Here is a 98,660-nt window from a genome sequence, read left to right on the forward strand (position 1 = left end):
TGCTTGGTGACAATAGCGTTTTGGACCCACCTGATTCCATGCCGAACTCAGTAGTGAAACGAAACAGCGCCGATGATAGTGTAGCATTTGCTATGTGAAAGTAGGACATTACCAGGCTTCAAATTGTAGAGACCCGTTACAGCAATGTGACGGGTTTTTTTACGTCTGAAGAAAAGTAAAATGTGCGCAATTAATACACACTCATATCGCGACACAAAGATAGTGTAGCATTTCACTGTGACTTTCTACCGCTGTGGGCACTACGACATCCTACTGCGTAGCGCACAGGCTTCAAATTTTAGAGAGCCCGACTAAAAATAGTTGGGCTTTTTCACCAATGCAGAAAAGTAAAATGTGCGCAGTTAACACACACTCATACCAACACCCATCATGTAGGTCGGGTGAGCTTAGCGACTCCCGACGTTAAAATCACATCTAGGAGTGTGTAATTAATATTTATAAAAGTAGGATTGTTAATGAGTACAGAGATATTTAGTCGTTAATCATTACTTAAAATTTTATCTAGCTATCCCGCTCTCATTTTTATATAGATACTTCTAATAAAGTACTTAAGAAAACTGTACTATTACAGGTGTTTTAAAATAATTATAACGAGAAACAAATGAAATTATTAACTGCAGCAACTTTAATAGTTGCTTCATCGACAGCTTTTGCACGCCCTGCACCGTTAGTGTCTATTCCTACTCATGATGCCTTTTTTAATAGTATTGCAGCGCATTGCGGTAAAGCTTTTGAAGGTGAAGTAGCGGTAGATAACGCGAAAGGCCCAAGCTCATTTACAGATAAAAAACTGGTTATGCATGTACGTAAATGTAGTGAGACTGAGTTACAAGTACCGTTTCATGTAGGAGACGATGCATCACGTACGTGGATCATAACTAAAACGGGTAGCGGCTTGAGTTTAAAGCACGATCATCGTCATAAAAATGGAACAGACGACGCATCAACTATGTATGGTGGCCATACGCTTGATGCAGGGTTTGCGCAAATGCAGTCGTTTCCAGCAGACCAATACTCTAAAGAGTTATTTGTAAAACAAGGTCTTGCGCAGTCTGTAGGTAATACATGGCAAATGTATATTTACCCAGAAGTATTTACTTATCGATTAATTCGTCAAGGACGTGAGTTTAAGGTGGATTTTGATTTAACTAAACCGATTATTCCACCATCAGCACCTTGGGGTTATAAAGACTAAGATTACTTACCCTTACTTGTATCTTCTTTCGTTTCGCATTGGAGTAAAACACTTAAATCTGGTTGGTAAGCACGTGGTTTTGTTGGAAAGCGTTCGTACTCTTGCACGCCTTCAAGTACTTTCAACATAAAGGTATTGCCGCGGCATAGACGGTCAGCATGACGTAACAAAAATACACTTTGATTGGTAAAGTGTTTGTAATCGTCTGACTGGATTTCTATTTTATAGTTGTCTTCGCCAATTTGTGTTTGGTAGTAATGTACTTTGTTATCAAAGTCGTAGAGCTTCTCGGTTTCGGCTTTTTCAGCAAGTGCAGTATTTGCACTTGAAAGGGCCACCAGCGTAGCGCCTATAAATAAGCGTGGTGTGTTTATTCCTTTCATAAAATGTATCCTTTAATTTGCGAACTTTATACCCATTAATAAGAGTAATAAGGTCGATTTCTTTACGTATTAGTCTAACACCCAAAAAGGGAAAGTGTGATGTTCAAACAAATAAAACAACTTTTTGCTGTATTCGATGAACAGCAGCCAAGTATGCAAGAGCACGATTTAAAAACAGCGGTTGCTGCATTATTAATTGAAGTTATGCGCGCAGATACCAAGCTTGAACATGATGAACAACGAACCCTGACTGTAACCTTAAAAAAGTACTTTAATTTAACAGACACTGAGGTTAATGAGCTTACTAATAATGCGGCAAGTAGCTTAGATGATTCGATAGATTACTTTCAGTTTTCAAAGCAGATTAATGAGCATTGTAGCGCGGCGCAGCGAATAGAAATAATAGAGTTATTATGGCGCTTAGCGTATGCCGATGGAGAAATAGATCCCCAAGAAGACTACGTTATACGTAAGGTAGCAGGGCTTTTATATGTAACGCATACCGACTTTATCGCCGCCAAAATAGCAGCGACAAAGTAATTAGTTATTTAGGCGTGCAAGTTATCTTAACTTACTTGCAACGCTTACTAACTGATGAGCGAGGGCTGATACTTTTTCAGCCGTTACAGGTTCATTTATTTGCCCATTTTCATTAAACAATGTGTGCACAGCGGGTACTGCAAGTTGATCGGCAAGTACTAACGATCCAATGCCGCTTAATATATCACGCACATGATTTAAACCGCGTAAGCCGCCAAGCCCACCAGGCGATGCTGCAAACAAAGCAACCACTTTATTACGAAAAGCAGGAACAGCACCTTGCTCTGTGCGCGATGCCCAATCAATCGCATTTTTTAGCGCTGCGGTAATAGAGCCGTTGTACTCTGGGCTTGCTAGTAAAATACCGTCGGCTGTACGTAGCTTGTCTTTTAAAAGCTGTACATCGCTTGGTGTACCTTGCGCTTCAATATCTTCGTTAAATAGTGGGATGTTTAATTCATTTAGTTTTATTACTTCTACTTCAGCACCTGTTTGTAGAGCAAAACGTGCTGCCTCATTAATAATTTTTTGATTAAAGCTTTCTTGGCGAAGGCTTCCAGCTAGGGCGATAATTTTTGGTGCTGACATGGTAGTGGCCTTTTAATGTTTTAAGTTACATGACTAATGTAGCAAAATTTCACTTGTAGAAAACCCTAATAAACGCAACACTTATGTGCGTATATGCACATAAGTAAAAGGTAGGCAGCATGGCGATAAAATTTGAAGATTGGCAAGACGTTAAAGTTGCGTTTGAAGTAGCAAGGTTAGGCACGCTAACAGCAGCGGCCGAGGAGCTTAATGTGCACCACAGCACAGTGCTTAGGCGAATTAATAATCTTGAAAAAAACTTAAATGCACGGCTTTTTCATCGCCATGCTCGTGGCTACAAGGTTACTGAAATTGGCACCAAGCTATTTGCAACAGCACAAACAATCCATAGCTCCTTAGAGCAGTTACATAACGATATAGTAGCGGCCGATAGCACCCTTAGAGGTAGTTTGTTGCTAACGACGGTAAGTGGCTTCATGGATGTCCTTGGTGATGTATGTGAGCAATTTCAGGCGCTACATCCACAAGTGCAGCTTGAGGTTATTTTAGAACAAAAAAGGCTAAGGCTCGATCACGGACAAGCACATATTGCAGTGCGTGCAGGCCCAAGACCTGATGAAGGCGATTATATTGCTCAGCATTTGGCGCAGCTTTCATCGGGTTTATACGCTAATAAACGTTACATTAATAAATACGGTATGCCTAAATTATTAATTGATTTACAACAACATAACTTTGTATCGGGCGTGGCAGGTTTTAATGCCCGCGTGCCTTATTTTGCATGGGCTGATGAGCACATTCCTGCATCGCAAATAAAGCTGCGAGTATCTGAAACTGCAGAAGCGACTCGTGCAATCATTAAAGGGCTAGGCATTGGCGGATTACAACATGACGTAGCGGCGCAATATCCTGATTTAGTGCCTATATTGCACAGTGAGTTAAGCTGGCCTACCGATGTATGGTTAGTCACGCATCACTTAGTGCATCGTACTGCTAAAGTACAAGCTTTTGCAGGGTTGTTAAAAACACACTTTAGTAAGTTAGCTGCTAATCAATAGTTTTAGCTGTATTTTAAATGATTATAGTATTTTTTTTACTTCTATTCCTAGGCGTTTAGCCAAGCGTACTAAGTTTGCTCTATCTAATTCAAGTACTCTTGCTGCTGCCGACCAGTTGTAGTTATGCTGTTTTAATTGCTCGGTAATTATGTTGTATTGCAACGATTCTACAGCTTGTTTTAAAGGTTGGTTGATTAAGGCGTTCGCTGTACTTCGGCTCTCTGCTATAGGGGGTTGCAGCGCACTCGGTGTTAAATCACAGTGCTCGCTTGTAATGGTTATTATTGGATTTTGCCATTGGCTTTGTTTTGCTTTTAGGGCGCTGCGGCTAATGACATGTTCAAGCTCGCGAACGTTACCTGGCCAGTTGTACTGATTAAGCAATACTTGCGCTTCAGGGCTTAGTTTTAATTGTTTTATCCCTAATTTACGGGCTGTTTGCTCGATAAAATAACCAGCTAAGAGTGTTATGTCGTGCTCGCGTTTACTAAGTGGTGGCACAGTAATAGGGTAGACACTGAGGCGATGGTATAAATCGGCTCTAAAGCGACCTTGAGCTACTTCTTCTTTTAAATTTCTGTTGGTTGCAGCAACGACGCGTACATCTACGTACTTTGGCGTGTCTTCTCCTACCGTTTGTATTTCGCCACTTTGTAGCACTCGTAATAGTTTACTTTGCATGGCCAGGGGCAGTTCGCCTATTTCATCTAAAAATAACGTGCCGCCATCAGCTAATTGAAATTTACCTTGGCGCGAATTTTGTGCGCCTGTAAAAGCCCCTTTCGCATGACCAAAAAATTCACTTTCGGCAAGATTTTCGGGAAGCGAGGCACAATTTAAGTGAATAAGCGGTTGATCTTTTCGGGTTGAGTTTAAGTGAATGTTACGCGCAACAAGTTCTTTCCCTACCCCTGTTTCACCTAATATCAGCACGCTAAAGTTAGATGCTGCAACGAGTTTAATGTCGTTTTTAAGTGTTTGCATTAGCGGACTTTGGCCAATAATTTCACCGCCGTCCCGTGTTAATGCTTCACGATTTAGTTCTTGTACTAATGCACTTGAGTGCTGTGCATGCTGTTTGTAATGGGCAAGTTCTAAGGCCGTTTTAAAGTGCGCGCTACACAGCGTTTGTAAGGTATTGAGTGTATCAGCGCTTATGCTGTTAAATGCATTGGCGTTAAGGCTATCAAACGTAAGTACGCCAAGTAGCGCGTTTTTATCATAAAGAGGTAAACCTAAACATGCATGTACCGGTATGTCGCCGGTTTTAGCTAATAGCAATCCGTCGTATGGATCGGGTAGTGGGCAGTCGTGCGCAAATTGAAGCGCGAGTGTGCTTTTGCAAATAGCTTCTAGGCGAGGGTGTTCTACTATTTTAAATCGTCTGCCTAAACTGTCGGGCATTAATCCTTTAATTGCCAGGGGTTTTAATTGTTCGCCCTGAAGCACTAATAACGCACTTGCATCACTAGGAATAACCCGCTCAACCGTTGCTAGTAATTGATCAAAGCTATGCTCGTGTAGTGTACTTTGAGCAAGCTCTAGAGCAACTTGTGTAAGGTTGAATTGCTGGTTCACGTCAAAATGACCTATTTGTGTTTTTATGAGTTAATTTATAGTAGGTCATAAAGACTCACACTGTAAAGTGATTTAATTTAACTTGTTGAATTTAATTAATTAAACTTGTTGGCACAGTATGTGTAATAGCTAAGTAACGTAGTTAGTTACAGAGATCGCCATGAACACACTAATGCTGAATAATTTAAATAATCAAACACAGTTTAGTTCACTGCATGAGGCACTAGCGTGCGCTGAATACTTTTTTGCTCAGTATGGTGTAGGGCAGGAAATAAAATAATGCGCCCTATAAACTTAACAGAGCCAATGCCAGCACGCGTTGCTATTCATCAAGTATCTCAATGGCCGTTATGGATGCTAGCTTTTAGGCCTTTCTTTTTAGGCGGTGGCTTATTGGCATTTTTGTCAGTGGGGTATTGGCTACTTATTTTAACAGGCCATACAAGTTGGCACTTATCGATACCTGCGACATTATGGCACGCGCACGAAATGCTGTTTGGCTTTGCAGGAGTTGTAGCTGTTGGCTTTTTACTTACCGCAGCACAAACGTGGACAGGCGTGCCGAGCATAAGTGGCAAAGCCCTTATGTGGCTTACGTTTATATGGCTTGCAGCGCGCTTAGCATTTTTTGTAGCACTGCCAGATATTACTCATTTTAATTTATATGCTGCACTTACATTACAAGTTATTTGGTGGCTAGGCGCCATAACCGCGTTGGCTAATATGTTATTAAAAGCCAATAGCAAAAGTAACTATCCGTTTTTAGCTATTTTAGCTGTGCTTTGTGGGCTCAATGTATTGTATTTAATACTTGTTTTACAACAAAACATGCAGCTTGCACTTGGTGTGGTTGATACCGCAGTACTGGTAATTACTTTACTAGTTGGCATTGTTGCGGGCCGCGTTTTACCATTTTTTACCGCTAAAGGTCTAGGTTTAGCCGCACAAGTTCGCACTCCTAAAATAGATAAAGCGGTGATGTATTTATCTATTGTGGCTATCACTTTATTTTTCATCAACAAGTTGTTTTTGAACACGATTAATCCTGCGTTAGTTGTTGCAACTGTTGCTGCGCTTCACCTGCTTAGGGCTGGTTGTTGGTGGGATAGCAAGGTATTGAGAGTGCCGTTGTTATGGTCTTTACATTTTTCCTACTTAGCGTTAGGCGTAGGGTTAATGATGGTTGCATTTAGCTTTTATAGCAGTGCAATGCAATTTAAAGATGCGCTGCACTTAATCACTATTGGCACAATAGGTATGATGATTTTAGCAATGATGACGCGTGTATCACATGGTCATACAGGGCGTACGCTCACTATTCCTCATTATATGGCTGTTGCTTTTGCACTTGTGTTAGTAGCCGCTATTACTCGTTCATTACTCCCTTTTATTATTAGGCCTCACCTTGCTTGGCAAATAAGTGCTTTGCTGTGGTTAGTAGCTTTTTCATTATTTTTAATTCACTGCACACCTATATTAACGCGGCGTCGTGTTGATGGGCGTCGTGGTTAGTTTACCCATAGGAAAACACATATGTTATCTGATAAAACCATTGAGATTGTAAAAAGCACAGTTCCGTTATTAGCGCAGGCGGGTACGGTTGTTACCGATCATTTTTATAAGCGTTTATTTAGCCATAATCCTGAGCTTAAAAATATTTTTAATATGGTGAATCAAGATACAGGTCGTCAGCAATTTGCACTTTTTAATGCGTTGGCTGCGTATGCACAAAATATTGATAATTTAGCTGTATTAAAAGAAGCGCTAACACGTATTAATCATAAGCATACAAGCTTGAATATTTTACCTGAGCATTACCCTATTGTAGGTGCACACTTAATTGGTACGCTTAAAGAGCTTCTTCCTGAGCAATTTACTCCCGATGTTGAATACGCTTGGCGCGAAGCTTACGGCGTACTTGCTGATATTTGTATAACCGAAGAAGCTGCTTTGTATGAGCACAGTAAAAATAAACACGGTGGTTGGGCGGGAACTCGCCAATTTAAAATAACCAACAAACAGGCTGAATCAGAACTAGTAACAAGCTTTACACTTACGCCAGTTGATGGCGAAGCCGTTATTACACATAAACCAGGGCAGTATTTAGGTATTAAAGTTAAGCCAGAGGGCGCTGAATATGAAGAAATTCGCCAGTATTCTATTTCGCAAAAAAGTAACGCTAAAAACTACCGTATTAGTGTTAAAAAAGAGCTACAGCCAAAGCCTGGCATGGTGTCTAATTATCTACACTCATTAGAGCAAGGCACTATTGTTGAGTTATACCCGCCGGCAGGAGACTTCTTTTTACGCAATAACACAAACCCAGCGGTACTCATTTCAGCAGGTGTTGGGCAAACGCCAATGCTGGCTATGCTTGAAACGCTATTAAGTGACAACTCTAATCAAGAGATTATGTATTTACATGCCTGCGAAAATACTCAGCAGCACTCGTTTTCAAAATATTTATATGATCTAACAGCGCAGAATAACCGTTTGAAAACAATAACGTGGTTTAACCAAGCGACAGAGGGCGCTGACTTTACTGGGTTAATGAACCTAAATGCAGTACAAGCACAGCTACCATTAAGTAATGGCGACTTTTACTTATGTGGTCCTGCCGGTTTTATGGCATTTATAAAAAACCAGTTACTTGAACTAGGTGTTAAAAACGAGCAGATTCATTATGAAGTGTTTGGTCCGCATGAAGACTTGTAATAACGCTTTAAAATAGAAAAAGGCGTACAGCGATGTGCTGCGCGCCTTTTTATAAACGCTAATAAAGTGCCTTATAACTCTTTACAGGTCACACCTTCAAGTACTGTAGTAAGCTCTTTTTTAGGATAGTAAAGCTCGCATTGGTTATTACGTAGTTGCAAAATAAACTTCTCAGATTTTATATTATGCGCGCCCATAATTACTCTGCCATCAGACCCTTTACTCATTGCATGATCAATTAGCAGTTCGCTACGTTTAGTAAATACGGAATCGGAAAGTGTTACTAATGCGCCTCCCTTAGCTTGTTGAATTGCCTGTTGTAGTGTTGCAATAACGCTAGGATTAACGCTCGTTAATATAGCGGGTTTAGCGGGCTCACTATTTACACTTTGGCATCCACCTAAAGCGAATAAGGTAGCTAATGGGAGTAATAATTTATCCATTACCTTTCCTCACTCAGTGTTGGCCAAGTTAAGTCCATATTACGCTGGGTAAATTGCTCAGGCATATTTAAAGGAATGAGAGATTCACGAGAGCTTGAAAAAGTAGCTGGCTCTGCTTTTGCAGCAGCCGTTCTAATTGGACAACTGCCATTTTCAACATGAAACAATGCGGTGGCTAAAACGGCCTCGTCACTGTCGCCTAACTGATGATCAAAGTCGTCCTCAATTTCACAACCTTGAACATCAGCATCAAATTGTGGCGTAGGGGTTGGTGTAAAACCCGCAGCGTATTCGCCAAATCCTTTGCTATTTACCCCACTAAATTGAATAGTGTAATAGGTTGTTGCGCAGTTATGAGTTGGGGTAAAGCCATAGGGCTTACCGCAGGTTGTATCGCCAATTAAAATAACTTCTGCGTCTATACCTTTTAAACCATTAATAAAAGCTTCTGATGCCGAACAGGTGCCTGATGTGCTTAATACATAAACCTTCGATAAGTTTAAATCAGGTAGGTTTTCACCTGTGCTAAAAAAAGTAGAGTAATCTATTTCTTCATCAATAAATGGAAAAGGCGAATCAACGGGCTGTTTATCGTTTTGTTGAGTTTGATAATAAAAGCGGTTGTTAACGTTGGCATTACCGGCAACCATATAAGCCAATTGTGCCGACAGTGCTAATAAACCACCACCGTTATATCTAAAGTCGATTACAAGCTCATCAATACCATCGGTTTTAAACTTATTTACCGCATCAATAAGCCCTTCTTGGGCAATGCTTATATGGCTATTAAATTGCATGTAACCCACGCTTGAACCATTTGCGGTTGTAATCGTTTTAACATTTTGAACCGGTGTTTGTTCAATATTGCCAGCGGTTACATTAAATGTTTTTTCGGCGCCATCGTTACTGCGTACAACAATAGTATGTGAGTCGCCGTTAGTTGGGCTAAATAAGCCTTCGTTAAGCGTATCTACACCCGACTCTGTATTGGTATTAATGCTAACACCGTCAACTGAAAGTACAGTATCACCACGTTGAAAGCCTATTTGGCTTGCAGGTGAATCATCTTCAAGATAAGCGACGCGTAAAATACGGTCGGCTGTATCGCCAATAAACGCCCAATTTATCCCGTAACCAGAAGTAACGCCCGTTTGCGCTTCTTGAAAGTAATCTTCAGTAGGTTCTGAAAAATGAAAGTTATCTTTTTTTGCCCCTGAGTCGGTAAGCTGCTCTGTTTTTAATTGGGCAAAATAATCGGCAACTGTGGCAAAGCTTTCAGGATCGTTATCGGCAATCTCATCATACCAAAGGTAGGTTTCGTCGCTCCAAGAGCGAAGCCAGAGTTTTTCGTAAAGGGCAGAACCGGCTTGATCTGGGTAAGGCTCGTTGTTATTAAAGGGATCGTTACCCGTACGCGGGGTTTCGCAAAAGTTTTTTAAATCGTTAGAGGGTTCAAATACACCCGCAGTCCATGTTGGGCTGCTACTAACAGGTGTTGTAACTGCAGGGGCTGAGTCGATACCGCTACCGCCGCCGCCACAACCGGTCAAAGCAAAGCCCGCAAATGCAGTGAAAATGGCAAGCGTGGTTTTATTATTTTTAAACATAGGTAAGGGCTTTTTTGTAAATAAGTTGTTTAAAATATTACAACACTCGCTCGTTTATTCAATATTTATAACTTTGATTAATGTAAATGAGTGTTAAAGCTTAGAGCTTGCTCGCACTACTTGTATCTGCGAATGCTTGCTTTTGCCATGCATTAAATAACTTTTGCTGTTTATCAGAAATTTTTAAACCGTATGTTTTTTGCATGTAAGCGTAGGTGTCAGCTATACGTTTTCGTGCATAAACAGGCGGTTCAACTACACGTTGCTTAAAGTTTACTTTTACTTCGCAACGGCCATATTGTGTGGCGTTTTCGCTAAGCATACCAAAACGATAATTAGAGCGATCGGCATTAATTTCGCCAATAGCTGGCGCTAAGTTATTTATATCAGCTTCCATTTTTCTAAATTTAGCACTTACTTTACGGCAGTTTTTACGCCCGCCATCTTGCCAGCATTGTAGCTGGTGACCAAATTCCCACGCCGGAACAATGTGCTCCCACTCAATGCGTAGTGCTCGCACATTTACTTTGCCTGAGCGGGTAAGGGTATTTCGAGGAATGTAACCACAGTTAGACGGATCAGGAACGAGTTTTTTGCCTTCTTTTTTAATATCACAGCCGCAGTAAATGCTCTTGGCGTTGTCAGGTAGGGTTTTAATTAAATGTCTTTTAGCCGTTGAAAAACGGGTAAATTGTTCGGCTGATACCGAAACGCACACACAACAAGCCAATAAGGCCAGAATAAATCGAGTCATATCCATCACAAATGTGAACTACAGGAATGGGCAGTTTAAAGCCTTGAAGATAAAAGATAAAGTTAACTTAAGGCCTGCACTTATATTACTAAAAGTGCCAGATTAATTTTTTATTCAAAGTTATTTTCACTATTCATTTATTTCTTACTATTTATCGTATTTTAACCACACAAGATTATACGTTAAGGAGTATGCTTAAAGCTTACTCAATATGAGGATTTGGATTGCAAATGAAATTTGTTGATTATTATGCAGTGCTTGGAATATCGCCTGATGCAGATGATAAAGCGGTTAAAGTAGCTTATAAAAAGTTAGCCAGAAAATATCACCCAGATGTAAGCAAAGAGCCTCAAGCAGAAGATAAGTTTAAAGAAATAGCAGAAGCTTACGAAGTCATCCATAACAAAGAAGAACGTGTAAAATACGACAAGTTACGTCGTCACCAACAAAATCGTGCTCGTCAACAGCAAGGCCATTATGGTGGTAACAATGCCTCTTCGCAAAGTAATCATCAGCAAAGCGATCCTCAAACCGACCAAGAGTTTTCTGACTTTATTAATTCAATGTTTGGCGGAGCTGGTGGATTCGATCGTTCCGGGCAGAGCAGAAGTAACGCCGCTCGCGCGCAAAAAGGACAAGATGTGGAAATAGAGTTCCCAATTTTTCTTGAAGAGACTTTAGTTGATACCGTGAAGCCTGTTGAGTTTATGTTACCGCAGCGAGACAGCAGTGGCCGTGTCACTGAACTTAAAAAATCACTTAAAGTGAAAATTCCTGCAGGCTCAGTAAATGGCGAACGAATTCGACTAAAAGGGCAAGGCGGATTAGGGTCAGCGAATGGGCAAAATGGCGACTTGTATTTACAAATTAGTTTAGTGCCTCACCCATTATTTGATGTTGAGGGTCATAACCTAAATATAGTTGTCCCTCTTGCACCATGGGAAGCGGCTCTTGGTACAAAGCTAAATTTACCTACGTTGACAGGTAATATCCAATTAACTATTCCTTCTAATAGTCAGTCTGGTCAACGCTTACGTATTAAAGGTAAGGGGTTAATGAGTAAAAAAGCTAAAGGTGACTTATTTGCTGTGCTTAAAATTGTTAATCCAGCATCTGTTGATGATACCAGTAAAAAACTTTGGGAAGAATTAGCCGAAAAAGCTCACTTTGATCCCCGTAATAACTGGAGCAAGCCATAATGCAAATTATCGTGACACAAAAAGACGATTTACTTACTAGCAAAGAGCTATGTTTGAGCAGTGGTATTAGCGAAGCAATTTTATATGAGCTAGTTGAGCATAATATTGCGGTTCCAATTGAGGGGGATCATGTTACGCAGTGGCAATTTACGGTATCTGCAGTGACCTTAGTTAAAAAAGCGGCCCGTATCCAACATGACTTTTCGTTAGATTGGTCGGCAATAGCTTTAGTTTTACAATTGCTGGGTGAGCGTGATGAGTTGATTTTCGAAAACGAAATGTTAAAGCGACATTTGAGTCGATTTAAGCACTTGGAATAAAATAAGCCCTAGGCTTATTTACTCTTTGATAAGTGGGCGCTAGCTCTCAAAAACCAATATGACTACTTTGATTTATTCTTATTTTTAATTCGGATAAATCGTTTTAGTCGTATATTTTGAATAAGTAGTAATATTCCACTTAAACAAAAAAGTACACTGGTTGCTGAAAAGCTAATAAGCAGTGGATTATTAAAATTCTCTCGCTCATCGTAATCCATAATATGTAACATCCAAAAAAAGTCGAATATTCGCCATAGCGTGCTGCGAACGGTGACAACTTTGCCGTTATTTTCTGACAAGTACAGTGTTGTGTTAAATGTGTCGTCAAATTGGACCTGCCATACATTGGTTTTATATCCGACTTCCCGCGTACCTTGCTTTAGTAGTACAGCGCTTGTTACTTGAGCGTCAATAAGTAAGTGTGCTTTAGCATTTGCGGTAATTTGTATTTTAGTTGGCGGCTCAAATGGTCGGCCTGTTATGCCATTGAAGCTTTGCTGCTCGTTATTACTAAAGACAGTAATAAGTGGTGTAGTTAAGAAGTTCTCAAAAATTATTTGTGTTGGATTAACCACCTGAGAGGCAATATCGTCAAGGGAGGCAACATAATCAGCCTGCGTAAATGGGTTATTAAGAGTACGTGTTGCAAGATGCTCCCCATGAACTTTATCAAGAGGGATTGCACTCATAATTAAACCACCTAGTAACCATGCTAAAATTTGTAGTGCTAATAAATAACCTAACCATTTATGTAACTTGCGAGCATGCTTAAATATTTTTTTATTCATGTTTTAGTCTTATTATTTTTAGAGGCTAGTTTATTACATTAATAGGATAAGTTACTGCGACATTTTGTCGCAGTTTAAACTATAGCTTACTGTAATCATTTAAAAATAAAAAAGATTACACTTAAATTCCTAACATGACTTATCTGTTTAATTGAGCTAGATGTTTGATATCCAGCTAGCTTTAAATGCTAAAAAATACTTAAAAGCTGCGAAATATCCATATAAAGTGGTTAATAGAGCATAGTTGATTTGGTATAACGGTAAAACTGCGTTAAAGTTTGCAATGAAATTATTAGAGGATAAATACGAAACGATGTCGGAAATTCAATTTTTAAATGTAGATCTTGAGCTTGAATCAAAGCAAGATATTAGTTTGCTAGTGGCGGACTTGAAAAAAGTCGCGACGATTTTACATTATGACAAAGACGAATACCGTCAACTAGCGCGTATTGAAGCTACAGGTGAGGTGAGCACACCTGATAAAGCCATAAACCATATATGTGAGCTTATTGAATCGTGTTCGCGTAATGCGCTAAAGCAATGGTTAAGCTGTTCACGTAGAACGTTTGATATTGGTTTTGAATCAGGGACTTCTCCTAAGTGCTTTAATCAAGCCTTAGATGCAGATACATTATTGCGTATATCTGCGATTGGTGCGGGTATGGAAATTACCATTTACCCAATCGAAAAGTAACTATCTTCGCTCTACGACTGCTGCGGTCATTTTTGATACGCAGCACAGCTCATTGCGGCTATTTGTAATTTTTATTTCCCATACTGAACTACGTTTGCCAATATGAAACGCTCTAGCCGTTGCTGTTAAAGTGCCGTTGCGAGATGCTTTTAAATGACTTGCGCTAATTTCCTGCCCTACACAGTAAAATTTAGTAAAATCGACAACAAAGTTAGCGGCATAGCTGGCAACTGTTTCGGCAAGTACAACGTTAGCACCGCCGTGAACCATGCCCATTGGGTTATGATGCTCAGGAATTGCCGGCATTGTGGCAACCAAATAATCATCGCCAATTTCTGTGACTTCTATCCCCATAGTTTTCATTAATGTTCCTTGGCCATTAATGCCTTGTTCTAACTGCTTGCACAGCTCTAAGGTGATGGGCTGGTACCAAATACTCATAATGTCTCCTTTGCATTTTTAATCATTTATAAACTTAGCTTTAGTTATATCCCTAAAATGTACACAAGTGAAATTACTTTAGCTATTTTAAGGCTTAATTTAAATTTGCGATTTTTATTTAACTGTATATACTCACAGTTAAATGTACTGTATGGAAAACCAGTTGTATGCGACCATTAACGAACCGCCAAGCTCAAATACTCGAACTAATTAAAGTTTTTATTAAAGACACTGGTATGCCTCCTACACGTGCTGAAATAGCGCAAACATTAGGTTTTAAAAGTGCCAATGCTGCTGAAGAACATTTAAAAGCACTTGCTAAAAAAGGCGCAATTAAAATGAAACCAGGTGCAAGCCGTGGTATTCAATTAATTGAAGAAGAAGAGCCAGAACAATTAGGTTTACCGCTTATAGGGCGTGTTGCTGCTGGTTCACCTATTTTGGCGCAAGAGCACGTTGAAAGTCACTGCAAAATCGATCCATTAATGTTTAAACCGGCTGCAGATTTTTTACTACGCGTTAACGGTATGAGCATGAAAGATATTGGTATTATGGATGGTGATTTACTTGCTGTACATCGTACTCAAACCGCTGAAAACGGACAAGTTGTTGTTGCCCGCCTAGACGAAGACGTAACTGTAAAACGTCTTGAGAAAGCGGGTCGTAAAGTATTACTTCATGCTGAAAACGACGATTTTGACTCTATTGAAGTAGATCTTGAGAATGAGTCTTTTAATATTGAAGGCTTAGCCGTTGGCGTTATAAGAAACGCTGATTGGATGTGACTTTAAAAATAGCTTTTAAACAAGCAGTTTTATAAATGCGTACTAACTAGTACGCATTTTGTTTTAAAATTTGTACTAAAAATAGGGCGTAAACAGCCCACTGACTATTTAAGCTGTAAACTTTTTTGCACTTATATTTTCCCCCTCCGAATGCGTTAAACCCCTTTGTTTTGCTCATATTTTGAACTTTCTGTTGCCCAGTTGATTACCGATTTTTTATTAATTATTCAATATCACCTGATTGTTTTTTATACTAAAACTTGCTTGTTGTTCGTTTTTTAGCTAATTGTTAATGTGCTGAGCTAATAATAACTCACAGCTTTTTAGTTTTGAGAACACACAATATACACAAACTCGTTGTTGGCGCAGCAAAACCAATCAATATTAAATGAGATTGGCTAAAAAAATAAAAATAACGAATTGGCGTTTAAGCCGTATGCCTCTTCGCTTTGCATTCGCAATAGCATCAAAGGAGCCGTCACATGGGTAAACTGACCTCTACCTTGTGGCTTATATTATGTGTTTTTTCGCACCCAGTTTTGGCTAACAGCCAATACAATATGCGCAAAGGCGTAACCGATATAAGCAATAATGTATATCAGCTGCACATGACCATATTTATAATATGTTGTGTGATTGGGGTGATAGTGTTCGCAATTATGTTTTGGGCACTTATTCATCACCGTAAATCTAAAGGGGCTGTACCTGCCCAATTTCACGAAAGCACTAAAGTAGAAATACTTTGGACTGCAATTCCGTTTGTTATTTTAATTGCTATGGCAGTACCAGCCACTAAAACCCTTATTGCAATGGAAGATGCCAGCAAAGCTGATCTCACTATTAAAATTACGGGTTCGCAATGGAAATGGCATTATGAATATATGGGCGAAGATGTAGAGTTCTACTCTATTTTATCTACCCCGCAAGATGAAATAGCGAATCTTGCAGATAAAAACCCTAACTACTTACTTGAGGTTGATAAGCCTCTTGTACTGCCAATAAATCAAAAAGTACGATTTTTAATGACTTCTGATGATGTTATTCACTCTTGGTGGGTACCTGATTTTGCAGTTAAAAAAGATGCGAACCCCGGCTTTATAAACGAAACATGGACGAACATAAACGAAGAAGGTACTTACCGAGGCCAATGTGCTGAGTTGTGTGGTAAAGACCATGGCTTTATGCCCGTTGTGGTGGTCGCTAAATCTGAAGCTGATTTTAAAACATGGCTTGCAGATGCAAAGCAGGCTAAACAAAAAGCAGCATTAGCAGATGCCGCATTACTTGATAAAACCCTCCCAAAAGAAGAATTAATGACTTTAGGCGAACAAGTATATATGGCTAATTGTGCTGCATGTCATCAACCTACTGGCATGGGGTTACCGGGTGTATTTCCTGCACTTAAAGGCAGCCCGATAGTGCTTGGCGATATAAAAGATCACATTGATGTAGTTATCCATGGACGACCCGGTACGGCAATGCAAGCTTTTGCCAAGCAGTTATCTATAAAGCAATTAGCTGCGGTTATTACTTATAAACGTAATGCGTGGGGTAATGATACGGGTGATGTTATTCAACCGAGTCAAATACAGACAGCACTTGATGCCAAAGTGGAGGCGAACTAATGAGTAGTATAGTAGAACAACCTAACGCCAATGAAGCTCATCATGCTCATCACCCAGCTAAAGGTTTTAAACGCTGGCTTTACACAACTAATCATAAAGATATAGGTAGTTTATATTTAATTTTTTCGCTGACCATGTTCTTAATTGGTGGCGCAATGGCCATGGTGATCAGAGCTGAATTATTTCAACCAGGTTTACAGTTGGTCGACCCTCACTTTTTTAATCAAATGACCACAGTGCATGGTTTAATTATGGTGTTTGGTGCGGTTATGCCCGCCTTTACAGGCCTTGCTAACTGGATGATACCACTTATGATTGGCGCGCCAGATATGGCATTGCCAAGAATGAATAACTGGAGCTTTTGGATTTTACCGTTTGCGTTTTTAATCCTATTGGCATCGTTATTTATGCCTGGTGGGGGTCCTGCATTTGGTTGGACTTTTTATGCACCACTGTCCACAACATACAGTAATGATAATACTGCATTGTTTGTATTTGCCGTACATATTATGGGAATTAGCTCAATAATGGGCGCAATCAATGTGATTGTAACCATAGTGAACTTACGTGCCCCCGGCATGACATGGATGAAGTTGCCCTTATTTGTATGGACGTGGTTAATTACTGCCTTTTTATTAATAGCGGTAATGCCAGTGCTTGCAGGGGCTGTCACTATGGTACTTACCGATAAGTATTTTGCGACCAGCTTTTTTGATGCCGCAGGCGGTGGCGACCCGGTGATGTTCCAACACATTTTTTGGTTTTTTGGTCATCCCGAAGTATACATTATGATTCTTCCTGCCTTTGGCATTATATCTACAATAGTACCTACCTTTTCTCGTAAAAAACTTTTTGGCTATGCCTCAATGGTATACGCCACATCCTCCATAGCACTATTGAGCTTTATTGTATGGGCTCATCATATGTTTACTACTGGGATGCCGGTAGCTGGCGAGTTGTTTTTTATGTACGCGACCATGCTTATATCGGTACCTACAGGAGTAAAAGTATTTAATTGGGTTGCCACAATGTGGAAAGGCTCAATAACTTTTGAAGTGCCAATGCTTTTTAGTATTGCGTTTATTGTGCTGTTTACCTTGGGTGGTTTTTCGGGATTGATGCTGGCAATTACACCTGCTGACTTTCAGTATCACGATACTTATTTTGTAGTGGCGCACTTTCATTATGTATTAGTAACAGGGGCTGTATTTTCGATAATGGCAGGTGCTTATTATTGGCTGCCTAAGTGGACGGGCAATATGTTTAATATCACATTGGCTAAATGGCATTTTTGGCTATCGCTGGTGAGCGTGAACGTACTGTTTTTTCCTATGCATTTTGTAGGGCTTGCCGGTATGCCGCGTCGAATTCCCGATTATGCTCTTCAATTTGCCGACTTTAACGCAATCATAAGTATTGGTGGGTTTGCCTTTGGTTTATCGCAATTGTTGTTTGTAGCTGTGGTAATTAAATGTGCGCGTGGCGGTGATAAAGTGCCTGCAAAAGTATGGGAAGGAGCAGAAGGTCTTGAGTGGGAAGTTGACTCTCCAGCGCCATATCATACTTTTTCTACGCCGCCGGTAATTAAGTAATGACACACGCACCGCTACTCAAACGTTTGGTACTTATTTGCATAGGCATGTTTGCCTTTGCCTTTGCTTTAGTACCTTTGTATGACGTGTTTTGTGATGTAACAGGGCTTAATGGAAAGCCTTCGCTTGAGCAAGCAGAACAAAGTACACAAATAGTACAAAACCGAGAAGTCGGCGTTAGCTTTACTACTCACGCACAAAGTGGTGCACCGTTTGAAGTTAAATCAAAAGAATACAGTGTAGTGGTAAAACCCGGTGCAATGCGTGAAGTAATGTTTAGTGCAAAAAATAACAGCAACCTAGATAAAGTAATGCAGGCTGTACCATCAGTCTCACCAGGTAAAGCGGCAAAGTATTTACATAAAATAGCCTGTTTTTGCTTTGATCAGCAACCTCTAAAAGCAGGGGAAGAGCTTGAATTTAAATTGCTTTTTTATGTTGATACCGCACTGCCAAGCGACATTGAAGAATTAACTTTATCTTATACCGTATTTGATATTAGTGAACAGCTGGTGGCAAGTAATAACTAGCTTTTTAAACTAGTGTGAAACTAGGAGTAAATAAAATGAATCAAGAATCTGAGCATTATTACGTACCAGAGCAAAGCCCGTGGCCTATTGTAGGTGCTGTTGCATTGTTTTTTATTGCAGTAGGGGCAGGCTTGACTGTTATGAGTGTAGGTAAAGAAGGTGGTAGCGGGGTTTATCTGCTTTATGCCGGTATTGCTGTGCTTGTGTATATGCTGTTTAGCTGGTTTAAAAATGTAATTAGTGAATCGGACCAAGGTTTGTACTCAGCACAAATGGATCGCTCTTTTAGACAAGGTATGAGCTGGTTTATTTTTTCTGAAGTTATGTTTTTTATGGCCTTTTTTGGTGCGCTTTTTTATGCACGCGTATTGTCGGTACCTTGGCTTGGAGGTGCAGGCAATAATGCAATGACTAACGAAGTATTATGGCCTACTTTTGAAGCCGTTTGGCCGCTTGTTTCAACACCTGCTGGCGAAACTACTCAAGCTATGGGCTGGCAAGGCTTACCACTTATAAATACCTTAATACTGCTTACCTCCTCAGTTACTTTACATTTTGCCCACGTAGCGATGGAAAACAATAAACGCACTCCACTTAAGGTTTTTTTAGGCGCTACTATTTTATTGGGCGTTTGCTTTTTAGGGCTGCAAGTTGAGGAGTACATGCATGCATATAATGACCTTAATCTAACGCTAGATGCGGGTATTTACGGTAATACGTTCTTTTTATTGACTGGTTTTCATGGCATGCATGTAACGCTAGGAACCGTACTTTTATTTGTAATATTTTTACGGATATTAAAAGGGCACTTTACTAAAGATAAGCACTTTGCTTTTCAAGCAGCTGCTTGGTATTGGCACTTTGTTGATGTGGTGTGGCTGTGTTTGTTTGTATTTGTATATGTGCTGTAGCGTTTATTGGCGAATTATTTGCTTTAATAAAACCAAGTTTAAGCGCTGCAATAACAACAACTAAAACAACGATCGAAAACAATACGCGACGACCTAAAAAGTGAGACATAGGTCGTCCCCCTGTTTTCCCTGACACCATAATAAACAATGCTCTAAATAAGTTAAAAAGTATAAATATTAACAACAGTACGATAATAATTTTAATAATCACTGAGTTGACCCTTTATGCAGTTAGTTTTATGGCACAAACAAAAGCTTAGCTCACTAATCACACTTTGTATGGTTGTGGTTGTTGTACTTGTGTGTGTGCGATTAGGGTTTTGGCAGTTGGAGCGAGGTGAGCAAAAGCAGCAACAACTAACCGCCATAGCTAAGCAACAGACTCGTGGTGTGATGAGCTGGTCTCAATTACTTAACTTGCCTGATAGCTGGAACAAAACTGGTGTATTGGTTGAGTTAAAAGGGCGGTTTGTACAAAACCAATATTGGCTTTTAGATAATCAAGTTTATAACGGACAAGTAGGGTACGACTTACTTGCTTTACTAAAGCCAGACACCGAAGAAAAAGTGATTTTAGTTAATTTAGGATGGGTAAAAGCGCCTATATCTAGAGATGCACTGCCAAAGGTTGCTCTGCCTACAGGTGTTTTTATTCTTAAAGCGCAAATAAAAGAAAATAACTTAAGTAGCTTTACGCTTGAAGATAAAACTACAAATAACGACTTACCTACAAGAATCCAATCTATCGACTTGAATATGCTGAGCACTCAAAGCCAGCAATCATTAATTAATTTTATGGCTTACAGACAAGGTACTGGTGATGAGATTGCAACACCTCATTATGAGGCCGTTGTTATGAGCCCTCAAAAGCATAATGCCTACGCTTTGCAATGGTTTTTAATTGCTATTGCATGTGCTGTTGTGGCTATTTTTGCGAGTAAAAAAAGGACACATAATGAAAAATAATCCCCTATTGTTGTTTGTGGGTTGCTGCGCTATCCCATTAATTTTGGCATATGGCGCATTAAAGTTTGATTGGTTGCCTACTGCAATTACTAATAATGGCGAGTTTTTAAGCCAAGAAATAAAACTTAAAAATTGGCCGAAAAATAATCCCAAACAATGGACTATCGCACTTAATTATTCAAACGAATGTAACACCCCATGCAGCGAACAACTCAATGCACTTAATAACTTATATGTGGCACTTGGTAAAAACCAAGGCAAGGTTGATATGGCTGTAATGGGAAGTCCCGACAATAAAAATCTACCATGGAAAATTATTACCGAGCAACAGAGTTTAAATCCTGCAAGTTTATATTTAATTGATCATATGGGGTTAGTGGTACTTGAATATCCCTTTAAGGTCGAGCCACAAGAAAACCGTTTAGTACAAAAAGGGTTATTAAAAGATCTAAAAAAATTACTTAACTATTCTCGTTCTAGCTAACTAAGTTGAGCTTAAGTTGGAGTATCTGATGTATAAAAATTATAAAAACTTAGTATTAATAACAGGATTACTCGCTTTGATTGTAGTTGCTTTAGGTGCGTACACCCGCTTAAGTGATGCAGGATTAGGGTGCCCCGATTGGCCAGGTTGTTATGGCTTTTTAACGGTACCTAAGCATGAGGCTGACATAGCCTTAGCAACTCAAAGCTACCCCGATATGATGTTCGAAACCGCAAAAGCGTGGAAAGAAATGATTCATCGCTACTTTGCAGGTGCTTTAGGTTTACTTATTTTAGGTTTATTTGTGTTGGCTTTTTTAAAACGCCAATATCCAACTACGCCAGTTAAATTGCCTTTGGCTTTACTTCTACTAGTGGTGTTTCAGGCTGCCCTTGGTATGTGGACAGTAACCATGAACCTTCAGCCGCTTATTGTAATGGGGCACTTATTAGGTGGCTTTAGTATTTTGTCACTTATAACGCTTTTATATTTACGGCTAACCGCAAAACCTATTATGGGTGGTGATAGCGGCGCAAAACGCTATTTTGGTTTAAGTTTAGTAGCGCTCAGTGTATTAATTATCCAAATTGCACTTGGTGGTTGGCTGGCTGCAAATTACGCCGCTCCTCATTGTAGTGGTTTGCCATTGTGTAATTACGCACAACCGTTTTCATTGAGTAGCGTATTTCAATTACCACTTGAGCACAGTAATTATGAGTTTGGTGTGTTATCGCAGCAAGCGCGTATGTCTATTCATTTATTACACCGCATTTGGGCACTGGTTACTTGCATCGTTCTGGCGCTAATTATGTGGAAAATATACAGCCAAGCGTACTCTAAAAAAATTAAAAATTGCGTGGTGAGTGTATTACTTGTTCTGCTTTGCCAAATTAGCTTAGGGCTTATTTTAGTACATTGGCATATTCCGTTGGGAGTTGCATTGGCGCATAACTTGATGGCTGCCATACTATTATTAAGCATGGTTAGGTTGTGTTATTACCTAAAATCACGCACATAAAGGGGAAATATAATGGCACTTATAATTGATAAAAAAATACTGCTACCCGTTAATGCTCAATCGCTAATTTCGCGTACTCATAATTTGCTGCAAGACTACTTAGCAATTAGTAAATTTAAAGTGGTAGCCATGCTGGTACTAACAGCTTGGGTTGGTTTAGCGCTGGCTCCTGATGTAGGGCGAGGTATGGCTGTACAGTTTATTAGCTTGTTAGGTATAGGGCTACTTTCTGCTGCTGCAGCGGTTATTAATCATGTGGTTGATAGTGAGATAGACTCAAAAATGGCAAGGACTCGTCATCGCCCTGTGGCTAAAGGGCGTTTAAGTAAAACACATGCGCTTAGTTTTGCAGCTGTTATTGGGGTTGCGGGTTTTATTATGCTGATGGTGTGCGCTAATACCTTAACCGCTATATTAACGTTATTTGCATTGGTAGGTTATGCATTTGTTTATACATCATTTTTAAAGCGTGCAACGCCGCAAAATATTGTTATAGGTGGGTTGGCTGGCGCAATGCCTCCATTATTAGGTTGGGTGTCAGAAACAAACCAAATGGCAGCAGCCCCTTGGTTACTCGTAATGATAATATTTACCTGGACCCCACCACACTTTTGGGCGCTGGCTATAGCACGAAAAAGTGATTATGAACGCGCTAAAATTCCTATGTTACCAGTAACCCATGGAATCGACTTTTGTAAAACGTGCGTCGTTGCCTACTCCGTTTTACTCGCTGTAGTTTGCGTATTACCTTATTTAATTGGTATGTCTGGATTAATATATTTAATAGGTGCGTGTGTATTAAATGCAGTGTTTATATATAAAGCCGTCAAATTAAAAATTGCTGGAAATGATGAGACTGCAATGGACTTATTCCGTTTTTCGATTATTCATTTAATGGTACTCTTTGTAATCTTATTTATAGATAAATGGCTCCCTTTATGAAGCAGTTATGGCTTGGATTAATTGTTGTTTTAGTTTTGTTTTTATCAGCATGTTCAAATGAAAATAGTCCGCCAGATGTAGATGCATTAGTTTACGAAAATGCAAAGCCACTGTCTGATTTTACGCTAAACGATCAGCGCGGCGAATTAGTGACTAAGCAACAATTTGTAGGACAGTGGAATTTAGTATTTTTAGGCTATACAAGCTGTCCAGATATTTGTCCATTAACACTTGCTAAGTTAAATGCTGTTTATAAAAACTTACAAGCAGATTATCCGTTGCAAATTTGGTTTTTATCGGTTGATCCAAAACGCGATACACCAGCTAAACGAAAGCAATATATAGATTACTTTAATCCTGATTTTTTAGCTGTATCAGGGGAACATAAACACCTTTTTCCTGTTGTTAGAGAGCTTGGTTTAATTTACGCGATTAGCGATAGTAGTGAATCAGAATATGCAGTTGATCATAGTGCTTCGGTCGCTATGGTTGATCAAAATGGAGCGGTTAGAGCTATTTTTAAACCAGAATTTAAACAAGGTAGTGTGCCATTAATTAATGCGACGATTTTAACGCAAGAGTTTAAAAAAATAGCCGATTACTACAAAAACTAGTTTTTACTTTTTACCAATTTGAAAGGAGCTTTAGGCTCCTTTTTTTGTTTTTTAACGATGATTTAAATTTAATTAAGCATTTTATGGCAATTTTAATAACTAGGGCTAAGCTTTTGTTATGAATTGAATTGACAGGGAATGCACCTACTAAATGCTAAAACTTCCAAGCGAACTTGCTATTACGCAAGTTGAAACACTACATCAAGATTTACTGCACGAACTCAATAGCAACGATGATATCTGTCTTGATATTAACGATGTGATTTCTGCTGATACTGCCTCAATTCAACTTTTATGCGCCTTACAAAAACACCTACTTACCATACAGCACAAAATCATTTGGGTAGGCAGTAGCGAGGCCTTAACACATACAATCAATAAACTTGGCTTAAGCCAATACTTAACAACCGAAAGTAAAAGTTAGGGGTATATATGAAAAGAATTTTAGCGGTTGATGACTCAGCATCGATGCGTCAAATGGTGAGCTTTACATTAAAAACCGCAGGGTTTGATGTAACCGAAGCTAAAGATGGCAGTGAAGCTCTCGCTATTGCCAAGCAGCAAGACTTTGATGCCGTGATCTCAGATGTAAACATGCCAATAATGGATGGAATTACATTAATACGAGAGCTGCGTACTTTGCCTCGTTATAAATTTACACCATTACTGATGCTTACAACTGAGTCGGGTTTAGAAAAAAAAGTAGAAGGTAAAGCTGCTGGGGCAACAGGCTGGATTGTTAAACCATTTAATCCCGATCAGCTACTAGCGGTAATTAAAAAAGTTATTCGCTAAGGAGCGCAGTGTGAGTATAGATTTAAGTCAATTTTTTGAAGTTTTCTTTGAAGAGAGTTTTGAAGGCCTAGATACTATGGAGGCTGAGCTATTAAACTTAGTGCCAGGTGAGGAAGATTTAGAAACTATCAACACTATTTTTAGAGCTGCTCACTCAATAAAAGGAGGCAGTGGGACATTTGGTTTTAGCTCCGTTGCTGACTTTACTCATGTACTTGAAACATTACTAGATCAAATTCGCCAAGGTGAACGAGAACTTAGTACCGAGCATGTTAATTTATTACTCAAAGCTGTGGATTGCTTACGCGCTTTACTTGCTGCACTTCAAGGTGAACAAGAGCCAGATTTAACCGAAGCAGATTTGTTAAAAGTACAATTTGAACATGTACTTGGAATGAAAAATGAAACACATGAGAATAAACCTCAAAGCTGTGAAGAGCAAACAAGTAGTAATACCTATCAAATAGACTTTAAACCTCATCATCATTTATTTAAAACAGGAAACGAGCCACTGTATATGATCAGTGAGCTTGAAGAGCTAGGTGAGTTAGAAACCACAGTATTTTACGATGAAGTTCCAGAAATCAACGATTTAAGTAGTGATGAATGTTTTTTACATTGGCGCTTTTTTTTAAGCACTAGCCATGATGAAAAAGCCATAAAAGAAGTGTTTGAATGGGTTGAAGATGATGCCGACATAAAAGTGGAATTATGTGGAGGCTTATTTGGCAATGATGAGCCAATACAACCTAATCAAGATGAGATATCTAAAGCTGTTGAGCTTGAAGAACCCGATTCAATAAAAGTAGCTGAGTTACCAAGTAAGCCACAGCAACCCGTTGCTAATAAAGATAAAAAACCTGCAAGTACACCAGAGTCTACCTCTATTCGTGTTGGCATTGATAAAGTTGATTCGTTAATAAATATGGTTGGTGAACTTGTTATTACACAAGCCATGCTAAATCAACTCAGCGAACAAGAAATCACACCAGCCACAATTACTTTACTGCAGGAAGGCTTAGCACAACTTGCACATAATACGCGTGATTTACAAGAAAATGTGATGCGTATTCGTATGCTCCCAATTAATTTTGTATTTAGTCGTTTTCCTCGATTAGTGCGAGATATAGCGCAAAAGCTAAATAAGCAGGTTGAGCTAAAGCTGATTGGAGAGCAAACCGAGCTTGATAAAACAGTAATGGAAAAAATATCTGACCCTATGGTGCATTTAGTAAGGAACTCACTTGATCATGGGTTAGAGACTGTTGAGCAAAGACTGGCGGCAGGTAAAGCTCCCGTTGGCACGGTAACCTTAAATGCATTTCATCAGGGTGGAAACATCGTTATTGAAATAATGGATGATGGGCAAGGGTTAAATACAAAAAAAATAAAAGAAAAAGCCATCGCTAACGAATTAATCTCAGCTGATAACCATCTCAGTGACGATGAAATAAATGAGCTTATTTTTATGCCCGGCTTTTCGACAATGGATGAGGTAAGTGACTTATCTGGACGTGGAGTTGGGATGGATGTTGTTAAGCGAAATATCCAATCATTAAATGGGTCAGTGGAAGTAACCTCAGCGCCCGGTGTTGGTTCTACGTTTACTATTAGATTACCCCTTACTCTCGCTATTTTAGATGGGCAATTAGTTAAGGTGGCTCAGCATACTTATATTATTCCGCTCATTTCTATTGTGGAGTCACTGCAAATTGATATTGCAAAAGTGAGTCGAGTGGGTAAAAGCCTTGATGTATTGAGGCTTCGAGACGAATACATTCCTATTTTAAGGCTTTACGATATTTTTAATCATAAAAATGCTATTGAATCACTCGATAAAACGCTGCTTGTTGTTGTAGAAACAGATAACCAAAAGGTGGGTTTATTAGTTGATGATTTACTGTCTCAACAGCAGGTTGTTATTAAAAGTTTAGAGGCAAACTACCATAAAGTGGATGGCGTATCGGGTGCTACCATTTTAGGAGATGGACGTGTATCGCTGATTGTGGACATTAGCGGCTTAATAAAGCTCTCAGGCTTAAAAAAGCCAGGTAGCCAAGAACTAACTATTGAAACGCAAGCCACTTTGGAGGCGTTATGAGCTCAGATCAAAGCCAGTTAAGTAACCAATTAAATCTTCAGCAACAGCAAGGTGTAAAACAGTTTTTAACTTTTATTATGGCTGATGAAGAATATGGCGTTGATATTTTAACAGTACAAGAAATCCGCAGCTGGGAAGAAATTACAGTACTGCCCAATGCACCTGAATTTGTAAAAGGCGTTATTAATTTACGCGGAACAATAGTGCCAATTATTGATTTACGGTTGCGCTTTGGATTACCAAGTGTCGATTATGGACCATTAACGGTGGTTATCGTTGTCAAAATAGAATTTGAACTAGGTAGTAAAATTATAGGTGTTGCTGTTGATGCCGTTTCTGATGTTTACAGTATTGCGGAGCAAGATGCGAAAGCGGTTCCTAGTTTGTCTGAATCGAGTAATTGTGAATATGTAGCTGGGTTGGTGAATGTTGGTGAAAAAATGGTAGCGCTAATTGACCTGCAAAAAACAATGAATATTTAGCAAATAGAAACTAAATGAATAATAAACTTAAAGGTGGTGATGAGCATGGGATGGTTTAGTAATCCAAAGCAGTCAAAATCAAGTAATGATTTAATTGTAGACGCATTGAATAAATCATTAGCGGTGATTGAATTTGAACCTAACGGAAAAATAATTACTGCAAATATGAATTTTCTAAACGCGATGGGCTATCGTCTTGAGGAGGTTCAAGGCCAGCATCACTCGATGTTTGTTGACCCAGATGAAGCTCAGGGCAACGATTATAAGAACTTTTGGCAACGCCTGCGTAATGGCGAGTTTATCTCAGATGAGTTTAAGCGTAATGCAAAAGGTGGAGCTGAGGTATGGATCCAAGCAACTTATAACCCAATTGTTGATGAGCAAGGGCAAGTATTAAAAGTAGTTAAGTTTGCCACCGACGTGACCGAGCAAAAGTTAATAGCAGCAGAAGCTTCAGGGCAAATTAGTGCTATAAGTAAATCTCAAGCGGTTATCGAATTTAATTTAGATGGCACTATTATTGATGCCAATGATAACTTTTTAAATGCGCTTGGCTATCAACTTAGCGAGATTAAAGGCCAGCACCATAGGCTTTTTATTGATCCCGAACTTGCAAATAGTATCGAATATAAAGAATTTTGGGCCAAACTAGGTCGCGGTGAATTTGATTCAGGGGAATATTTAAGAATAGGAAAGCAGGGTCAGGAGGTTTGGATTCAAGCATCTTATAATCCAATTTATGATATGAACGGCAAGCCGTTTAAAGTGATTAAATATGCATCTGATATTACTGAACAAAAAGAGCTTGAAAAAGCATCTCGCAAAGCAGCCGATTTAGCAAATGCGCTTAAAGTTTGCCAAGCAAACGTAATGATTGCTGATGAAAACCTTAATATAGTATTTGTGAACGACCGTGTTCAGCAAATGCTAAAAGTCCGCGAAAAAGAATTACAAACCGTATTGCCAAGCTTTTCTGTTGATAATTTAATTGGCACCTGTGTTGATGATTTTCATAAGCACCCTAGTCATCAACGTGATTTATTAAAAAACCTAGATAAGCCCTATAAAGCCGAGCTACTGTTAGCAGGTGTCACTTTTACCTTGATTGCTTCACCTTGGATCAGTCAAGACGGAAAGCATTTAGGCACCATTGTTGAGTGGGAAGATAGAACCAATGAAGTTGCGCTTGAAAAAGAAATCGCTGAGCTTATTGGCGCTGCAGGTAATGGGGAATTAGATACAAGAGTTGCGGAAGATGGGAAGGAAGGGTTCTTTTTACGTTTGGCTCAAGGGTTAAATAGCTTAGTTAAAATAGTTGATGATGCCGTTGCCGACACTGGCAATATGCTCGATGCGATGGCAAGTGGTGATTTATCAAAACGTATTGAACAAGAATACAAAGGTTCATTTGATAAACTTAAACGCGACGCAAATGCAACGGCAGATAAATTAACAGAAGTGATTAATCGCATAAATTCATCGGCAACGTTAGTAGCCAGTGGTGCAGAAGAAATTTCTCAAGGTAATGCTGATTTAAGCCAACGTACAGAAGAGCAAGCCTCGTCACTTGAAGAAACAGCGTCAAGTATGGAAGAGATGACCAGTACCGTTCGTCAAAATGCTGATAACGCAAAAGTAGCGAACGATCTAGCAGAAGAAACCTGTGAAAAAGCAATTCAAGGTGGTGAAGTTGTTAATAAAGCTGTTACGAGCATGTCGGCAATTAATGAGTCGAGCAAAAAAATTGCAGATATTATCGGTGTCATCGATGAAATCGCGTTTCAAACTAATTTATTAGCGCTTAATGCTGCAGTAGAAGCTGCAAGAGCCGGTGAGCAAGGTCGAGGCTTTGCAGTTGTTGCAGGTGAGGTTCGTAACTTAGCGCAGCGCTCTGCGGGCGCAGCGAAAGAAATTAAAGAGTTAATACGAGATAGTGTAGGCAAAGTAGCTGATGGCTCTCAATTAGTTAATGAGTCGGGCGCTACACTTAAAGAGATTGTTGTGTCAGTGCAAAGAGTGACGCAAATGATTTCTGATATTACAGAGGCATCTGAAGAGCAAAGTGCAGGTATTGAACAAGTTAATAAAGCTATTTCTCAAATGGACGAAATGACGCAACAAAATGCCGCTCTAGTAGAGCAAGCCTCTGCTGCTGGTGAGTCTATGGCTGAGCAAGCTAATGAGATGCGCCGATTACTTAACTTTTTCTCAGTAGATCAGCAAGAGATGATAATGATGTCATCAACTATGCGAACCCCTGAACTATCTCATGAGCCGCAAAGTCGTTTTGTGAGTAATAAGCCCAGGGGCGATAACTTTGTAGACTCAGCTGATGAGTGGGAAGAGTTTTAATATTTAGCCTTTTTATGCCTCGTCTAATAAATAGTTACAGCGAGGCACTACTTGTTAGCGTTAGGTTTAATTGAGAGCGAACAATGAAAGAGTTTTTGTGTACCGACCGCGACTTTAAGGAAATTGCCAGCTTAGTTTACAGCGCATGTGGAATTGTATTAGGGGATCATAAGCGAGAGATGGTTTATTCACGCTTAGCAAGACGTATTAGGGAGCGTAAATTAACTGATTTTAAAGCTTACTTAGAGTATCTGAATAGTCATAAAGATCAGGAATTTGATGCCTTTATTAATGCAATAACAACGAACTTAACGTCTTTTTTTCGTGAAATACATCACTTTGAATTTATAAAAACTGAGCTTGTACCTGCTCTTTTAAAGGCAAATAAAAACAGTAAACGAGTAAGAATCTGGTCTGCAGGTTGCTCCACAGGGGAAGAGCCCTACAGCTTGGCGATGACTTTAAATAATGCATTTCCGAGCAATTGGGATGTAAAAATACTAGCAACCGATTTAGATTCTAATGTATTGGCAAAAGCACAAAAAGGTATTTACACCGCAGCGAATGTTAACGGCTTAGATGACGTGCAACTTAAGCGTTGGTTTTTAAAAAGTAAAGACGGTGAAAACTATAAAGTTAGAGATAAACTAAAAGAGTCTATTTCTTTCAAGCGTTTAAACTTATTGCAAGATTGGCCAATGAAAGGATCATTTGATCTTATTTTATGTCGTAATGTTGTTATTTACTTTGATAAAGAAACAAAAGATCAGCTTTTTAAGCGCTACGCCAATATATTAAATGAACAAGGTTATTTGTTTTTAGGCCACTCAGAAAGTATGGGTAAAGAGCATTCGCAATTCAAAAATTTAGGGAAAACTATGTACCAAAAGGGACAAAATGCACGCTGAGTTTAGGCCGGTATTACCTAACTTTGAACATATTAAACGATACTGGGATTCGGGCCGAGGTAGCGTTGTTGCTAAAGTACTTCCGGGTGAGTTTTATGTTTCTAAAAATAATGAACTGATCTCTACAGTTCTGGGTTCGTGTATTGCGGCTTGTGTATACGATGAAGTACTTGGTATTGGCGGGATGAATCACTTTATGTTACCAATTCAAAAGGGAGTAGAACTTAAAAATGCGCATAGTTTAAGTTGTCGGTACGGTAATTGGGCTATGGAGTATCTTATAAACGAAGTTTTAAAAAATGGCGCGTCTCGGTGTAACCTAAAAGTAAAACTTTTTGGCGGGGGGAAAATTATTAGTGCGATGACTGATATAGGGCTGGGTAATATTAGTTTTGCAGCAGCGTATATTAAAGAAGAGGCATTAAATCTAGTTGCCCACGATATGGGTGGACCATGGCCACGAAAAATATTTTTTCATCCGAACACCGGTAAAGTTCATATGAAAAAACTTAAAAACCTACATAATAATACGATTGAAAAACGCGAAGTCCGTTACTTACAAAACCTTAAAAAGCAAGAAGTAGTAACCGATATAGAGCTGTTTTAGGAGTATGCATGATTAAAGTATTAATAATTGACGACTCCCCTTTGATTAGGCGTTTACTCACTGAAATATTACAACAAGCTAAAGACATTACAGTAGTGGGGAGCGCAGAGGATCCCTATGAAGCTCGCGAAATGATAAAAAAACTCAGTCCTGATGTATTAACGCTCGACGTAGAAATGCCAAAAATGGATGGTATTAGTTTTTTAAAAAATTTAATGCGATTAAGGCCAATGCCAGTCGTGATGATTTCAACTCTGACGCAAAAAGGCTCTCCTATTACACTCGAAGCACTCGAATTAGGGGCTGTTGATTTTATAGCTAAGCCTACTAATAACGTAAGAGAGCAATTGAGCCAATATGCATCACTTGTCCAACAAAAGGTGCGAATAGCTGCTGGAGCAAGAGTAAGAAGCTATAAAAAAACGGTCGTAACAAATGAGCCTATTAATACTCATTCTCAGTTTTTACTTAATAAAGTAATAGCGGTAGGTGCTTCAACGGGAGGGACTGAGGCTATAAAAGAAGTACTTATTAAAATGCCACAAAATTGCCCGCCCATTGTAATTACTCAGCATATTCCTCCTGTGTTTAGCGCTTCATTTGCTGAGCGAATGAATCGTACATGCACGATAAATGTGAAAGAGGCTGAACATGGCGATAAGCTTAGCGCGGGCTGGGCTTATATAGCACCGGGTGGGTTTCATTTAAGTATTAAAAAACGAGGTGTTAGCTTGTATTGCCAGCTTGATGATGGCGAGCCGGTGAACAGACATAAACCTGCGGTAGATGTGTTGTTTAACTCATTAGTCGAAACTGGGGCTAAAAACGTAGTTGCAGCCATACTAACAGGAATGGGGAGTGATGGCGCAAAAGGGTTGCTTGCACTAAAACAAAGCGGAGCATATACCTTGGCTCAAGATGAGTACTCGTCTGTGGTATGGGGTATGCCTAAGGCTGCTGCTGAGCTAAATGCAGCTAACGAGATAGTTGCGCTGGATAAAGTAACCCAGCGGCTTTTACATCAGGCCGTTAAGGTTTAGATGCTTCAATTACCCAAGGCTGCGAAAACCAAAAGTAATCACCAGGGCTTGAAATAGAAGGGGCCGTGCAATTAAAACGAGAACGCCCTTTATTAAGCACCTTTGGTGAGGTGATTTCGACAGTATCTTTAGTTATCCATTTTAAATCTGCTTGGCCTACGCTTGATACATAACAGGCAAATTGGCTCTTATGAAAATCACCCATCTTAAATTCCATTGTGAGCGTGGGTGGATTTTGCTGTGTAACGCTATCTTGATAAGTTAAATTGGTGATATTAAACGCGCGTGAGTTGAGCTTAGTAATAAGGGTTTCTAGCTTGCTGTAAAAGCCTGATGCAGGAAAACGCGGCAAGCGGCTAAAATTAGAATCTTTATTTACAGCGCCTGAGTGCTGGCCAATACCCACAAAACCAAGCTCTGTCACGAGTGCTTGCAGCTCGTTATTAAACTCACCATACGGGTATGCTAAGTATTTATAGTCGTGGCCTATTTCTTCTTTTATGCGCTTTTGAGAGCTAAGAATATCTTGCTTAATACGTGATTGCCATTGTGCATCGGTTTCGTTTTCAAGCTTAAGGTGTAAGTAATCATGTTGTCCGCTATGATTGGCTATTAATGCTCCTTTTTTAGATAACTCTTTAAGCTTATCCCACCCCATTACGTAACTCATGCCTTCGTCTATTAATTTAGGGTTTACGAAGATAGTGTACGGGTAGCCAAACTTTTCTAAAATAGGCGCAGCTTGTTCATAGTTATTGTTATAACCATCATCAAAGGTGATGGCGAGTGTTTTATCAGGTAAAGTTTCACCTTGTTGAAGCGCGCTAATTAACTCATTAAGAGGAATAACGTTAAAGTTGTGCTCTTTTAAATAGCTTAAATGCTCCGTAAATGTATTTGCGCTAACGCTCGTGACAGCGGGTAGGGTTTCACTAACATGATGATACTGTAAAATAATGGCTGCTTGAGCCCGTACAGATACACTAATGAGGATAAATAACACTAAATGAAACAATTTCTTATACATAATAAGGCACACCATAAAAGCTTGCTGTTGTTAGCGGGTCCGATGATACTATCAAATATCACAGTGCCGTTGTTAGGAATTGTTGATACTGCTGTAATTGGGCACTTAGGAAGCGCTCATTACTTAGCGGGTATTGCCCTTGGCTCTGCAGTTATATCTATTTTATTTTGGCTTGCTGGCTTTTTAAGAATGAGTACCACGGGGCTCGTGGCACAAGCATACGGAAAAAACGATTTAACCCAACTTGCTGCATTACTTAAACGAAGCCTATTGCTTGCAAGCGCAGTGGCCGTGCTATTAATTGTGTTATCCCCATTAATAAAGCACGCTATAGCTTACCTCTCCGCAGCCAATAGCGACGTACTTAACCAAGCTTATCAGTATTTTAGCATTCGTATTTTTAGTGCTCCAGCAGCATTATGTAATTTAGTGTTACTGGGGTGGATGCTTGGTGTGCATTATGGTCGAGGTCCATTTTATTTATTACTCGTCACTAATATCGTTAATATAGTGCTCGATATTTATTTTGTTGTTTATTTAGATTGGGCAGTTGCAGGCGCTGCATGGGCGTCACTTATTGCTGACTATACAGCACTAGTATTTGCACTGTTTTTAGTGGCTAAACTAGCTAAAAAACAAGACATTGATCTAAATGTACCGAACTGGTTGAGTATTAGCAAAATGGCTGAATTATTGAGTTTGAATAGAGATATATTTATTCGCTCTTTAATACTGCAATTATGCTTTAGTTTTATGACATTTTACGCGGCGCGTATAGGCGAAACCACATTAGCTGCTAATGCTGTTTTACTTAACTTTTTAATGTTGGTGAGCTTTGCTCTTGATGGCGTTGCTTACGCGTCTGAGGCAAAAGTAGGGCAAGCTAAAGGCCAAGGAAGTGTTAAGAATATAGAGCTGTGGGTTAAAATAAGCGTATTTTGGGGTATGCTTTTTGGTGTGTTATATAGCCTATTTTTTGCATTATTTGGCAACACCATAATCAAGCTTTTAACCAATGTGCCAGAGGTTATTCAAGAAGCAACGCATTATTTACCATGGATAGTAGTATTACCAATTTTGGCCATGAGTTGCTTTTTGTTTGATGGTGTTTTTGTAGGGCTTACGCGAGCAAAGAACATGCGTAACAGTATGATACTTTCAGCTGGAGTTGGCTTTTTTGGTGTGTTTTGGGTGTTTATAGACTTGCAAAATAACGGGTTATGGCTGGCTATGAGCTGTTTTATGTTAATGCGGGGGGTTACATTAATAATTAAATATCACCACTTAAAAATAAATAATCAGCTATTAGATTAAATAAATGGTTTATTTCCAGAGATCGGGGTCGTGGTGTTTAGGGCCCATATCTTTTAAAACTTGTGAAAAACGATTAGCAAAAATACCGCAGTAGCCCCAACCGGCAAAAAATAATGCGGGGAGTAAAATTATAACGCCAATTATTTGTAAGCTGTAGTGGGTGTAATACCCAATTGATATGAATATCACGGCTAGCACAAACAGTGCTAAGCCGCGAAAAAAGCGCTTTAAGCTTAGCTTAGGATTGCTCCCTAAACGATAGATAAGCTGCTTTAGCATTTACAAGGCCTAATAGTAAGAGTGATCGCCCGCTTCGTGTTCTGTTATATCAGCAACACCGGTGATTTCTTCAAACTTAGCTATCATTTCTTTTTCAATGCCTTCTTTTAGTGTTACATCGATCATAGAACAACCGTTACAACCACCACCAAACTGAAGTATAGCTATACCTGCAGCTGTAATCTCAACAAGGCTTACTTGACCACCGTGGTTAGCAAGTTGTGGATTTACTTCGGTTTCTAGCATGTGCTGTACACGTTCGTTTAACGATGCATCGTCACCTATTTTACGCGCCTTTGCATTTGGTGCTTTTAGCGTTAACTGAGTACCCATTTTGTCGGTAACAAAATCGATTTCAGCTTCTTCTAAAAATGGAGCACTTTCTGCATCTACTACGGCATCAAAACCGTTAAAGTTTAGGCGAATATCGCTCGCTTCTACAGCGTCTTCTGGACAATAAGACACACCACATTCCGCTTGTGATGAACCAGGGTTTACAACAAACACACGAATATTGGTTTGTTGTGATTGATCTGCTAATAGTTTAGCAAAATGCGCTTGCGCTGTTTCGGAAATAGAAATCATAAAACCATCTATACTTGACTAAATTACTCGGATACTGCGTATCATACTCCGCTCATCGTGTTGCGGCTAGTGTTGAGCGTAAAAAGTTGGCATCTATTTTAAGCAATGGTAGCGTGCAAACAACGAACATTTTTTGAGTGATTTATATGCGTTTGGTATTAACTTTAATGGTGGTGTTGCTTAGCTTTTCAAGTGTAGCTAAGCCACTTTCGTATTATTTTGAACAAGATGTAAAATTTGACCCTTCAATTCCTACTCCTGAGCAAGTACTCGGTTACGAAGTAGGAGAGTGGCACGTGAGACACGATCAGCTCGTACGTTATATGGAAATACTTGCTGATAAAAGCGACCGTATAAATTTTGAAGTGATTGGCCGCACACATGAACAACGCCCCCTTGTCATGCTAACAATTACAGCAGCTGATAAGTTATCAAGCATAGAGCAGACACGCCAAGCTCACTTAGCACGCTTAAGTAACGATGGATCAGATGCTAATTCTACAAAGCAGCCTGCCGTTGTATGGATGGGGTATAGTGTGCATGGTAATGAGTCATCAGGTAGTAACTCATCTTTGCTGGTGGCATATTACTTAGCTGCTGCACAAGGTGCTGAAATAGATGAGCTATTAAACAACACGGTTATTTTACTCGACCCTTCGCTTAATCCTGACGGACTTGCTCGTTTTGCTAACTGGGCCAACAGTAACCGAGGTATGAACTTATCAAGCGACCCTAAAACCCGTGAACATGTTGAAAACTGGCCAAGTAGTCGTACCAATCATTACTGGTTTGATTTAAATCGTGACTGGTTATTACTACAACATCCTGAATCGCGCGCGCGTATTGCTAAATTTCATCAGTGGAAACCAAATGTTTTAACCGATTTTCATGAAATGGGACCAAACAGCAGTTACTTTTTTCAGCCAGGTATCTCTAGTCGTAAGCATCCTATAACACCGGATGAAAATGTAACGTTAACTAAAGCGATTGCTAACTATCACGCAAAAACGTTAGATGAAAACAACGCACTGTACTTTACCGAAGAAAGCTTTGACGACTTCTATTACGGTAAAGGTTCAACCTATCCCGATGTAAATGGTGGTGTAGGTATTTTATTTGAGCAAGCAAGTTCTCGCGGGCATATCCAAGACACCATAAATGGACCTTTGAGCTTTCCCTTTACTATTAAAAATCAACTATTAACGAGTTTATCTACCTTTAAAGCCGCTGTTGATAACCGCCAAGCATTACTTGATTACCAAGCTAAGTTTTATAATCAAGCTACTGATTTAGCCAGTGATGAAAGCTTTGAAGGTTATGTAATTGAGGGCGCGGATGACAACACTCGTATTAAAGATTTTTTAGGGTTGTTAAAACAGCATCAAATAGATGCTTTTTCGCTTACTAAATCACTCAAGGCAAATGGCAACAACTATACAACCAATAGCTACTTTGTGCCCTTAGCCCAGCCACAGTACCGCCTAATAAAAGCTATTTTTAGCGAGCAAAAAAACTTTGCTGATAACACCTTTTATGACGTATCTGGCTGGACTTTAGCGCATGCGTTTAACTTACCTTTTGCAAAAGTAAAAAGCAGTTGGGGTTTAGAGGTTGCAAGTAAACCGTGGCAAAAAGCGGTAAAACCTTCTTTTGCTTCACTTGAGCAAGGCTATGCGTTTGGCTTTTCGTGGGATGATTACCTAGCACCTAAAATGCTAAACAGCCTGTTAAAGCAAGGTATTAAAGCGCGTGTTGCGCTAAGTCCACTAACAGCCAAATCAAACTCAAGTGAAGTAAGCTTTGATGCTGGTAGTATTGTTGTGCCAGCAGGCTTACAAACGAATAATGATTGGGTGGGAATATTAAATAAAGCACAAAACGAGTTTGGAATTGCAATCAAGCCTATTAACTCAGGGCTTACAAGCAAAGGAGCCGATTTAGGGTCTCGTACAATGGCGGTTGTTAGCGAGCCAAAAGTATTATTGGTAGGTGGTAAAGGTGTAAGCCAGTACGAAGCTGGCGAAGTATGGTATTACCTCGATCGCTTTGTAGGTGTTGCGCCAACAATTGTTGAAATGGAGCGTTTAAACTCTATTGAACTCAGTAATTACAGCCATATAGTACTTGCTCATGGTAACTACAATAGCTTATCTGATACCGACAAAGTGGCTATAAAAAGCTGGGTAAGAAAAGGCGGCGTTATTTGGGGCCATAAAGGCGGTGCTAAATTTTTAGCTGATCAGCAATTACTCAAAGCAAGCTATCTATCACGACAAGATGTAGCGAGTGCATTTAAAACGACAGGTTTAAGTTATGGCGATAAGGACCATTTAGCAGGACGTCAACGCATTGCAGGAGCTATTTTTAATACTAATGTAGATTTAACTCACCCACTTACATTTTCACTTAAACGCAATACATTGCCCGTATTCAAAAACAGTACTTGGTTGCTAGAAGCTTCCGATGCGCCATTCGTAAATGTACTTACCTATACTAAAAAGCCATTGTTAGCGGGTTTTACCGATGCTGTTAATGTTGAGCAAGTTGCTGGTGGTGCTGGCTTAATTGCGCACTCATACGGGCGAGGTACAGTGATAGGTATGACCGACGACCCTGTATTTAGAGGTTACTGGTATGGGACTAGTCGACTACTAAGCAACGCTTTATTTTTTGGCCATACGTTTCGTGCAAATGGCGAATAATACCAATTAGCTTAATTAAGTAATCTATTTTGAGGATGGAAAAACGTGTTGATAGCTAGGCAAAAAATTCGCTAATTAGTTGTTCTCGGCAATTGCTCCTGGATTGCTCTACCTTCTGCATCCATGCAGTCGTAAATGAGAATTTTTTAACACAGGTAGCGACACGTTTAGCCCCGCAAAATGATTAAGTATTATTGCGGATTGGTTTAATACTTTTTAATAATTAAATAGGCGTTAAGCAAGTTGTAAAAGCCCACACTTGTTTAGCGCCTGCTTGTTTTAGTGCACTAGTAGCTGCGTTTAATGTTGCCCCTGTCGTCATCACATCATCAACAATAGCGACTGTTTTACCTGCCATGTCTTGTGTACAAATAAAGGCATTTTTTAAGTTTCTTATACGCTTTGCTTTGGATAGCTCCGACTGAGCTTGTGTTTTTTTATCGCGAATAAGAACATTACTTAGTGGGGCGTAATTAGCTAAACAGGGTTGCCATACTTGGCTTACCTGATTAAATCCGCGAGTAATAAAGCGGCTTTTATGAAGAGGTAAAATAATAAAGGTATCTGGCAAATTAGGGCTTTGCTCAAAAAACTGCGTTAACTGTTTTTGTATAATTTGCTGCAATGCCTTTTTATAATGAATTTGATTATTAAATTTTAGCCTTTTAAGCCAATGCTCAAAGGGAGGTTGATAAAAAGCGCATGCAAATAATTTATCAAACTCGCAATTAGGAAACATCTCAATAATATCAGGTCGATGCAATAAGCTCGTATGCTTACTAAAATCAAACAATGGTAAATCTTCAAGGCAATAATCACATAGCCCTAAAGAGGTCGTAATCGAGTTTTGACACTGCACGCAATAAGAGGGAAATAACCAATTTAAAACGGCTTGTTTCACAGACTCGCTCCTTGCATTGCAATCGCCTTTCTAAACGTTATGATGAGCCTAAGTTTGGTAAAGGTTAGGCAAATATGCAAAATGAGTTAGTGTTATTACATGGTTGGGGAATGAATCAGGGCGTATGGCAGTTAGTACAGCCAGAACTTGAGTTTTTATATTCAGGAAATGTACGTAGCCTTGACCTACCTGGGTTTGGTAATAGCGATGTGTGCCCAAGCCCTTATACTTTGCATGATGCAGCAGAAATTTTAAGTAAGCAATTAAAGCCAAAGAGCATTTTAATGGGATGGTCGTTAGGTGGATTATTTGCACTTTATATTGCGAAGCATTGGCCTGAAAAGGTATCTAAAGTTATTTTAATAGCATCGACTCCTTTTTTTGCAGAGGCAGATAATTGGCCTGGAATAAAAGCGAATGTATTGGCGCAGTTTAAAGAGCAATTAGTTAATCATCGAGAAAAAACAATAGAGCGCTTTTTAGCTATTCAAGCAATGGGTAGTGAGTCGGCGCGTGATGATATAAAGCAGCTTAAACAATTACTAAATCAGTACAGCGCACCCCAAAGCGATGCCCTGAGTGCTGGTTTAGATATTTTACAAAACGACGATTTACGTGACTTATTTACTCATTGCCCAGTCCCTATTAGAGGAGTATTTGGCCGCCTTGATGCTTTAGTACCTTATAAAGCTATTAGCAAAATGTCAGCACTAAATGCTGAGTTTGAATATGAAGTACTAGATAAAGCGTCCCATGCACCATTTATTTCTCATAAAAGTGAGCTCTTATCTGTCGTTAAATCAATGCTTTAAAATAGAGCTAAAAATAGCGCTGTTTAAAGCTTTATTTTGAGCAGAACCTGAGCGATAATTAAACAATGTTTATTTGGTGGAGGTTTTAATATGCCAATCGGATCAGTATTTAATAGTGGTATAGAAGGGTTTAACCGAGCTAGCCAAGGTATTGAAAAAGCCAGTGCTGAGATTAACCGTGCCAGTATAGAACAACAAGATGACGCGCAATTAGCGCAGCAACGTCAGCTTACGGCAGCACGCCCTGAAGAAGCGATTACTGCACCAGTAGCACAACCAGCTCGTGTTGATGAAGCGCTTGTTAACTTAAAAGTTGAAGAGTTTAATGCCAAGGCAAATACGCAATCAATTCAAACGGCCGATGATGTACTTGGCACGTTAATCGATATTAAAGTTTAGTATTATGAATATTGTCACGCCATTTCCGTCTATTAATATAAACACCGCAAATGTTTATACGGAAACCGCACGGCGTGACAACCAACTACGCGAAGTTATTCCGGCTCCCGCATCTAGTAGCGCAAGCAACACAGAAACCAAAGCGCAAAGTGATGCTGAAAAAGCAAAATTGCCAGGCAGTAGCGATGGTGCGACGTATAACGCAACGGGAAAAATAGCAGACGAAAAGTCAGTTCAGCAGCGCGATGGAAACCCAGAAAATCCAGAGGGCACTGAGCAAGAAAGTGAAGCAATCGAGAAAAAAGAATCTGAGCAAGAAGAGCTGCAATTAGAACAAGAACAACAACAAATTACAGAGCTAAAAGCACGGGATACTGAAGTACGAATACACGAACAAGCACACGCTTCTGTGGGCGGGCAATATGCTGGCTCGCCAAGCTATGAATATCAACGTGGCCCAGATGGTACTAACTACGCAGTTGGCGGAGAAGTACAAATAGATGTATCAGAAATTCCGGGTGACCCGCAAGCGACTATAGACAAAATGCAAACGGTACGCGCTGCCGCATTAGCGCCTGCAGAGCCTTCGGGAGCTGATCGCTCTATTGCTGCAGATGCTACGCAAAAGCTAGCAGCGGCTCAAGCTGAGCTTGCACAACCTGAAAAAGAAGACGACGAAGACGCAAAAAGTAAACTTGAAGCGTCATTCTCTAGCGATGAAAGCAGCGATACAAAAACAGCTAAAAGTGATGAGCAAACACGTGATGCCGATGTTGAGGCACGGGCGGGGCGTATTGCTAACTTTTATCAAATGGCTACATCGCCAGCGAGCCAAAGTAGTTTTTCAGCGTTAAGTTAATAATTTAGCAAAACATAACCACAAAAAAACCGCTTACGCGGTTTTTTTCGTTTTAGCTTAGTTGTACAAGTATTATTTTTTTACTTTAGCATTAGCGAACGCATCGGCAAATGCATTGCCCATTAACGCATTACCGTTGTCACGTTTAGGCTTTGCAGCGCGAGGTTGCGAATTATTAGCACGTGCATGTGGCTTTTGCGTAGCTGGAGCTGCTGACTTATTACTTGTGTCAATATCGTCATCTAAGCGCATAGTAAAGCTTATGCGTTTACGTGCAGCGTCTACTTCAACAACTTTAACCTTTACAATATCACCAGCTTTAACAACTTCACGCGGATCTGATATAAATTTATTCGTGATTGCTGAAATATGCACTAAACCATCTTGGTGAACACCTACATCAACAAACGCACCAAAATTAGCAACGTTTGAAACCACACCTTCTAAAATCATACCTAGCTTTAGGTCACTAATTTTTTCAACACCGGCTTTAAACTCAGCTGTTTTAAATTCAGGTCGAGGATCTCGACCAGGTTTATCAAGCTCAGTAATAATGTCGGTAACGGTTGGTAAGCCAAACTTTTCGTCAGTGTAATCGTTAGCAGCAAGTTTAGTTAAAAAGTCGCTGTTACCAATTAGGTTACTGACATCTAAGCTATTGCGTTCACAAATGCGTTTAACAACAGGATAAGCTTCAGGGTGTACTGATGAGTTATCTAGTGGATCGCTACCATTGTTAATACGTAAAAAACCAGCCGCTTGTTCAAATGCTTTTGGCCCTAAACGCTCAACCTTTTTAAGCTCACTACGTTTAGTAAATGTGCCGTTAGCATCGCGATAATTAACGATATTTTGCGCTAATGTTTTGTTTAAACCAGATACGCGTGTAAGTAACGGTACCGAGGCCATATTTAAATCTACGCCTACTGAGTTTACACAGTCTTCAACTACTGAAATAAGGCTCTGGCCTAATTGGCTTTGCGATACATCATGTTGGTATTGGCCAACACCAATTGATTTTGGCTCAATTTTAACAAGTTCAGCAAGAGGATCTTGAAGGCGGCGCGCAATAGAGACAGCCCCTCGTATAGAAACATCTAAATCTGGAAATTCATTAGCTGCAAATTCAGAAGCTGAGTAAACCGATGCACCTGCTTCGCTAACCATAATTTTACTAAGTTTAAGTTCGCTGTTTGCTTTGATAAGCTCTGCAACCAACTTATCTGATTCGCGTGATGCAGTACCGTTACCAATCGCAATTAGCTCAACTTTATGCTGACGGCAAAGTTGCTCTAACGTACGCACAGATTTATCCCAATGATTTTGTGGTGCATGAGGGAAAATAGTTTGTGTAGCTAGTAATTTACCTGTGCTATCAACAACGGCAATCTTACAGCCAGTACGTAGGCCTGGATCAAGACCTAAAGTAGTACGAGGGCCTGCAGGTGCAGCCATTAATAAATCTTTTAAGTTTTTAGCAAATACATCGATTGCACCGGCTTCTGCTTTTTCGCGCATTGCTGCAAAAAACTCATTCTCTAGGTGTAACCCTAGCTTAACTTTCCACGCCCATTGAACAACGTTTAATAACCAAGGACTTGCCGCTTTATATTTAATATCTAAACGGTAATGCTCAGCAATCATGTTTGCACATAATTGTGCTGAATTTTCAGCACTAGGTTCAGGGTTTATATTTAACTGAAGTACACCTTCATTTCGGGCTCTAAGCATTGCAAGCGCACGGTGAGAAGGTACTTTTTTAAGAAGTTCTTGATGCTCAAAGTAATCACGGTATTTTGCACCGGCTTGCTCTTGGCCTTTAATTACAGTACTTTCAATTGCGCCATTTTGGCTAATGTGGCTTCTAAATTTAGCAAGTAATTTTGCGTCTTCAGCAAAGCGTTCCATTAAGATGAATTTAGCGCCTTCAAGTACCGCTTTTGTATCTGCAAAACCTTTTTCAGCACTTACAAACTGCTCTGCTTGTTGCTCTGGGTCAAGGTTAGCATCTTTAAATAGTGCATCTGCAAGAGGCTCTAAACCAGCTTCAATTGCTATTTGGCCTTTAGTGCGGCGCTTAGCTTTATATGGTAGGTATAAATCTTCAAGTTCTGTTTTACTTTGTGCATTAGTTATATCGGCACTTAGCTCTGGCGTTAGTTTATTTTGCGATTCGATTGTCGATAAAATAAAACTACGGCGCTCTTCTAGTTCACGTAAATACGATAAACGCTGCTCTAAAAGGCGTAATTGGGTGTCGTCTAGGCCGCCTGTAACTTCTTTTCTGTAGCGGGCAATAAAAGGAACAGTTGCGCCTTCATCAAGTAACTTTGTTGCAGCAACAACCTGTTGCTGCTGTGCGTTTAACTCACCGGCTAAACGTGCAGAGATATCGCTCATGCAAAAACCTTTTTATACAATAAAATAAGACCAGAAGCGTGTTACTGGCGCTGTTAATTGCTTGAATAATATCACAGGAGGTAGTAATGAAAAGCTCTTAAAGCAAGCTATTTTACTTGCTTTAAGATGGTTGGGTCGGGAGCAAATCAATTCAACTAAAAGAGCGCCCTAGTGAGGGTGCTCAATGTTTTCTAATACCTCACTGAAAGAGTGAGCAATAGGTGAGATATGTACAGGAATATGTAATGTTTTAGCTATTTGGCGAGCTGAAATTAAACCACAAATTTCGTTACTCGCTGTTGTAACTAATAAAAACATTGTGCCCTGATGCTCCATCGTTTGCAGCGCATCACCAATGCATGCGTAGCTTAAGCTTTGCATACTTACACCTGTAAGGCGGCTAACTGGTGTCATAATGTCACGTAAGCTTACTTCGCTTCGTTGCATATTTAAGCGCTCTGCAATAATAGTAATTTTAGAGCTTTGTAAATCGGCGCTAGAAACTAGGCCAATTAATTTTTGGTGTTCGTCTGTTACTAAAACAAAGTCAGATTGTTGTGCACTTACTTGTTTAAGCGCATCTGTAATCGTTGTTCCATGCTCTGCACGAATAGGTGTTTTTTGAGTAAAGTTATTCACCATTTTTAGCGCTGGAGAAGATAAATCGATTAATGGTTGATCATCTGCAAATGTGCTAGCAATAACGCCATGAGAAATATTTTGGGTACGTAATTCTTTAAAGTTAGACATAGTAGTCACCTTAGTAGTTATAAAATTTAATTAAGTTGTAAAATAATGAATTAAATTAAATAGCTAGGTGGTCCGCGTTGGTATGCAGTGCTAAAAGGTCTGTTTAGATTAGTGCTCTTATAAAAAGAATCTACGACATTAGGAAGTGGTTGAGGCGACCTATAGGTAATAGTGTTAACGTGAGAGTCCACGTCAAAATCGAGGTTTGCTTGGTCAGGAATATCACAAGTAATAAAGTGATTAGATAGTTTCGCGTTATCAAGGTTTACGTCAGTGTTGCTGGCATGCAGGGTCAAACTTACACTCATTAAAAGTGCAAACAATACGGCATTACTAAATATGCGCTGTACTATGTTTGACATAATCACGACCTTAATTAACTGCTTTCAAATTAAACAAATCAACTTGAATAATTCAGTTATAGCTTATTGCTTTAATTTACACAATCAAAAGTTAACATGATCTGAATCAAAACTTTTTATTTCTTTTTTTGGTAATCGATACTGTTTACATACCACTGCTTTTTTCCCTGAGGAGTGGTCACTTCAAATTCGTCGTCCACTTGTTTTTTAATCAACGCACGCGCCATAGGTGAGTCTATTGATATGTAATCTTTACGGTCGTAAATTTCATCAGGACCTACAATTCTGAACTTTTTAACTTCACCTTCTTCGTTTTCAATTTCAACCCATGCACCAAAAAATACTTTTCCATCTTGCACGGGAGAGTAGTCAATAATTTTTAAATCAGGTATGCGCTTGCGTAAGTAGCGTACCCGGCGGTCAATTTGGCGCAGTAAACGCTTATTATACTGATAGTCTGCGTTCTCAGAGCGATCTCCGAGGCTGGCTGCCCAGCTAACTATTTTTGTTACTTCTGGGCGTTTTACGTTCCATAGTTGATCGTGTTCTTGTTGTAATTGCAAGTAACCTTCGCGGGTAACTAAATTTGTTTTCATGGCCAATTCTTTATTAACTCTAATGGTGTGCACGTTATTAAATTTGCCAAAATTTGTCGAGCGTAAAATTTAATAAAGTACGAGTAAGGAAGCTTTGAAATGTTCAGTAACAATCTAAGCAAGTAATTAGTTTTTGGTTATTAAGTTTTTCATTTATATTAACTAGTAATTGGATATAAAAATAAGAAAGAGATTATGGGACACGAGACCACAAAAGTATTAGTTGTTGATGACGATATGCGCTTACGCAGTTTGCTTGAACGTTACTTAGTAGAGCAAGGCTTTATTGTTAGAACCGCAGGAAACTCGGAGCAAATGGATAGACTCCTAGAGCGTGAAAACTTTCACTTAATGGTTCTCGATTTAATGCTTCCAGGCGAGGATGGTTTATCTATTTGCCGCCGACTACGCCAAAAAGAAAATGAAATTCCTATTGTTATGCTTACTGCAAAGGGCGACGAAGTAGATCGCATTATTGGCCTTGAACTTGGCGCTGACGATTACATTCCAAAACCATTTAATCCACGAGAGCTACTTGCTCGCATAAAAGCCATTTTACGTCGCCGCGCAAAAGAAGTGCCAGGCGCACCTGCTGCTGAAGAAAACTTAATCGCTTTTGGTAAATTTACGCTTAATTTAGCAACGCGCGAAATGAGTGAAGGGGATAAAACAATATCGCTTACCAGTGGTGAGTTTGCAGTGCTTAAAGCGCTTGTTTCGCATCCACGTGAGCCACTTAGTCGCGATAAGCTAATGAACTTAGCGCGTGGCCGCGATTACAGTGCGCTTGAGCGAAGCATTGATGTGCAAGTATCGCGGCTTCGCCGCATGATCGAAGTAGATGCTGCCAATCCACGATATATTCAAACCGTTTGGGGTTTGGGGTATGTGTTTGTTCCCGACGGTGAAAAGTAATATTTATGGGCATGTTTCCGCGCAGTGCTTTTGGACAAACTGTTTTTTTAGTGGCGGCTCTGCTGCTCATAAATCAAATAGTGTCTTATGTTACGGTTAGTTTTTATGTTGTAAAACCAACCATTGAGCAAGTTAACTTGATGCTTGCTAAGCAAATTAAAACAGTATTCATTGACTGGGAAGATGGCGTTGAAATAAACGACGAAGTATCTGCGAAGTTTTTTGAAATCACTGGCATTGAGGTCATGACTCAGCGCGAAGCAATGCGTCAAGGACTTGGGCAAAGCCGCGAATATTCTATGCTATCGCGTAGCATGACTGAGCAACTTGGTGGTTATTCTCGTGTACGTATTAGCCAAACTGATCCATTGATTTATTGGGTTGAAGCACCGCAAGCGCCAGGTTATTGGGTAAAAGTGCCGCTTAAAGGCTTTAAAGAGAATAACTTAGAGTTTTTAACTTTTTACTTATCAAGTATTGGCTTTTTAAGTGTGCTGGGTGGGTGGTTGTTTGCAAGGCACCTTAATAGGCCATTAAAAGCACTGCAACAAGCTGCAGTGAAAGTGGGTAAAGGCGATTTTTCTACCAAATTAGAAGAAGAAGGCTCAACAGAAGTAATAGAAGTAACGCGTGCGTTTAATCAAATGTCACGCGGAATTGCCGCACTTGAAAACGACCGCCGTTTACTAATGGCTGGTGTATCGCATGATTTACGTACGCCGCTTACGCGTATCCGTTTAGCCACCGAAATGATGGTTGATGAAGACGACTATCTTCGTGAAGGTATTATTTACGATATAGAAGATATGAACGGGATTATCGATCAGTTTATTGAGTATTTACGCCACCATAAACGTGAAGAACTAAGTTGTGAAGATATAAATGCTTTAGTTGCCGAGGTTGTTAATTCTGAGCTTCAGCATCAACGTACTATTACGTTTAAAAGTAATCCAAATATAGGCAATATACCCTTAAGCTCTGTGGCTATTAAACGTGTAATTACCAACATGATTGGTAATGCGCTGCGTTATTCTGAGGGCGATGTTGAAGTACTTAGTTACTTTAATTCAAACAAAAAATATGTAGTTATCGCTGTAAACGATAGTGGTCCTGGGATCCCTGAAAACGAATTAGAGTCTGTGTTTGAGCCCTTTAAGCAAGGCGATGCTGCACGTGGCAGTGAAGGTAGTGGCTTAGGCCTTGCCATTATTAAACGCATTGTTGATATGCACGACGGTAAAGTAAAACTAGAAAACCGCCCAGAAGGCGGTTTAAGTGCACAAGTATATTTGCCAATCAAGGTATTAACCCCTGCACAATAAATACAGGGGTTTTATTGTATTAAAGTGCTTTAAAGCGAATAGCGGTACCGCCACTGGTGGCCAGTTTAAGCGTTAGTTTATCGTTTGCAGTTACAATTCGTTTTTCGATAGCTATATCGTACGGATTGTTTTTCCACTCTGCGTTTTTACCATCTTTATAAATTTGCGCTTCAAACTTTTTGCCCTGCTCTAAAAAGTCGAGTTTCACCTCAATTGTTCTGGCTTTCTCGTCAGTAACAGCACCTAGGTACCAATCGTTTCCTGAGTATTTAGTGCTTTTACGTTCTTTACGAGCGAATACAATAAAGTCGCCTACTTCACCATCAATAGCAATACTTTGCTGCCAATCTGTTGGTACGTCCTGAATGAATTGAAACGCATCGGGCTTAGCCAAATAGTTTTTAGGTAAGTCGGCAGCCATTTGAATTGGGCTATACAAAACAACATAAAGTGCGAGTTGTTTGGCAAGTGTAGTTTGTGGGCGGTTTGTATCGCCTCCTAAACCATTAAAGCTCATATCAAAAATACCTGGCGTAAAGTCCATTGGTCCTGCAAGCATGCGGGTAAAAGCAAGCATTGGTACATGCTCTGGTGGATTAGGTGGTGAACCCCATGCATTGTATTCTTGTCCGCGTGCGCCTTCGCGCGCAATCCAGTTTGGATAAGTACGGCGCAGGCCTGTATCTTTAATTGGCTCGTGAGTATTAATGCTAATTTTATGTTTAGCTGCAAGTTTTACATTATAAAGGTATTCGTTAACCATAAACTGGCCGTCATGCCATTCGTGGCGAGCAATACCGTTTTTGTCTATACGTTTTATATTTCCGCCATCGGCTACATAACCTGTTTTTACTTGGCTGACGTTTGATTTTTCGTAAAGTGTAAAGGCATCTTCCATTTGGTCTCGGTAGTTGCTTACATTGCCTGATGTTTCGTGATGGCCAATGAGCTGTACGCCTTTTTCTTTGCCGTATTGAGTCAGTGCTGCTATATCAAAATCATCGTACGGTTTGGTAAAGTTAAATACATCGCCATTAAAGTACCAATCGCCATCCCAGCCAATATTCCAGCCTTCAACGAGTACGCCATCAAAACCATACTGCGCTGCAAAATCCATATAGTATTTTGTGGTTTGCGTAGTGGCACCGTGTTTTTTACCGCTACCCCAAGTTTGCGTGTTTATATGCATACCCCACCAAATACCGACGTATTTGCCAGGTTTAACCCACGACACGTCACCGAGTTTATTAGGCTCGTTTAGGTTTAGTATTATATCTGAATTAACTAAGCCAACAGCGCTGTCGGCTATTTGAATGGTGCGCCATGGTGTTTTAAAAGCGCCTTGCTTTTTAACGGCAATACCATCTGACCAAGGGGTTAAGTCGGCTGTAAATGTGCCTGGACGGCGCTGATTAAGCACCATACCCGCGTAATCAACAAGAGCGGCTTCATGAATACTAATATGAGTACCGTCACTTGTTTTAAACGTAAATGGTGTGTGGGCTAGTGGAGCTTCGTTAAGCGCGGTGGTGTTATAAACATATTCGTAGCGGTTCCAGCCACGAGCAGGTATCCACCATGCTGTTGCATCATGGCTATTGTTTATTGCAAATTCAGTTAACTCTTTAGTTATTTCTGTATGTTCGAAGCCGGTTTGTTGTGGCACTTCGTATCTAAAACCTACACCACTATCAAATGCTTTAAATCGAATGGTGTAGGTGCCTTTATTTGGCTCGTTTTTTGTAAAGGTAACGGCTACTTCGTTATATTCGTCAACAACGTTTTGGCGTTCGCCCCAAGGTTGTTGCCACTGCGAGTTAACGCTTTGTTGTTCAATGCTTTTAATTTTAAAGCCATCGCTAAAAGCTGCTTGTGTTTTAAATTCAAACCCCAGTAAAGATTTGTTTATAACCGCTTTGTTTTTAAATTTTATGGCGTAGCTTGGCGTGTTGTTTTCGTCTGAGATGCTTACTGTTATTTGTGTGTCTGGCGATTTTAGCTCTACAGTTTGTCCGTAGCTATTACTAGCAAAGGCTAAAAGCACAAGTGCAGGGATTCTCATGGTGTGTCCTTAGATGAGTCGGTGGTGACATTTAAGGATAATGACTGTTGATGATTAATACGACTGCCTACATACGTATTCAATGTTTTAAAAAATAGAAAGAATTTAGTGGTTTAATCGGTCTATAATGTAAACAAATTGATAATAGCGACAAGAAAATGATAAAAAGCTTACTTTGTGTATTTTTACTAAGTGTTAGTACTGGAGTTTTTGCAGCAAATATAACAATTAAAAATGCTAATAATGGCCCATTACCTAATGCTGTTGTGTGGCTAACTGCAGGAGATTCCTCTGGCGTTATTCCTCCAGAAGCACCTTATGCGATGACCCAGCAAAATCGAGAATTTAAGCCGCGTATTTTAGTTGTCCCACAAAATGCAAAGGTAGAGTTTCCGAATGCGGACTCAATCATGCATCATGTTTATTCATTTTCTAAAGCTAAAACATTTGAATTAAAGCTATATAAGGAGCACCCAAAAGCCCCCATTACTTTTGATCAAACAGGGGTTGTTGAGCTTGGCTGTAATATTCATGATTGGATGTTAGGTTATATTGTGGTGGTCGATAGTACTATTTTTGCAATCACTGATGAAAACGGGAATGTTGATTTAAATGCCAATGTAGGCGAATACACGTTAAGTGTTTGGCATTCTGGGTTTAGTGATATTAGTAAGGTTGAATCTCAAACTATTACTGTGGCTACTAACCCGATCACTTATAAAGTAAAGCAGGAAATTGCGGAGCAAATTGACTTTGCTACGGATGAATTTGATGACTATTAATCGTTTAACGAGGCTGATATTTTTAGCCGGTGCTTTATGTTTTAGTAATGCATTGTATGCACAAGTAAAAGGCTTGATACAAATTAGAGCCGTGCAGGGTGACGATACACGTAGCTTCCAAGAGGGCGGCCTTGGGCTATATCGGCACGATACTAAAAGCGACGAACTTATTTTATCCCAAGGTATTTTAGATTTTAATGTTGATTTAGCATCTAGTTGGTCGGCTCATGGGGTGTTAAATGCGAATCAAGATCCTGGCGTTGGCCTTGGTTTTACGCAAGCTTATATAAAGTATCAGCCGCTATCTAACAGCAACTATAAATGGCATGTGCGTGTAGGGGGTTTTTATCCACTTATGTCACTTGAAAACCCTGATATAGGGTGGACTTCTCCTTATAACTATACAAACTCAGCTATTAATAGCTGGATTGGCGAGGAAGTACGCACTGTTGGCGCAGAGGTAACTATTAAGCGCCCAGCAAAACGTTTTAACAGCGCTCATAGCTTTAGTTTTGTAGGTGCTACATTTAAAGGCAATGACCCTGCCGGTACTTTACTTGCTTGGCGTGGTTTTGCATTACACGATAGGCAAACTACATTTAACGAAAGTATTAAATTTGCGCCTGTAGCGGCATTAAATGCGTATGAATTACGTTGGCAAGCTAACCAGGTTTTACCGTTTGAAGAAGTAGACGGGCGTTTTGGCTATTACGCTGGCGTACATTGGGATTACTTAAAAAAATCACAATTTCGAATTTATTATTACAACAATAACGGTGACCCAACCACGCTTAATATTAGTACAGGGCAGTATGCTTGGGATACTCGCTTTACAAGCGCCGCTTGGCTTTATAAGTTTAATAGTAAAACCCGCTTTATAGCACAGGTACTTAATGGTAAAACCGAAATGGGCGCTAATGCTTTAATAGATAATGCCTTTTACAGCCATTATTTAATGCTCAGCCATAAAGAAGGCAAGCATCGAGTTTCTGTACGCTACGATTACTTTAAAGTGACAGATAACGACACTACTGCGTTTGATCCTAATGCAAGCAATGGGGAAGGCTTAACCGCAACATGGCGCTACCAGCTCACTAATAAACTACAAATAGGGGTTGAAGGTTCTGCACTTAAAAGTGTTGCAAAAAATAGAGAGCCAATTGGATTTAATGAACGAATCTCGCAGCAGCAAATAATGCTAAACGCTCAATGGCGATTTTAGGTTTTATAAACTAGATTTATTATCAAAAAGGTAGGTATTAAATATGTTTTTTTTGGAGTAATTAATGAATTTGAATAGTATCCGCGTCAAAGTCTCTTTTCCTATTGTTATTTTAGGTATTGCTATCTTGTCGTTAATTATTGGGTATTCATACTTAATTAACTTACAAAAAAATGCATTAGATGTGCAATCCGATAAATTTATTAAGGCTGTGTCTCTTGCTTTGAGTGCCGACAGGGATTTGTATCAAGCAAAGGTTGCTGAGTTAAATTTAGTCGCACATAACGACAATAAAGAAGCTTATTTGCAAAAGCATAAAGAAAATGCCGAGCAAGTAACACAAAGGTTAGAGCAGTACTTAACTTTGTTATCGGATTATCCAAAAGCTATAAATGGGCTTCGCGGTTTTGATGGTGCTTATAATACTTGGTTAAACGCTTCACTGGCCTATATGAATGATAAAACAAATCTAAAAAAACAGTCTCAATCAGAAAAAGCATTTGACGAATTAAGAGCTACGCTTGATCAAGCTGGTGAATTAGCAGAGCAAACATCGGTTGAAGAAGTTCAAAAACTATCAGACACAATTGCTTCAACTAAGTTAACTATGCTTATTTTTGTCATATTAATTTTATTAGTGGCGTGTTGGTTTAGTTACCTTATTCCTAAGCAATTAACACAGCAAATTAACTATGTAACTTCTCGTATTAACGATATAGCCTCTGGTGATGGCGATTTAACTGGCAGGATCGCTATAACGTCTAAAGATGAATTTTCTGAACTTGCAACGCAGTTCAATCGTTTTCTCGACAACTTACAGCAATTAATTCGCGATATTTTAGAGCAATCAAAAGAACTAAGTGAATTAGGAGGTGAGTTAAGTCAGGTTGCAAATAAAAACAATGCTGTAAATCAAACGCTCAGCCAAGCCTCTGAGTCAATAGTAAGTGCAGTGCATGAGATGAGTGTAGCAAGTAGAGAAGTTGCAGGTGTTGCTCAGCAATCATCAACAGAAGCTGATAAATCGTTAAATTTAGCTCAGCAAGGACTAACAGCGGTTGCGCACTCTAGTTCTCGTATTATTTCTTTGTCGCAAAATATGGAGCAAGCTATGGCGCGCTCTACAGAGCTACAACAAAGTTCTGATAACATTGCCAAAGTACTTGAGGTTATTCGTGCAATTGCAGAGCAAACAAATCTGCTGGCGCTTAATGCTGCTATTGAAGCCGCGCGAGCTGGTGAATATGGCAGAGGTTTTGCTGTGGTAGCAGATGAAGTAAGAACATTGGCTACACGCACGCAAGTAAGCACAAACGATATTCAAAAAATGATAGAACAATTTGCAACGAGCGTAGAACAATCAATTAAAGCGATAGATGAAGGTAAGCAATTTGCAGATGATGCGGTTGGTTCGTTTAGTCAAACTAATGATGTGCTTAATGCAATGCAAAGCTCGTCTACTAAAGTAAATGATATGGCGATGCAAACAGCGCAAGCGACTGAAGAGCAGACAACGGTTGCAGATGAAATAAGTCAAAACCTATCATCATTAAACGATCAAACTTTAGAAGGGGGGGCGCTTGCTCGAACTACTGAGGATGTATCTAAAAAAATGGAACAATTGACAGATGAGCTAAATCACTTAGTGCATCGATTTAAAGTTTAAATAAACTGATTATTTGGTTAGATAGCTCTTTAAGGTTTTGAAATATAACTGTACTTATGTTGTTTGCCAGCTCGAGTTCAGTTTGAATCGTCATTATAAAAATAAAAAGGGACTTTAAAAGTCCCTTTTTTAATGCAATTTTAACCTTGAGAAGTCAACAAAGCCTAAAGTGAATTAGTATTATTTTTTATCAAAAGCGCGTTTCATGTAGTTAGGTGTAGCGAGTGCACCATGGTGAATACCGCTGTTGTAGTATTCACTTTGCTCAGCTATTTGTGCTGCGCCGTCTTCTCTAAAACCGTCAAATGCTTGTGATTTACGCGCAAGTGTTACCGACCATAAACCGCTTGGGTAAATTGGTTGCGGGAATGGCAGTGTTTGTAAATCGTTGAAGCCTACGCTTAGCATTGCTTCGCGCATTTCAACTAATAATGGCATATGCATAAGAGGTGATTCGCTTTGTTGCACTAAAATACCACCTGGGCGCAGTGCATCTAAACAGCTTGTGTAAAACGCATGATTAAATAAACCTTCACCTGGACCCACCGGATCGGTGCCATCAACAATAACCACGTCGATAGATTCGCCAGTGGCTTCGCGCATGTATTTAATACCGTCGTCAAACATAACCGTTGCACGGGCGTCGTTGTTAGATTCACAAAGCTCTGGGAAGTATTTTAACGACATTTGCGTTACTACTTCATCTATATCTATTTGCGTTACAGTTTCTACGCCTGGGTGTTTTAATACTTCGCGTAAAGTACCGCAGTCGCCGCCGCCAATGATAACGACGTTTTTAGGGTTTGGGTGCGCTAAAAGTGCAGGGTGGCTGATCATCTCATGATAAAAGAAGTTTTCGCGGGTTGTTACCATAGTACACCCGTCGATGATCATTAAATTACCAAAGTCTGTGGTTTCAAACATTTCTACCTTTTGAAAAGGAGACTGTTTTTCATCTAACTTTTTATTAATACGTAATGAAAATGCGCTGCCATCGCGGTCGCTAATTTCAGTAAACCACTTACTTTGATCTAAATTTGCCATAGTTACTATTACACTTTTTTAGGTTGAGTATGAAAAAGGGGCAATTCTGCCAGTGCTTGGCGCTTTGCTCAATGACATTTTAACTGATTTGACGAATAAAGTTAGTTAGGAGTGAGTGAAAGTTCAATTTTTGTTAGCCTAGTGGATAGTGACGTATTAAAATGCGCCTTTATACCTAATTGACTAAAGAAGAGTTGCCATGACCTGGGGTTTAGAAACAGCACGCGCCACTTATAACGTTGCTCATTGGAGTGATGGTTATTTTGATATTAACGCACAAGGCGAACTGGTGGCTTACCCAGATGGCGACCAAACAAAACCGGCCATTTCTTTAACGCAATTAACTGAGCAGTTTAAGCAACAAGGTTTAACGTTGCCGGTTTTAGTACGCTTTACTGATATTTTAAAAAATCGTGTAGACACACTTACTAACGCGTTTACGCAAGCGCGAGCAAATCGTGAATATATTGGAAAATACACCTGTGTTTACCCAATAAAAGTAAATCAGCAACGTTCTGTAGTAAGTAAGCTATTAGCGCATCCAAGCGGGCTTGTTGGCCTAGAAGCAGGCTCAAAGCCAGAACTTATGGCTATTTTGGGCGTAGCAAAAGAGCCAATCACAATAGTGTGTAACGGCTATAAAGACAGTGAGTTTTTACGCTTAGCATGTATTGGTCAAGCCATGGGTCACAGCGTAAAAATTGTGGTAGAGAAACTTTCAGAACTAACCACACTACTTGAAGAAATAGACAACCTAGGCATTGAACCTGCTATTGGCATTCGTATTCGCCTAAATTCAGTAGGCAAAGGCAAGTGGCAAAACACGGGCGGCGAAAAAGGCAAGTTTGGTTTAACGGCAGGCCAAGTACTAAGTGCTGTTGAAGTGCTGAAAAAGCATAATAAGCTGCACTTAATGCAAATGGTGCATTTTCATATTGGTTCTCAAATTGCCAACATTCGTGATATTCACCGTGCTTTGCGTGAATGTGCACGCCACTTTGCTGAACTTACGCAATTAAACGTACCGTTAAATACCGTTGATGTGGGCGGCGGTTTAGGCGTTGATTACGAAGGCTCTGGCTCACGCAGTGCGTGTTCAATGAACTACACCGTAGAAGAGTATGCGCGTAATGTAGTAAATGCATTTGCAGAAGTGTGCGACCAGCATAACCTTACGCATCCAGCTATTATCACCGAATCGGGGCGCGCTTTAACCGCTCACCATGCGGTATTAATTACCGATGTAATTGACGTAGAAAAAGCGCCCAATCATTTAAATCCAGAGCCACCGCTTGAAAATAGCGCATTAGTGCTTGATGAAATGTGGCAGTGTTTACAGCGTTTAAACCCGCGTATGGCACTTGAGATTTATCACGACGCTATGCACTTATTTAGCGAAGCGCACGATCAGTACGTGCATGGCTTAGTAAGCATGCTAGAGTGGGCGAAAATAGAGCAGCTTTACTTTACTATTTTACATCGTGTACGTGCATCGCTTAGTAATAATGCGCGCGCGCACCGTGAAGTACTTGACGATTTAAACGAAAAGCTTGCCGATAAACTCTTTGTTAACTTTTCATTATTTCAGTCGTTGCCTGATGTATGGGGTATTCAGCAGTTGTTTCCGGTTATGCCAATCGAAAACTTAACTCAACCATTGACTCAGCGCGCGATTATCCAAGATATTACCTGTGACTCTGACGGTCAAATCCGCGAATACGTTGAAGGCGCTGGTATCGAAACCAGCCTACCAATACCAGAATATAAGCACGGCGAGCAATACCACATTGCTATGTTTATGGTGGGTGCATATCAAGAAATTTTAGGCGATTTACACAACTTATTCGGTGACACTGATTCAGTGCATGTAGAGCTTAACGATGAAGGTTATGTGTTAACCAATGCCATAAAAGGTGATAGCGTTAAGGATGTATTAAAGTTTGTTGACTATGATAGCGCCATTTTAGCTGACAACTTTGCGTACCAAGTTAATAAACTTGATGTATCAGCGCAGTGTAAAGAAGGTTATTTAGCTGAGCTTAATGCAGGCCTTGAAGGCTATACCTATTTTGAAGATTAATTTGTAAGCAACTGAAAGCGCAGTATTAGTGGCTGCGCAATGTTTAAAGGAATGGAAGTAATGTCAGTTATTCGCGGTGTATTTAGTATTATTTTTTACACAATAAACACACTTTTTTGGTTTGTGCCTATTTTTATTTGTGGGCTTATAAAGCTTATACCTATTAAGCCTCTACAAAAGGTTATGAGCTGGGCTGCAAAGCAATTTGCAACTATTTGGGTGACCTTTAATAGCTTAAATCAAAAGTTATTTACGCCAACTAAACTTAATGTAACTGGCCTTGAAGACCTCAAGCTAAAGGATTGGTACCTAGTAATTGCAAATCACCAAAGCTGGGTCGATATTTTAGTATTGCAGCGCGTGTTTAACCGTAAAATTCCATTTTTAAACTTCTTTTTGAAAAAAGAGCTTATTTACGTGCCTATTCTAGGTTTGTGTTGGTGGGCGCTTGATTTTCCGTTTATGACCCGCACGAGTAAAAGCCAATTAAAAAAGAATCCAAAGCTGCGTGGCAAAGACTTAGAAACCACGCGTAAAGCCTGCGAAAAATTTAAAGAGATGCCAGTAAGTGTGGTTAACTTTGTAGAAGGCACTCGTTTTACTACACAAAAGCACGCGCGCCAAAATAGCCCGTTTCCACATTTATTAAAACCAAAAGCGGGCGGTATCGCTTTTGTAATGCAAGCGATGGGCGAGCAAATTACTAAAGTGGTTAACGTTACAATTCATTACCCTGATGGCATTCCTACATTCATGGATTTTGCAGGTGGTAAGGTAAAAAATATCAACGTACACGTGGATGTAAGGCCTGTAAGCGAAGAGCTTATTGGTGACTACACCGGCGATTCTGAATTTAGAGTACGCTTTCAAAGCGAGCTAAATCGTTTATGGGAAAATAAAGAGCAAACATTACAATCGCTCGAAAAACACCCCAAATAAAAGGCAAAAATATGAGCTTACAGTTATGCTAAAAAAGTGGTTACCAAATTGGCTTAACGGCTTAATTGTGGGCTGCGTATTGTTTTCTAATGTAATGCTTTTTGGCTCACTAGTATTTGTACTAGGGCTTATTAAGTTATTACTGCCTTTGTCTGTTGTTAACTCTTTATTGCACAGCGCTTATCGAGGGTGGTGCAATGGCAATCGGTTTGGCTTGTGGTTAGGTTGTCCTAATATTATGGTTGATATAAGTGGCGATTTAAATTCAAAAAGTTGGTATTTACTTATATGTAATCACACGAGTTGGTTAGATATAACTGTGCTTAGCTCATTACATGCATTACCAGCCCCTAAGTTTTTTTTAAAAGATGAATTAAAATACGTGCCTTTTATTGGCACTGGTGCGTGGGCTATGGGTATGCCGTTTATGAAACGGGTAAGCAAAGCACAGCTTGCTAAAAACCCAAAATTGAAAGGGTTGGATGTAGAGCGCACAAAGCACAGCTGTCGCAATTTTCGTCACTATCCTACTACCATCGTTAATTTTGTTGAAGGCACACGCTTTACGCCAGCTAAGCATAATCTGCAGCAAAGTCCTTTTAAGCACTTATTAAAACCCAAAGCGGGTGGCATTGCTTTTGCGCTTGAAGTGCTAGCCAACCAATTTGATGCCATGCTAAATACAAGTTTAGTGTATAGCGGTAAAACAGATCACGTTTGTCGGAACTTACTCAAAGGCGAGCTAGATTCTATTTATGTTTCAATAGACGTAACGCCCATTAATGACAATATGCAGGGCAGCTATCAAACCGATGACGTATTTAAAGCTAATTTTCAACATTATGTGAATGAGCTATGGGTTGCAAAAGATCAGCAGCTTGCCGATATTTATGCTCAACAAGATTTACCTGAACCACAAATCAGTAAGGAAATTGAAACACTATGACCAACACCCACCTACAGGAGTTAATCGCTCCTTGGTTTGAAAAAGTACCCGATGCGGATTTTCTTAGTTCTATTACCGCAGTTTCAATAGGGATTTTTTCTTTATTAATTGTTTACTTATTTACTCGTAGGTTAATGTTACCAGGCATTCAAAAAGTGGTAACTAAGCTTTCGCCTCAACGTATTGGTTCGTTGTCGCCTATGCTTAATAAGCTTAATAGACGTATTGCAGGTATGCTTTGCTGCGTATTATTTTTGGCGACCTTTGACAGTGTTTATCCGGTTAATGAGCTGACCGCTGAAATTTTGAAAACGGTTGGCCAAGCCATACTAATTATTCATGTAGGTTTTATTTTTAGCAGTATTGTAAGTATTGCGGGTTCTATTTATAACCAATTGGAGTTTGCACGCGAAGTCCCTATTCAGGGCTTAATTCAGGTTGTTAAGCTAATCACCTTTATTGTGTGTGCTATTTTAATTGTAAGTATTTTCCTTGAGAAATCTCCCACTTATATTCTCTCTGGCTTTGGTGCTATTGCAGCTGTTACGTTATTAGTATTTAAAGACACTATTTTAGGCTTTGTAGCGAGTATTCAAATCGCAGCAAATCGCCTAGTAACCTATGGTGATTGGATTCAAGTAGAAAACTATGGCGCCGATGGCGAAGTAATTGATTTGGGTTTAAACACTGTAAAGGTACGTAACTGGGATAACACCATTACAACTATTCCAACTTATATGCTAGTTGCGGGTTCGTTTAAAAACTGGCGCGGTATGCAAGAGTCGGGCGGTAGACGTATTAAACGTTCACTTAATATAGATATGCACAGTATTTGTTTAGTAAGTGATGAATTTAGAAAGCAAATAGATGCGGCTATTCCGCTTCATGACTATATCCGAGTGACGACATTACCCGCTCAAGTTTCTAATTTAGGGCTGTTTCGTCGTTATGCTGAGGGCTATTTAAAGCAGCATAGTAAAATTAATACGTCGCTTACGTTAATGGTACGAGAGTTACAACCAATGAACCACGGGTTACCGATTGAGTTTTATTGCTTTAGTGAAGACAAGCGCTGGATTTCGTACGAGCATCTACAAGCCGAAATAATGGACCATTTACTTGCAGTATTGCCAGTGTTTGGGCTTAGGGCATATCAAAGTGTTAGTGGGCAATTAAGCTCTCCTAACGAGCAACAAACAGATAAGCCAACATTTAGAGTGATGGCAAATAGTGCTGCAAAAGACCCACAGCAATAAATAAAGTTAAGAGCCACCAAATAGGTGGCTTTTTAAATCGCAGCCATGCAAATGTAATTATTACTAACGCAACCTGCCAAAGGTTATGCACAGCCGATGTCCAAATTGGTGAATACAATGCGGCCGCTAAAAAACCGACTACCGCTGCATTAAGCGCCGCTATTGAACTTGCAAAACGTGGCTTACTTGCCAAATTAATCCAACTCTTCTGAAACGCCAGTATAAGTAAAAAACCAGGCATAAATATAAGCAGTGTAGCTATAAGGGCACCCACTAAAGGTTGCTCAGTAGTAAGTTGTGCGCCTAAGTAAGTAGCAATAGTAAACATTGGCCCTGGCACTGCCTGTGCACTCGCGTAAGCACTTAAAAACTGATCATCACTCAATGCTTGTACGCCAGCTTGAAGTACCGGCAGTACTACGTGTCCGCCGCCAAACACCATTGCACCCGCTTGGTAAAAAGGGGTAAACAAAGCAAACTCATGCCCTAGTGGAATAAAGCTAACCCCAAGTAAGAGCGCAAATAACCCCAGTGCAATCCAATTAATATTACTGTTTTTACTGCTAACATCGTCTGCTACTGTGCCAAGTTTTAATAAAGGCCATATAGCACCTACTGTTGCAGCAGTGATTAAAATCGCTATTTGAGTTCCCATCATTGGAAATAACACCAAGGCAAGTGTACTCATTATCGCAAGTAACTTAAGCGCAGCACTTGTACAAAAGCTTTTAGCCATACTAAGTGTTGCATCAGCGACTATAACAACGGCAAATAACTTTAACCCTGCAATAATTGCAAAGTAAACAGCGTCAAACTGATGGGCACTAACCGCAAGCAGCACCATTATTAAAAACGAAGGCAAGGTAAAGCCTACAAAAGCAGCTATACCACCCAGCACTCCTGCACGCTCAACACCAATAGCAAAACTAACTTGGCTAGAGCCTGGCCCTGGTAATGCTTGGCTTAAACTAATAAGTTGTGCGTAACGCGTGTTAGTTAGCCAATTTAACGAGTCTACAAAGTGGCGCTTAAAATAGCCTAAATGCGCAGCGGGGCCACCAAAACTCATGCACCCTAGTAAAAAAAATTGTCTAAAAATAGCAATTAACATTGCGCCAATATCCTTTGTAAAATTCATTAAATTGTCACAGCGTAGTATGACATTTTTATTAAAACGGCACATTAGTTTGAGGTCTGTTTAACAATCAAGCAAGATGCGCTGCTTTTAACACTCTCTTCATAGTTTGTTCATACATGTATTTGCATACTCTTGCTAAATTCTTAATGAATAGGGTATCACCATGACTTTAACTAAATCACTTTTAAGCGTAACCGTAGTAGCTGTATTACTTTCTGGTTGTGAAATGAATAACACTGGTAAAGGTGCGGCTATTGGCGCAGCAGCGGGTGGCGTATTAGGTAAAGCAACAAGTAACCATAAAGATAAGCGTATTTTTATAGGCGCTGCTATCGGCGCACTAGCTGGCGCTGCAGTGGGTAACTACATGGATAAGCAAGAAGAAGCATTTCGTGATGAACTTGCAGGCTCTGGTGTTGAAGTTGTACGTGAAGGCGATAACTTGCGTTTAGTTATGCCATCTAATATTACGTTTGCGACCGACCAATCTTATATTTCGTCTGGCTTTAACGATACCTTAGATGCTATTGCTAAAGTGATGAACAAATACGAAAAAACGTACCTAAGTATTGAAGGCCATACAGATAGCACAGGTAAAGACAGCTACAACATGAACCTATCGCGTGAACGTGCTCAAAGCGTTAAAAACTACTTAGTGAACCAGCAAATCATGGCTGAGCGTGTAAGTACTATGGGTTATGGCGAAACACGTCCAATTGCGACTAACGATAGTGCAAATGGCCGTGCTCAAAACCGCCGTGTAGAAATTCAAATAGTACCAAACACTGAAGAATAATTAGCCTTTATTAAACTGTAATTCACACAGTTTTTGATACAACGGGTTACTTGCTACTAATTCTTGGTGGGTACCCGTTGCTATAATCTCTCCATTTTCCATTACCACAATCACATCGGCATGTTTAACCGTTGCTAGTCTATGGGCAATAATAAGCGTGGTGCGGTTTTGCATTAAATGCTCAAGCGCTGCTTGTACATGGTGCTCACTTTGAGCATCGAGTGCGCTGGTGGCTTCATCAAGAAGGAGTATTTCAGGGTCTTTTAGTATGGCACGCGCAAGCACAATACGTTGCTTTTGCCCCCCCGATAACCGCACACCTTGCTCACCTAAAAAACTGTTATAACCTTGCGGTAATTGTTTAATAAATTCATCTGCATGAGCATGTTTGGCAGCGGCATATACTTGCTCGTCACTTGCTTTTGGGTTGCCGTAGCGAATGTTATGCATTACATCGGAGCTAAACAAGATAGGGTTTTGCGCGACCATACCCATTTTACCTCTGAGGGTATTAAGCGATAATTCTTTAATGTTTATATCTTTAAATTTAATGGCTCCGCTAGCCGGATCGTAAAAGCGCTGTAGTAATTCAAATAAGGTTGTTTTACCTGCGCCAGAAGGGCCAACAATAGCCACAGTTTGGCCTTGAAGTATATTTAAACTTATTTTATTAAGTGCGCTTACGTCTGGGCGAGAAGGGTAGTTAAAGCTTATATTCTCAAGCGTAATAGCAGGGCTGTTACTATTTTTTAGTAAGTTACTATCTTGTGGATTTAGTGGGTTTTCTATCTCACTTTTAACAGCAAGTAACTCAAGTAATCTTGCAGCTGCGCCTGCTGCGCGTTGTAGTTCGCCATATACTTCAGCAACGGTTGCCACCGACATTGCCACCATAATAGCGTAAAACACAAAGGCTCCTAGCTCACCGCCAGTCATGGTACCTGCTAATACGTCGCTGCCGCCGACCCACAGCATTGCGCTAATAGCGCTAAAAGTTAAAAATATTACCGCTGCAATTAAAAACGAACGTTGCTTAATGCGGCTTTTAGCCACATTAAAGGCTTTTTCGGTTTCAAGAGCAAAAGCGTGCTGCTCTTGCTCTTCGTGGCTATAGCTTTGCACAACTTTAATATTTTGAATGATCTCGCCGGCATAGGTGCTTATATCGGCTATGGCATCTTGGCTGGAGCTTGCAAGTTTGCGCACCTTTTTACCAAATATCATCATCGGCACTAATACCAACGGCACACAAGCAACAACCACTAAAGTAAGTTTTAAATTAGTAAACAACAGCATAGCAAGTCCACCAACCAGCATAAGTACACTGCGAAGCGCCATAGAAAATGATGAACCAATAATTGATTGCAGTAATGTTGTGTCGGTTGTTAAACGCGACATAAGCTCGCCACTGCGGTTTTCTTCAAAGTAGCTTGGGTGCAAAGTAACAATGCGATTAAATACGGCTTTGCGAATATCGTTACTGACTCGTTCGCCAATCCACGACATTAAATAAAAGCGGCTAAAGGTGCCCACGGCCAATAAACTAATTAAACCAATAAGCACCAATACAGCTTGTTGTAGCTGATCTTTAGAGCCAGCAATAAAGCCATGATCTATGACAAACTTAACCCCTTGCCCTAATGATAAGTTAACACCTGCTGTTACTAATAGGGCGCCAAGCGCCGCTACTACCATCCATTTATACGGTTTAATAAAAGCAAAAATAGGTAATAAACTACTAAAAGCGGCTTTTTCGGGCTTAGGGCTTTTTTTTGACATAGTGGATTCTTTTTAAAGGTTAAGGTATAGATATGGCACTAAGATAATAAAAATCAATACTATTAAATATTGGCCAATAAGGAAACGTTATGACTACTGCAACCGTAAGTGGAGAATTGAATGTAAATCTAGCCCCAATTGAAGGTTACGCAAGCGGCCAAAACGGCGTTAATTTAGGGCGTATGTCGATAGATAAAACATTTAAAGGTAGCTTAAATGCCACCAGCCAAGGCGAAATGCTAAGCGCCATGACACCCACACAAGGCAGTGCCGGTTATGTTGCCATAGAGCAAGTAATAGGCGAGCTTGACGGCAAAAAAGGCAGTTTTGTACTGCAGCATTTTGGCACTATGGATAAAGGCCAAGACAGCCTAATTTTAAATGTAATTCCCGATTCAGGCACTCATGAGCTAGAAGGGTTAACGGGCAGTATGAAAATACGTATTGAGCAAGGGATTCACTACTACGATTTTGAATACACCTTATAAGATACACAAGGATTAAAATGCAAAAAGTAATCGAATTTAGAAAGACCCGTTTTTTGGGTGGGGTAGATATAGTCGCACTGAATGACCGCATACAGGAATTAAACCAAGATGGCTGGAAAGTAATAAACGCAGTGCCATTGACAGGTTTTTATGGCCAAGTGCACGGTTATACATTACTTATTGAAACTGACGAGCTTTAAATGACATTTACAGTATGGTTAAGCCTAGCGGCTATTTGTATGATGGGAGCAATGTCGCCAGGGCCAAGTTTAGCGGTGGTTTTAAAGCACTCACTTAACGGCAGTATGAAAAACGGAATGCTTGCCGCGCTCAGCCATGGTACCGGTGTTGGGTTATACGCAGGTGCATCGTTATTAGGGTTAGGCGCTTTAATGATGCAGTTTCCAACTGTTTATCAAATACTTGTTTACTTAGGTGCGGCCTATTTGGCGTATTTAGGTATAAAAATATTACTAGCAAAACCCAGCAATAACGAACTTGAAGTACAAAAAAGTCAGGTAAGTGCAGCTAAAGCATTACAAGATGGTTTTGCCATTGCTTTTTTGAACCCCAAGCTCGCTATTTTCTTTTTAGCCTTGTTCTCACAGTTTATTGACCCTCAGCTACTTACTTTAAGTGTGGGCATAATTATGTGCTTAACCGTGTTTGTAATTGATACCGGTTGGTACTTGCTGGTGGCGTTACTGACCGAGGTTTCAAAAAACCGCTTTGGATTTACCAAGCAAAACCCGTGGCTTGATAAAATACTGGGAGTCGTATTTATTGCTCTTGCGATAAAAGTGGTGCTTAGCCTTTAAATAGCGTTCCAAATGTAGGTGTATGTACGCGCATACACCTGCAGCCTAACTCTCATGCCCTGCATACGTATTCATCACATTAATTTTACCTTTTAGTTACAATTTGTTGGTTGTGTTTTGAACAACACAGCAACACCTGACAACAATAACTCAAAGGTTCACACACATGGACAAGTTTAAACTAAGTGCACTTATGCTGGCTTTATTTGCCGCAAATAGTGCATTGGCTGCAAACGAAGGCTCAACAAATCAATCACCCAGCACACAAGCTGAAGATTTAGAAATTATTGAAGTGCGAGGCTTTAGTCGCAGTTTAATCCAATCTTTAAATCAAAAGCGTTTTAGCGATACGGTGTCAGAACAAATTTCTGCCGATGATTTAGGGGCATTGCCTGATATTTCAATGGCCGATGCGCTTACACGATTACCAGGCATTTCAGCAGTAAGAACGGGCGGGCAAGCAGCGCAAATTAATATACGCGGGCTGTCGGGCGGGTTTGTATTTTCAACACTTAATGGCCGCGAGCAAGTATCTACAAGTGGCAGCCGCAGTATTGAGTTTGACCAATATCCGTCAGAATTAATTAGCTCTGCGGCGGTATACAAATCGCCAAAGGCATCGCTTATTGAAGGCGGCGTGGCCGGTACGGTAGAGCTTGAAACCGCCAGCCCACTCAATAACGACCAAACACATAAATTTGTAGCTAATGTGCGCGGTATGTATAACGACCGCGCCTCAGAGGTATCGGATGCCACTGAATTTGGCGACCGAATTAGTTTTTCGTATCAAGGCAAATACCTAGACGACACATTGGGCGTGGCGCTGGGTTATGCGCGCTTGTTTCAGCCAAGTGTAGCAACGCAGTTTATTGGCCTTGCTTACAACGACACAAAAGACGTAGATGGCGCAGCTAACGACACCAATGGCCCTTTAGCTAACCCAGAAAACGAATACATTAGCGAAGGCTTTGAGCTACAGCATTTAGGTGGCGAAGAAACCCGTAATGGCTATTTAGCAGCCATAGAGTGGGCACCGGCAGATAACTTTAAATTAAAAGGTGATGCGTTTTTATCGCGCTTTGATAAAGAGTCGTTTGCCCGTGGCCTGAGGGTTAAATTAGGCGGGCCAACAGCTGCATATGCAAACGCTCAGCTCGACGGTAATGCCGTAATAGGCGCAGCGGTTAACCGTACTTCGCATAGCTATACCCGCGTTGAAATAGTTAACGACGACAACCAAGACTTTGACGAAGTAGATAGTTTTGGCATTAATGCCGATTGGCAGGTAACCGATAGATTAAGCGTAAATGCCGATGTGTCGCTTTCTCGCGCAAAAAGTAATTTTAGAAATGGCTTACTGTGGAGCTTAGTAGCAGAAGATGCCAATGCAGAAACGCCAGTATTTGATAACAACGTAGCAGTTAACTATCAATTAAATGGCTTAAATTTACCTGACGTTGGGTTTAATCAGGCGGCCGCCTTTAGCGATATAGACCGTGTAATGGTCAGCAAATATGGTATTTACCCAGATCAAACAGAAGATGAAGTAACGGCATTTAGGCTAGATTTTAAATACGAGCTAGAAAGCGATATATTTAGCTCAGTAGAGTTTGGTGCGCGCTACTCAGATAGAGAGTACAGCCGAAAACGATCGGTATTTGAGTACGGTAACGATGGGGCGTTTTCAGCAACGCAACCGCCTTTACGTTTAACCGACGATATGGCCTCTGTGGTTGACTGGCAGGGCGAGTTTAGTTATTTCCCATCGTATTTAGCCATTGATTTAGACAAAGCACTTGACGCATGGTTTCCAGATGGCACGCCAGAGCCTGTACAAACGTGGGGTAATGCCGATGGCGTAGACGACGCGCAAGGTTACACAACTAATTATTCGTGGTCAGTGCTGCAAAGCGGCTCGGTGTTTGAAGATGTGCTAGCTGCGTACGTTATGGTAAACATTAACACGCAAATTGCCGGGCTCGACCTATCGGGTAATGTGGGCGTGCGCCGCATTGAAACCGACCAATCTGCAACGGTACTAGAGAACGTCGCAGGCGATGCGCGCTTAGGTGCGCAAAATATTGTTGATGAGAACGGCATTGTAAATGATTTATACGCGCCTAATGTATTAGGCACTAAATACACCGACTACTTACCATCATTAAATTTAAATCTGCAACTTAACGATAATTCACTTGTGCGCTTTGCTGCGGCTAAAGTAATGTCGCGTGCGCCAATTAACCGCTTAGCGGGCGATGCCAGTGCAAACGTAAGCGATGATGGTGTTATTAATGGCTCAAGTACTAATAACCCATTTTTAAAACCCTTTTATGCCGACCAATACGACTTATCTTACGAATATTATTTTGAAGAAGGTAACGGCACTATCGCAGCAGCGTTATTTTATAAAAATATAGACTCGTTTGTTGAAACCTTATCAATCGAAAACTTCGATTTTAAAGGCAATGGCTTTAACGTACCTGATTCGATAGAAGACCCAGTTAGTGGCGAGCAAGTTGCGACAACAAACGGTATTTACACCACAGCAGTTAATAACGGTGAAGGTGGCTACATTAGAGGGCTAGAGCTTGCTTATACGCAAGTGTTTACCTTTTTACCTGAGCCATTTAATGGCTTAGGTGCTAATGCAAGTTACTCATACACCGAAAGTGAAATTGAATCGATCACCAGTTTAGGGGGCGACACGTTAGCGCAATCTTTACCTGGGCTATCTAATAACGTGTTTAATGCCACGGTTTTTTACTCAATGGATGATTTTGAAACCCGCCTTAATGTGCGTTACCGCGATGAATTTGTATCAGAGCAGGTTGCCATTAACGAGCAAGTGGTTAATTTTGATGCCGAAACCGTAGTCGACTTTCAAACCTCTTATCGCTTTAGCGACTCGCTAACAATGCTTTTGCAAGTTAATAACTTAACCGATGAACCAACCCAAAGTTACTTTGGCTCAGAGCAACGAACAGGGACGACTCAGTACTTTGGTCGTCAGTTCTACCTTGGTTTTACATACAGTCATTAATTAGCAAACGGAGCGTTTAAAAATGAAAATTATAACTATGTCTAAATATTTGCTAATAACGTTAGCGTTAATGCTATTAGCAGCGTGTGGTGGAACAGATGATGTTGAATCTGGTGAACCATTACTTACCTGTAATGTGCCACAAGTCCCTAATGAAGCGGGGTCGCAATGTGTCGATCCCGAACCTATATCGTGCCCTGCACCTACAGTACCTGATGAAAATAACGAAAGTTGCGTGGTTGGAGCCGACCCAACCCTGCCAGACCCTGTTGTATTTGCAGGGGAGGGAGAGGCGGTTTTATTTTATAACCGCTTAGCCGATGACAATTACGAAGGCTACCGATTACATTCGTGGAATAACGATGTGTGTGATGCTTATGCACCACCATTTGATACCAGTGATTGGGCTAACGGCCATGAATACGATGGTATTGATCCAAACTACGGTGCGTACTGGATAATTAACCTTAAAGAGGGTTATAACGAATGTGCCAATTTTATTATTCATATTGGTACAGAAGGGTCAGGTAAGGCGTTTGGTGATGTGGATTTAACCATGCCGCTGATGCAAGACGATGAAACCTTTCAGCGTATGAACTTTACCATTCATGGCGAGCCTTCGGTGTTTGAATACCCTATATTAAGTTTAGGCGAACGCGCAGTTGCTATAACAGGTGCTTCAGCGCATTGGATTGATTTAAATACTATTTTGTATAAACCAAGTAACGAGTTTACAAGCCTAATTAAGTTACATTCATCAGCTACGGCTGAGCTTGAAGTGGATATTGATACTGGTTTAAACGGCGATACTGTTACGCTGCAATCAAGCAATATAACTGATGAGCAAGCGTCAAAAGTACCGCATTTAACCACCTGGAACGCATACGAAGGAAGTTGGGATACAAGCACTGCCAAAACGCTTATTAAATCGCAGCTTGTTATTGCCGGTTACGATAGTGAAGGTAAGCTTCTAGAAGCAAGCTATGTGCAAACCGCTAAAGCACTCGATGCCCTTTACACGCAAGGCGAAGACGATGCTAATGAAGCTGTGCTGGGTGTAAATTATGGCAATAACGCGATTGATGTCACAGTGTGGGCACCCACCGCTAATAACATGATGCTAAACGTGTTTGATGATGCAAAAACACAAGTGCACTCTACGCCAATGACATTAAATACACAGACAGGTATTTGGCAAGCAAGTTTAGATATGCAATACGACCGCCACTACTACCGCTTTAATTTTGATGTTTACCACCCACTGACTCAGCAAATAGAGTCGCTTTGGAGCACAGACCCTTACTCACTAAATGTATCTACCAATGGTTTATACAGCCAGTTGATTAATTTAGCCGATGAAGACACTAAACCCGAAGGGTGGGATACACGCCTTATTCCTACGGTAGAAAACCCAGAAGATGCGATTATTTACGAGGGCCATGTACGTGACTTTAGTGCGCGCGATAACAGCGTAACAGAGGCTAACCGCGGTAAATACCTTGCATTTACTGAGCTAAATAGTGCTCCTATGCAGCACTTACAAACTTTGGCTCAAAATGGCTTAACGCATTTTCATTTATTACCTATTACTGATATTGGCACCATAGATGAAGACGTAAGTAAGCGTGTAGATATTAGCGATACGCTAGGAGATTTATGTGAGCAAATTAATGATGAAGCCGATGCGTGTAAAACCCAAGATAAAAGCAGCACCATTATTGATTTAATGAGCGGTTATTTACCAGGCTCAGATGACGCACAAGCACTTGCTAATGCTATGCGCAGCTTAGATAGCTTTAACTGGGGTTACGATCCGCATTACTTTATAGCGCCTGAAGGCTCGTACGCCTCAAGCCCAGAGGGCATTGCCCGCGTTAAAGAAACCCGCGCTATGGTGCAATCACTGCAATCTATTGGTCTGCGCGTAGTGCTTGATGTGGTTTATAACCATACAACATCGTCGGGTATTTGGGATAAGTCGGTATTTGACAAACTAGTACCGGGTTACTATCACCGTTATAACGAAGTAAGTGGTGAAATAGAGCGCTCAACGTGTTGTGAAAATACAGCCACAGAGCATGTAATGATGGATAAGTTTGTTAGCGATTCATTAGTTATTTTGGCACGCGAATTTGGTTACGACAGCTTTAGATTTGATGTAATGGGGCATATGCCAAAATCGTCAATTCTTGCAGCACGTGATGCAGTGCAAGCTGTTGATGAAGATAACTACTTTTATGGCGAAGGTTGGGACTTTGGTGAGGTGGCAAATAACCGCTTATTTGTGCAAGCCAAACAAGCCGATATGGCCGGTAGCGAAGTAGGTACCTTTAACGACCGTATTCGTGAAGCCGTTCGCGGTGGTGCATTATTTAGTAATAGCTCAACAGATGGCAATTTAGCAGAGCAAGATACTTTACGTTTGTCGCTTGCGGGTAATTTACAAAACTACATTTTAAAAGACTTTAAAGGTAACTCAGCAAAGGGTAATAGCTTTACTTGGAATACTCAGCCAACGGCGTATGCACTAGACCCTGCCGATAGCATTCATTACGTATCTAAACACGATAACGAAACACTATGGGATCAGCTGCAATATAAACACAGCGCTAACATGAGTATTGAGCAGCGCGTTCGTGCTCATAATATGGCGTTAGCACTCCCTCTTATGAGCCAAGGTATTCCATTTATGCAAATGGGCGCCGACTTGCTACGTTCAAAATCGATGGATCGTAACAGCTACGACTCGGGCGACTGGTTTAACTTTGTTGATTTTACCCAAGATACCAATAACTGGAATATTGGCTTGCCACCCGCACAAGACAACGAAGTGAAATGGCAAGAAATTATGCCTATTTCTGCTAATACCCAAGCGGCTGCACAGCCACAAGATATTACCTTTGCACATGATGTATTTAATGAATTTTTACAAATACGTAGTAGCAGCCCACTATTTAGATTAACCACAGAGCAAGATGTTATTGAGCGAGTGGGTTTTCATAACGTAGGTAAAGCGCAGCAACATGGCTTAATTGTAATGAGCATTGATGATGGCGAAGGGCTAACAGACTTAGACCCTGCATTTGACGCGCTTGTTGTCGTGATTAACGCAACCGAGCAAACCCTTAGCCATACTATTGCCACCGCAGCGGATTTTGAATTACACAATGTATTAAAAAACAGTGTTGATGCAAGTATGGCTAGCGCCAATTTTGCCGCAGGCGATAACGAAGGCACATTTACTGTACCGCCTTACACATTAGCTGTTTTTACTAAAAACCAAGGTGAGAGCCAAGGTGCTGGTTTAAGTGCAAATGCAACCGTAGGGGCACCTGATGTAGTACCTTATGGTAGCACCGCTGTGTTTGTGCGCGGTAGTTTAAACGACTGGGGCACACGCGATGCATTTGAATATATTGGCGATGGTGAATACCGTATAGCAATTGCACTGAGCGCTGGCGATTACGAATTTAAAATTGCCTCTGAAGATTGGTCTACAGTTGATTTTGGCGCGCTTACTGACGCTGATAAAGATGTAGTTGAAAACCAAAGCGAGGCATTAACGCGCTCAGGTGCAAACATGACATTTAGCGCTGCCATTGATGCAACCTATGTATTTTCGCTTGATGCTTCAGACCCTGAAAATCCAACGCTTACTTTATACAACGAAGAGCCATTTATAGGCACTGCTATTTATGTGCGCGGTACGCTTAATGACTGGGGAGTAACCGATGAGCTAAGTTATAAAGGTAAAGGTATTTACACCTTTACTAAAACACTGAGCGCTGCAAGCTATGAATTTAAAGTAGCGTCAGAAGATTGGAGCACGGTTGATTATGGATCGGCTGAGGGAGATGCCAGTGTTATGGTTGGCACTGCAGAGCAGTTGTCGGTTGCGGGCGCGAATATGACCATCGACATTGCAGAAGAAGGTGAATACCAGTTTATATTTGACGCCAGTGATTTAAATAACGTATCGCTAAAAGTGCTCAACGCTGAAATGTTTGCACAAACGACAGTGTTTATTCGTGGCAGCTTAAATGACTGGAGTACTGATAACCCGCTGATGTACGAGGGTGATGCAATTTACTCTACATCAATAGAGTTAGAAGCAGGTGACTACGAATTTAAAGTAGCGTCTGAAGATTGGAGTACCGTTGATTACGGTGGAGCAGGCGATACGCCGGTAGTGGCAATTGATGAACTAACACCACTTGAAGCCGTAGGTGCCAATATAGCACTAAATATTACCGAACAAGGTACTTACACGTTTAATGTAATAGGCCCAGATAGAGAAAATGTAAGCATACTTATTAATAAGTAGTAGCAGTTTATTTTCCCAGACCTAAGCCGAGCATAGCCCTGTATGCTCGGTTTTTTTGTATGTACATAAGTGTGTGAAAGTATATTTGAATGCTAATTATAAATGTTTTGACTAAATTGCATTCAATATTAGATTGGCGTACTTTTATAAATCCCCAACCATACAAAAGAAAGCTAATGAGTAACTTAACCTTAAAAAGTGCTAATTTTGATCCTAAAGTAAAACAATACTGGATGGTTACTGCCTCGCTATTTGCAATGTTGGCTCTTGTTACTATACCGCTTATACCTATCATTTTACTTATTGTATGGCTGGTGGGCGGACGAATACTCGCAGCTATGTCGGCTGACTTATTACCACAAAAATTGGTAGTTAAACGTGGCATATTATTTAAAGAAGAAAAATCTATTCCGCTTGAAAAAATAACAGATGTAGGTTTAAGCCAAGGGCCGCTCATGCGAATTTTTGGATTATATCGTTTAAGCTTTGAAACAGCAGGGCAGTCAGGAAATGGTGCTTTAGTGTCTTTGCTTGGTGTGGTTAATGCGAGTGAGTTTAGAGAGGCGATACTTGAGCAAAAAGATGTATTGGCTAATCAAGGTAAAACGACGCAGCAGGCAACAGAGCAAAGTGAAAAAGAGCTACTGAGAGCACTTACTTATAGCGTTAAAAATATTGAGCAGATGCTACTTGTTTTACTTGATGAAAGGCAGCAAAAGTAACTTGTTTGAACTTGTAATGCTTATAAGGATATTTTTATGAATACGGAAATAGAAAATATATTTAATAATTATCCTGAGATAGTAAAAAGTAAGCTTATAAAATTACGAGAGTTAATTTATACCGTAGCACAAGAGCAAAACTTAGGAGCTGTTGAAGAGTCTTTAAAGTGGGGAGAGCCAAGTTATAACACAATAAATGGCAGCCCCATTCGCGTAGGCTTTAAGGGCTCCTCGTGTTATTTGTTTTTTTATTGCCAATCAAAGCTAGTAAGCACATTTAGAGAGTTGTATTCCCACACTCTCACCTTTGAAGGTAACCGGGCAATTGTATTTAATAGTGAAAAGCCATTACCAGAGTACCCAGTTAAAGAGTGTATTAAATTAGCACTGACTTATCACAAAGTTAAACGCCTACCTTTACTAGGCGCATAATTATAAGTATTCAGTTGATGTTTAAAACACACTACATATTTGGTTTGCGTCACAGGTAATAACGGTTACGTTTTCATAACCCACACGCGTTAACGCTTCTGCTCCTAACGTTGCGCGCGCACCACTTGCGCAGTGCACGTAAATAGGGCGAGCTGCGTCTTTTTCTATTTCCATCAGTTTCATCTCGAGTAATCCACGCGGAATATTTATAGCGCCGGCAGCCGATTTTGTCGCGTGCTCTGCAGGTTCTCGCACATCAATAAGTAAACCTTTATTTTGTTCAAGCTCGAGTTTTGCTTGCGCTGCGTCAATACGGCGTTGGTTAGGTGTGATAATTTTTAGTAAGTCAGGGATTGATGTAAGCATTAGTTTGTAAATCCTCTTTTTCTTAAAAAAGACATTAATAGGTGCTACTTGGTATAAGTAGGTTGAATTGAGTTAATACTTATAAATAACGTTAAAAACTGAAAGTTACTTTATATAAAGTAACTTAATAGTGCGGATACTGCTACAGCACTTCCGCCGATTAATAAAATGGCATCGCTAGTTTCATGGCCATCTTAATATTAGTAAAACCTAATGTTAATTATATTAGAACTTACTAATGTAAAAGTCTATACTTAAAAAGGTATTAAAAAAGAGAAATAATAAAAATGAATATTGAACAACTAGCTGTCAACGCAGAGCAAGCCGAACAGTTTTTAAAATTAATGGCTAACAAAAATCGCTTAATGATTTTATGTAGTTTATTACAAGGTGAGCAAAGTGTAGGTGAGCTAAATAAAAATGTACCTTTAGCACAGTCAGCGTTATCTCAGCATTTAGCAAGTTTACGCAAGGCAGATATGGTTGCTACTCGCAGAGAAGGGCACACTATTTATTACTCGTTGACCGACCCAAAAGTTGAGTCGATCATTGCTTTGCTATATGAGTGGTTTTGCCGAGCAGAAAATACTAAATAAACGTAGCTATTTCATCGAGTGATTTTTTATCCAGTGCATGAGCAGGTATTGTTGCATCATCACTTGGGTAGCCTGTAATAAGTAGCATGTATGGGCGTTCGTTATCTTTATCGCGATTACATATGTCGGTCAAAAAACTCATTGGCTTTGGAGTATGAGTAAGGGTTGCCAAACCACTGCGGTGCAAAGCTTGAATTAAAAAGCCGGTAGCTAAGCCAACAGACTCATGCACATAATAATTCGTATTTTTATCATCGGTGCTTACGCCGCCCTTTTTTTGACTAAATACAGCTATAAGCCAAGGTGCATGCTCTAAATAAGGTTTGTTGGCGTCGGTACCTAACGGTTTTAGCGCATCTAACCATTCTTCACCTGCTCTGCCTTCGTAAAAAGAACGCTCTAATTTTTCTGCGGCTTCTCTTATTTGTTTTTTTACATCGCTACTGTTTATAGCCACAAAATGCCAAGGCTGATGATTCGCTCCACTTGGTGCTGTGCCAGCTGCTTTTATACATGCTTCAATAATATTTTTTGGTACTGGGCGATCGCTAAAGCTGCGAATGCTATGGCGGCGTTGGCTGGTTTGTAAAAACTCGTTAGCACGATTTAGCATTTCTTCATGTGGATATTCTATAAAGTCATTTAACGGCTGGCTTTGGTGATCTTGCATGGCTTTTCGCTTCTTATAAAAAGTATATGTGGTTTTTATACCGAGTGAATACAGTACAGGCAAGTGTTATGAGTTTAAAATATGTTTATTTGTTGTTACAAATTTAACCAGCAAGTAACTTATGTTCCTATTTTCCTTGTGGTATAAAACATTATAAAAATAATTACTCATATTCAAGGAAGTAAAAATGCTATCAATAACAGGGTTATCTAAAACCTACGATAACGGCGTACATGCACTACAAGGTGTTGATTTATCTATCGGTAAAGGGATGTTTGGATTGCTTGGGCCAAATGGCGCAGGTAAATCATCGCTTATGCGTACCATTGCAACACTGCAGTCGGCTGATTCAGGTTCAATTACTTTTGATGGCATTGATGTATTTAAAGACCCACAGGCACTGCGCCAACGCTTAGGTTACTTACCACAAGATTTTGGTGTGTACCCGCGTGTTAGTGCTTACGACTTACTGGACCATATGGCTGTTTTAAAGGGTATTCATAATAAAGCAGAGCGTAAAGAGTCGGTTGAAGGATTACTTGCGCACACTAATTTATATCAACATCGCTCAAAAGCGGTCAGTGGCTTTTCGGGCGGTATGCGCCAGCGTTTTGGTATTGCACAGGCATTACTGGGTGACCCTGATTTACTAATAGTTGATGAGCCAACAGCGGGGCTAGACCCAGAGGAACGTAATCGTTTCCATAACTTATTAGTAAGCTTAGGCGAGCAAAAAGTAGTTATATTATCGACCCATATCGTTGAAGATGTTGCAGAGCTTTGCCCAAATATGGCGGTGTTGGCTGGCGGTAAGATTTTACTAGAAGGTAACCCAATAGCGCTTACCGATAAGCTCCAAGGCCAAATTTGGCGCAAAGCCATGAGCCAAGAAGAAGCGCTAGAGCTTGAACCGCAGCTGCCTGTTATTTCAAAACGCTTATTTGCTGGGCAAACCATATTACATGTATTAGCCAATGAAGCCCCTGAAGGTTTTGAGCTCAGCAGTGCAAACCTAGAAGATGTGTATTTTTCTACGTTGCTTAATCATCGTAACAGCCAAGTAGCATAAGGGGGCGCTATGTTTTTTAATATGCTCGCGTTTGAGCTGCGCTATTTTATGCGTCAGCCTTCGTTTTATGTGACCTCATTAATATTCTTTTTTATGGCGTTTTTTATAAGCTCCAGTAGTAAGTTTCCGTTAGGTGGGGCTAATGTTCATATGAACTCGCCTTATACCATTATGGTTTTAACGGTTACCTTTTGTACGCTTGCTATGTTTTTAGTGGTTAACTTTGTTGCAAGCTCAGCGATTCGCAACAGCGAGACCAAAATGGATGAGCTGGTGTTTAGTAAGCCCGTTAACCCGCTTGCTTATCAATCAGGGCGTTTTTTTGGTTCTTACTTAGTTGTACTTATTGTGTTTTTAAGCGTGCCACTAGGCGTATTTTTGGGATCTCACTTTGGCTTGTTGGTTGGCTGGCTCGATAGCGAGCTAGTAGGCCCCAATAAGTTTATATATTACGCAGCGCCTTTTTTATATTTAGCAGTGCCAAGCTTATTGGTCCTCAGTGCTATTTTTAATAGTGTGGCGGTCTATTTTAAAACCATGATGGCGGTATATGTAACGGCCGTGGTGGTTTATATAACCTACCAATTGGCGAGTATCTATTTTGATGATTTAGCGTTTAGAAATATTGTTGTTTACGCAGACCCATTTGGCACAGGGTCGTTAATTGACTTAACCCGTTACTGGACTGTAAGTGATAAAAATACTGAAGTGTTAACGCTTTCGGGCGATTTTTTAATTAACCGTATTTTATGGGTAGCAATAAGTTTAGCGATGTTTTTTGGCCTCGGAAAGTTAGGTAATCGCGTAGTCACTAAAAAACAGAAAAAGCAATTTGCTGTCTCTACGTTTGTAAAAAATAAACAAGCAGCACTTATTAGCAGCGCTAAAAATTACAAGTCAAAAGGGGTAAATACGAAATCGCAATTAGTAATGCGCAGCTTATTTGAACTTAAGCAAGTTATATTAAGTGCCCCTTTTATGATTTTAGCGGGTGTCAGTATTACTATGTTACTCGCACCACTTTTTGCACCTATTGGCGCATATGGCACAACGGATTGGCCGCTCACACAAAACATGGTGGGCATAATTCAAAACTCCTCCGCTTTGTTTATGTTTATCATTATTGCTTATTACAGCGCAGAGCTGGTTTGGCGAGAACGCCAAAGTGGTATGGGTGATATTGTTGACAGTTTCCCGGTGCATAACAGTGTGTTTTGGGTATCTAAAATTATTGCGTTAATCACTGCAGTTTGTGGCCTTTATTTAGTAGGCATGATGTTTACCATTGCAGTGCAACTGTTTAAGGGGCAATTTAACCTAGAGCTTGGTCAGTACTTATTTAGGTTGGGTTACCTTACATTACTGCCTTTAATTATGATGGCTATATTGGCGTTCTTTTTACAAATAATTAGCCCTAATAAATACATAGGTATGGGTTTGTTTATTCTGTATTACATTACTCAAATGGTAATGGGTGCTTACGGGTTTGAGCATCATATGTATCATTTTTCTCAAAGCAGTAGCGTACCGTATTCTGATATAAATGGTTATGGACATTTTTTACAAGGCGCGCATTGGTATACCCTATATTGGGGGGCATTGAGTGTGTTTTTAGCTATTGTAGGGTTTGCTTTATGGCATCGCGGCCCGTCGCAAACATTGCGTACTCGTTTATCTTTAGTACGTTACAACATGTCTTTAAAAGGCCAGATTGCAGCCGTTATAAGTTTATTGGTATTTGTGGGCGCGGGTTATAACATTTATTACAACACCCGTGTGAACAACGAGTTTGTAACAAGTGATGATAACGAAGCGCTACAAGTAAGGTATGAGCAAGAGTTCTCACAATACAAAGACTTGCCACTGCCTATAATAACTGATGTTGATTTAAACATTGATATTTATCCTAAAAAGCGTGCTTTAAATGCCGTGGCTAAAATTAAGTTTACCAATACCGCAAACGAGCCAATAACCCGTGTGTTAATCAACGAGCCTAGCCAATCTAAAAGCTGGGATGTAAAAATGGCGGGCGGAAAAATAGTAGAGCGTTTAACCGATTTTGGCATGGTATGGTTTGAGTTTGAACAACCGCTAATGCCCAATGAAGTGCGAGAAGGCGAGCTCTCAGTTTCTCGTGAACACGACGGTTTTGTTGATAGAAGATCTGATACTCAACTCGTGCACAACGGTACATTTGTAAATAATGGAGAATTATTACCAAATTTTGGTTATCAAAAGTATTTTCAAATTGCTGACAAGTATGAGCGCCGTAAGCACGAGTTACCTGAACTTGAGCGCGCACATAAACTAGAAGACAGCCGTTATTATACGCAAAATGAGTTTGGGCCTGCTAATGGCTTTATAAACTATAAGGCAACGGTAAGCACCGATGAGTCACAATTTGCGATTACTCCAGGTTACTTAAAAAGTGAGAGTGTAAAAGACGGGCGCCGTACTTTTGTTTATGAAATGGATGCTCCAATTATAAACTTTTACTCTGTGCTTTCGGCAGAGCTTGAAAGTAAAAAGGTTGAGCATAACGGTGTAAATATTGAGGTGTACTACCACAAAGATCATGCATGGAATGTTGACCGCATGATTGAGTCAGTTCAAGACTCAATAGATTACTACACACAAGCCTTTGGCCCGTATCAGCATAGACAGCTTCGTATTATTGAATTTCCTAAGTATCGCTCGTTTGCGCAAAGTTTTGCCAATACGGTACCTTACTCAGAAAGTATTGGTTTTATTACAGACCTAAGAGATGAGAGTAAAGTTGACCTACCTTACTATGTAACCGCACATGAAGTTGCGCACCAATGGTGGGGGCATCAAGTATCGGGGGCTAATGTAGAGGGCAGTGCTGTTATTTCTGAAACACTTTCCCAGTACAGTGCGCTTATGGTGCTAAAAAAACGCTTTGGCGCCGAGAAGCTCCGTAAATTCTTAAAGTACGAGTTAGATAAATACTTAATGGGCCGTACTGGCGAAGCCTTTGAAGAAATGCCACTATATAAAACGCAGGCTCAACAATACCTTCATTACAATAAAGGCTCAGTTGCGATGATGGCGATTTATGATCGTTTAGGTGAAGTACGCTTAAATGCAGCACTTAAAGCGTTTTTGAATGAGTTTAAATATCAATCAACGCCATATCCAACCACACTTGATTTACTTAGTTATTTAAAGCGAGATGCAACACAAGCTGAACAACGTTTTATTGATGATCAGTTTAAATATATAACGCTTTATGAGCTTGAAATGAAAGAAGTGTCGGTTACAGATGATGTTGATGGCGAAGGTTTTTATACAGTAACACTGAGCGTTGAAGCAACTAAGCAGCATGCCGATGGACAAGGTGAAGAAACTGAGCAGCCGCTCGATGAGCTAATTGATATTGCATTATTTAGCGACGACCCTGAAAACTTACTCGCTGAAGACTTTGTTATTTACTCGCAAAAGCATCAAATAGTGTCTGGTACCAATACTATTGAGCTAAAAGTAAAAGAAAAGCCAGTATTTGCGGGGGTAGATCCTTACATTAAGCTGGTCGACAAAGACAGTAAAAACAACTTAGCTAAGTTTTAACATCTATTTATTTACTAAGCACTTAAACTAACTACTTTAAAGGCCGCATTTATGCGGCCTTTATGTGTAATAAACTGTATAAAACTTCATAGCGTTTCTACATATTCCCCACAGCTTTTTACGCTAATATTTTATGTTCTCTTATAAAGTTACCTTACTGGTATTTAGTTTATAAGGAGGAGTATGAAACCATTAATTATAGGGGCGATAGCATTAAGCCTCAGTGCTTGTTCTGCGGTAACCATTCAGCCACAGGCAATAGCAAAAATAACGAGCCAAGCTAATTACGAAGATAGCCGCCCATTTTATTTATGGGGATTAGTGGGTGAGCAGCGGGTAGACGTAAAACAAATATGTTCAAATACACCGGTTATTCAAATGCAGTCACAACAAACGTTTAGTGATGGAGCGCTGAGTTTAATTACGCTTGGAATATACTCGCCCCATACCATCAAAGTGTGGTGCCAAGAGCAAGTACTAGGGGAGACATTATGAGCATCAAGCTATTTGCAGCCGGTTGCACACTGATTATTTTAACGGGGTGTACAAATATTTACTTTGATAACGGTATGCAGAGCAAAGTAAGCAATAAAACGCTAAAAAGCTCACAGTGGCATCATAATTTTGCACTTGCGTTGTACGAGGGATCAGAGCCGTTAGATTTAACAAAACATTGCCCACAAGGGGAGTGGCAAAGCGTTCATACGTATAAATCGTTTACTAATGGTTTAGCTGAGGTGGTTGTGAATCAAATTGGCCCAGCTTGGTACCCTAAAACAGTAGAAGTACAATGTAATAAGGTACCATTTAAAGCTAAATAATTATTTAAAATAGTTATTCGTAACGCAGTGCATCTATAGGGTTTAGTCTTGCTGCTTTAATAGCAGGGGCTAAACCAAATATAATCCCAATCATTGATGTAAATCCGAACGATAGTATTACAGCCCATACTGGTATGTATGCATCAGGCATACTTGGGACTAAAAACGAAATAAGCCCTGCGGCGCCATATCCTATAATGAGTCCTATTAAACCACCAAAAAGTGAAAGCACAACGGCTTCAACTAAAAACTGCAGCATAATAAAACCAGGTGTTGCGCCTAGTGCTTTTAATGTACCAATAACGCGTGTGCGTTCAGTTACCGACACTAGCATTATGTTCATAACACCAATACCGCCAACAAGTAAGCTAATGCCAACAATACCAGCAGTAATAGCAGTAGCACTGCTGGTAAATTTATCTATTTGAGCACGAGATTTTTCAGCGGTTTCAAATTCAAAGTCGTTTTCATCTTTCTCTTTTAGTTTATGTAGTTGGCGCAATACACGAGTAATTTTTGCAAGCACTTGTTCTTCGTTAGTACCTTCATTTAACCTAAACATAATTTGCACATTAGTTTGTGTACTTCCGCCTTCTAAAGCACTCATGGTACTAATTGGAATATTAATGTAATCGTCTTGGTCAAAACCAAATAAGCTACCTTGTTTTTCAGCAACGCCAATAATTCTAAACCATTCACCACCTAGCTTTATATATTCACCTACTGGGTTTTCAGGAAGGTTTAGCTTTTCTATGATTGAAGGGCCGATAAATGCGACCCTTCTTCGCTTATCATCGTCCTCAGCACGAATAAAGCGACCAAGTTCAGGATAAGTACGATACGCTTTTTGATAGTCTTGTTCGGTACCGATAACACGCGATGAATGGCTTTTATTTCCATACTCAGCTCCCCCCGAAAAGCGCCAGGTAAACATTAGGGCCGTTAGCGTTTCAGCTTCTTTTATACGCGACTTTAGAGCTAAAAAATCGTCGTAGGTAAGCTTGGCATTTTTACCAACCATTTCGAGTTCAATACTAGTGTAAGGCTTTATTGTTGTTACATCTGGCGACATATCAGCAAGTTGATCGTTTATTTGCTTTGTAAAACCCTGCATTACTGCAACGACAGTAACTACGGCGGCAACACCAATAATAATGCCCAAACAGGTCAGTGCGCTGCGCATTGCATTAGCTTTAATAGCTGAAAAAGCGGCCTTAGTGCCTTCCATTATCGCAAGAGCTGATTTAAACATGCTGCTTGATTCCTTCATCTTTAGTTACATCACTTACCACTTTACCGTCCACTAAACGAATCACGCGTTGGCAATGATCGGCAATTTCTTGCTCATGTGTTACTAAAATAATAGTGTGACCTTCGTTATGCAGCTCATCAAACAAATCCATAATTTCGCGGGTCGTTTTACTATCAAGATTACCTGTGGGTTCATCTCCTAATAATATATGTGGTTTTGTGACTAAAGCGCGGGCAATCGCAACACGTTGACGTTGCCCGCCCGATAGCTGGCTAGATAAATGATTAACTTTATCACCGAGACCTACCCGCTTTAGTGCTTCTAGAGCTTGTTGCTTGCGTTGTTTACTAGGAATAAAGCGATATACTAAAGGCTGCATTACATTTTCTAGTGCGGTTGCACGTGGTATTAAGTTAAAGCTTTGAAATATAAACCCGACACTTTCATTACGCTGATGAGCTAGCTTTGTCTCGGTCATACTTTTTACTAGTTTATCTTTTAAGTAGTATTCGCCACTGCTGGGTGTATCTAAACAGCCTAATAAGTTCATTAAGGTCGACTTGCCTGAACCAGAAGGTCCTATAATCGCCACGTATTCGTTTTGCATTATATGTACGTTTACATCATCAAGTGCCTTAAATACCTCTGAGCCCATTTTGTATTGTTTATTAATATGCTCTAGCTTGATTACCGCAGACATTAGGCTTCTTCCTTGTCTGCATCTGATTTAAGTTTTACCACATCACCTTCAGTCAGAAGACTTACTGGGCGCGCAGGGCCAATAACTATTTTGTCGCCCTCATTTAAGCCGTCAGTAATGGCTTGCTCTATATCAGATGATATTCCAACAGTTACGGCAATTTTGCTAACGGTGTTATCACTATTTAGTCGCCATACAAATGTTTTATCGTCTTCTTTTTGGATTGCTTCTATTGGAAGTTTTAAACCGTTTTCGGCAATGCTTGTTGCGATCTCTGCTCTACAACTCATTCCTGCATATAGCTGGCGCTCAGTAGTATCGAGTAATACTTTTACTTTAAACGATAAACCTTGAGAGCCGGCTTGGTTTTTAGCTGAAGTACCAATATTGATTACTGTGCCGCTAAATGGTTTATTAGGGTATGCGGCCGCATAAATATTCGCTTTTTGGTTAAGCTTAATGCTCGCAATGTCGGTTTCATCCACACGTAGCTCGGCTAAGATAGCGCTAGGATCGGCTACTAGCATTAAATCAGAGCCAATAATATTAGTAGTACCGGCTATAACGGTTTCACCTTCTTTAATATTTACAGATGCAAGCAAGCCGCTCATTGGAGCTCTAAATACACTTTTACTTAAGCGATCTTGCGCAATTTGTAGTGACGCTTGTGCTTGGTTGTACGACTCTATTCGTGATTCAATATCGATTTTAGCTAGATCGCGTGCGCTTTCAATATTCTCGTAGCTCTCTTGATTACCTAAACCGACATCATATAAGTCTTTTTGTCTTTTAAGTTGGCGCTCTAGGTTAGCAAGGCGTGTTTTATTGTGTTTAATTTCAATTTCTGTGGCGCGAAGGATTGCTTTACTACGGGTAACTTCTGATTCAAAGGCAGTTGTATCAAGGCGCATTAACATATCGCCTTGTTTAACTCCTTGGCCTTCTTGAACAAATATTTTATCTACTCGGCCTGTCACTTCAGAGCGTAATTGCACTTGTGTATTAAAAACTAAATTACCTGAAGCCATTATTGAGTCAGCAATGTCGCCAAGCTCTACTTGAGCAATATTTACTTCGGCTTGTTTTTCATCGTCAGAAATTTGCTTTGACACAATTAGGGCTATAAATGCGCCTACAGCGAGTGTGATGATTATTGCTTTTTTCATTTTATCTATCCGTGAATTAAGTAATGTGGAGCTAGTATCTACCTCCACTTAAGAGTTAACTTGCTGCAATGATTGCCCAAATACCAAAAATAATAATTGAAGGAAGAGCAGAGAATAGGAGTGCTTTGTTAGTTGAAAAATTAGTCCAGCATTTTAAGCCGATCATTCCCAGCGCAATGCTCCAAAAGCTAAATAAGTTTATTGATTCTAATAAGCTATAAAAAGGATGGCCAACTTCAAGTCCTATTATTAATTGGTTAATAGATGCGTAGCTAAATACGGCTTGTTGAGATATTTGATCTGTACTTGCACTTAGTACAAGAGCAATTGTGCCTAGGCTTGAAATAACAACTGGCATTATTGTCCAGGTAGCGAATCCATACCAAGCTCCGTAGCTATGTTCTGATTCAGGATCTTGTTTTGCCACAAGCATATAATAAAGTGCCATTAATGCATTCATGATAGCCAGCGCAATTACGCCGCCAAACAAACCAAACCATATTTGGCCTTCTGCATTTTGCTCTATACTTTGGCGAATCATTTTTTGCTCGCCAATCGTCGCATCAATAGTTGATGCTGCTACTTGCTCATTAATCAAAAACTGCATATCAACAGTGGAATAAAAAATATAAATACTCGCCATTGAAACTAAAGACATGACTATAAAAGCAAGCCATGACCAACCTTTGGCGTGTTCAACACCATTGAAAGCTTTACTAGGACTTATATAAATATCGAGTAGGGCGCTAAACGCGTTAGGTGATTTCATTATTATTCCTTTATACCTATTTTATGGCTAGGCAGTTATAAATGCCCAGTGACTAGGTAATAGAATAAAGGAAAATGTATGTATTGTTTTCATTCAATTGTAACGGTTTGTTAACAGATGTGAGGGGTCTTGTTCAAAAACAAGAAAAGGGCCAAAAGGCCCTTCGTGTCGCAGCAAGTAACACATTCTTTCTTATAAATTAAAGTCTACAGAATAAGCAACGTAAGCTTTAATATCTGAGTCATCCATATCTGTATCAGATAAACCAAAAGTGAACCCATCTTTCGAAATTGATACACCATAATCTAAGATATTATCATCGCCAATAAAGTCACCAGAGTAGTGGCCTAAGTGAAATGCCATTTCAGTGCCGTTACTGCCAACAGCAAAACCGTAGTCAGCTGTCAGGTAAAGTGAATCACCAAAGTCTGTACCATCACCACTTGCAGCTGATGTTGCAAGTACTGAAGCACCAAATGTAAAGCCTTCAACACTGATGCTACCGTAAATTTCAGAGAAATCTGCGTCAGCTTCAGAAGCTGCATCTGGGTAAGCGTAATAAATATAGCCAACATCATAGCTAACGCTTTCGTTAATGTCGCCACCAAAGCCTGCATATAAATCAAGCTCATAGGTCATTTCATCTGCCCACGATGCATTTGAAGCCCAAGTACCTGCATAAAAGCCCGATTCATTGGCGTAATCAATACCGCCTGAAATAGCTGCATCGCCCCCAGTTTGCTCTTGACCACGCCATAAGTAGTTTGATGTTGCCGCTGCGTTTGCTGTTACTTCAGCATGTACGGCTGTTGACGTTAAAGATGTTGCGCCCATTAATGCTATAGCACTTATAGCGATGGTTTTTTTTAGTTTTAGCATGTCCATTTCCCGTTATATGATTTTTGCTCGCCAAGGTTTTTATTATGTATTCGGAACCTTTAGGCTGACGGCTTTTTATTGTTTAACTAACGGGATAATTGCACTGTGTGTGCCAGCTTCATTATTTTTTATTAAAAATTATTTTTATACATTAAAAACATGAGCTTGTATTTTATAGATTGAGAAGAGATATGGTATGTAGGAAGATGTTGCGCACACTGCTGGTGCATAAATTAACCTAGCCGCACCATAAAAGTACGGCTAAATTAGAAGTTTTTAGCCAAATATAGTGCGCATAAGGCTAATTGTTTCGTTTACACTACGACCTTTTTGAACTTCACTCACAATTGAATCGCGCTTACTGCGAATGTGCTCAGGAATATCGTCAGCAGCAAGTGCGCGGTCTACTAAAATTTCTGCAGACTCTTTACCTCTACGCTGAGTTTTACCTGTCGTAGTTGTAGTTCGTTTAGGCTTACTTAACAGTTTGATGTAGTTAGAGTTATCTGGTGTTTTTGCATCAGCATAGTGAAAGAAACATGGGATTAGTGCTTTAATAGCAACTAATTGTTCTTCTAACTCATTACTAGGTTTAGCCATTTTGTACCATGACATAGCTTGAATACCTTTTATAATATCTTGCCAGTAACGCTCAAAATCACTATTTTTTAGTTTAGAAACACCAAGGGCACCGCATAATGCATCTAATCGATTGTTTGTGATCGGAGTAAATATATCAGGGCGACGCATTGCAAGCAGTCGTGTTGCAGGCGCAAGTGTTGGTTTTTCATTATTGTCGGTGAATATTTTTGAATAAGCAGCAACAAATTGTTGATATTCGTATTGAGTAATGTCACCTTCAAGTGGAATGTTTACTAGTGCATCGTCAAAGGCACCTGGTAAATCGCCAAGCATTTGATGAAAGCTCTTCGCACTTTTTGTTGATGCAAACCATTCAACGTCAAAGTTATATGTGCTTGGATCAAGTGATGCCATGTGCTTACCGCTAAACGCAAGTAAATCTTCAGGAATCATATCTTTAAGAGATTGTTCACGAATGCTTTTAATGTAGTCTACTAAGCGAAGCTGTTCATCAAGAGCAATAACGTCTTTGTGTTGTTCTACAAATACACTTACTACAGGCCACGGAGCAATACGTAAAGTTTTAACCTGTAAAAAGCTGATAGCTGAAATAAGCTGATCGTGTAGCTTCTTAAGTACTGGTAATTGCTGCGGCTCTAGTAAATCGTAGTTCATACGATCTCTGCTTGCACTTAGCAATTCGTAACACCAAGGTAAAAAATCATCAGGGTGGTTTTCTACTTTCACGGCCATAAGGTTAAGGCTTAATTCTGAAGATTGCTTCAGAATGTTCTGATAGATTTGATTTTCTTGTTCGCCTAGCGTCATTTTTGACGGTGAAATTAGCAGTTTTTTCATGCCTTGTAGAATCTCCGGTTTAGATATATATTTTTTTGCTGGTCTATTTTAGCGCAATTACGCTAATAACAACAGCGCTGTCCTCCATACGTTGTAATTGAAGTAGCTAAATCGGTATTTTTGCTAATAGAATGAGACTAACGCTTTAACATGTATCAATCATTTTTATCTAGTACAAAGAGACTTTCAACTGAGGTATTAAAATGCTTTGCTATTTTTAGAGCAATTATTACCGAAGGGGTAAACCGGTTTGTTTCTACGGTACTTATTGTTTTGCGCGACACGTTAATAGCATCAGCAAGTTCTTGTTGTGAAAGCCCAGCTTCTTTTCGGTACTTTGCTATGTTATTTTGCATTTCCTCTCCTAATCACGATTTTGCCAAAGTAATGAAGCGCCATATACCAAGAGCATGATACCTAGATAGAACATTGCCATATTTGCATGCGAAACATCGCTAGGTATTGAATCGTTACTATACAAAACACCAAGAAGGCAAAATACAAATGCAAAACTTAAATGTTTATAGGCATTAGTATCAATGGTGTTTAGAAACTCATCTTTATAAGCGTATTGAAAATACATTTTTAACGGAAAGCCCCCTTTAATGAGGTAAATAATCACTATAACTACATAAAAAGAAACGCCCAATCCAACAAATAATAACCCTTCGTTATCGTGCTTTATTAGTGAGTAAACATTGAGAAGTAAACAAACCATGGCTGTGCTTATACTAAGCCATATATTTTGACTCATAAACTTTTCTTCAGTTTTAATATCCTGTTTTTTCATAATATTCATCCTGTGATAGTATTTATTTTTTGTAACCTATGGGTATCAATGTAACCTTAAGGTTTCACCGGGTCAATATTTATTTGTAACCTAAAGGTATCAAAATGTTTCAGGGGCGATTCAGGATAAGAATGTAATATCTAATAAAAAGCTTTTTTATCAGAACGACAATGATTTTAAGGCTAACACTCGCTATGATAAGAACATTATTTGCACGTTTTAAAGGACGATCATGAAAACCTTACTTAAAATTGTAGGTGTAATACTTTTACTATGTATAGCACTAATTGTTGCCGCACCGTTTCTAATCCCTACTGATACTATTTTTAACAAAGTGTCGCAGCAGGTAGAACAAACAACTGGGCGCACTCTTACTATTAAAGGTGATAAAACACTTAGCGTATTCCCTGCATTAAAGTTAGAACTTAACGACGTGCATTTTGCAAATATGGAATCAGGTTCGCGCGCCGATATGGCGAGTATGAAACAGCTTGCTGTACACATACCTTGGTTTTCATTATTTGGTGGTGAGTTTAAATTAGATAAGTTTGTTATAAACGAACCAAATATTTTATTAGAAACCGACAAAAATGGTAAAGCCAATTGGCAGTTGTTTGATGCAGTTGCAGAGCAACCAAAAGAGCAGAGCCAATCAGGTGAAGCGATAAAGCTTCCAGATAACTTTGATATTGAGTTAGGTGAAGTTGCTATTTATGGCGGCACATTTACTTATCTAGATGGTCAAACAGGTGCCGAACAACAAATTAGCGATTTAGAACTCGCTATTTTACTTCCTTCACTTCGTAAAACATTAGAAGTAAAAGGGGGTATTACTTATATGCAAGAGCGTTTTGATCTTGATATAAAATTAGATACTCCTGCTAAAGCAATTGAAGGTGCTACTTTTAATGTTAAACAAACCTTAGATTCTCGTTTAGTTGATTTAACGTTCGAAGGGAGCATAGCTAAGCAAGGTCAAGATATTAAAGGTCAGTTAGCACTAAGCGGTGAGTCTGTTAAAAGTATTGCGAAATGGCAAGGTGTAGAGCTAGACGCTAAAGACAATGCTTTTAACGGATTTAGTGTAAACGGTAAAATGCACCTACTAGGTGAGAAATTTAATTTAGAAGATTTAGTTGCGACGTTAGACGCATTAGAAATAAAAGGTAAGAGCGAGCTTAACCTAGGTAAGCGTTTAGCAGTAAATGCTGATATTGATTTAGGTATGCTTGACTTAAACCCATATCTACCTGAAGCAGTGGCAAAACAAGAAGAGCCAGAAGAGCAAGAAGATAAACCTGCAGAGCCAATAGTATGGGATGACACTAAAATTGATTTAAGTGCATTAAATTCACTAGATGCAAATGTAGTGATTCGTTCAAGTGGATTAAAAGCAAATGATATTAAATTAGGCGCAAATCAATTTACTGTTGCTTTAAAAAATAGCGTTGCAAAACTAAGCCTAGATAGCTTTTCTGCTTATGAAGGGTCAGGTAAAGGCGTTATCAATGTAAACGCACAGCAAGTACCTTATAAAATATCAACTAACTTTGACTTAGCTGGAATAGATGCACAGCCTTTATTAACGGATGCGGCAGGTTTTGACAAGCTAATGGGTAAGGGGTCTTTAAATTGGAACCTAAACACAACTGGCCAAAGTCAAAAGTCGTTTATTGGTGCGCTTAATGGAAAGCTTGGATTTGAGTTTGCTGATGGAGCTGTAAAAGGTGCGAATATAGCTGAGATGGTTCGTAAAGGTAAGGAACTCATTTCAGGTAACTTTGGTGCTGCATCTGAAGGGCTTGATACCGGATTTGAAGAATCTGAGCAAACCGATTTTTCAGCATTAACTGGAAGTTTTAACTTTACTAATGGCGTTGGCAAAAATACCGACCTATCACTTATCAGCCCACTTATTAGAATATCAGGTGAAGGCGACGTTGATTTACCGCAAACAACGGTCAACTATCGTTTGGTTACAGGTATAGTTGGATCTATCGAAGGTCAGGGAACTACCGATGACAGCACTGGCTTTAAAATACCACTACGTATAAAAGGGCCTTTCCACGATGTAGGTATAAAGTTAGATGTTGGTGATGCGCTCAAAGATGAAGCTAAGCAGAAGGTCGATGAGGCAAAAGAAAAAGCCAAAGACAAAGCAAAAGATAAAATTAAAGATAAATTAAAAGGTTTATTTGGTTAATTTATTACACTTTAAACAAACAAGGCACATTACAGGTGCCTTGTTTGTTTTGTAACCACCTGTAAAATAGCTACATAGCCGTAATTACTCAGCTTTAATTTCCCAACACTCCAAATTAATTAAAAAATAACCTATCGCTACCCCCTCAATGCTGGTACAATTGCCCGCCCTTAAGAGACAACTCGTTTGTTTTTGAGTGGGATTTAATCGAAATGTCTTGATTTTAAACAAATTTAAGACACGTTGTAATTACTACACCGGAGGTCATTAACATGATCCAAATGCAAACTCAGCTGGAAGTTGCTGATAACAGCGGCGCTCGCAAAGTGCAGTGTATAAAAGTCCTTGGTGGTTCTCACCGTCGCTACGCAGCGATTGGCGACATCATTAAAGTTTCTGTAAAAGAAGCTATTCCTCGCGGTAAAGTGAAGAAAGGTGATGTTAAAAACGCGGTAGTTGTGCGTACCAGAAAAGGTGTTCGCCGTCCAGATGGTTCTCTGATCCGTTTTGACAGCAACGCTGCTGTTATCTTAAATGATAACTTACAGCCAATTGGTACACGTATTTTCGGCCCTGTGACTCGCGAACTTCGTAATGATAAGTTCATGAAAATCGTTTCACTAGCCCCAGAAGTACTGTAAGGAGCCAATCATGGCAGCAAAAATACGTCGTGATGACGAAGTAATCGTACTAGCAGGTAAAGACAAAGGTAAGCGCGGAAAAGTGCTTTCAGTTGTTACTGAATCTGGTCGAATCTTTGTCGAAGGCATAAACTTGATCAAGAAACACCAAAAGCCGGTTCCACAATTGAACCAAGCTGGCGGCATTGTTGAGAAAGAAGCATCTATGGATGCATCAAACGTTGCGATCTTCAACTCGGAAACGAGTAAAGCTGATCGTGTAGGTTTCAAGATTGAAGATGGTAAGAAATTACGTATCTTTAAATCTACTGGTAAAACTATCTAATAGTTGGAGTAGAATGATGGCGAAACTGCATGAAGTATATAAAGACAAAGTAGTTGCTGAACTTCAAGAGAAGTTTGGTTTCAGCTCTGTCATGCAAGTCCCTCAGATCGAAAAGATCACATTGAATATGGGCGTGGGCGAAGCCCTAGCTGACAAGAAGATTTTAGATAACGCAGTAGCGGATCTAGCAGCAATCTCTGGTCAGAAACCTTTAATCACTAAAGCACGCAAATCTGTTGCTGGCTTTAAAGTGCGTGAAGGCTACCCGATTGGTTGTAAAGTAACCCTACGCGGCGAGCGTATGTGGGACTTTTTTGAGCGTTTGGTATCAATCGCTATCCCACGTATTCGTGACTTCCGTGGCGTAAGTGCAAAGTCTTTTGATGGACGTGGCAACTACAGCATGGGCGTACGTGAACAAATCATCTTCCCAGAAATCGATTACGATAAAGTAGACCGTGTACGCGGTATGGATATTACTATCACTACTTCTGCGAAATCTGATGAGGAAGGCCGTGCGTTGTTAGAAGCGTTTAACTTCCCATTTAAGAAATAAGGGTAGGGTTATGGCAAAGAATTCTATGAAAGCGCGCGAAGCAAAGCGCACAAAACTAGTTGCTCAGTACGCTGAAAAGCGCGCTGCACTAAAAGCTATCATCAGTGATGTTAACACATCTGAAGATGATCGTTGGGACGCGGTACTTAAGCTACAAGCTTTACCACGTGATTCTAGCCCTGCACGTCAACGTAATCGTTGTAACATTACGGGCCGCCCACATGGTTTCCTTCGCAAATTCGGCATGAGCCGTATTAAAGTTCGCGAAGCAGCTATGCGCGGTGAAATTCCTGGCCTTAAAAAGGCTAGCTGGTAATAGAATCATGGGAGTAAGACTATGAGCTTGCAAGATCCTATCGCGGATTTGTTCACACGAATTCGTAACGGTCAATCAGCGAAGAAAGTATCTGTAACGATGCCAACTTCAAAGCTGAAAGTAGCATTAGCTAAAGTACTAAAAGACGAAGGTTATATCGTAGATTTCGCTGTTAACGGCGAAACTAAACCTGAGCTTTCTATCGAGTTGAAGTACTTCGAAGGCAAAGCTGTAATTGAAAATATCCAGCGTGTAAGTCGCCCTGGTTTACGTATCTATAAGAAACGTGACCAATTACCTAAGGTAATGGGTGGTCTTGGTATCGCTATCGTATCAACTTCTAAAGGCCTAATGACAGACCGCGCAGCACGTAGTGCTGGTGTTGGTGGTGAAATCATTGGTTTTGTAGCTTAATCGGAGGGGAACTATGTCTCGCATAGCAAAGGCACCAATTACTGTTCCTGCCGGTGTAGAAGTTACATTAAAAGGCCAGGAAATCACAGTTAAAGGCAAAAACGGTGAACTTACTCGTACAATCAACAACGCTGTTGAAGTACAAGTAAATGACAACGTTATTACTACTTTACCTCGTGATGGCGTAGCTAATGCATGGGCTCAAGCAGGTACTGCTCGCGCTCTAATCAACAACATGGTTGTTGGTACGCATGAAGGTTACGAGAAGAAACTTCAGTTAGTAGGCGTGGGTTACCGTGCTGCAGCGAAGGGTAAAACATTAGATTTAACTCTTGGCTTCTCACACCCAGTTAATTTCGCAGTTCCTGAAGGAATTACGATTGAAACTCCAAGCCAAACAGAAGTTCTAGTTAAGGGCGTAGACAAGCAGTTAGTTGGTCAAACAGCTGCTAACATTCGTGCATACCGTAAACCTGAGCCTTATAAAGGTAAGGGTGTTCGTTATTCAGATGAGAATGTACGCCGTAAAGAGGCTAAGAAGAAGTAAGGTAAGACGATGGATAAAAAAACAGCTCGTCTACGTCGTGCTAAACGCACTCGTAGAAATTATATTGAACAAGGCACAACGCGTCTTGTTATCCACCGCACGCCACGTCACATATACGCTCAAGTTGTAAATGCTGAGGGTAATGTACTGGCTGCTGCTTCTACTGTTGAAAAGGCTATTAGCGAAACAGTTAAAGGCACCGGTAACGTTGAAGCTGCGCAAGCAGTTGGCAAAGCGGTTGCTGAACGTGCGGCTGACAAAGGCATCGAAAAGATTGCTTTTGATCGCAGTGGCTTTAAATATCACGGCCGTGTGAAGGCGCTAGCTGATGCTGCGCGTGAAGCCGGTTTGCAATTCTAGGAGTAGACTATGGCTAACGTAGAAGCAAAGCAACAACAGCCTGATCTAGCTGAAAAGCTAATCGCGGTGAACCGTGTGTCTAAAGTAGTTAAAGGTGGTCGTATCTTTAGCTTTACTGCACTAACTGTAGTTGGTGACGGCGCAGGTAAAGTAGGTTTTGGTTATGGTAAAGCACGTGAAGTTCCAGCTGCTATTCAAAAAGCAATGGAAAAAGCACGTCGCAACATGATCAATGTAGACCTAAATGGCAATACATTACAGCATCCTGTTAAGGGACGTCATGCTGGCTCACTAGTGTTCATGAAACCAGCCTCTGAAGGTACTGGTATCATCGCAGGTGGTGCTATGCGTGCAGTGCTAGAAGTGACTGGTGTTCAGAACGTACTTTCTAAATGTTACGGTTCTACTAACCCAATCAACGTAGTACGTGCAACGATTTCGGCTCTTGAGAATATGAATTCTCCACAGTCAATCGCTGCAAAACGTGGCCTTCGCGTAGACGAAATACTGGGGTAACCATGGCAAATCAAACTGTAAAAGTAACACAAGTAAAAAGCTCTATCGGTCGTTTACCGAAACATAAAGCTACATTACGCGGTCTTGGTTTACGTCGTATCAACCACACTGTTGAGTTAGAAGACACAGCATGTGTACGTGGTATGATAAACAAGGTTTCTTACATGGTTAAGGTAGAGGGTTAATTCGATGCATTTGAATACACTTTCACCTGCTGCAGGTTCAAAAACTGCTCCAAAACGTGTTGGTCGTGGTATCGGTTCTGGTCTAGGTAAGACTGGTGGTCGTGGTCACAAAGGTCAAAAATCACGTTCTGGCGGCAAAGTACGCGTTGGTTTTGAAGGCGGTCAAATGCCTATGCAACGTCGTCTACCTAAATTTGGTTTTACTTCTCGCAAATCTTTAGTATCTGCAGAAATAAACCTTTTTGAAATCGCTAAAGTTGAAGGCGATGTGGTAGACCTAAGCGCGTTACAAGCAGCTGGTCTAGTTAAAAAGAACGTTCTTTTCGTTAAAGTTGTTAAATCTGGCGAAGTTTCACGCGCTGTTACCGTTAAAGGCCTTAAAGCCTCTAAAGGTGCTCGCGAAGCTATTGAAGCTGCCGGAGGCAAGGTAGAAGACTAAGGAAGTACTAATGGCTAAACCAGGTCAAGATACAAAAAGTGCACAAGGTGGACTTTCGGAATTGAAGCGCCGATTACTCTTCGTATTGGGTGCTATCATAATTTACCGTCTAGGTTCATTTGTGCCGATCCCTGGGATTGACGCCGCTGTACTTGCCGATTTCTTCGAGCAACAAAAGGGCACCATTGTTGAAATGTTCAACATGTTCAGTGGTGGTGCACTTGAGCGAGCTTCAGTGTTAGCACTGGGTATTATGCCGTATATCTCGGCTTCGATTATTACGCAACTATTAACGCATATGTATCCTCCGTTTATAGAGCTTAAGAAAGAAGGTGAGCAAGGGCGTAAAAAAATTAGCCAGTACACACGCTATGGCACGCTTGTGCTAGCTACTATTCAATCAATCGGTATTGCTACTAGCTTACCGGGCATGATGGAGGGGTTAGTTGTTAACCCTGGTATGGGTTTCTATTTCACCGCTGTGGTGAGTTTAGTTACTGGTACTATGTTCCTTATGTGGTTGGGTGAACAAATAACAGAGCGCGGTATCGGTAACGGTATCTCTGTTCTAATATTTGTTGGTATTGTAGCTAACTTGCCGTCTGCTATTGGTTCGACAGTCGAAATGGCGCGCCAAGGTGATTTGAATGTTTTTGTACTGTTGATGGTTGCGGTAATCGTATTCGCTGTTACTTATCTTGTAGTGTTTTTCGAACGTGGACAACGTCGTATTGTTGTTAACTACGCTAAACGCCAACAAGGTCGTCAAGTATTTGCTGCCCAAAGCACGCATTTACCACTAAAAGTAAATATGGCGGGTGTTATTCCACCAATCTTCGCTAGCAGTATAATTCTGTTCCCTGGTACAATTGCTAGCTGGTTCGGCCAAGGTGAAGGTCCAGTCGCTGATGTATTACAAGCTGTTGCTACTACGTTGACTCCAGGTCAACCGTTGTACTCGCTTGTTTTAGCTGCGGCTATTATCTTCTTCTGCTTTTTCTACACAGCGTTGGTTTTTAACCCACGTGAAACAGCAGATAACCTTAAGAAATCTGGCGCATTTATCCCAGGTATTCGTCCAGGTGAGCAGACATCTAAATACATTGATAAAGTGATGACACGCCTGACATTGGCAGGTGCTTTGTATATAACCTTTATCTGTCTGGTGCCTGAATTCATGACGATGGCGTGGCAAACGCCATTCTACTTCGGCGGTACATCAGTTTTGATTATCGTTGTAGTAATCATGGACTTTATGGCACAAGTACAGACTCACCTGATGTCTCATCAGTATGATTCTGTGCTGAAAAAAGCGAACCTTAAAGGCTACGGTCGATAAGGTCAGTTTACGGAGTTGAGCAATGAAAGTACGTGCTTCCGTTAAGAAAATATGCCGTAACTGTAAAGTTATTAAACGTGCTGGTGTAGTACGCGTAATTTGCAGTGAGCCTAAGCATAAGCAAAGGCAAGGCTAAGTAAACAGTCGTGCAGGCTGAGTTTTCTCGGCCTGTGTTTTTAGTAGTGATTTGGTCTTCGTTTGAGTATCCTTACGGGCTTTTCAAACTTTTGATTACCAAATTCGAATATAGGAGATGTGTTAGTGGCCCGTATTGCTGGCATTAACGTCCCTGATCATAAACATGCAGTTATTGGTTTAACAGCTATTTATGGCATAGGTAAGACTCGCTCTAAGGCTATCTTAGAAGCGACTGGTATCGCCGAAACCACAAAAATCGGTGAACTTTCAGACGAAATTCTTGACGTACTGCGTGATGCAGTTGGCAAGTACACTGTTGAAGGTGATCTTCGTCGTGAAGTTACTTTAAATATCAAGCGCCTAATGGACCTTGGTTGTTATCGTGGCCTACGTCACCGTCGCTCTTTACCACTACGTGGTCAAAGAACTAAGACTAACGCGCGCACCCGTAAGGGTCCTCGTAAGCCTATTAAGCGATAAGGGGATAGTATTATGGCTAAGACACCAATTCGTCGTAAAAAGGTTAAAAAACAAGTTGCTGATGGTATGGCTCATGTTCATGCGTCTTTCAACAACACTATTGTAACGATTACCGACCGTCAAGGTAATGCACTATCATGGGCTACTGCCGGTGGTTCAGGTTTCCGTGGTTCACGTAAATCTACACCATTTGCTGCTCAGGTTGCTGCAGAGCGTGCAGGTACTGCTGCTCAAGAATACGGTTTAAAAAATCTAGAAGTTTTCATTAAAGGTCCAGGTCCAGGTCGTGAATCTGCTGTACGCGCTTTGAATGCTGCTGGTTACCGTATTACCAACATTACTGACGTGACGCCAATACCACATAATGGTTGTCGTCCACCGAAGAAACGTCGCGTTTAACAATAGGTTAGGAGAAATAACATGGCAAGATATTTGGGCCCTAAGCTCAAGCTGAGTCGTCGTGAAGGTACTGACCTGTTCCTTAAGAGCGGCGTAAGAGCTATCGACTCTAAGTGTAAACTTGAGACTGCACCTGGTCAGCACGGCGCTCGTAAAGGTCGCTTATCTGATTACGGTTTACAATTACGTGAAAAGCAAAAAGTACGTCGTATCTACGGTGTATTAGAAAAGCAATTCCGTAACTACTACAAAGAAGCTGCTCGCCTTAAAGGCAACACAGGTGAAAACTTGTTACAGCTTTTAGAGCAACGTTTAGACAATGTTGTATATCGCATGGGTTTTGCTAGCACACGTGCAGAAGCACGTCAGTTAGTAAGCCATAAAGCGATTTTAGTTAATGGTCGTGTTGTGAACATTCCTTCATACGTAATTACTCCAGAAGATATTGTTGTAATCCGTGAGAAGTCTAAGACGCAAGCACGTATCATCGCTGCTCTAGAGTTGGCTGAGCAACGTGAAAAGCCGACTTGGGTTGAAGTTGACGGTAAGAAATTGGAAGGCAGCTTTAAGCGTCTACCTGAGCGTTCAGACCTGTCTGCGGACATTAATGAACAACTAATCGTCGAACTTTACTCTAAGTAAAGTTAAGAGTTAAGAGAGGATAAAATGCAGGGTTCTGTTACAGAATTTCTAAAACCAAGGTTAGTCGACATCGACGCTATCAACCCAACGCGTTCTAAAATAGTTTTAGAACCATTAGAGCGTGGCTTTGGCCATACTCTGGGTAATGCTTTACGCCGTATATTACTTTCATCTATGCCTGGATGTGCAGTAACTGAAGTTGAAATCGACGGTGTATTACATGAGTACAGCGCGAAAGAAGGCGTTCAAGAAGACATCATTGAAATACTATTAAACCTCAAAGGTTTAGCAGTAACGTTAGAAGGCAAAGATGAAGTTTTTCTGACCCTGACTAAATCTGGTGTAGGCCCTGTTACTGCGGCTGATATTCAGCACGATGGCGATGTAACAATTGCTAATCCAGATCACGTTATTTGTAATTTAACTACAAATAACAGCGAGATCAGCATGCGTATTCGTGTTGAACGTGGTCGTGGTTATGTGCCGGCATCTAGTCGTTTATCCTCTGATGACGATGAGCGTCCAATTGGTAGATTGTTGCTTGATGCATCATTTAGCCCAGTTGAACGTATTGCGTACTCGGTTGAATCAGCTCGAGTTGAGCAACGTACAGATTTAGACAAGTTAATCATTGATATGGAAACAAACGGCACTTTAGATCCAGAAGAAGCGATCCGCCGTGCGTCTACTATCTTAGCTGAGCAATTAGATGCATTCGTAGATTTACGTGATGTAACTGAGCCAGAAGAGAAAGAAGAGAAGCCAGAATTCGATCCTATTCTACTTCGTCCAGTTGATGATCTTGAATTAACAGTACGCTCAGCAAATTGTTTGAAAGCCGAGCAAATTCAATATATCGGTGATTTAGTTCAGCGCACTGAAGTTGAGCTTCTTAAAACGCCTAATTTAGGTAAGAAGTCTCTAACTGAAATTAAAGACGTGCTAGCTTCACGTGGACTTTCTCTAGGCATGCGCCTAGAAAATTGGCCACCTGCAAGCTTAGCTGAATAATCTAAATCACTATATTAGTTTAGTTAGAAGGATAGGGTCATGCGCCATCGTAAGAGTGGTCGTCAATTAAACCGTAACAGTAGCCATCGTAAAGCGATGTTTAGCAATATGGCAGGTTCTTTGGTGAAACATGAAATCATCAAAACTACTTTGCCAAAAGCGAAAGAGTTACGTCGTGTAATTGAACCTTTAATCACACTGGCTAAGACTGACAGTGTAGCAAATCGCCGTTTAGCGTTTGCTCGCACGCGTGATAATGAAGTTGTTGGTAAATTATTCAGTGAAATCGGTCCACGTAACGCGGATCGTCCAGGTGGTTACACTCGTATTCTTAAGTGTGGCTTCCGTACTGGTGATAATGCACCAATGGCTTATATTGAACTAGTTGGTCGCCCAGCGACTAGCGAAGCAGTTCAAGAAGACGCACAGTCTGCAGAGTAAGTCTTAAAGAAACCTAAAAGCCGAGCTTATGCTCGGCTTTTTCTTGCCTAAAATTTGTCAAACTATATGAACCAGTAATTACCTTCTATTATGTGCATCGACTCTTAGATTCTTAATCGATAGGTTGTTTTTACAGTTATTTTAATAGCTCTGCCTAGTTACCCTTTACTTACCATCGATCCAAAATAGCCTATCCGATTTTAGTTAAAGAGCATTTTTACTTTGTATAGTGATTTACAGTTATTAATAATAGCACTTCGAATTTAACTGCCATTAAGCAATCCCTAACGAAGTTTTTATTGATTAGAGCTGATCAGAAGATATAAGGGTCGCTCTCTTATCTATATACCGGTACTAAGAACCTCATAGTAAAGCTAACCATTGGGGCCTTAGTAAGCTCACTTCTCAAATAAAAATATAGCCCACTGAATTTAAATCTCAGCTTTTGACTATTTCAAATGATTTTAGTAACACGACTCTTAACTTATTGGTTGGCTTTTTCAGCATTGATGATCCAAATATGTCCCTACTGATCACTAGTTACCATAACTTTGACTTTAAATAGCTCTATAAACCTCTCAATACAGGTGGTTTAGTTGTGTTTTTGAGCGTTTAGCTCAAATACTCAGCGAACAGCACATTATTTCAAGTTTTCTTCAAAAAAGGGTTGATCTGTTTTCGGATCTCCCTATAATGCGACCCCACTGAGACGGGAAACAGCAACGCATAGCGAGGCACGAACAACTCAGGGTGTTAAGTAAAACTTAGATTGAATCTTTTTAGAAAGTTTAAATTTAAGTATTGACAA

The 98,660-nt window shown here is 40.1% G+C and carries 102 protein-coding genes and 1 rRNA gene; 72 read left to right on the forward strand and 31 right to left on the reverse strand.

Annotation, left to right across the window (positions count from 1 at the left end; genetic code table 11):
• The first annotated feature begins 2 nt into the window (after nt 1–2).
• Nucleotides 3–117: ribosomal RNA gene (rrf, locus tag H5087_RS14745) — 5S ribosomal RNA — on the forward strand.
• Nucleotides 118–622: 505 nt separating this feature from the next.
• Nucleotides 623–1,216 carry a hypothetical protein gene (locus H5087_RS14750; RefSeq protein ID WP_182672550.1) on the forward strand — a complete coding sequence of 198 codons (594 nt, stop codon included), beginning with the start codon at nt 623–625 and terminating at the stop codon, nt 1,214–1,216.
• Between the two features lie 2 nt (nt 1,217–1,218).
• Here the strand turns inward: H5087_RS14750 and H5087_RS14755 are convergent, their stop codons facing one another.
• Nucleotides 1,219–1,599 carry a hypothetical protein gene (locus H5087_RS14755; protein ID WP_039489163.1) on the reverse strand — a complete coding sequence of 127 codons (381 nt, stop codon included), beginning with the start codon at nt 1,597–1,599 and terminating at the stop codon, nt 1,219–1,221.
• A 99-nt stretch (nt 1,600–1,698) separates the two neighbouring features.
• Between H5087_RS14755 and H5087_RS14760 the strand changes: the two genes are divergently transcribed.
• Entirely contained in the window at nt 1,699–2,139 is a 441-nt protein-coding gene (locus H5087_RS14760) for a TerB family tellurite resistance protein (RefSeq protein ID WP_002959645.1), read from the forward strand.
• A gap of 21 nt (nt 2,140–2,160) precedes the next feature.
• Here H5087_RS14760 and H5087_RS14765 read toward each other — a convergent pair whose 3' ends face one another.
• Nucleotides 2,161–2,727, reverse strand: a complete 567-nt coding sequence (locus tag H5087_RS14765; protein WP_008138682.1) for an NADPH-dependent FMN reductase — start codon at nt 2,725–2,727, stop codon at nt 2,161–2,163.
• Nucleotides 2,728–2,846: 119 nt separating this feature from the next.
• Between H5087_RS14765 and H5087_RS14770 the strand changes: the two genes are divergently transcribed.
• Nucleotides 2,847–3,746, forward strand: coding sequence for a LysR family transcriptional regulator (locus tag H5087_RS14770; protein WP_138489798.1), 900 nt, complete (start codon nt 2,847–2,849; stop codon nt 3,744–3,746).
• A 21-nt stretch (nt 3,747–3,767) separates the two neighbouring features.
• Here H5087_RS14770 and norR read toward each other — a convergent pair whose 3' ends face one another.
• Nucleotides 3,768–5,324, reverse strand: a complete 1,557-nt coding sequence (gene norR, locus H5087_RS14775; protein ID WP_182672551.1) for a nitric oxide reductase transcriptional regulator NorR — start codon at nt 5,322–5,324, stop codon at nt 3,768–3,770.
• A gap of 279 nt (nt 5,325–5,603) precedes the next feature.
• Between norR and H5087_RS14780 the strand changes: the two genes are divergently transcribed.
• Nucleotides 5,604–6,836: an NnrS family protein gene (locus H5087_RS14780; RefSeq protein WP_182672552.1), complete on the forward strand. Its 1,233-nt coding sequence runs from the start codon at nt 5,604–5,606 to the stop codon at nt 6,834–6,836.
• A gap of 21 nt (nt 6,837–6,857) precedes the next feature.
• Nucleotides 6,858–8,039 carry an NO-inducible flavohemoprotein gene (hmpA, locus tag H5087_RS14785; RefSeq protein ID WP_182672553.1) on the forward strand — a complete coding sequence of 394 codons (1,182 nt, stop codon included), beginning with the start codon at nt 6,858–6,860 and terminating at the stop codon, nt 8,037–8,039.
• A 71-nt stretch (nt 8,040–8,110) separates the two neighbouring features.
• On the opposite strand, the gene H5087_RS14790 is transcribed toward hmpA, so the two are convergent.
• The 3 genes from H5087_RS14790 to H5087_RS14800 form a co-directional block, all read right to left on the reverse strand.
• A complete protein-coding gene (locus H5087_RS14790) occupies nt 8,111–8,482 on the reverse strand; it encodes a hypothetical protein (RefSeq protein WP_182672554.1) in 372 nt (123 codons plus the stop codon).
• On the reverse strand, nt 8,482–10,089 hold the full coding sequence (locus tag H5087_RS14795) for a S41 family peptidase (RefSeq protein ID WP_182672555.1): 1,608 nt from the start codon (nt 10,087–10,089) through the stop codon (nt 8,482–8,484). Before H5087_RS14795 ends, H5087_RS14790 begins: the two co-directional genes overlap by 1 nt.
• A gap of 100 nt (nt 10,090–10,189) precedes the next feature.
• Nucleotides 10,190–10,843, reverse strand: coding sequence for an endonuclease (locus H5087_RS14800; protein ID WP_149603346.1), 654 nt, complete (start codon nt 10,841–10,843; stop codon nt 10,190–10,192).
• Nucleotides 10,844–11,073: 230 nt separating this feature from the next.
• On the opposite strand from H5087_RS14800, the gene H5087_RS14805 reads away from it, so the two are divergent.
• Complete coding sequence (locus H5087_RS14805; RefSeq protein ID WP_182672556.1) at nt 11,074–12,042, forward strand: DnaJ C-terminal domain-containing protein; 969 nt, start codon at nt 11,074–11,076, stop codon at nt 12,040–12,042.
• Complete coding sequence (locus tag H5087_RS14810) at nt 12,042–12,362, forward strand: chaperone modulator CbpM (protein WP_182672557.1); 321 nt, start codon at nt 12,042–12,044, stop codon at nt 12,360–12,362. The genes H5087_RS14805 and H5087_RS14810 overlap by 1 nt, the downstream gene beginning before the upstream one ends.
• 62 nt (nt 12,363–12,424) lie before the next feature.
• On the opposite strand, the gene H5087_RS14815 is transcribed toward H5087_RS14810, so the two are convergent.
• Complete coding sequence (locus H5087_RS14815; RefSeq protein ID WP_182672558.1) at nt 12,425–13,150, reverse strand: hypothetical protein; 726 nt, start codon at nt 13,148–13,150, stop codon at nt 12,425–12,427.
• A gap of 313 nt (nt 13,151–13,463) precedes the next feature.
• On the opposite strand from H5087_RS14815, the gene H5087_RS14820 reads away from it, so the two are divergent.
• Nucleotides 13,464–13,844, forward strand: a complete 381-nt coding sequence (locus H5087_RS14820) for a hypothetical protein (protein WP_024595094.1) — start codon at nt 13,464–13,466, stop codon at nt 13,842–13,844.
• On the opposite strand, the gene H5087_RS14825 is transcribed toward H5087_RS14820, so the two are convergent.
• Nucleotides 13,845–14,285, reverse strand: coding sequence for a PaaI family thioesterase (locus tag H5087_RS14825; RefSeq protein WP_149603343.1), 441 nt, complete (start codon nt 14,283–14,285; stop codon nt 13,845–13,847).
• Between the two features lie 167 nt (nt 14,286–14,452).
• Between H5087_RS14825 and lexA the strand changes: the two genes are divergently transcribed.
• The 5 genes from lexA (at nt 14,453) to H5087_RS14850 (ending at nt 19,728) form a co-directional block, all read left to right on the forward strand.
• Nucleotides 14,453–15,070, forward strand: a complete 618-nt coding sequence (gene lexA / locus H5087_RS14830) for a transcriptional repressor LexA (RefSeq protein ID WP_024595093.1) — start codon at nt 14,453–14,455, stop codon at nt 15,068–15,070.
• A gap of 482 nt (nt 15,071–15,552) precedes the next feature.
• The gene (gene coxB / locus H5087_RS14835; protein WP_039489140.1) at nt 15,553–16,695 is read left to right on the forward strand and encodes a cytochrome c oxidase subunit II; all 1,143 of its coding nucleotides are present in this window, start codon (nt 15,553–15,555) and stop codon (nt 16,693–16,695) included.
• Nucleotides 16,695–18,287: a cytochrome c oxidase subunit I gene (gene ctaD, locus H5087_RS14840; RefSeq protein WP_002959615.1), complete on the forward strand. Its 1,593-nt coding sequence runs from the start codon at nt 16,695–16,697 to the stop codon at nt 18,285–18,287. The genes coxB and ctaD overlap by 1 nt, the downstream gene beginning before the upstream one ends.
• A complete protein-coding gene (locus tag H5087_RS14845; protein ID WP_002959612.1) occupies nt 18,287–18,817 on the forward strand; it encodes a cytochrome c oxidase assembly protein in 531 nt (176 codons plus the stop codon). Before ctaD ends, H5087_RS14845 begins: the two co-directional genes overlap by 1 nt.
• Before the next feature lie 35 nt (nt 18,818–18,852).
• Complete coding sequence (locus H5087_RS14850) at nt 18,853–19,728, forward strand: cytochrome c oxidase subunit 3 (RefSeq protein WP_182672559.1); 876 nt, start codon at nt 18,853–18,855, stop codon at nt 19,726–19,728.
• On the opposite strand, the gene H5087_RS20305 is transcribed toward H5087_RS14850, so the two are convergent.
• On the reverse strand, nt 19,631–19,939 hold the full coding sequence (locus H5087_RS20305; protein ID WP_165744785.1) for a DUF2909 family protein: 309 nt from the start codon (nt 19,937–19,939) through the stop codon (nt 19,631–19,633). The genes H5087_RS14850 and H5087_RS20305 overlap by 98 nt on opposite strands.
• A 14-nt stretch (nt 19,940–19,953) precedes the next feature.
• Between H5087_RS20305 and H5087_RS14860 the strand changes: the two genes are divergently transcribed.
• The 13 genes from H5087_RS14860 (at nt 19,954) to H5087_RS14920 (ending at nt 32,037) form a co-directional block, all read left to right on the forward strand.
• Nucleotides 19,954–20,694 carry an SURF1 family protein gene (locus H5087_RS14860; protein WP_165724162.1) on the forward strand — a complete coding sequence of 247 codons (741 nt, stop codon included), beginning with the start codon at nt 19,954–19,956 and terminating at the stop codon, nt 20,692–20,694.
• Nucleotides 20,684–21,178, forward strand: coding sequence for a transmembrane cytochrome oxidase associated protein (locus H5087_RS14865; RefSeq protein ID WP_182672560.1), 495 nt, complete (start codon nt 20,684–20,686; stop codon nt 21,176–21,178). The genes H5087_RS14860 and H5087_RS14865 overlap by 11 nt, the downstream gene beginning before the upstream one ends.
• A gap of 28 nt (nt 21,179–21,206) precedes the next feature.
• Nucleotides 21,207–22,196: a heme A synthase gene (locus H5087_RS14870; RefSeq protein ID WP_007584952.1), complete on the forward strand. Its 990-nt coding sequence runs from the start codon at nt 21,207–21,209 to the stop codon at nt 22,194–22,196.
• Between the two features lie 12 nt (nt 22,197–22,208).
• Nucleotides 22,209–23,138 carry a heme o synthase gene (cyoE, locus tag H5087_RS14875; protein WP_182672561.1) on the forward strand — a complete coding sequence of 310 codons (930 nt, stop codon included), beginning with the start codon at nt 22,209–22,211 and terminating at the stop codon, nt 23,136–23,138.
• Entirely contained in the window at nt 23,135–23,752 is a 618-nt protein-coding gene (locus tag H5087_RS14880) for an SCO family protein (RefSeq protein ID WP_182672562.1), read from the forward strand. The genes cyoE and H5087_RS14880 overlap by 4 nt, the downstream gene beginning before the upstream one ends.
• 151 nt (nt 23,753–23,903) lie before the next feature.
• Entirely contained in the window at nt 23,904–24,176 is a 273-nt protein-coding gene (locus H5087_RS14885) for an STAS domain-containing protein (protein WP_002959595.1), read from the forward strand.
• An 8-nt stretch (nt 24,177–24,184) separates the two neighbouring features.
• On the forward strand, nt 24,185–24,547 hold the full coding sequence (locus H5087_RS14890; RefSeq protein ID WP_182672563.1) for a response regulator: 363 nt from the start codon (nt 24,185–24,187) through the stop codon (nt 24,545–24,547).
• A gap of 10 nt (nt 24,548–24,557) precedes the next feature.
• Nucleotides 24,558–26,648: a chemotaxis protein CheA gene (locus tag H5087_RS14895; protein WP_182672564.1), complete on the forward strand. Its 2,091-nt coding sequence runs from the start codon at nt 24,558–24,560 to the stop codon at nt 26,646–26,648.
• Nucleotides 26,645–27,130 carry a chemotaxis protein CheW gene (locus H5087_RS14900; RefSeq protein ID WP_002959588.1) on the forward strand — a complete coding sequence of 162 codons (486 nt, stop codon included), beginning with the start codon at nt 26,645–26,647 and terminating at the stop codon, nt 27,128–27,130. Before H5087_RS14895 ends, H5087_RS14900 begins: the two co-directional genes overlap by 4 nt.
• Nucleotides 27,131–27,175: 45 nt before the next feature.
• Nucleotides 27,176–29,482, forward strand: a complete 2,307-nt coding sequence (locus tag H5087_RS14905) for a methyl-accepting chemotaxis protein (protein ID WP_182672565.1) — start codon at nt 27,176–27,178, stop codon at nt 29,480–29,482.
• A gap of 83 nt (nt 29,483–29,565) precedes the next feature.
• Nucleotides 29,566–30,390 carry a protein-glutamate O-methyltransferase CheR gene (locus H5087_RS14910; RefSeq protein ID WP_182672566.1) on the forward strand — a complete coding sequence of 275 codons (825 nt, stop codon included), beginning with the start codon at nt 29,566–29,568 and terminating at the stop codon, nt 30,388–30,390.
• The gene (gene cheD, locus H5087_RS14915) at nt 30,380–30,997 is read left to right on the forward strand and encodes a chemoreceptor glutamine deamidase CheD (RefSeq protein ID WP_039489124.1); all 618 of its coding nucleotides are present in this window, start codon (nt 30,380–30,382) and stop codon (nt 30,995–30,997) included. The genes H5087_RS14910 and cheD overlap by 11 nt, the downstream gene beginning before the upstream one ends.
• Before the next feature lie 8 nt (nt 30,998–31,005).
• Nucleotides 31,006–32,037: a chemotaxis response regulator protein-glutamate methylesterase gene (locus H5087_RS14920; protein ID WP_149594710.1), complete on the forward strand. Its 1,032-nt coding sequence runs from the start codon at nt 31,006–31,008 to the stop codon at nt 32,035–32,037.
• Here H5087_RS14920 and H5087_RS14925 read toward each other — a convergent pair.
• Entirely contained in the window at nt 32,027–33,064 is a 1,038-nt protein-coding gene (locus H5087_RS14925) for a polysaccharide deacetylase family protein (protein ID WP_182672567.1), read from the reverse strand. The genes H5087_RS14920 and H5087_RS14925 overlap by 11 nt on opposite strands.
• On the opposite strand from H5087_RS14925, the gene dinF reads away from it, so the two are divergent.
• Nucleotides 33,044–34,378: an MATE family efflux transporter DinF gene (gene dinF / locus H5087_RS14930; RefSeq protein ID WP_182672568.1), complete on the forward strand. Its 1,335-nt coding sequence runs from the start codon at nt 33,044–33,046 to the stop codon at nt 34,376–34,378. The genes H5087_RS14925 and dinF overlap by 21 nt on opposite strands.
• Before the next feature lie 9 nt (nt 34,379–34,387).
• Here dinF and H5087_RS14935 read toward each other — a convergent pair whose 3' ends face one another.
• Entirely contained in the window at nt 34,388–34,657 is a 270-nt protein-coding gene (locus H5087_RS14935; RefSeq protein ID WP_002959572.1) for a hypothetical protein, read from the reverse strand.
• Between the two features lie 9 nt (nt 34,658–34,666).
• A complete protein-coding gene (gene nfuA / locus H5087_RS14940) occupies nt 34,667–35,242 on the reverse strand; it encodes a Fe-S biogenesis protein NfuA (RefSeq protein ID WP_002959571.1) in 576 nt (191 codons plus the stop codon).
• A gap of 146 nt (nt 35,243–35,388) precedes the next feature.
• Between nfuA and H5087_RS14945 the strand changes: the two genes are divergently transcribed.
• Nucleotides 35,389–37,944, forward strand: a complete 2,556-nt coding sequence (locus H5087_RS14945) for a M14 family zinc carboxypeptidase (protein WP_182672569.1) — start codon at nt 35,389–35,391, stop codon at nt 37,942–37,944.
• A gap of 223 nt (nt 37,945–38,167) precedes the next feature.
• Here the strand turns inward: H5087_RS14945 and H5087_RS14950 are convergent, their stop codons facing one another.
• Nucleotides 38,168–38,845: a ComF family protein gene (locus tag H5087_RS14950; protein WP_024596110.1), complete on the reverse strand. Its 678-nt coding sequence runs from the start codon at nt 38,843–38,845 to the stop codon at nt 38,168–38,170.
• Nucleotides 38,846–38,919: 74 nt separating this feature from the next.
• On the opposite strand from H5087_RS14950, the gene bioH reads away from it, so the two are divergent.
• The 3 genes from bioH to H5087_RS14965 all read left to right on the forward strand — a co-directional run bounded on the left by bioH (nt 38,920) and on the right by H5087_RS14965 (nt 40,915).
• Nucleotides 38,920–39,657: a pimeloyl-ACP methyl ester esterase BioH gene (gene bioH, locus H5087_RS14955; RefSeq protein ID WP_182672570.1), complete on the forward strand. Its 738-nt coding sequence runs from the start codon at nt 38,920–38,922 to the stop codon at nt 39,655–39,657.
• Nucleotides 39,658–39,747: 90 nt separating this feature from the next.
• Complete coding sequence (locus tag H5087_RS14960) at nt 39,748–40,056, forward strand: hypothetical protein (protein WP_002959563.1); 309 nt, start codon at nt 39,748–39,750, stop codon at nt 40,054–40,056.
• Between the two features lie 4 nt (nt 40,057–40,060).
• Nucleotides 40,061–40,915, forward strand: a complete 855-nt coding sequence (locus H5087_RS14965; RefSeq protein ID WP_024596112.1) for a putative metalloprotease CJM1_0395 family protein — start codon at nt 40,061–40,063, stop codon at nt 40,913–40,915.
• 72 nt (nt 40,916–40,987) lie between these two features.
• Here the strand turns inward: H5087_RS14965 and H5087_RS14970 are convergent, their stop codons facing one another.
• The 4 genes from H5087_RS14970 to greB all read right to left on the reverse strand — a co-directional run bounded on the left by H5087_RS14970 (nt 40,988) and on the right by greB (nt 45,023).
• Nucleotides 40,988–43,315 (reverse strand): Tex family protein, encoded by a 2,328-nt coding sequence (locus H5087_RS14970; RefSeq protein WP_182672571.1) that lies wholly within the window; start codon nt 43,313–43,315, stop codon nt 40,988–40,990.
• Nucleotides 43,316–43,483: 168 nt separating this feature from the next.
• Nucleotides 43,484–44,065: a CBS domain-containing protein gene (locus tag H5087_RS14975; RefSeq protein ID WP_024595749.1), complete on the reverse strand. Its 582-nt coding sequence runs from the start codon at nt 44,063–44,065 to the stop codon at nt 43,484–43,486.
• A 50-nt stretch (nt 44,066–44,115) separates the two neighbouring features.
• Nucleotides 44,116–44,427, reverse strand: a complete 312-nt coding sequence (locus H5087_RS14980) for a hypothetical protein (protein WP_024595748.1) — start codon at nt 44,425–44,427, stop codon at nt 44,116–44,118.
• 116 nt (nt 44,428–44,543) lie between these two features.
• Nucleotides 44,544–45,023: a transcription elongation factor GreB gene (gene greB, locus H5087_RS14985; RefSeq protein ID WP_002959554.1), complete on the reverse strand. Its 480-nt coding sequence runs from the start codon at nt 45,021–45,023 to the stop codon at nt 44,544–44,546.
• 195 nt (nt 45,024–45,218) lie between these two features.
• Here greB and ompR point away from each other — a divergent pair, with 195 nt between their 5' ends.
• On the forward strand, nt 45,219–45,938 hold the full coding sequence (ompR, locus tag H5087_RS14990; RefSeq protein WP_002959552.1) for a two-component system response regulator OmpR: 720 nt from the start codon (nt 45,219–45,221) through the stop codon (nt 45,936–45,938).
• 5 nt (nt 45,939–45,943) lie between these two features.
• The gene (envZ, locus tag H5087_RS14995; RefSeq protein ID WP_182672572.1) at nt 45,944–47,260 is read left to right on the forward strand and encodes a two-component system sensor histidine kinase EnvZ; all 1,317 of its coding nucleotides are present in this window, start codon (nt 45,944–45,946) and stop codon (nt 47,258–47,260) included.
• Nucleotides 47,261–47,279: 19 nt separating this feature from the next.
• On the opposite strand, the gene H5087_RS15000 is transcribed toward envZ, so the two are convergent.
• The gene (locus H5087_RS15000; protein ID WP_182672573.1) at nt 47,280–49,322 is read right to left on the reverse strand and encodes a glycoside hydrolase family 97 protein; all 2,043 of its coding nucleotides are present in this window, start codon (nt 49,320–49,322) and stop codon (nt 47,280–47,282) included.
• Between the two features lie 158 nt (nt 49,323–49,480).
• Here H5087_RS15000 and H5087_RS15005 point away from each other — a divergent pair, with 158 nt between their 5' ends.
• The 3 genes from H5087_RS15005 to H5087_RS15015 all read left to right on the forward strand — a co-directional run bounded on the left by H5087_RS15005 (nt 49,481) and on the right by H5087_RS15015 (nt 52,992).
• Entirely contained in the window at nt 49,481–50,104 is a 624-nt protein-coding gene (locus tag H5087_RS15005) for a methylamine utilization protein (RefSeq protein WP_182672574.1), read from the forward strand.
• Nucleotides 50,094–51,326, forward strand: a complete 1,233-nt coding sequence (locus tag H5087_RS15010; RefSeq protein WP_182672575.1) for a hypothetical protein — start codon at nt 50,094–50,096, stop codon at nt 51,324–51,326. The genes H5087_RS15005 and H5087_RS15010 overlap by 11 nt, the downstream gene beginning before the upstream one ends.
• Nucleotides 51,327–51,390: 64 nt before the next feature.
• Entirely contained in the window at nt 51,391–52,992 is a 1,602-nt protein-coding gene (locus tag H5087_RS15015; protein ID WP_182672576.1) for a methyl-accepting chemotaxis protein, read from the forward strand.
• A 180-nt stretch (nt 52,993–53,172) separates the two neighbouring features.
• Here H5087_RS15015 and speE read toward each other — a convergent pair whose 3' ends face one another.
• Nucleotides 53,173–54,036, reverse strand: a complete 864-nt coding sequence (speE, locus tag H5087_RS15020; protein WP_182672577.1) for a polyamine aminopropyltransferase — start codon at nt 54,034–54,036, stop codon at nt 53,173–53,175.
• 199 nt (nt 54,037–54,235) lie between these two features.
• Here speE and speA point away from each other — a divergent pair, with 199 nt between their 5' ends.
• From speA to H5087_RS15040, 4 genes are read left to right on the forward strand one after another with little or no spacing between them, the layout of a single operon-like run.
• The gene (gene speA, locus H5087_RS15025) at nt 54,236–56,116 is read left to right on the forward strand and encodes a biosynthetic arginine decarboxylase (RefSeq protein ID WP_182672578.1); all 1,881 of its coding nucleotides are present in this window, start codon (nt 54,236–54,238) and stop codon (nt 56,114–56,116) included.
• A gap of 60 nt (nt 56,117–56,176) precedes the next feature.
• Nucleotides 56,177–57,055, forward strand: a complete 879-nt coding sequence (locus H5087_RS15030; RefSeq protein WP_024604493.1) for an acyltransferase — start codon at nt 56,177–56,179, stop codon at nt 57,053–57,055.
• A 25-nt stretch (nt 57,056–57,080) separates the two neighbouring features.
• Nucleotides 57,081–58,001, forward strand: coding sequence for an acetyltransferase (locus H5087_RS15035; RefSeq protein WP_165744197.1), 921 nt, complete (start codon nt 57,081–57,083; stop codon nt 57,999–58,001).
• Entirely contained in the window at nt 57,998–59,257 is a 1,260-nt protein-coding gene (locus H5087_RS15040) for a mechanosensitive ion channel family protein (protein WP_182672579.1), read from the forward strand. The genes H5087_RS15035 and H5087_RS15040 overlap by 4 nt, the downstream gene beginning before the upstream one ends.
• Here the strand turns inward: H5087_RS15040 and chrA are convergent.
• Entirely contained in the window at nt 59,214–60,368 is a 1,155-nt protein-coding gene (gene chrA / locus H5087_RS15045; protein WP_182672596.1) for a chromate efflux transporter, read from the reverse strand. The genes H5087_RS15040 and chrA overlap by 44 nt on opposite strands.
• A 190-nt stretch (nt 60,369–60,558) precedes the next feature.
• Here chrA and H5087_RS15050 point away from each other — a divergent pair, with 190 nt between their 5' ends.
• On the forward strand, nt 60,559–61,191 hold the full coding sequence (locus H5087_RS15050) for an OmpA family protein (protein WP_002959537.1): 633 nt from the start codon (nt 60,559–60,561) through the stop codon (nt 61,189–61,191).
• Here H5087_RS15050 and H5087_RS15055 read toward each other — a convergent pair whose 3' ends face one another.
• Nucleotides 61,192–62,970, reverse strand: a complete 1,779-nt coding sequence (locus H5087_RS15055; RefSeq protein ID WP_182672580.1) for an ABC transporter transmembrane domain-containing protein — start codon at nt 62,968–62,970, stop codon at nt 61,192–61,194.
• An 89-nt stretch (nt 62,971–63,059) separates the two neighbouring features.
• Here H5087_RS15055 and H5087_RS15060 point away from each other — a divergent pair, with 89 nt between their 5' ends.
• The 7 genes from H5087_RS15060 (at nt 63,060) to H5087_RS15090 (ending at nt 72,794) form a co-directional block, all read left to right on the forward strand.
• Nucleotides 63,060–63,458: a DUF3224 domain-containing protein gene (locus H5087_RS15060; protein WP_182672581.1), complete on the forward strand. Its 399-nt coding sequence runs from the start codon at nt 63,060–63,062 to the stop codon at nt 63,456–63,458.
• Nucleotides 63,459–63,475: 17 nt separating this feature from the next.
• The gene (locus H5087_RS15065) at nt 63,476–63,658 is read left to right on the forward strand and encodes a hypothetical protein (protein WP_149603326.1); all 183 of its coding nucleotides are present in this window, start codon (nt 63,476–63,478) and stop codon (nt 63,656–63,658) included.
• Nucleotides 63,659–64,276: a LysE family translocator gene (locus H5087_RS15070; RefSeq protein ID WP_182672582.1), complete on the forward strand. Its 618-nt coding sequence runs from the start codon at nt 63,659–63,661 to the stop codon at nt 64,274–64,276.
• Nucleotides 64,277–64,442: 166 nt separating this feature from the next.
• Nucleotides 64,443–67,316 carry a TonB-dependent receptor gene (locus H5087_RS15075; protein ID WP_182672583.1) on the forward strand — a complete coding sequence of 958 codons (2,874 nt, stop codon included), beginning with the start codon at nt 64,443–64,445 and terminating at the stop codon, nt 67,314–67,316.
• Between the two features lie 22 nt (nt 67,317–67,338).
• On the forward strand, nt 67,339–71,640 hold the full coding sequence (locus H5087_RS15080; RefSeq protein ID WP_182672584.1) for an alpha-1,6-glucosidase domain-containing protein: 4,302 nt from the start codon (nt 67,339–67,341) through the stop codon (nt 71,638–71,640).
• Between the two features lie 176 nt (nt 71,641–71,816).
• Nucleotides 71,817–72,362, forward strand: a complete 546-nt coding sequence (locus tag H5087_RS15085; RefSeq protein ID WP_182672585.1) for a PH domain-containing protein — start codon at nt 71,817–71,819, stop codon at nt 72,360–72,362.
• A 36-nt stretch (nt 72,363–72,398) separates the two neighbouring features.
• Nucleotides 72,399–72,794, forward strand: coding sequence for a DUF1801 domain-containing protein (locus H5087_RS15090; protein ID WP_182672586.1), 396 nt, complete (start codon nt 72,399–72,401; stop codon nt 72,792–72,794).
• Nucleotides 72,795–72,815: 21 nt separating this feature from the next.
• Here the strand turns inward: H5087_RS15090 and H5087_RS15095 are convergent, their stop codons facing one another.
• A complete protein-coding gene (locus H5087_RS15095; RefSeq protein ID WP_024591370.1) occupies nt 72,816–73,160 on the reverse strand; it encodes a rhodanese-like domain-containing protein in 345 nt (114 codons plus the stop codon).
• 287 nt (nt 73,161–73,447) lie between these two features.
• On the opposite strand from H5087_RS15095, the gene H5087_RS15100 reads away from it, so the two are divergent.
• Nucleotides 73,448–73,756, forward strand: coding sequence for a helix-turn-helix transcriptional regulator (locus H5087_RS15100; protein ID WP_024594836.1), 309 nt, complete (start codon nt 73,448–73,450; stop codon nt 73,754–73,756).
• Here H5087_RS15100 and H5087_RS15105 read toward each other — a convergent pair.
• Nucleotides 73,749–74,426 carry a nitroreductase family protein gene (locus H5087_RS15105; protein WP_024594835.1) on the reverse strand — a complete coding sequence of 226 codons (678 nt, stop codon included), beginning with the start codon at nt 74,424–74,426 and terminating at the stop codon, nt 73,749–73,751. The genes H5087_RS15100 and H5087_RS15105 overlap by 8 nt on opposite strands.
• Before the next feature lie 187 nt (nt 74,427–74,613).
• Between H5087_RS15105 and H5087_RS15110 the strand changes: the two genes are divergently transcribed.
• From H5087_RS15110 to H5087_RS15125, 4 genes are all read left to right on the forward strand, one after another.
• Nucleotides 74,614–75,495, forward strand: a complete 882-nt coding sequence (locus tag H5087_RS15110) for an ABC transporter ATP-binding protein (RefSeq protein ID WP_002959519.1) — start codon at nt 74,614–74,616, stop codon at nt 75,493–75,495.
• Between the two features lie 9 nt (nt 75,496–75,504).
• The gene (locus tag H5087_RS15115) at nt 75,505–79,083 is read left to right on the forward strand and encodes a M1 family aminopeptidase (RefSeq protein ID WP_182672587.1); all 3,579 of its coding nucleotides are present in this window, start codon (nt 75,505–75,507) and stop codon (nt 79,081–79,083) included.
• A gap of 183 nt (nt 79,084–79,266) precedes the next feature.
• Complete coding sequence (locus tag H5087_RS15120; protein ID WP_182672588.1) at nt 79,267–79,578, forward strand: Bor family protein; 312 nt, start codon at nt 79,267–79,269, stop codon at nt 79,576–79,578.
• Nucleotides 79,575–79,904 (forward strand): Bor/Iss family lipoprotein, encoded by a 330-nt coding sequence (locus H5087_RS15125; RefSeq protein ID WP_039490488.1) that lies wholly within the window; start codon nt 79,575–79,577, stop codon nt 79,902–79,904. Before H5087_RS15120 ends, H5087_RS15125 begins: the two co-directional genes overlap by 4 nt.
• Nucleotides 79,905–79,917: 13 nt before the next feature.
• On the opposite strand, the gene H5087_RS15130 is transcribed toward H5087_RS15125, so the two are convergent.
• The 8 genes from H5087_RS15130 to H5087_RS15165 form a co-directional block, all read right to left on the reverse strand.
• Complete coding sequence (locus H5087_RS15130) at nt 79,918–81,156, reverse strand: ABC transporter permease (RefSeq protein ID WP_039490486.1); 1,239 nt, start codon at nt 81,154–81,156, stop codon at nt 79,918–79,920.
• Nucleotides 81,149–81,856: an ABC transporter ATP-binding protein gene (locus H5087_RS15135; protein WP_182672589.1), complete on the reverse strand. Its 708-nt coding sequence runs from the start codon at nt 81,854–81,856 to the stop codon at nt 81,149–81,151. Before H5087_RS15135 ends, H5087_RS15130 begins: the two co-directional genes overlap by 8 nt.
• On the reverse strand, nt 81,856–83,022 hold the full coding sequence (locus H5087_RS15140; protein WP_182672590.1) for an efflux RND transporter periplasmic adaptor subunit: 1,167 nt from the start codon (nt 83,020–83,022) through the stop codon (nt 81,856–81,858). The genes H5087_RS15135 and H5087_RS15140 overlap by 1 nt, the downstream gene beginning before the upstream one ends.
• Nucleotides 83,023–83,077: 55 nt before the next feature.
• Nucleotides 83,078–83,791, reverse strand: a complete 714-nt coding sequence (locus H5087_RS15145) for a YIP1 family protein (protein ID WP_138489762.1) — start codon at nt 83,789–83,791, stop codon at nt 83,078–83,080.
• Nucleotides 83,792–83,983: 192 nt separating this feature from the next.
• On the reverse strand, nt 83,984–84,670 hold the full coding sequence (locus tag H5087_RS15150; protein WP_182672591.1) for a TorF family putative porin: 687 nt from the start codon (nt 84,668–84,670) through the stop codon (nt 83,984–83,986).
• 276 nt (nt 84,671–84,946) lie between these two features.
• Entirely contained in the window at nt 84,947–86,110 is a 1,164-nt protein-coding gene (locus tag H5087_RS15155; protein ID WP_182672592.1) for a hypothetical protein, read from the reverse strand.
• Between the two features lie 155 nt (nt 86,111–86,265).
• Entirely contained in the window at nt 86,266–86,466 is a 201-nt protein-coding gene (locus H5087_RS15160) for a helix-turn-helix transcriptional regulator (RefSeq protein ID WP_024595207.1), read from the reverse strand.
• 8 nt (nt 86,467–86,474) lie between these two features.
• Nucleotides 86,475–86,900, reverse strand: coding sequence for a hypothetical protein (locus H5087_RS15165; protein ID WP_182672593.1), 426 nt, complete (start codon nt 86,898–86,900; stop codon nt 86,475–86,477).
• 232 nt (nt 86,901–87,132) lie between these two features.
• Here H5087_RS15165 and H5087_RS15170 point away from each other — a divergent pair, with 232 nt between their 5' ends.
• The 18 genes from H5087_RS15170 to rplQ all read left to right on the forward strand — a co-directional run bounded on the left by H5087_RS15170 (nt 87,133) and on the right by rplQ (nt 97,852).
• A complete protein-coding gene (locus H5087_RS15170; protein ID WP_182672594.1) occupies nt 87,133–89,103 on the forward strand; it encodes an AsmA family protein in 1,971 nt (656 codons plus the stop codon).
• A gap of 272 nt (nt 89,104–89,375) precedes the next feature.
• Entirely contained in the window at nt 89,376–89,744 is a 369-nt protein-coding gene (gene rplN, locus H5087_RS15175) for a 50S ribosomal protein L14 (protein WP_002959498.1), read from the forward strand.
• 10 nt (nt 89,745–89,754) lie between these two features.
• Nucleotides 89,755–90,069 (forward strand): 50S ribosomal protein L24, encoded by a 315-nt coding sequence (rplX, locus tag H5087_RS15180; RefSeq protein ID WP_002959496.1) that lies wholly within the window; start codon nt 89,755–89,757, stop codon nt 90,067–90,069.
• 16 nt (nt 90,070–90,085) lie between these two features.
• A complete protein-coding gene (gene rplE / locus H5087_RS15185) occupies nt 90,086–90,625 on the forward strand; it encodes a 50S ribosomal protein L5 (RefSeq protein ID WP_010554915.1) in 540 nt (179 codons plus the stop codon).
• 10 nt (nt 90,626–90,635) lie between these two features.
• Nucleotides 90,636–90,941, forward strand: a complete 306-nt coding sequence (gene rpsN / locus H5087_RS15190; RefSeq protein ID WP_006794245.1) for a 30S ribosomal protein S14 — start codon at nt 90,636–90,638, stop codon at nt 90,939–90,941.
• A gap of 21 nt (nt 90,942–90,962) precedes the next feature.
• Nucleotides 90,963–91,355 carry a 30S ribosomal protein S8 gene (gene rpsH, locus H5087_RS15195; protein WP_002959491.1) on the forward strand — a complete coding sequence of 131 codons (393 nt, stop codon included), beginning with the start codon at nt 90,963–90,965 and terminating at the stop codon, nt 91,353–91,355.
• 13 nt (nt 91,356–91,368) lie between these two features.
• Entirely contained in the window at nt 91,369–91,902 is a 534-nt protein-coding gene (gene rplF, locus H5087_RS15200) for a 50S ribosomal protein L6 (RefSeq protein WP_002959488.1), read from the forward strand.
• A gap of 9 nt (nt 91,903–91,911) precedes the next feature.
• A complete protein-coding gene (gene rplR, locus H5087_RS15205) occupies nt 91,912–92,262 on the forward strand; it encodes a 50S ribosomal protein L18 (protein ID WP_002959486.1) in 351 nt (116 codons plus the stop codon).
• Nucleotides 92,263–92,271: 9 nt separating this feature from the next.
• Nucleotides 92,272–92,778, forward strand: a complete 507-nt coding sequence (gene rpsE, locus H5087_RS15210; RefSeq protein WP_002959485.1) for a 30S ribosomal protein S5 — start codon at nt 92,272–92,274, stop codon at nt 92,776–92,778.
• A gap of 2 nt (nt 92,779–92,780) precedes the next feature.
• On the forward strand, nt 92,781–92,963 hold the full coding sequence (gene rpmD / locus H5087_RS15215; protein ID WP_002959482.1) for a 50S ribosomal protein L30: 183 nt from the start codon (nt 92,781–92,783) through the stop codon (nt 92,961–92,963).
• A 4-nt stretch (nt 92,964–92,967) separates the two neighbouring features.
• Nucleotides 92,968–93,402, forward strand: coding sequence for a 50S ribosomal protein L15 (rplO, locus tag H5087_RS15220; RefSeq protein ID WP_002959480.1), 435 nt, complete (start codon nt 92,968–92,970; stop codon nt 93,400–93,402).
• A gap of 10 nt (nt 93,403–93,412) precedes the next feature.
• Nucleotides 93,413–94,741, forward strand: coding sequence for a preprotein translocase subunit SecY (gene secY, locus H5087_RS15225; protein WP_002959478.1), 1,329 nt, complete (start codon nt 93,413–93,415; stop codon nt 94,739–94,741).
• Between the two features lie 22 nt (nt 94,742–94,763).
• Nucleotides 94,764–94,877 (forward strand): 50S ribosomal protein L36, encoded by a 114-nt coding sequence (gene rpmJ, locus H5087_RS15230; protein ID WP_002959476.1) that lies wholly within the window; start codon nt 94,764–94,766, stop codon nt 94,875–94,877.
• A gap of 125 nt (nt 94,878–95,002) precedes the next feature.
• A complete protein-coding gene (gene rpsM, locus H5087_RS15235) occupies nt 95,003–95,359 on the forward strand; it encodes a 30S ribosomal protein S13 (protein ID WP_002959473.1) in 357 nt (118 codons plus the stop codon).
• A 12-nt stretch (nt 95,360–95,371) separates the two neighbouring features.
• Nucleotides 95,372–95,758, forward strand: a complete 387-nt coding sequence (gene rpsK, locus H5087_RS15240; RefSeq protein WP_002959471.1) for a 30S ribosomal protein S11 — start codon at nt 95,372–95,374, stop codon at nt 95,756–95,758.
• Between the two features lie 21 nt (nt 95,759–95,779).
• Nucleotides 95,780–96,400, forward strand: a complete 621-nt coding sequence (gene rpsD, locus H5087_RS15245) for a 30S ribosomal protein S4 (RefSeq protein ID WP_182672595.1) — start codon at nt 95,780–95,782, stop codon at nt 96,398–96,400.
• 24 nt (nt 96,401–96,424) lie between these two features.
• The gene (locus tag H5087_RS15250) at nt 96,425–97,411 is read left to right on the forward strand and encodes a DNA-directed RNA polymerase subunit alpha (protein ID WP_002959452.1); all 987 of its coding nucleotides are present in this window, start codon (nt 96,425–96,427) and stop codon (nt 97,409–97,411) included.
• 39 nt (nt 97,412–97,450) lie between these two features.
• Nucleotides 97,451–97,852: a 50S ribosomal protein L17 gene (rplQ, locus tag H5087_RS15255; protein WP_002959450.1), complete on the forward strand. Its 402-nt coding sequence runs from the start codon at nt 97,451–97,453 to the stop codon at nt 97,850–97,852.
• Nucleotides 97,853–98,660: the final 808 nt, after the last annotated feature.

This window comes from Pseudoalteromonas sp. SR43-7 (assembly GCF_014163785.1).
Taxonomy (GTDB): domain Bacteria; phylum Pseudomonadota; class Gammaproteobacteria; order Enterobacterales; family Alteromonadaceae; genus Pseudoalteromonas; species Pseudoalteromonas distincta.

What these genes read in the sequence shown, in the direction of transcription:
- H5087_RS14750 (WP_182672550.1), top strand. Translation starts at nt 623, where the DNA reads ATGAAATTATTAACTGCAGCAACTTTAATAGTTGCTTCATCGACAGCT.
- H5087_RS14755 (WP_039489163.1), bottom strand. Translation starts at nt 1,599, where the DNA reads ATGAAAGGAATAAACACACCACGCTTATTTATAGGCGCTACGCTGGTG.
- H5087_RS14760 (WP_002959645.1), top strand. Translation starts at nt 1,699, where the DNA reads ATGTTCAAACAAATAAAACAACTTTTTGCTGTATTCGATGAACAGCAG.
- H5087_RS14765 (WP_008138682.1), bottom strand. Translation starts at nt 2,727, where the DNA reads ATGTCAGCACCAAAAATTATCGCCCTAGCTGGAAGCCTTCGCCAAGAA.
- H5087_RS14770 (WP_138489798.1), top strand. Translation starts at nt 2,847, where the DNA reads ATGGCGATAAAATTTGAAGATTGGCAAGACGTTAAAGTTGCGTTTGAA.
- H5087_RS14780 (WP_182672552.1), top strand. Translation starts at nt 5,604, where the DNA reads ATGCGCCCTATAAACTTAACAGAGCCAATGCCAGCACGCGTTGCTATT.
- hmpA (WP_182672553.1), top strand. Translation starts at nt 6,858, where the DNA reads ATGTTATCTGATAAAACCATTGAGATTGTAAAAAGCACAGTTCCGTTA.
- H5087_RS14790 (WP_182672554.1), bottom strand. Translation starts at nt 8,482, where the DNA reads ATGGATAAATTATTACTCCCATTAGCTACCTTATTCGCTTTAGGTGGA.
- H5087_RS14795 (WP_182672555.1), bottom strand. Translation starts at nt 10,089, where the DNA reads ATGTTTAAAAATAATAAAACCACGCTTGCCATTTTCACTGCATTTGCG.
- H5087_RS14800 (WP_149603346.1), bottom strand. Translation starts at nt 10,843, where the DNA reads ATGACTCGATTTATTCTGGCCTTATTGGCTTGTTGTGTGTGCGTTTCG.
- H5087_RS14805 (WP_182672556.1), top strand. Translation starts at nt 11,074, where the DNA reads ATGAAATTTGTTGATTATTATGCAGTGCTTGGAATATCGCCTGATGCA.
- H5087_RS14810 (WP_182672557.1), top strand. Translation starts at nt 12,042, where the DNA reads ATGCAAATTATCGTGACACAAAAAGACGATTTACTTACTAGCAAAGAG.
- H5087_RS14815 (WP_182672558.1), bottom strand. Translation starts at nt 13,150, where the DNA reads ATGAATAAAAAAATATTTAAGCATGCTCGCAAGTTACATAAATGGTTA.
- H5087_RS14820 (WP_024595094.1), top strand. Translation starts at nt 13,464, where the DNA reads ATGTCGGAAATTCAATTTTTAAATGTAGATCTTGAGCTTGAATCAAAG.
- H5087_RS14825 (WP_149603343.1), bottom strand. Translation starts at nt 14,285, where the DNA reads ATGAGTATTTGGTACCAGCCCATCACCTTAGAGCTGTGCAAGCAGTTA.
- lexA (WP_024595093.1), top strand. Translation starts at nt 14,453, where the DNA reads ATGCGACCATTAACGAACCGCCAAGCTCAAATACTCGAACTAATTAAA.
- coxB (WP_039489140.1), top strand. Translation starts at nt 15,553, where the DNA reads ATGGGTAAACTGACCTCTACCTTGTGGCTTATATTATGTGTTTTTTCG.
- ctaD (WP_002959615.1), top strand. Translation starts at nt 16,695, where the DNA reads ATGAGTAGTATAGTAGAACAACCTAACGCCAATGAAGCTCATCATGCT.
- H5087_RS14845 (WP_002959612.1), top strand. Translation starts at nt 18,287, where the DNA reads ATGACACACGCACCGCTACTCAAACGTTTGGTACTTATTTGCATAGGC.
- H5087_RS14850 (WP_182672559.1), top strand. Translation starts at nt 18,853, where the DNA reads ATGAATCAAGAATCTGAGCATTATTACGTACCAGAGCAAAGCCCGTGG.
- H5087_RS14860 (WP_165724162.1), top strand. Translation starts at nt 19,954, where the DNA reads ATGCAGTTAGTTTTATGGCACAAACAAAAGCTTAGCTCACTAATCACA.
- H5087_RS14865 (WP_182672560.1), top strand. Translation starts at nt 20,684, where the DNA reads ATGAAAAATAATCCCCTATTGTTGTTTGTGGGTTGCTGCGCTATCCCA.
- H5087_RS14870 (WP_007584952.1), top strand. Translation starts at nt 21,207, where the DNA reads ATGTATAAAAATTATAAAAACTTAGTATTAATAACAGGATTACTCGCT.
- cyoE (WP_182672561.1), top strand. Translation starts at nt 22,209, where the DNA reads ATGGCACTTATAATTGATAAAAAAATACTGCTACCCGTTAATGCTCAA.
- H5087_RS14880 (WP_182672562.1), top strand. Translation starts at nt 23,135, where the DNA reads ATGAAGCAGTTATGGCTTGGATTAATTGTTGTTTTAGTTTTGTTTTTA.
- H5087_RS14885 (WP_002959595.1), top strand. Translation starts at nt 23,904, where the DNA reads ATGCTAAAACTTCCAAGCGAACTTGCTATTACGCAAGTTGAAACACTA.
- H5087_RS14890 (WP_182672563.1), top strand. Translation starts at nt 24,185, where the DNA reads ATGAAAAGAATTTTAGCGGTTGATGACTCAGCATCGATGCGTCAAATG.
- H5087_RS14900 (WP_002959588.1), top strand. Translation starts at nt 26,645, where the DNA reads ATGAGCTCAGATCAAAGCCAGTTAAGTAACCAATTAAATCTTCAGCAA.
- H5087_RS14905 (WP_182672565.1), top strand. Translation starts at nt 27,176, where the DNA reads ATGGGATGGTTTAGTAATCCAAAGCAGTCAAAATCAAGTAATGATTTA.
- H5087_RS14910 (WP_182672566.1), top strand. Translation starts at nt 29,566, where the DNA reads ATGAAAGAGTTTTTGTGTACCGACCGCGACTTTAAGGAAATTGCCAGC.
- cheD (WP_039489124.1), top strand. Translation starts at nt 30,380, where the DNA reads ATGCACGCTGAGTTTAGGCCGGTATTACCTAACTTTGAACATATTAAA.
- H5087_RS14920 (WP_149594710.1), top strand. Translation starts at nt 31,006, where the DNA reads ATGATTAAAGTATTAATAATTGACGACTCCCCTTTGATTAGGCGTTTA.
- dinF (WP_182672568.1), top strand. Translation starts at nt 33,044, where the DNA reads ATGAAACAATTTCTTATACATAATAAGGCACACCATAAAAGCTTGCTG.
- H5087_RS14925 (WP_182672567.1), bottom strand. Translation starts at nt 33,064, where the DNA reads ATGTATAAGAAATTGTTTCATTTAGTGTTATTTATCCTCATTAGTGTA.
- H5087_RS14935 (WP_002959572.1), bottom strand. Translation starts at nt 34,657, where the DNA reads ATGCTAAAGCAGCTTATCTATCGTTTAGGGAGCAATCCTAAGCTAAGC.
- nfuA (WP_002959571.1), bottom strand. Translation starts at nt 35,242, where the DNA reads ATGATTTCTATTTCCGAAACAGCGCAAGCGCATTTTGCTAAACTATTA.
- H5087_RS14945 (WP_182672569.1), top strand. Translation starts at nt 35,389, where the DNA reads ATGCGTTTGGTATTAACTTTAATGGTGGTGTTGCTTAGCTTTTCAAGT.
- bioH (WP_182672570.1), top strand. Translation starts at nt 38,920, where the DNA reads ATGCAAAATGAGTTAGTGTTATTACATGGTTGGGGAATGAATCAGGGC.
- H5087_RS14960 (WP_002959563.1), top strand. Translation starts at nt 39,748, where the DNA reads ATGCCAATCGGATCAGTATTTAATAGTGGTATAGAAGGGTTTAACCGA.
- H5087_RS14965 (WP_024596112.1), top strand. Translation starts at nt 40,061, where the DNA reads ATGAATATTGTCACGCCATTTCCGTCTATTAATATAAACACCGCAAAT.
- H5087_RS14970 (WP_182672571.1), bottom strand. Translation starts at nt 43,315, where the DNA reads ATGAGCGATATCTCTGCACGTTTAGCCGGTGAGTTAAACGCACAGCAG.
- H5087_RS14975 (WP_024595749.1), bottom strand. Translation starts at nt 44,065, where the DNA reads ATGTCTAACTTTAAAGAATTACGTACCCAAAATATTTCTCATGGCGTT.
- H5087_RS14980 (WP_024595748.1), bottom strand. Translation starts at nt 44,427, where the DNA reads ATGTCAAACATAGTACAGCGCATATTTAGTAATGCCGTATTGTTTGCA.
- greB (WP_002959554.1), bottom strand. Translation starts at nt 45,023, where the DNA reads ATGAAAACAAATTTAGTTACCCGCGAAGGTTACTTGCAATTACAACAA.
- ompR (WP_002959552.1), top strand. Translation starts at nt 45,219, where the DNA reads ATGGGACACGAGACCACAAAAGTATTAGTTGTTGATGACGATATGCGC.
- envZ (WP_182672572.1), top strand. Translation starts at nt 45,944, where the DNA reads ATGGGCATGTTTCCGCGCAGTGCTTTTGGACAAACTGTTTTTTTAGTG.
- H5087_RS15000 (WP_182672573.1), bottom strand. Translation starts at nt 49,322, where the DNA reads ATGAGAATCCCTGCACTTGTGCTTTTAGCCTTTGCTAGTAATAGCTAC.
- H5087_RS15005 (WP_182672574.1), top strand. Translation starts at nt 49,481, where the DNA reads ATGATAAAAAGCTTACTTTGTGTATTTTTACTAAGTGTTAGTACTGGA.
- H5087_RS15010 (WP_182672575.1), top strand. Translation starts at nt 50,094, where the DNA reads ATGACTATTAATCGTTTAACGAGGCTGATATTTTTAGCCGGTGCTTTA.
- H5087_RS15015 (WP_182672576.1), top strand. Translation starts at nt 51,391, where the DNA reads ATGAATTTGAATAGTATCCGCGTCAAAGTCTCTTTTCCTATTGTTATT.
- speE (WP_182672577.1), bottom strand. Translation starts at nt 54,036, where the DNA reads ATGGCAAATTTAGATCAAAGTAAGTGGTTTACTGAAATTAGCGACCGC.
- speA (WP_182672578.1), top strand. Translation starts at nt 54,236, where the DNA reads ATGACCTGGGGTTTAGAAACAGCACGCGCCACTTATAACGTTGCTCAT.
- H5087_RS15030 (WP_024604493.1), top strand. Translation starts at nt 56,177, where the DNA reads ATGTCAGTTATTCGCGGTGTATTTAGTATTATTTTTTACACAATAAAC.
- H5087_RS15035 (WP_165744197.1), top strand. Translation starts at nt 57,081, where the DNA reads ATGCTAAAAAAGTGGTTACCAAATTGGCTTAACGGCTTAATTGTGGGC.
- H5087_RS15040 (WP_182672579.1), top strand. Translation starts at nt 57,998, where the DNA reads ATGACCAACACCCACCTACAGGAGTTAATCGCTCCTTGGTTTGAAAAA.
- chrA (WP_182672596.1), bottom strand. Translation starts at nt 60,368, where the DNA reads ATGTTAATTGCTATTTTTAGACAATTTTTTTTACTAGGGTGCATGAGT.
- H5087_RS15050 (WP_002959537.1), top strand. Translation starts at nt 60,559, where the DNA reads ATGACTTTAACTAAATCACTTTTAAGCGTAACCGTAGTAGCTGTATTA.
- H5087_RS15055 (WP_182672580.1), bottom strand. Translation starts at nt 62,970, where the DNA reads ATGTCAAAAAAAAGCCCTAAGCCCGAAAAAGCCGCTTTTAGTAGTTTA.
- H5087_RS15060 (WP_182672581.1), top strand. Translation starts at nt 63,060, where the DNA reads ATGACTACTGCAACCGTAAGTGGAGAATTGAATGTAAATCTAGCCCCA.
- H5087_RS15065 (WP_149603326.1), top strand. Translation starts at nt 63,476, where the DNA reads ATGCAAAAAGTAATCGAATTTAGAAAGACCCGTTTTTTGGGTGGGGTA.
- H5087_RS15070 (WP_182672582.1), top strand. Translation starts at nt 63,659, where the DNA reads ATGACATTTACAGTATGGTTAAGCCTAGCGGCTATTTGTATGATGGGA.
- H5087_RS15075 (WP_182672583.1), top strand. Translation starts at nt 64,443, where the DNA reads ATGGACAAGTTTAAACTAAGTGCACTTATGCTGGCTTTATTTGCCGCA.
- H5087_RS15080 (WP_182672584.1), top strand. Translation starts at nt 67,339, where the DNA reads ATGAAAATTATAACTATGTCTAAATATTTGCTAATAACGTTAGCGTTA.
- H5087_RS15085 (WP_182672585.1), top strand. Translation starts at nt 71,817, where the DNA reads ATGAGTAACTTAACCTTAAAAAGTGCTAATTTTGATCCTAAAGTAAAA.
- H5087_RS15090 (WP_182672586.1), top strand. Translation starts at nt 72,399, where the DNA reads ATGAATACGGAAATAGAAAATATATTTAATAATTATCCTGAGATAGTA.
- H5087_RS15095 (WP_024591370.1), bottom strand. Translation starts at nt 73,160, where the DNA reads ATGCTTACATCAATCCCTGACTTACTAAAAATTATCACACCTAACCAA.
- H5087_RS15100 (WP_024594836.1), top strand. Translation starts at nt 73,448, where the DNA reads ATGAATATTGAACAACTAGCTGTCAACGCAGAGCAAGCCGAACAGTTT.
- H5087_RS15105 (WP_024594835.1), bottom strand. Translation starts at nt 74,426, where the DNA reads ATGCAAGATCACCAAAGCCAGCCGTTAAATGACTTTATAGAATATCCA.
- H5087_RS15110 (WP_002959519.1), top strand. Translation starts at nt 74,614, where the DNA reads ATGCTATCAATAACAGGGTTATCTAAAACCTACGATAACGGCGTACAT.
- H5087_RS15115 (WP_182672587.1), top strand. Translation starts at nt 75,505, where the DNA reads ATGTTTTTTAATATGCTCGCGTTTGAGCTGCGCTATTTTATGCGTCAG.
- H5087_RS15120 (WP_182672588.1), top strand. Translation starts at nt 79,267, where the DNA reads ATGAAACCATTAATTATAGGGGCGATAGCATTAAGCCTCAGTGCTTGT.
- H5087_RS15125 (WP_039490488.1), top strand. Translation starts at nt 79,575, where the DNA reads ATGAGCATCAAGCTATTTGCAGCCGGTTGCACACTGATTATTTTAACG.
- H5087_RS15130 (WP_039490486.1), bottom strand. Translation starts at nt 81,156, where the DNA reads ATGTTTAAATCAGCTCTTGCGATAATGGAAGGCACTAAGGCCGCTTTT.
- H5087_RS15135 (WP_182672589.1), bottom strand. Translation starts at nt 81,856, where the DNA reads ATGTCTGCGGTAATCAAGCTAGAGCATATTAATAAACAATACAAAATG.
- H5087_RS15140 (WP_182672590.1), bottom strand. Translation starts at nt 83,022, where the DNA reads ATGAAAAAAGCAATAATCATCACACTCGCTGTAGGCGCATTTATAGCC.
- H5087_RS15145 (WP_138489762.1), bottom strand. Translation starts at nt 83,791, where the DNA reads ATGAAATCACCTAACGCGTTTAGCGCCCTACTCGATATTTATATAAGT.
- H5087_RS15150 (WP_182672591.1), bottom strand. Translation starts at nt 84,670, where the DNA reads ATGCTAAAACTAAAAAAAACCATCGCTATAAGTGCTATAGCATTAATG.
- H5087_RS15155 (WP_182672592.1), bottom strand. Translation starts at nt 86,110, where the DNA reads ATGAAAAAACTGCTAATTTCACCGTCAAAAATGACGCTAGGCGAACAA.
- H5087_RS15160 (WP_024595207.1), bottom strand. Translation starts at nt 86,466, where the DNA reads ATGCAAAATAACATAGCAAAGTACCGAAAAGAAGCTGGGCTTTCACAA.
- H5087_RS15165 (WP_182672593.1), bottom strand. Translation starts at nt 86,900, where the DNA reads ATGAAAAAACAGGATATTAAAACTGAAGAAAAGTTTATGAGTCAAAAT.
- H5087_RS15170 (WP_182672594.1), top strand. Translation starts at nt 87,133, where the DNA reads ATGAAAACCTTACTTAAAATTGTAGGTGTAATACTTTTACTATGTATA.
- rplN (WP_002959498.1), top strand. Translation starts at nt 89,376, where the DNA reads ATGATCCAAATGCAAACTCAGCTGGAAGTTGCTGATAACAGCGGCGCT.
- rplX (WP_002959496.1), top strand. Translation starts at nt 89,755, where the DNA reads ATGGCAGCAAAAATACGTCGTGATGACGAAGTAATCGTACTAGCAGGT.
- rplE (WP_010554915.1), top strand. Translation starts at nt 90,086, where the DNA reads ATGGCGAAACTGCATGAAGTATATAAAGACAAAGTAGTTGCTGAACTT.
- rpsN (WP_006794245.1), top strand. Translation starts at nt 90,636, where the DNA reads ATGGCAAAGAATTCTATGAAAGCGCGCGAAGCAAAGCGCACAAAACTA.
- rpsH (WP_002959491.1), top strand. Translation starts at nt 90,963, where the DNA reads ATGAGCTTGCAAGATCCTATCGCGGATTTGTTCACACGAATTCGTAAC.
- rplF (WP_002959488.1), top strand. Translation starts at nt 91,369, where the DNA reads ATGTCTCGCATAGCAAAGGCACCAATTACTGTTCCTGCCGGTGTAGAA.
- rplR (WP_002959486.1), top strand. Translation starts at nt 91,912, where the DNA reads ATGGATAAAAAAACAGCTCGTCTACGTCGTGCTAAACGCACTCGTAGA.
- rpsE (WP_002959485.1), top strand. Translation starts at nt 92,272, where the DNA reads ATGGCTAACGTAGAAGCAAAGCAACAACAGCCTGATCTAGCTGAAAAG.
- rpmD (WP_002959482.1), top strand. Translation starts at nt 92,781, where the DNA reads ATGGCAAATCAAACTGTAAAAGTAACACAAGTAAAAAGCTCTATCGGT.
- rplO (WP_002959480.1), top strand. Translation starts at nt 92,968, where the DNA reads ATGCATTTGAATACACTTTCACCTGCTGCAGGTTCAAAAACTGCTCCA.
- secY (WP_002959478.1), top strand. Translation starts at nt 93,413, where the DNA reads ATGGCTAAACCAGGTCAAGATACAAAAAGTGCACAAGGTGGACTTTCG.
- rpmJ (WP_002959476.1), top strand. Translation starts at nt 94,764, where the DNA reads ATGAAAGTACGTGCTTCCGTTAAGAAAATATGCCGTAACTGTAAAGTT.
- rpsK (WP_002959471.1), top strand. Translation starts at nt 95,372, where the DNA reads ATGGCTAAGACACCAATTCGTCGTAAAAAGGTTAAAAAACAAGTTGCT.
- rpsD (WP_182672595.1), top strand. Translation starts at nt 95,780, where the DNA reads ATGGCAAGATATTTGGGCCCTAAGCTCAAGCTGAGTCGTCGTGAAGGT.
- H5087_RS15250 (WP_002959452.1), top strand. Translation starts at nt 96,425, where the DNA reads ATGCAGGGTTCTGTTACAGAATTTCTAAAACCAAGGTTAGTCGACATC.
- rplQ (WP_002959450.1), top strand. Translation starts at nt 97,451, where the DNA reads ATGCGCCATCGTAAGAGTGGTCGTCAATTAAACCGTAACAGTAGCCAT.